General features: G+C 50.3%; 107 protein-coding genes and 1 riboswitch (1 of these 108 only partly in view). Of the genes, 56 read left to right on the top strand and 51 right to left on the bottom strand.

Annotation, left to right across the window (positions count from 1 at the left end; translation table 11 throughout):
• Window positions 1-504: 504 nt before the first annotated feature.
• Together CBR65_RS20065 and CBR65_RS20060 are read right to left on the bottom strand one after the other, a co-directional pair.
• Complete coding sequence (locus tag CBR65_RS20065) at window positions 505-1779, bottom strand: CAP domain-containing protein (protein ID WP_087468506.1); 1275 nt, start codon at window positions 1777-1779, stop codon at window positions 505-507.
• A 157-nt stretch (window positions 1780-1936) separates the two neighbouring features.
• Window positions 1937-4180 carry a PQQ-dependent sugar dehydrogenase gene (locus CBR65_RS20060; protein WP_087468505.1) on the bottom strand — a complete coding sequence of 748 codons (2244 nt, stop codon included), beginning with the start codon at window positions 4178-4180 and terminating at the stop codon, window positions 1937-1939.
• A gap of 241 nt (window positions 4181-4421) precedes the next feature.
• Here CBR65_RS20060 and CBR65_RS20055 point away from each other — a divergent pair, with 241 nt between their 5' ends.
• Together CBR65_RS20055 and CBR65_RS20050 are read left to right on the top strand one after the other, a co-directional pair.
• Window positions 4422-4649 carry a hypothetical protein gene (locus CBR65_RS20055; protein ID WP_087468504.1) on the top strand — a complete coding sequence of 76 codons (228 nt, stop codon included), beginning with the start codon at window positions 4422-4424 and terminating at the stop codon, window positions 4647-4649.
• 449 nt (window positions 4650-5098) lie between these two features.
• On the top strand, window positions 5099-5485 hold the full coding sequence (locus CBR65_RS20050; RefSeq protein WP_087468503.1) for a hypothetical protein: 387 nt from the start codon (window positions 5099-5101) through the stop codon (window positions 5483-5485).
• 25 nt (window positions 5486-5510) lie between these two features.
• On the opposite strand, the gene CBR65_RS20045 is transcribed toward CBR65_RS20050, so the two are convergent.
• Window positions 5511-6365, bottom strand: a complete 855-nt coding sequence (locus tag CBR65_RS20045) for an IS3 family transposase (RefSeq protein WP_157671936.1) — start codon at window positions 6363-6365, stop codon at window positions 5511-5513.
• Window positions 6362-6661, bottom strand: coding sequence for a transposase (locus CBR65_RS20040; protein WP_012486016.1), 300 nt, complete (start codon window positions 6659-6661; stop codon window positions 6362-6364). The genes CBR65_RS20045 and CBR65_RS20040 overlap by 4 nt, the downstream gene beginning before the upstream one ends.
• A gap of 259 nt (window positions 6662-6920) precedes the next feature.
• Here CBR65_RS20040 and CBR65_RS20035 point away from each other — a divergent pair, with 259 nt between their 5' ends.
• From CBR65_RS20035 to CBR65_RS20000, 8 genes are all read left to right on the top strand, one after another.
• Window positions 6921-7148 (top strand): hypothetical protein, encoded by a 228-nt coding sequence (locus tag CBR65_RS20035; RefSeq protein WP_087468502.1) that lies wholly within the window; start codon window positions 6921-6923, stop codon window positions 7146-7148.
• A gap of 67 nt (window positions 7149-7215) precedes the next feature.
• Window positions 7216-7713: a DUF6714 family protein gene (locus CBR65_RS20030; RefSeq protein WP_087468501.1), complete on the top strand. Its 498-nt coding sequence runs from the start codon at window positions 7216-7218 to the stop codon at window positions 7711-7713.
• A 101-nt stretch (window positions 7714-7814) separates the two neighbouring features.
• The gene (locus tag CBR65_RS20025; RefSeq protein WP_087468500.1) at window positions 7815-8396 is read left to right on the top strand and encodes a hypothetical protein; all 582 of its coding nucleotides are present in this window, start codon (window positions 7815-7817) and stop codon (window positions 8394-8396) included.
• Between the two features lie 19 nt (window positions 8397-8415).
• On the top strand, window positions 8416-9009 hold the full coding sequence (locus CBR65_RS20020) for a trans-aconitate 2-methyltransferase (RefSeq protein ID WP_087468499.1): 594 nt from the start codon (window positions 8416-8418) through the stop codon (window positions 9007-9009).
• Window positions 9010-9500: 491 nt separating this feature from the next.
• Window positions 9501-9908 (top strand): hypothetical protein, encoded by a 408-nt coding sequence (locus tag CBR65_RS22200; protein WP_157672170.1) that lies wholly within the window; start codon window positions 9501-9503, stop codon window positions 9906-9908.
• A gap of 237 nt (window positions 9909-10145) precedes the next feature.
• The gene (locus tag CBR65_RS20010) at window positions 10146-10733 is read left to right on the top strand and encodes a PIN domain-containing protein (protein WP_087468497.1); all 588 of its coding nucleotides are present in this window, start codon (window positions 10146-10148) and stop codon (window positions 10731-10733) included.
• A 146-nt stretch (window positions 10734-10879) separates the two neighbouring features.
• A complete protein-coding gene (locus CBR65_RS20005) occupies window positions 10880-11410 on the top strand; it encodes a hypothetical protein (RefSeq protein WP_087468496.1) in 531 nt (176 codons plus the stop codon).
• A gap of 92 nt (window positions 11411-11502) precedes the next feature.
• Complete coding sequence (locus tag CBR65_RS20000; RefSeq protein WP_087468495.1) at window positions 11503-12171, top strand: penicillin-insensitive murein endopeptidase; 669 nt, start codon at window positions 11503-11505, stop codon at window positions 12169-12171.
• Between the two features lie 49 nt (window positions 12172-12220).
• Here CBR65_RS20000 and CBR65_RS19995 read toward each other — a convergent pair whose 3' ends face one another.
• Window positions 12221-12742: a heme-degrading domain-containing protein gene (locus tag CBR65_RS19995; protein ID WP_232461259.1), complete on the bottom strand. Its 522-nt coding sequence runs from the start codon at window positions 12740-12742 to the stop codon at window positions 12221-12223.
• Window positions 12743-12916: 174 nt separating this feature from the next.
• Here CBR65_RS19995 and CBR65_RS19990 point away from each other — a divergent pair, with 174 nt between their 5' ends.
• The gene (locus CBR65_RS19990; RefSeq protein ID WP_087468493.1) at window positions 12917-13981 is read left to right on the top strand and encodes a hypothetical protein; all 1065 of its coding nucleotides are present in this window, start codon (window positions 12917-12919) and stop codon (window positions 13979-13981) included.
• Window positions 13982-14071: 90 nt separating this feature from the next.
• Entirely contained in the window at window positions 14072-14671 is a 600-nt protein-coding gene (locus CBR65_RS19985; protein WP_087468492.1) for an N-acetylmuramoyl-L-alanine amidase, read from the top strand.
• A gap of 72 nt (window positions 14672-14743) precedes the next feature.
• Here the strand turns inward: CBR65_RS19985 and treF are convergent, their stop codons facing one another.
• Both treF and CBR65_RS19975 read right to left on the bottom strand, forming a co-directional pair.
• A complete protein-coding gene (gene treF, locus CBR65_RS19980; RefSeq protein WP_198300822.1) occupies window positions 14744-16354 on the bottom strand; it encodes an alpha,alpha-trehalase TreF in 1611 nt (536 codons plus the stop codon).
• Window positions 16333-17100: an SDR family NAD(P)-dependent oxidoreductase gene (locus tag CBR65_RS19975; protein ID WP_087468491.1), complete on the bottom strand. Its 768-nt coding sequence runs from the start codon at window positions 17098-17100 to the stop codon at window positions 16333-16335. The genes treF and CBR65_RS19975 overlap by 22 nt, the downstream gene beginning before the upstream one ends.
• A gap of 302 nt (window positions 17101-17402) precedes the next feature.
• Here CBR65_RS19975 and CBR65_RS19970 point away from each other — a divergent pair, with 302 nt between their 5' ends.
• Together CBR65_RS19970 and CBR65_RS19965 are read left to right on the top strand one after the other, a co-directional pair.
• The gene (locus tag CBR65_RS19970; protein ID WP_087468490.1) at window positions 17403-17771 is read left to right on the top strand and encodes a hypothetical protein; all 369 of its coding nucleotides are present in this window, start codon (window positions 17403-17405) and stop codon (window positions 17769-17771) included.
• 44 nt (window positions 17772-17815) lie between these two features.
• The gene (locus CBR65_RS19965; protein ID WP_087468489.1) at window positions 17816-18328 is read left to right on the top strand and encodes a cold shock domain-containing protein; all 513 of its coding nucleotides are present in this window, start codon (window positions 17816-17818) and stop codon (window positions 18326-18328) included.
• A 51-nt stretch (window positions 18329-18379) separates the two neighbouring features.
• Here CBR65_RS19965 and CBR65_RS19960 read toward each other — a convergent pair whose 3' ends face one another.
• The gene (locus tag CBR65_RS19960; RefSeq protein WP_087468488.1) at window positions 18380-18730 is read right to left on the bottom strand and encodes a PilZ domain-containing protein; all 351 of its coding nucleotides are present in this window, start codon (window positions 18728-18730) and stop codon (window positions 18380-18382) included.
• Window positions 18730-21138 (bottom strand): DUF1631 domain-containing protein, encoded by a 2409-nt coding sequence (locus CBR65_RS19955; protein ID WP_087468487.1) that lies wholly within the window; start codon window positions 21136-21138, stop codon window positions 18730-18732. Before CBR65_RS19955 ends, CBR65_RS19960 begins: the two co-directional genes overlap by 1 nt.
• 563 nt (window positions 21139-21701) lie before the next feature.
• Window positions 21702-21842, top strand: a riboswitch (guanidine-I (ykkC/yxkD leader).
• Window positions 21843-21920: 78 nt separating this feature from the next.
• Between CBR65_RS19955 and CBR65_RS19950 the strand changes: the two genes are divergently transcribed.
• The 6 genes from CBR65_RS19950 to uca all read left to right on the top strand — a co-directional run bounded on the left by CBR65_RS19950 (window position 21921) and on the right by uca (window position 29947).
• On the top strand, window positions 21921-22964 hold the full coding sequence (locus CBR65_RS19950) for a putative urea ABC transporter substrate-binding protein (protein WP_087468486.1): 1044 nt from the start codon (window positions 21921-21923) through the stop codon (window positions 22962-22964).
• A 192-nt stretch (window positions 22965-23156) separates the two neighbouring features.
• Window positions 23157-23978, top strand: coding sequence for an ABC transporter permease (locus CBR65_RS19945; protein WP_087468485.1), 822 nt, complete (start codon window positions 23157-23159; stop codon window positions 23976-23978).
• The gene (locus CBR65_RS19940) at window positions 23975-24751 is read left to right on the top strand and encodes an ABC transporter ATP-binding protein (protein WP_232461257.1); all 777 of its coding nucleotides are present in this window, start codon (window positions 23975-23977) and stop codon (window positions 24749-24751) included. Before CBR65_RS19945 ends, CBR65_RS19940 begins: the two co-directional genes overlap by 4 nt.
• A gap of 8 nt (window positions 24752-24759) precedes the next feature.
• Window positions 24760-25470 (top strand): urea amidolyase associated protein UAAP1, encoded by a 711-nt coding sequence (locus CBR65_RS19935; RefSeq protein WP_198300821.1) that lies wholly within the window; start codon window positions 24760-24762, stop codon window positions 25468-25470.
• Window positions 25471-25624: 154 nt separating this feature from the next.
• On the top strand, window positions 25625-26263 hold the full coding sequence (locus tag CBR65_RS19930; RefSeq protein ID WP_087468484.1) for an urea amidolyase associated protein UAAP2: 639 nt from the start codon (window positions 25625-25627) through the stop codon (window positions 26261-26263).
• Between the two features lie 69 nt (window positions 26264-26332).
• Window positions 26333-29947, top strand: a complete 3615-nt coding sequence (gene uca / locus CBR65_RS19925) for an urea carboxylase (RefSeq protein ID WP_087468483.1) — start codon at window positions 26333-26335, stop codon at window positions 29945-29947.
• 76 nt (window positions 29948-30023) lie between these two features.
• Here uca and CBR65_RS19920 read toward each other — a convergent pair whose 3' ends face one another.
• Complete coding sequence (locus CBR65_RS19920; protein WP_087468482.1) at window positions 30024-31505, bottom strand: AAA family ATPase; 1482 nt, start codon at window positions 31503-31505, stop codon at window positions 30024-30026.
• A 67-nt stretch (window positions 31506-31572) separates the two neighbouring features.
• The gene (locus tag CBR65_RS19915) at window positions 31573-34251 is read right to left on the bottom strand and encodes a glycoside hydrolase family 3 C-terminal domain-containing protein (protein ID WP_087468481.1); all 2679 of its coding nucleotides are present in this window, start codon (window positions 34249-34251) and stop codon (window positions 31573-31575) included.
• Window positions 34252-34423: 172 nt separating this feature from the next.
• On the opposite strand from CBR65_RS19915, the gene coq7 reads away from it, so the two are divergent.
• On the top strand, window positions 34424-35083 hold the full coding sequence (gene coq7, locus CBR65_RS19910) for a 2-polyprenyl-3-methyl-6-methoxy-1,4-benzoquinone monooxygenase (protein ID WP_087468480.1): 660 nt from the start codon (window positions 34424-34426) through the stop codon (window positions 35081-35083).
• Between the two features lie 96 nt (window positions 35084-35179).
• Complete coding sequence (locus CBR65_RS19905) at window positions 35180-35896, top strand: hypothetical protein (protein ID WP_087468479.1); 717 nt, start codon at window positions 35180-35182, stop codon at window positions 35894-35896.
• 19 nt (window positions 35897-35915) lie between these two features.
• Here CBR65_RS19905 and CBR65_RS19900 read toward each other — a convergent pair whose 3' ends face one another.
• Window positions 35916-36338 (bottom strand): OsmC family protein, encoded by a 423-nt coding sequence (locus tag CBR65_RS19900; RefSeq protein ID WP_087468478.1) that lies wholly within the window; start codon window positions 36336-36338, stop codon window positions 35916-35918.
• 260 nt (window positions 36339-36598) lie between these two features.
• Between CBR65_RS19900 and crp the strand changes: the two genes are divergently transcribed.
• The gene (crp, locus tag CBR65_RS19895) at window positions 36599-37234 is read left to right on the top strand and encodes a cAMP-activated global transcriptional regulator CRP (RefSeq protein WP_087468477.1); all 636 of its coding nucleotides are present in this window, start codon (window positions 36599-36601) and stop codon (window positions 37232-37234) included.
• 238 nt (window positions 37235-37472) lie between these two features.
• On the opposite strand, the gene trpC is transcribed toward crp, so the two are convergent.
• The 5 genes from trpC to rpe all read right to left on the bottom strand — a co-directional run bounded on the left by trpC (window position 37473) and on the right by rpe (window position 42618).
• The gene (gene trpC, locus CBR65_RS19890; protein ID WP_087468476.1) at window positions 37473-38270 is read right to left on the bottom strand and encodes an indole-3-glycerol phosphate synthase TrpC; all 798 of its coding nucleotides are present in this window, start codon (window positions 38268-38270) and stop codon (window positions 37473-37475) included.
• A 69-nt stretch (window positions 38271-38339) separates the two neighbouring features.
• Complete coding sequence (trpD, locus tag CBR65_RS19885; RefSeq protein WP_087468475.1) at window positions 38340-39371, bottom strand: anthranilate phosphoribosyltransferase; 1032 nt, start codon at window positions 39369-39371, stop codon at window positions 38340-38342.
• Between the two features lie 123 nt (window positions 39372-39494).
• On the bottom strand, window positions 39495-40076 hold the full coding sequence (locus CBR65_RS19880) for an aminodeoxychorismate/anthranilate synthase component II (RefSeq protein ID WP_087468474.1): 582 nt from the start codon (window positions 40074-40076) through the stop codon (window positions 39495-39497).
• A gap of 2 nt (window positions 40077-40078) precedes the next feature.
• Window positions 40079-41548, bottom strand: coding sequence for an anthranilate synthase component I (gene trpE, locus CBR65_RS19875; RefSeq protein ID WP_087468473.1), 1470 nt, complete (start codon window positions 41546-41548; stop codon window positions 40079-40081).
• 368 nt (window positions 41549-41916) lie between these two features.
• On the bottom strand, window positions 41917-42618 hold the full coding sequence (gene rpe / locus CBR65_RS19870) for a ribulose-phosphate 3-epimerase (RefSeq protein WP_087468472.1): 702 nt from the start codon (window positions 42616-42618) through the stop codon (window positions 41917-41919).
• 194 nt (window positions 42619-42812) lie between these two features.
• Here rpe and CBR65_RS19865 point away from each other — a divergent pair, with 194 nt between their 5' ends.
• The 4 genes from CBR65_RS19865 to CBR65_RS19850 all read left to right on the top strand — a co-directional run bounded on the left by CBR65_RS19865 (window position 42813) and on the right by CBR65_RS19850 (window position 47684).
• Window positions 42813-43781, top strand: coding sequence for a DUF3530 family protein (locus CBR65_RS19865; RefSeq protein ID WP_157672169.1), 969 nt, complete (start codon window positions 42813-42815; stop codon window positions 43779-43781).
• A 158-nt stretch (window positions 43782-43939) separates the two neighbouring features.
• Window positions 43940-46129, top strand: a complete 2190-nt coding sequence (locus CBR65_RS19860) for a protein kinase (RefSeq protein ID WP_087468470.1) — start codon at window positions 43940-43942, stop codon at window positions 46127-46129.
• A gap of 16 nt (window positions 46130-46145) precedes the next feature.
• Window positions 46146-46829: a hypothetical protein gene (locus CBR65_RS19855; RefSeq protein ID WP_087468469.1), complete on the top strand. Its 684-nt coding sequence runs from the start codon at window positions 46146-46148 to the stop codon at window positions 46827-46829.
• A gap of 252 nt (window positions 46830-47081) precedes the next feature.
• Window positions 47082-47684 (top strand): hypothetical protein, encoded by a 603-nt coding sequence (locus CBR65_RS19850; RefSeq protein WP_087468468.1) that lies wholly within the window; start codon window positions 47082-47084, stop codon window positions 47682-47684.
• 102 nt (window positions 47685-47786) lie between these two features.
• Here CBR65_RS19850 and murU read toward each other — a convergent pair whose 3' ends face one another.
• Window positions 47787-48461: an N-acetylmuramate alpha-1-phosphate uridylyltransferase MurU gene (gene murU / locus CBR65_RS19845; protein ID WP_198300999.1), complete on the bottom strand. Its 675-nt coding sequence runs from the start codon at window positions 48459-48461 to the stop codon at window positions 47787-47789.
• Between the two features lie 5 nt (window positions 48462-48466).
• Window positions 48467-49564 (bottom strand): aminoglycoside phosphotransferase family protein, encoded by a 1098-nt coding sequence (locus CBR65_RS19840; protein WP_087468466.1) that lies wholly within the window; start codon window positions 49562-49564, stop codon window positions 48467-48469.
• Window positions 49565-49950: 386 nt separating this feature from the next.
• On the opposite strand from CBR65_RS19840, the gene CBR65_RS19835 reads away from it, so the two are divergent.
• From CBR65_RS19835 to CBR65_RS19800, 8 genes are all read left to right on the top strand, one after another.
• Window positions 49951-52509 carry an LPS-assembly protein LptD gene (locus CBR65_RS19835; RefSeq protein WP_198300819.1) on the top strand — a complete coding sequence of 853 codons (2559 nt, stop codon included), beginning with the start codon at window positions 49951-49953 and terminating at the stop codon, window positions 52507-52509.
• A 58-nt stretch (window positions 52510-52567) separates the two neighbouring features.
• Window positions 52568-53869, top strand: coding sequence for a peptidylprolyl isomerase (locus CBR65_RS19830; RefSeq protein WP_087468464.1), 1302 nt, complete (start codon window positions 52568-52570; stop codon window positions 53867-53869).
• Window positions 53870-53923: 54 nt separating this feature from the next.
• Window positions 53924-54922: a 4-hydroxythreonine-4-phosphate dehydrogenase PdxA gene (gene pdxA, locus CBR65_RS19825; RefSeq protein WP_087468463.1), complete on the top strand. Its 999-nt coding sequence runs from the start codon at window positions 53924-53926 to the stop codon at window positions 54920-54922.
• A 42-nt stretch (window positions 54923-54964) separates the two neighbouring features.
• Window positions 54965-55807, top strand: a complete 843-nt coding sequence (gene rsmA, locus CBR65_RS19820; protein ID WP_087468462.1) for a 16S rRNA (adenine(1518)-N(6)/adenine(1519)-N(6))-dimethyltransferase RsmA — start codon at window positions 54965-54967, stop codon at window positions 55805-55807.
• Window positions 55804-56175: a Co2+/Mg2+ efflux protein ApaG gene (gene apaG, locus CBR65_RS19815; RefSeq protein ID WP_087468461.1), complete on the top strand. Its 372-nt coding sequence runs from the start codon at window positions 55804-55806 to the stop codon at window positions 56173-56175. The genes rsmA and apaG overlap by 4 nt, the downstream gene beginning before the upstream one ends.
• Window positions 56176-56204: 29 nt before the next feature.
• Complete coding sequence (locus CBR65_RS19810) at window positions 56205-57014, top strand: symmetrical bis(5'-nucleosyl)-tetraphosphatase (RefSeq protein WP_087468460.1); 810 nt, start codon at window positions 56205-56207, stop codon at window positions 57012-57014.
• Between the two features lie 257 nt (window positions 57015-57271).
• On the top strand, window positions 57272-57991 hold the full coding sequence (locus tag CBR65_RS19805) for a putative porin (RefSeq protein ID WP_087468459.1): 720 nt from the start codon (window positions 57272-57274) through the stop codon (window positions 57989-57991).
• A gap of 205 nt (window positions 57992-58196) precedes the next feature.
• Window positions 58197-58892: a phosphoribosyltransferase gene (locus CBR65_RS19800; RefSeq protein WP_087468458.1), complete on the top strand. Its 696-nt coding sequence runs from the start codon at window positions 58197-58199 to the stop codon at window positions 58890-58892.
• A 43-nt stretch (window positions 58893-58935) separates the two neighbouring features.
• On the opposite strand, the gene CBR65_RS22560 is transcribed toward CBR65_RS19800, so the two are convergent.
• Window positions 58936-59097 carry a four-helix bundle copper-binding protein gene (locus CBR65_RS22560; RefSeq protein ID WP_232461456.1) on the bottom strand — a complete coding sequence of 54 codons (162 nt, stop codon included), beginning with the start codon at window positions 59095-59097 and terminating at the stop codon, window positions 58936-58938.
• Window positions 59098-59538: 441 nt separating this feature from the next.
• Here CBR65_RS22560 and CBR65_RS22355 point away from each other — a divergent pair, with 441 nt between their 5' ends.
• The gene (locus tag CBR65_RS22355) at window positions 59539-59907 is read left to right on the top strand and encodes a hypothetical protein (RefSeq protein WP_198300818.1); all 369 of its coding nucleotides are present in this window, start codon (window positions 59539-59541) and stop codon (window positions 59905-59907) included.
• Here CBR65_RS22355 and CBR65_RS19785 read toward each other — a convergent pair.
• A complete protein-coding gene (locus tag CBR65_RS19785) occupies window positions 59879-60208 on the bottom strand; it encodes a hypothetical protein (protein WP_087468456.1) in 330 nt (109 codons plus the stop codon). The two genes, CBR65_RS22355 and CBR65_RS19785, sit on opposite strands and share 29 nt — an antisense overlap.
• 201 nt (window positions 60209-60409) lie before the next feature.
• On the opposite strand from CBR65_RS19785, the gene CBR65_RS19780 reads away from it, so the two are divergent.
• Window positions 60410-61030, top strand: a complete 621-nt coding sequence (locus tag CBR65_RS19780) for a hypothetical protein (RefSeq protein ID WP_087468455.1) — start codon at window positions 60410-60412, stop codon at window positions 61028-61030.
• 71 nt (window positions 61031-61101) lie between these two features.
• On the opposite strand, the gene CBR65_RS19775 is transcribed toward CBR65_RS19780, so the two are convergent.
• From CBR65_RS19775 to CBR65_RS19765, 3 genes are all read right to left on the bottom strand, one after another.
• The gene (locus tag CBR65_RS19775) at window positions 61102-61614 is read right to left on the bottom strand and encodes a ferritin-like domain-containing protein (protein WP_087468454.1); all 513 of its coding nucleotides are present in this window, start codon (window positions 61612-61614) and stop codon (window positions 61102-61104) included.
• Between the two features lie 251 nt (window positions 61615-61865).
• A complete protein-coding gene (locus CBR65_RS19770; RefSeq protein WP_087468453.1) occupies window positions 61866-62570 on the bottom strand; it encodes a hypothetical protein in 705 nt (234 codons plus the stop codon).
• On the bottom strand, window positions 62560-62889 hold the full coding sequence (locus tag CBR65_RS19765) for a hypothetical protein (RefSeq protein ID WP_087468452.1): 330 nt from the start codon (window positions 62887-62889) through the stop codon (window positions 62560-62562). Before CBR65_RS19765 ends, CBR65_RS19770 begins: the two co-directional genes overlap by 11 nt.
• Before the next feature lie 363 nt (window positions 62890-63252).
• Between CBR65_RS19765 and CBR65_RS19760 the strand changes: the two genes are divergently transcribed.
• From CBR65_RS19760 to CBR65_RS19750, 3 genes are all read left to right on the top strand, one after another.
• On the top strand, window positions 63253-63948 hold the full coding sequence (locus CBR65_RS19760; RefSeq protein WP_087468451.1) for a hypothetical protein: 696 nt from the start codon (window positions 63253-63255) through the stop codon (window positions 63946-63948).
• Between the two features lie 221 nt (window positions 63949-64169).
• A complete protein-coding gene (gene dauA / locus CBR65_RS19755) occupies window positions 64170-65924 on the top strand; it encodes a C4-dicarboxylic acid transporter DauA (RefSeq protein ID WP_087468450.1) in 1755 nt (584 codons plus the stop codon).
• Between the two features lie 27 nt (window positions 65925-65951).
• Window positions 65952-67739, top strand: a complete 1788-nt coding sequence (locus tag CBR65_RS19750) for a S8/S53 family peptidase (protein ID WP_087468449.1) — start codon at window positions 65952-65954, stop codon at window positions 67737-67739.
• Between the two features lie 2 nt (window positions 67740-67741).
• Here CBR65_RS19750 and CBR65_RS19745 read toward each other — a convergent pair whose 3' ends face one another.
• The 7 genes from CBR65_RS19745 to CBR65_RS19715 all read right to left on the bottom strand — a co-directional run bounded on the left by CBR65_RS19745 (window position 67742) and on the right by CBR65_RS19715 (window position 75165).
• Entirely contained in the window at window positions 67742-68419 is a 678-nt protein-coding gene (locus CBR65_RS19745) for a cytochrome b/b6 domain-containing protein (RefSeq protein ID WP_087468448.1), read from the bottom strand.
• A 5-nt stretch (window positions 68420-68424) separates the two neighbouring features.
• Complete coding sequence (locus CBR65_RS19740; protein ID WP_087468447.1) at window positions 68425-68904, bottom strand: cytochrome c; 480 nt, start codon at window positions 68902-68904, stop codon at window positions 68425-68427.
• Between the two features lie 30 nt (window positions 68905-68934).
• On the bottom strand, window positions 68935-69966 hold the full coding sequence (locus tag CBR65_RS19735) for an ankyrin repeat domain-containing protein (RefSeq protein ID WP_087468446.1): 1032 nt from the start codon (window positions 69964-69966) through the stop codon (window positions 68935-68937).
• A 9-nt stretch (window positions 69967-69975) separates the two neighbouring features.
• Window positions 69976-71313: a DUF1552 domain-containing protein gene (locus CBR65_RS19730; RefSeq protein ID WP_087468445.1), complete on the bottom strand. Its 1338-nt coding sequence runs from the start codon at window positions 71311-71313 to the stop codon at window positions 69976-69978.
• The gene (locus tag CBR65_RS19725) at window positions 71306-73654 is read right to left on the bottom strand and encodes a DUF1592 domain-containing protein (protein WP_232461455.1); all 2349 of its coding nucleotides are present in this window, start codon (window positions 73652-73654) and stop codon (window positions 71306-71308) included. The genes CBR65_RS19730 and CBR65_RS19725 overlap by 8 nt, the downstream gene beginning before the upstream one ends.
• Before the next feature lie 354 nt (window positions 73655-74008).
• The gene (xth, locus tag CBR65_RS19720; RefSeq protein ID WP_087468443.1) at window positions 74009-74797 is read right to left on the bottom strand and encodes an exodeoxyribonuclease III; all 789 of its coding nucleotides are present in this window, start codon (window positions 74795-74797) and stop codon (window positions 74009-74011) included.
• A complete protein-coding gene (locus CBR65_RS19715; protein ID WP_198300817.1) occupies window positions 74794-75165 on the bottom strand; it encodes a hypothetical protein in 372 nt (123 codons plus the stop codon). Before CBR65_RS19715 ends, xth begins: the two co-directional genes overlap by 4 nt.
• 409 nt (window positions 75166-75574) lie before the next feature.
• Here CBR65_RS19715 and drt4 point away from each other — a divergent pair, with 409 nt between their 5' ends.
• Entirely contained in the window at window positions 75575-77113 is a 1539-nt protein-coding gene (drt4, locus tag CBR65_RS19710; protein WP_087468442.1) for an antiviral reverse transcriptase Drt4, read from the top strand.
• Window positions 77114-77242: 129 nt separating this feature from the next.
• Here drt4 and CBR65_RS19705 read toward each other — a convergent pair whose 3' ends face one another.
• The 4 genes from CBR65_RS19705 to CBR65_RS19690 all read right to left on the bottom strand — a co-directional run bounded on the left by CBR65_RS19705 (window position 77243) and on the right by CBR65_RS19690 (window position 79860).
• Window positions 77243-77941: a hypothetical protein gene (locus tag CBR65_RS19705; protein WP_087468441.1), complete on the bottom strand. Its 699-nt coding sequence runs from the start codon at window positions 77939-77941 to the stop codon at window positions 77243-77245.
• Window positions 77942-78281: 340 nt separating this feature from the next.
• Window positions 78282-78935: a hypothetical protein gene (locus tag CBR65_RS19700; protein WP_087468440.1), complete on the bottom strand. Its 654-nt coding sequence runs from the start codon at window positions 78933-78935 to the stop codon at window positions 78282-78284.
• A gap of 2 nt (window positions 78936-78937) precedes the next feature.
• On the bottom strand, window positions 78938-79285 hold the full coding sequence (locus CBR65_RS19695) for a hypothetical protein (RefSeq protein WP_087468439.1): 348 nt from the start codon (window positions 79283-79285) through the stop codon (window positions 78938-78940).
• Between the two features lie 233 nt (window positions 79286-79518).
• Window positions 79519-79860, bottom strand: a complete 342-nt coding sequence (locus CBR65_RS19690) for a hypothetical protein (protein ID WP_087468438.1) — start codon at window positions 79858-79860, stop codon at window positions 79519-79521.
• A gap of 150 nt (window positions 79861-80010) precedes the next feature.
• Between CBR65_RS19690 and CBR65_RS19685 the strand changes: the two genes are divergently transcribed.
• The 6 genes from CBR65_RS19685 (at window position 80011) to CBR65_RS19660 (ending at window position 84918) form a co-directional block, all read left to right on the top strand.
• The gene (locus CBR65_RS19685; RefSeq protein ID WP_087468437.1) at window positions 80011-80226 is read left to right on the top strand and encodes a helix-turn-helix domain-containing protein; all 216 of its coding nucleotides are present in this window, start codon (window positions 80011-80013) and stop codon (window positions 80224-80226) included.
• A gap of 116 nt (window positions 80227-80342) precedes the next feature.
• A complete protein-coding gene (locus CBR65_RS19680) occupies window positions 80343-80738 on the top strand; it encodes a DUF3465 domain-containing protein (protein ID WP_087468436.1) in 396 nt (131 codons plus the stop codon).
• A gap of 255 nt (window positions 80739-80993) precedes the next feature.
• Window positions 80994-81719, top strand: a complete 726-nt coding sequence (locus CBR65_RS19675) for a hypothetical protein (protein WP_157672167.1) — start codon at window positions 80994-80996, stop codon at window positions 81717-81719.
• Window positions 81720-81897: 178 nt separating this feature from the next.
• On the top strand, window positions 81898-82377 hold the full coding sequence (locus CBR65_RS19670; RefSeq protein ID WP_087468434.1) for an RNA polymerase sigma factor: 480 nt from the start codon (window positions 81898-81900) through the stop codon (window positions 82375-82377).
• Window positions 82378-82421: 44 nt separating this feature from the next.
• Window positions 82422-82982: a hypothetical protein gene (locus tag CBR65_RS19665; protein ID WP_157672166.1), complete on the top strand. Its 561-nt coding sequence runs from the start codon at window positions 82422-82424 to the stop codon at window positions 82980-82982.
• A gap of 118 nt (window positions 82983-83100) precedes the next feature.
• Entirely contained in the window at window positions 83101-84918 is a 1818-nt protein-coding gene (locus tag CBR65_RS19660) for an alkaline phosphatase (protein ID WP_087468432.1), read from the top strand.
• 122 nt (window positions 84919-85040) lie between these two features.
• On the opposite strand, the gene CBR65_RS19655 is transcribed toward CBR65_RS19660, so the two are convergent.
• Together CBR65_RS19655 and CBR65_RS19650 are read right to left on the bottom strand one after the other, a co-directional pair.
• Window positions 85041-86042: an NADP-dependent oxidoreductase gene (locus CBR65_RS19655; RefSeq protein ID WP_087468431.1), complete on the bottom strand. Its 1002-nt coding sequence runs from the start codon at window positions 86040-86042 to the stop codon at window positions 85041-85043.
• Between the two features lie 83 nt (window positions 86043-86125).
• Window positions 86126-86914 carry an SDR family oxidoreductase gene (locus CBR65_RS19650; protein WP_087468430.1) on the bottom strand — a complete coding sequence of 263 codons (789 nt, stop codon included), beginning with the start codon at window positions 86912-86914 and terminating at the stop codon, window positions 86126-86128.
• A 192-nt stretch (window positions 86915-87106) separates the two neighbouring features.
• On the opposite strand from CBR65_RS19650, the gene CBR65_RS19645 reads away from it, so the two are divergent.
• The gene (locus tag CBR65_RS19645) at window positions 87107-87679 is read left to right on the top strand and encodes a TetR/AcrR family transcriptional regulator (protein WP_087468429.1); all 573 of its coding nucleotides are present in this window, start codon (window positions 87107-87109) and stop codon (window positions 87677-87679) included.
• Between the two features lie 72 nt (window positions 87680-87751).
• Here the strand turns inward: CBR65_RS19645 and gdhA are convergent, their stop codons facing one another.
• Complete coding sequence (gdhA, locus tag CBR65_RS19640) at window positions 87752-89098, bottom strand: NADP-specific glutamate dehydrogenase (protein WP_087468428.1); 1347 nt, start codon at window positions 89096-89098, stop codon at window positions 87752-87754.
• Between the two features lie 1320 nt (window positions 89099-90418).
• Between gdhA and CBR65_RS19635 the strand changes: the two genes are divergently transcribed.
• On the top strand, window positions 90419-93547 hold the full coding sequence (locus CBR65_RS19635; protein WP_087468427.1) for a TonB-dependent receptor: 3129 nt from the start codon (window positions 90419-90421) through the stop codon (window positions 93545-93547).
• 24 nt (window positions 93548-93571) lie between these two features.
• Window positions 93572-95128, top strand: a complete 1557-nt coding sequence (locus CBR65_RS19630; RefSeq protein ID WP_087468426.1) for a tryptophan halogenase family protein — start codon at window positions 93572-93574, stop codon at window positions 95126-95128.
• Window positions 95129-95187: 59 nt separating this feature from the next.
• On the opposite strand, the gene CBR65_RS19625 is transcribed toward CBR65_RS19630, so the two are convergent.
• On the bottom strand, window positions 95188-96639 hold the full coding sequence (locus CBR65_RS19625; RefSeq protein WP_087468425.1) for a hypothetical protein: 1452 nt from the start codon (window positions 96637-96639) through the stop codon (window positions 95188-95190).
• Window positions 96640-96679: 40 nt separating this feature from the next.
• Entirely contained in the window at window positions 96680-97582 is a 903-nt protein-coding gene (locus tag CBR65_RS19620; protein ID WP_087468424.1) for a hypothetical protein, read from the bottom strand.
• 193 nt (window positions 97583-97775) lie between these two features.
• Between CBR65_RS19620 and CBR65_RS19615 the strand changes: the two genes are divergently transcribed.
• A complete protein-coding gene (locus CBR65_RS19615; protein ID WP_232461454.1) occupies window positions 97776-99314 on the top strand; it encodes an amidohydrolase family protein in 1539 nt (512 codons plus the stop codon).
• A 29-nt stretch (window positions 99315-99343) separates the two neighbouring features.
• On the opposite strand, the gene CBR65_RS19610 is transcribed toward CBR65_RS19615, so the two are convergent.
• On the bottom strand, window positions 99344-100849 hold the full coding sequence (locus CBR65_RS19610; RefSeq protein WP_087469180.1) for a tryptophan halogenase family protein: 1506 nt from the start codon (window positions 100847-100849) through the stop codon (window positions 99344-99346).
• A 20-nt stretch (window positions 100850-100869) separates the two neighbouring features.
• On the opposite strand from CBR65_RS19610, the gene CBR65_RS22195 reads away from it, so the two are divergent.
• Window positions 100870-101073 (top strand): hypothetical protein, encoded by a 204-nt coding sequence (locus CBR65_RS22195; RefSeq protein WP_157672165.1) that lies wholly within the window; start codon window positions 100870-100872, stop codon window positions 101071-101073.
• Here the strand turns inward: CBR65_RS22195 and CBR65_RS19605 are convergent.
• The 7 genes from CBR65_RS19605 to CBR65_RS19575 form a co-directional block, all read right to left on the bottom strand.
• Entirely contained in the window at window positions 101063-103801 is a 2739-nt protein-coding gene (locus CBR65_RS19605; protein ID WP_087468423.1) for a TonB-dependent receptor, read from the bottom strand. The genes CBR65_RS22195 and CBR65_RS19605 overlap by 11 nt on opposite strands.
• A gap of 284 nt (window positions 103802-104085) precedes the next feature.
• On the bottom strand, window positions 104086-104412 hold the full coding sequence (locus CBR65_RS19600) for a lipid asymmetry maintenance protein MlaB (protein ID WP_087468422.1): 327 nt from the start codon (window positions 104410-104412) through the stop codon (window positions 104086-104088).
• Window positions 104405-105100: a phospholipid-binding protein MlaC gene (locus tag CBR65_RS19595; RefSeq protein WP_087468421.1), complete on the bottom strand. Its 696-nt coding sequence runs from the start codon at window positions 105098-105100 to the stop codon at window positions 104405-104407. The genes CBR65_RS19600 and CBR65_RS19595 overlap by 8 nt, the downstream gene beginning before the upstream one ends.
• A gap of 27 nt (window positions 105101-105127) precedes the next feature.
• Window positions 105128-105604 (bottom strand): outer membrane lipid asymmetry maintenance protein MlaD, encoded by a 477-nt coding sequence (gene mlaD / locus CBR65_RS19590; protein ID WP_087468420.1) that lies wholly within the window; start codon window positions 105602-105604, stop codon window positions 105128-105130.
• Window positions 105605-105606: 2 nt separating this feature from the next.
• On the bottom strand, window positions 105607-106398 hold the full coding sequence (gene mlaE, locus CBR65_RS19585; RefSeq protein WP_087468419.1) for a lipid asymmetry maintenance ABC transporter permease subunit MlaE: 792 nt from the start codon (window positions 106396-106398) through the stop codon (window positions 105607-105609).
• The gene (locus CBR65_RS19580; protein ID WP_087468418.1) at window positions 106395-107204 is read right to left on the bottom strand and encodes an ABC transporter ATP-binding protein; all 810 of its coding nucleotides are present in this window, start codon (window positions 107202-107204) and stop codon (window positions 106395-106397) included. Before CBR65_RS19580 ends, mlaE begins: the two co-directional genes overlap by 4 nt.
• A 107-nt stretch (window positions 107205-107311) precedes the next feature.
• The gene (locus tag CBR65_RS19575) at window positions 107312-108433 is read right to left on the bottom strand and encodes an endonuclease (protein ID WP_087468417.1); all 1122 of its coding nucleotides are present in this window, start codon (window positions 108431-108433) and stop codon (window positions 107312-107314) included.
• 398 nt (window positions 108434-108831) lie between these two features.
• Here CBR65_RS19575 and katG point away from each other — a divergent pair, with 398 nt between their 5' ends.
• On the top strand, window positions 108832-111072 hold the full coding sequence (gene katG, locus CBR65_RS19570; protein WP_087468416.1) for a catalase/peroxidase HPI: 2241 nt from the start codon (window positions 108832-108834) through the stop codon (window positions 111070-111072).
• A gap of 65 nt (window positions 111073-111137) precedes the next feature.
• Here katG and CBR65_RS19565 read toward each other — a convergent pair whose 3' ends face one another.
• From CBR65_RS19565 to CBR65_RS19555, 3 genes are all read right to left on the bottom strand, one after another.
• Window positions 111138-113051 carry a PKD domain-containing protein gene (locus CBR65_RS19565; protein ID WP_157672164.1) on the bottom strand — a complete coding sequence of 638 codons (1914 nt, stop codon included), beginning with the start codon at window positions 113049-113051 and terminating at the stop codon, window positions 111138-111140.
• Window positions 113052-113202: 151 nt separating this feature from the next.
• Window positions 113203-113490 (bottom strand): hypothetical protein, encoded by a 288-nt coding sequence (locus CBR65_RS19560; protein WP_087468414.1) that lies wholly within the window; start codon window positions 113488-113490, stop codon window positions 113203-113205.
• 21 nt (window positions 113491-113511) lie between these two features.
• Window positions 113512-113790: a hypothetical protein gene (locus CBR65_RS19555; RefSeq protein WP_157672163.1), complete on the bottom strand. Its 279-nt coding sequence runs from the start codon at window positions 113788-113790 to the stop codon at window positions 113512-113514.
• A 201-nt stretch (window positions 113791-113991) separates the two neighbouring features.
• Here CBR65_RS19555 and CBR65_RS19550 point away from each other — a divergent pair, with 201 nt between their 5' ends.
• The 3 genes from CBR65_RS19550 to CBR65_RS19540 all read left to right on the top strand — a co-directional run.
• Window positions 113992-114297: a helix-turn-helix domain-containing protein gene (locus CBR65_RS19550; protein ID WP_087468412.1), complete on the top strand. Its 306-nt coding sequence runs from the start codon at window positions 113992-113994 to the stop codon at window positions 114295-114297.
• Window positions 114298-114427: 130 nt separating this feature from the next.
• Window positions 114428-114772, top strand: a complete 345-nt coding sequence (locus tag CBR65_RS19545) for a zinc ribbon domain-containing protein YjdM (RefSeq protein WP_087468411.1) — start codon at window positions 114428-114430, stop codon at window positions 114770-114772.
• Between the two features lie 31 nt (window positions 114773-114803).
• Window positions 114804-115343 carry the start of a DEAD/DEAH box helicase gene (locus tag CBR65_RS19540; protein ID WP_087468410.1) on the top strand. It continues 2718 nt past the right edge of the window, so 540 of the gene's 3258 nt are visible here — the first part of the coding sequence; the start codon lies at window positions 114804-114806; its stop codon lies off the right edge, out of view.

Raw genomic sequence — 115343 nt, 5'->3', positions numbered from 1 at the left:
CCGGAAAAAAACGCGCAGCAAACTACGGCCGAGCTGTATGACAGTTCGGAAAACGGCATAGTCCTTGTGCGCGACAGATGGGCGCTATAACAAAAGCATCGTTATTTTTCTGGTTGGTGAATCGTCGTTGTTCAACCTCTGGTTTTACATTTTTATGATTATTGTTTCGTTGATATCTATGGATGATCTTGCTGGTCCCTGCTTATTTTTGTTTGAATCCCTTCATTCCCATATTCACCAAAAACTGGGAAAAGTTCGTCCCAGTTTTGATTTTGACCCAACATGATATGTGTCACTTTTGTTTCACCAAAGAGGGACGCGGGTTAATGTTTTTGTTTTCAATGGCTTAGAAAGGATTCCGGGAGGGTGTGCTAGCGCTGGAAGTTTTTGGTGGATTTTTTGGGTGGCGTGGAGGGTTGTTTTTTAAGGGAGGGATTAAGGTTTGAGTAAAGGCATGTCGGATTAGCCGCAGGCGTAATCCGACAACAGAACCGCCAAGCACGATCACCAGGTATTAATATCAACCGCACTACCCGACTTAATCACATCAAACTTAACATTCGCCCCATCCACTTCAACGGTGTAATTCACCGGCGAGCCCAAGGCTTCACCACTCACCGTGATGTCATACACACCATTGGCTAACGGCACCGTGTAAGCCCCCGTCTCAAATACCGCATGAGAGCTTCCATCCACAGTCAAGGTAATGCCGGACAAGCCTTCATTCACGCTGTACATCCCATCTTCATCCGTATCTTCATACACCACACCGGTAAGAAAATAACCGGAGCCGGAGCGGGCGAAATTCTCAGTCAGCATGGACGCGCGCCAATTAGTGCCGTCAGCAAGGAAATAACCGTCTTTATGGCCAATACCAATTTCGCGAAAACCAGTGCTGAGAATATTTAGGCGATGGCCCGATGAGCGAAAAAGTCCACGATGATGGTTATAAGCCGCGTCGGTCAGATTAATATTGCTGCCACTGTTACCGCTCCAGGAAATATTTTCGCCAGAGGACCAACTGCCACTGAAGTTGTAGCCTGCCTCATCCATCCGTTGCGTCGGTGAACTGCCACCCTCGCCTGTGTGACTGAATACATCCGCATCGAGCATCCACTCGCTGTGTACGCGCGCGGCTTCAATTAATTCCAGATTAAACGCAAGCGGCGGCTTGCGTGCGGATGAAATTGGATCACCATTGATCCCTTCATTTAAATCAATATCATAACGATCGGCTTCCGCTTCCGGATCAAAGCGCGCGCGGTTAACCAACTCCAATACAAGCACTTCGTACACAGTCGGTTGCCGTGTAATATCCACCGCAGACGGTGTGGTGCTGACTTCCGCACTGGGATCACTTTCCATGTCGCCATCCACCGCCGTTACCACAAAATAGTAAGTGGTGCCGTTGGTGAGTTCGGTAATTTGATAAGGCGGGGTTACATCCTCAATCCAGGTGCCGTTGTCATAAGCGGCAATGTTATCCGGCTGGATATTGGGTTCAGTCGCGTAATAAATATGGTAGCTGTCCGCCGAACTAACCGCGCCCCAATCCAGCGTCACCGACGCATTACCCGGTGCAGCACTGAGATTTTGCGGCGCACCGAACTCTGATGGTTGGCTACTTGAGCTTGAGTTTGCACTCGAACTTGAACTGGAGGTTGATGAAGAGGAAGGATTACCCGGAGAATCGTCATCGTCACCGGACGAACCACCGCAGGCAACCAGAAGAGAGACGCACGCGCACAACATTAATGGGGGGCAGAATTTAATCATCATAAGGCACCGATTTTTTGTCAGTTCCGCCTTAACAATTCCCTGGCATTTAGGTTCTCTATATAAACGGCATGCTACCAGCACACCATTAAACCGACTGCGAAGGCTGCCGCAGCCGGCATGATAAAAACGGTCGCGCTTCACAAACCGCTGCAAAACATTATGGGCAACTGCTGATACTGGCGATCCATTCTTCGATCAACGCCGCACCCGCTTCATCAACGATATTGCTACCCAAGGGCGGCATACCCAGGGCATCGCGGCGCTGCATGCGTTGCAGCAACAACGAACGCTCCGGCGCACCGGGCGCGAACAGTTGTGCATCTCCAATATCAAGGTCACCGTTTTGCGGCGCTACGTTACAAACATTCATATCCGCCAGCGCCGTGGTGTAACGCAAATCCAGATTGACATTGGTGGGTCCATCAGGGCGATGGCACTGCGCACAATTGGTATGCAAATAGGCGCGCGCTCGGTCATCCAATCCAGCGGATGTATCGGCGGGATTCACCAAGCGTGGCAAATTATCCGGGGTATCGCTCAAAGACTCGCTCAATGTATCAATAGCATCATGAGTAATTAATTGATTAGCGGTGCGCCCGGTTTGCGGATAAGTCATATCGCCATTTAATTGCGCGGTTTCAAGGCCGAGACTGAAACCGGCCGCCGCTGTATGACATTGCAGACACTCACTGCTACTGGGATAAATCCACGACTGCCCTTCCACATCGACAACCTTACCGCCCAACACCAAGTCGGCGTCGGTGCCGCTCTCATTCCATTCATAGGAATAACCGGCCCACTGACCATCGTCGTGCCGCATAAACAAACGCGTTTCAATCAAGCGCTCATTCAGGTGGAAATTTTTTACCAGCACGCTGCCGTTGGGAAATTCCCAATCGTGATCACCGTTGATGGTAATGGTGGTATTATCGGGCAAAGCGAGCCAGCGCTGTTTGTCCGCACCGTCTGACCAGAAAGGCGCATTGACCGTGTAAGGAATTAAACCGCTCGCGGGTTGGGTCGGATCTGTCGCATCAACACAACCGGTTTGCGACAACAAACGGGGGAAATTATCGCTGGCAGAACCGGCCGGATCTAGCCGATGAATTTGTCCGTTGTGGGTAACCAAATACAATTCGCTCGCCATATCCTCCGCAAAGGACGCGATGTTCATGCCGGTTTCTTCGAGCAACACCAACGCAAATTGACCTTCGCCATCTTCTTCCAGAGTCCATAGGCGACCGGTAACAAAATCGGCCACCACATATTGACCGACAAGGCCGGGAATATCGTTGCCCCGATATACATAACCCCCAGTAATGGATTGCGCATCCGGCTGCGGAATAACCGCCACCGGGTCAATCAAACCGGCAGTGCCACAATTGGTGGATGGGTTGTAACACTGATCACCTTCACGCAAACGCCAACCGTAATTACCGCCCAGCGCAATGCGATTAACTTCTTCTATTTCATTCTGCCCCACATCCGCCAACCAGATTTCTCCGGTGGCCGAATCAAAACTCCACCGCCAGGGATTACGCAAACCCCAGGCAAAAATTTCCGGGCAATTGGTGCCTGCGTCGTTAGTGCCATCAAGATTGGTACACAGCGCATTACCAGCAAAGGGATTGCTTTCAGGAATTGTGTAAGGTGCATCGCCATCCACATCGAAACGCAACATTGAACCAAACAGCGTACTGGTCGTTTGCGCGCGATTACCGGGATCACCACCGGAACCACCATCACCCAAACTTAAATACAAATAACCATCGCTATCAAAACCCAATTGGCCACCGTAGTGGTTGTCGTAGGGATGTTCGATGCTCAGCAGGATTTCTTCCGAATTCGCATCCAGCGTTTGACCGCCATCGCTGCTGGTGAAGCGCGATAACGTATCGCGGCTGCGCGCACCGTCTTCATCGCGAATGTAATACAGAAAAACTTCGCCATTGCTCGCAAAGCTCGGGTGAAATGCCATGGCCAACAAACCCGCTTCATTGGGGCCGTCGTCCACACGCGCCTGGATATCAATAAACGTGCGCAGATTGGTGCTGGCCGCATTATCAAACACCCGCACCCGCCCGGCCTGCTCAATCACATACCAGCGATTGTCGTTGCCGGGCTCGTGTAACAAACCCACCGCGCGGGTAAACGACAAATCATTAAAGACGCGCGTTAACTGAATACTGGAGTCCGTCGAAGGCGGCTCAGGGGCGAGGCAAGTCGTGTTAGCGGGGCGCGCATCCAGGCCGGCATCTTCAGACGGCGGATTGGGGTTCTGGGGTGGAGGCGGTTCGGGATCAGGATTATCGTCAGAACCTGACGACCCACCGCACCCGGCAAGGAGCAGCAGTATAAAGAGAAGAGGAAGGAAGCACTTGTTCTGCGTCAGGATCGTCATGGAACCCCCGGCATTTTTATATAAGTGATGAACCTATATAGATAGCAGCCGACCGACAAACATTCCGTTGACTAACGCACCCTCTGCGAAAAGGGTTAGCTGAGGCACATAAAAAAGGCGGGTTACCCCGCCAAGCACCTTGTTGAAACCATTGTCAGGAAGCTGGCAAAGGACCGGGGAACTGCGTCCCCTTCATCCTCAACTGCGAGCCAACCCCTACTTGTAAACTGGATATCTGGCCATGTTTGCGCAAACATTTTGTCACATTAAAAAGCAGGATTTCGCGAACCCTGCCTCTGTGAACTACTTTGATGCACAAAGTAAAACCAGCATTGGTGCGCAATATAACGCCATGAATAGCGGGAGACAAGAGGCGAAGCGAAAAGAAATGTTAGCGCAAACAGATAGGCGTTTAGTGGTGGCCGCCGGGCGGAAAAGGATGAGCCCTGACCTCCCTGGGGTTTGGTAATGGTGGCGTATTGAGGTTTTATGGCGGCAAACGGGTGAAATCGGTCTAGAATCTTCTTTAGCGCTTCGGTTGTTGGGTGGGTAAGCCGCTCTGTTATCTCAATAGACGTATGTACGTCCCAATGGAAGTTACCTTTGCTGGAACCCTGGTTTATACAGGTATATTCCGGAGGGATTTAAACTTGTGCGCGTTTTGCTGCTGGTGGTTGCGTGTTATCGGTGGGGTTTTGAGAAAGTCTTTTTGTGAACAATGACTTGAGTTCGGAGCAAGAATGATAACGCGCAATGCGTGGGAGATTAACGCGCATGCGTGTTTTTGTTCTCAAGCATTCTGTGAAAACTGGAAGTTTAGTTAGTTAAATTAAGAGGTTGCTGAGTTTTCTTGATGGAGAAGATGAGGCGGGAAACGCGCATGCGCGATATTACAATGTTAATTTTCAGGAGGAAAGCATGGAGAAGTTTATTGAAGACATCACTTCAGCCTATTGGTGGGTGGCAGTAGTGGTTGTTGGAGTAGTCATAAACATCTTAAGTGCTTATATAAGGAATGGCCTTGAAACCCGCTTAGCTAAAGTATCCAGTTTCTGGGCAGCGCGAAAAGAGAGTCGAGAGCAAAGGCGAAGCGAACTAATAGAGCTGCTATCTACTGATAAAACGGCCTTGCTACTATATGCAAAAAATGAACTCCGATACAGAGTTAGAGCTGTTCAAAGTGTGGTCTTTTCGTTCATATTCATGTTTATGTCTACCTCCGTGATAAACATGGTTGTCTTTGACTCTCTACCTTTACAGTTGCGACTCGCCGGCACACTGATACTCATGACCATTGCTCTGTAATGGTCAACAAAAACCGGACAAAAAGTTAAGCACACTTTTCAAATTCAATCGGGCTTTTGTAGCCCAGAGTTGAATGTGGTCTTCGCGAGTTATACCAGGTCACAATATAAGCTCGCACATCCCGAATTGCATCTTCTCGATGGCGATACAAATTATCCCTGATCCACTCCCGTTTCAGGCTGCTAAAGAAGCGCTCCACAACAGCATTGTCCCAACAATTTCCCTTGCGGCTCATGGAACACACAATACCGTGCTGCTTCAATGAAGTCTGATACTTCAGGCTCGCATATTGCGAACCACGATCCGAATGGTGAATGAGTCCCGCCGATGGCTTGCGCATATTCACCGCCATCATCAATGCGCGAATCACCAGCGATTTCGTTTGCCGTTTATCCATGCACCAGCCAACAACCCGCCGCGAATACAGGTCAATCACCACCGCCAGGTACAGCCATCCTTCTGCTGTCCAAATATAAGTAATGTCTGCAGCCCAGGCTTGATTCGGTGTAACCGGATTGAACTGCCGATCAAGTATATTCTCCGCTACCGGCAATTTATGGTTGCTGTTGGTGGTAATACGAAACTTACGCTTCTGTTTAACTACCAGCCCCAGCTTTTTCATCAGTCGTCGTACCCGATACCGCCCCGCCGCAAAACCTTGTGCCTGTAATCGCCGCGCCATGCGTCTGCTGCCCATGCTGCTGTTGGATTCAACAAACAATGCGCGCATGCAGGTTTCAAACCTCTGCTGTTCCGGATCAGGCTTATCCTGTTGCTGTCCCAGCCACTCGTAATAACGACTGCGACTGACACTTAGCATGCGACACAAGTGTTTTACCCGGCAGCGCGAAGCATGCTCTCGGATAAACGCAAATCTCACCGCATATGCTTCGCGAAGTAGCTGCTGGCTTTTTTTAAAATATCATTATCCAACTGTAGCTCGCGCACTTGTTTTTCAAGTTCACGGATACGTTTTTGCTCGGGGGTCATCCCGGCTTTTCCCTGGTAATCACTAAAAGGCTGAGCTTCATGCTCTTTTAGCCAGCGGCGTAGCATATTGTGATTGATATCCAGATGGGCCGCTGCCTCACCTATACTGAAGCCTTGATCGCGAACCAGGGCGATGGCTTCAAGTTTGTATTCAGGCGTATATTTCTTTCGTGTTTGCTTGGTCATAGGACACCTTGATGTTTTACGGTATTATCCGCTTAACTTGGTGTCCGGTCTAATTAGACCACTTCACTCTATTAAGTCTAATAGGAGCTACATCAGATTTATTGGCATCTATAACTGTTAAGAAAAATATAAGCAATGCCTATCCAAAGTCAGAGTTGTTAGAGAATTAACAAGGCCAACCACTGCGACAGCTTCTTTGTTGCGGCTTCGCCTCCACAGAAGTCCGCGCTTGCCTGCGGCGTTATGTGTAAGGGAGATCATGAGCAAGCAAGTAAATATCACACTTACTGAAGATGAAGCTTGGGTCTTATTCGAACTAACCCGAAGGTTCAGTGATAGCAATAAATTTAATATTGAAGATCAAGCCGAAGAACGCGCCCTTTGGAACTTGTGTTGTATCTTTGAAAAAACCTTACATCATGAATCTGCAATTGAATACAAAGAGTTTATTGCACAATGCAGAGACAGGCTCCGAGATGAATCGTAATTTCAAACACATAAAAACTAATATGCGGACCAGAAGATCCGCACTATTGAACTGTTAAGTGAAAATTATGGCAACATTGGACGAGATTAAAAATGTCATCAAATCTGCATTCTTCGGAGTAAAGCTGGATGGTGGTGTTAGCTTAAATCAAGCAAAAGAGATCGACAAATATGGCGAGTATATCTCCGCAGGGGAATTCCGTGATTTACCAAAAAGAGAAAATACCGAGGATTGGGAAAATATTTCAGATAGTGAGTTAGAGTCTGATCCATGCGTTGCTCACTTTGACGCAAAAGGACTTAGATATTATCTTCCTCGGTTGATGCTGGGTGTGTTAGCGAATTACGATAGCTCATCTATGGCTGTTATCGGCACTCTTCAATCTTTATATCCTAAATCACAATCCTGGGAATATCACATGGAAAGGTATTCGGCTTTGAATGATCAGCAAAGGAAAGCAATAGCGCTATTTGTTGAGGCATTACCGAGTTTGGTTGAGCTGGATCAGGAGGATCAAGTCATAATGAAAAGAGCTTTGGAAAAGTATTGGCGCCAGTATTTGTAGTGAGCGGAAATAACTTAACAAAAACATCAACTACGCGCTTACCGGCGTCGGACGCTACTTCATCGCACCGGTTATATTGACGTTAACTTTAAAGGAAGCATATGACTGAAGAATTGGGAACCATAATTACTTTTTTAGGTGGCGGTATTTTAGGTGCAGCAATCCATTACGTTAGTCTTTTCCGCTCTGAAAAAGAAAAACGGCATAGCACTTATGTTCACGAACAACTGAATAGGTTGTATGGACCTCTCTATTTTCTAAGCTCTCAAAACGAAAAACTTTTCGATCTCAATAAGTGCATTATGGAAGGCTATGATCAGCACTTTATTCAAAAAGAATGGAGTAATAATCCGCACACTCAAGAATCCTTGAGAAAGGAAAGTAAATCTGTAATTAACTTAGCAAATGAATATATTGATATCGTAAAAGAAAATAACCTAAAAATAATAGAAGTACTTAGAAATAATTATGATTTGATCGCCACTGAAGACATAAGTGTTATTCAAGAGTTTGTGATCGATTGCATACGAATGAACAAAGAATTCGAAGAAGAAAGGCTAAAGGAAATACCTTATGAAGTATACATGTATGTAGGCAACATATCCTATTCAAAGCCCGAGTTTCTTGCCTTAATAAAGGCAAGGTTTATAGAAATGCAGGGCAAGTTGAAGCGGTATCACTAGAAGTTAACAAGGCAATAAAATGGAACCATCTGTACTAGGAACGAAATACGACAAAATTGCTCAGTGGTGGCATGACCATCACGTAGATTCTGCTTATGGTGTAAATCAATTCCAACGAGCTGTTAACTTTGCGCGGCGCAGTGGAAAAGCCCTTGATGTAGGTTGTGGTTCTGGTGGTAGGTTTGTACGCATATTAGAAAGTAGCGGATTCTCTGTTACAGGTCTTGATGTGTCAAAAGAAATGATTAGGTTGGCTAGCGCAAACCATCCAGAACACAAATTTTTGCATGACGACATCGGCTCTTGGAAAACAGAAGAGAAGTTCGATTTCATCGTTGCATGGGATAGCATTTTCCACTTACCGTTGGCTATGCAAAAACCTGTCGTGTCAAAGCTGTGTCAGCTCTTGGAAGAAGGCGGCATACTGATATATACATTTGGCGACGCTGAAGGAGAGCATTCTGATCGGTGGCACGATGACATATTTTACTACAGCTCTATTGGTATTAACGAAAATGTTCAGATACTTATAAATAATGGCTTGTCTGTTTTGCATCTTGAACTAGACCAATACCCAGAAAAGCATGTTTATACAATTGCCACCAAGCTTTAACAAGCGCAATCATGCGGATTAAATTTCCGCTGCGCTCCAATTTGCCCGGTGTTGCGGACGTTAGCTACTAGGAGTCGATATTGGACGCTCAAAAGTTAAGAGAAATCGTTAATCGATCTGGATTCCCCCTGCAGCTAGGGCTACAACACGTCCTTGAAGACTCGGCGTCCCAGCACGGGTGGCGGGTCAAATTTGAAGAGCATTCATGGAGCAATTCGCGAGACGGTCAGTCCGGTTTTATTGATCTTGTAATCGAAGATCGAAATAAATCCACAGTATTGGTCATAGAGTGCAAGCGAGTGCTTGACCAAGATTGGATATTCTTGTGCTCAGAAAGAGAGGCAAACGATCGTAGATTCTGCAAAGGGTGGGTCTCTTACTATAATGGCGAGCGACTCAGCTACTTTGATTGGCACCAACTCACGGCAGAACCAGATTGTCCTCAGTCAAGCTATTGTGTAGTAAACGGCCAAGATCAGAAAGCTCGCCCAATGTTGGAACGAACCGCAGGCGAAATTATCTCCGCGACCGAGGCCCTTGCTACGGAAGAGGCTCCGCTGGCCTTCGCCAATCATGAAGAAATTAAGGTTTACTTTAGCGTTATCGTCACAACTGCCAGACTACAGGTCTGTACCGTCGATACCGCAAAAATCAACATAGAAGACGGCACTATTGACGAGTCTATGCATGAGGAAAGGCCATTTATTCGATTTAGAAAACAGCTTTCCACTGCGCCAGCCAGAAATGATGAGTCCGCATTTGGAATAGACAATGAGAGGGCGCTACCATCCGCAAAGGAACACGTAGTATTTGTCGTCAACTCCAAGAATTTTTTGTCCTTTGTCGAGCAATTTGAGTTCAATGAGAATAGGGTTAAGTACCTGTGGCGTCGCAGCTAACAAGCGGTCAAGGCGACGCAGAAAAACGGCGCGCTTGCTGCTGGCGTTATGCAACGGTGTTAAGTCGTAACGCAGAGATATCAAATATCGTGTGGAGCAGTGAAATTGAATAGGTAACGCGTGTCGTTCGCCCGCTTCGCGGGCTTAAACTTTCGTTTCATCACGCTTCATTAAGGAGCCACGCGAGAGCATTATTCCCATGAAGGTAAGCCCACCATCACACATGGAGAATGTGTTTTGAGAAAAAATTACGTCTTGATAGATTATGAAAATGTACAGCCGAGTTATATGGCGGCTTTAGACGCTGATCACTTCCATGTTTTAGTATTTGTGGGAGCCAGTCAAACTAAAGTTACTTACGAGGTTGCATCCGCATTACAGGAAATGGGGGATAAAGCCGAATATATAAAAATCTCCAGCAATGGCAGTAACGCCCTGGACTTTCATATAGCGTTCTACATTGGGAAAATTGCAGCCCTAGAGCCGGATTCATATTTTCACATAATTTCAAAAGACTCAGGTTTTGATCCGCTTATCCAGCATTTAAAAAGCAAGAAAATCCTTGCATCCAGGGTAAAATCAATTTCCGAAATACCTTTAATTAAAATTTCCAATTCAAAGTCGCCCTCAGAAAAGGCTTCTGCCGTTATGGCTAATCTTGCACAACGAGGTGCATCAAAGCCCAGAACGTTAAAAACGCTCAGTAGTACTATAAACTCTCTGTTTCAAAAATCGTTAACAGAGCAAGAAATAGCTTTCATCGTTGAAGAAATGAAGTCGCAAAAAGTTATTTCTATAAACGAAAAAAAGGTGGTATACATTTAGAGTTCTATAATCAGGTAACCGAGGACTGGCTTCGGGTCGTACCAGCTCATACCGTACCGGGCGCGCACAACTCGTAAATCAAAACTTCAGTCATCCGGCTGAGGCCCACTTCCCCATATTAAAGCTATAGCAACATAGGAAAATTTATGCACATTTTAATAGGATTGATAACAGCAGTAGCTGGTTTGATTTGGGCCATGCATAGCTTGCAAAATTCTGGAGTAAATCTTAACGCATTCAACCCATTTACCTGGATGCGTCGTCGAAAATGGGAAAAGCAGCTTGGTATAAAACCTATGCATGCACTAACAAGCTCAATGGACGCAGCAGCATTATTGGTGGTAGCTGTGGCTAAGGAACACGGCGACATAACAAGAGAATCGAAATTAGAAATACTTTCTCTCTTCGAAAAGGAATTCGCGGTTAAAAGAAACAGATCCATCGAAATGTATTCTTCTTCTGTTTATATGCTTCAAGGCGCACTAAATATGGCTGATGAAGTTCGGCATATACTAAAACCCAGCAAAAAGGACTTCGGAAAGAATCAAGTCACAAAACTACTTGATATGTTAAATAAAACAGCCTGCCTCGAAGACACTACAGAAGGACAAAAGGCAATTATCAAGGCTGTAGAGCAAGAATTGACGCTTAAGGACGAGCAGCCGGAAAAGTGGTAGGTATGAATTGTTACTTGCGAGATTAGTGCTGGAAAATTAGTCTGTAAAATCCATATACAGAGCTATAACAAAGGAATTTTCGCTACAAGACTATGAAAAAAATCTTACCTATTCTGATTTTATTCACGTCCATAGCGGTTGCAGAGGAAAGCACCTGCTATGGAATCACTTCCGATGGAAGATTAGAAAACGGGGTTAAACTTCCTGCGTCAGGAACTAACTTTGAAGGATATAGCACAATAGCGAGAGCAGCTGGTCGAACCTATGTTCATTCCCATGTAAGTGAAATCATTCTAGCTGCATACAAAAGTCTCGAAACCACAAATCCAGATAAAGTATTTAAATATGCCGAAACGGGTTTTGAAGAGGGAGGGCAGTTTAAACCTCACAAAACTCACAGAAATGGCCTGTCTGTAGACTTTATGGTTTCAGTCATAGATAAAACTGGCAAGTCCGTCCATTTACCGACTCATCCCTTTAACAAATTCGGTTACAACATTGAATTTGGCAATGATGGAACTTATGAAGAATTCACGATAGATTATGAGGCAATGGCTGCCCATATTGTCGCACTGCATAAAGAGTCAATAAAACGAGGCTATGATTTGTGGCGGGTAATTTTTGACCCACAGTTGCAACCGAACCTTTTCAAAACCAAACATGGGAACTATCTGGCTAAAAATATCCAGTTTTCAAAAAAACCTTCTTGGGTACGGCATGACGAGCATTATCATGTGGATTTCGCAATTCCTTGCAAGTAGCGGTGCTAAACTTTAAGAGGGACCATAGATATGAACTGTATGTACCTGCTCAGACCATTTCAAACTGCTGCTTTATTACCTCACGCAACCCATCAATCACCAGTTGGTGATCCATCTCCTGTGGCAAACCCGATACGGTTACGGCACCGACCATGCCGCTGTTTTTAACTCGAATTGGAAACGATCCACCGTGAGCACAATATTCTTTTGGATCAATATGTGGCTGGGCTTCAAAATCGCGATTCTTTGATGCGTTGTACTGGCCTTGGTAATAAGAGCTATGCCCGAAGCGCAGCACAGATTGGCGTTTACGCCGTAACCATTCCTGATGGTCTTTAGCAGTGCCCTGCATGGCATAACTAAAAAGCACCTGCTCAAACGCATATATCTCAATCGCCACCGCTGCTGAAAGCTTATCAGCAGCTAGTTTGATTAGATTGCCCAACTCCCAGGCGGTGCGGTGATTAAAGTAATGCAGCTGAAGTTCATCTTCCTGCATTAGCAATGCGTTCAATATGTCAGTGTTCATAATTGGCATCTTCAAAATAATGGTCGGCGCTATTATATCCAATCATTTCCTAATAACATTAAAAACTATAACTATCACCGAAAATAAATCCATAATGATTGAGCTAATTCAGCTCCGCGTTTTACGGTTGAAGGAATACACAAAGCGGAAGCGACGGTAGGTCTTTAGACGCTTAAATATCTCATCCAAACTTTTACACATCACATGAGGGAATACATGATGTCCATAAATTCTGCATGCATATTTCGTAGCTTTTTAAGTACGAGGTTATCCAAATCCTCCTCGTTTTTCATTGCCTGCGCTTCGGTCTTTGTCGTGGGTTGTGTCTCACCGCAGATTACGCAATTCGAAGTAGATCCGCGAATCTTCTGTCCGCGTACCGACATACAGGTGGTATGGGCGACGGAAGATGTCGAAGCTATTTCACTTACGTTTAATGATGCAATGGTAACTAATGAAAACGATGGCGTTGAAACCATCAGAAACATCTCAGAGTCAGGCGTCCTCAGGCTTATCGCAACGCGCGGGCAACAAGCGGTCATTATCGAACAGGAGATAGCATTATTTTCCGGTCATCATTCTACCGAACAGGCGACCACAGGTTGTCTGGCTGGTGGCGCACCTACAGGTATTCTTAACGTCGACACCAATGGTTTGCCGTTGATTATTATGGATGTTTCGGCCAGGCCCTTGCCTGTGACTGTTGCGCACGACGGCGAAAGTCATTCACATCCTGTCGAGCCGTTTGATGTGTGGCAGCGCAAGGTGATGGCGGGCCCATGGGAGGTTACGGGGATGCCGCAGCCCGGCAGAAGTTGCATGGGTGCAATAACGCCAGGTACGCCACCAGATCCCAAATTCCTCACGCTTGTGGGTTCCTGTAATGGCGAAGCAGGAGACGGGCCCCAATCCATAAACCCACCAAGGGCGGTACCGATTAGCGAAGCAAGGCGAGTCACATTGCGCTGTAACGGCGAGCCGTTCGATGGTGCAACTCGGGGATTTCAGTTGTGGATTCGCGAACCGACAGGGTGTGCCGTCCAGGAAATTTACATGGCGAGTTCGTTAGCAGAAGCCACTGAATGTGCGCGAAGTGAAGCCAAAGATGTTGTGGGTGATGTGACTGCACATCCGAGCCCGGTGGCTTATCGGGTAATCTGCGGGAGCCCGAGCACCTGCTACAACTTCTCAGCGTTTACGACTGGCGATGCAAGGGAGTGCGCGCTTGCCTGGTGCCCTGATTCTGTGACTGGATTTTTGGTGGGACGTTGTGGTTCGTAGGAAATTTTCACGGAGCCTCTAAAAAATTTTCAGAGGCTCTTTCCATCTGCATTGACAATGTAATGGCATCAACAGCCTTGGAGGGTTGAAATGACAACGACATGGGAACAACGTCTGTTACGCGCCGATATGGCGAATGTAGATTATGAATATGCGTTATGGTCACCGGCGGGAAATTTTCGCATCCCATCAACGCCGCGCACGATTCGTTACATCATTATTCATATTACCGGTGGCCCGGCGCACGATGAACGCAATGCGTTAAATACCTTCAGGGCCGGCCCCGCCAGTGCACACTATATTGTGAATCGCCAGGGCCGCGTGGTACAGACGGTGCGCGAGGCGCATATCGCCAATCACGTTGATAACCTGAATTCCCAAACCAATCGGGAAAGCATCGGGATTGAACATGTTAACCCGTGGAATCCTAGCGAGCGGTTATATCCAACAGATGCACAGTATATTGCTTCAGCGCGTTTGGTGGCCAAGCTTTGCCATCAATACAACATCCCGGTAACACACTCTTTGGTTCCCCATACACCGGGAATTCGTGGTCACAAAGAAGAAGCGCCGCATTCAACCCACGATAGCTGTCCGAATCCGGCGTGGAACTGGGATCGTTATGTCGGCATGGTTCGTAGTTTGCGTATGGAAACATTTAACGAAATGATTCACACCTTGGCTACTTAGCCCGAAAAAATTGCAGCCAAATGCAAGGGAAATACTACTCCTATGCAATTTAAGTTTGGCAGAGCATTTTCCTTATAGAATCGCGTGGCAACGATTCGCACTATGCGCCGGATCATCCCGCAATAATCTTGCGGTAACGCCGTTGGTCCAACCAAAGCCATCCTGTAGCGGGTATTCCCCGCCCTTCGCGTGTTCAAGCGTCGGGCGCAGTACATATTTTTCCACCAGCTTGCCCTCCGCCCGATACAGCTCGGCGACTATCGTCAACCAGTGCTCGCGAATTTCAGCGGCCAGATCGGTGTGACAGTAATTAAGCAGCCCGCGAATCGCGAGCCATTGCAGTGGTGCCCAGCCATTGGGGCGGTCCCATTGTTGGCCGGTGTGTCCTAATTCCGTGGTTGAGATTCCGCCCGGTGCGAGCAGGCGCTGGCGGATGGTATCGGCCACCGCGTTGGCTTGTTCAGGGCTGGCCATCTCGACAAACAACGGGACCACTGTAGCTGCGGTTAAATTGTCACGCTGTTGTTGCAATTGCCAATCGTAATCCATGTAGGCGCCTTCACTCTCTCGCCAGAAGTATTTATTGATCGCGGTCTGACGGTCATTCGCGCGCTGAATAAAATCATCCGCTGCCTGTATTTCACCAGCTTGCGCGCACAGGCGGGCGATCTGCCGCTCCAGCTTAAACAGCAGGCAATTAAGATCCACCGGCACAATGGCCGTGGTACGAATGGTTGCTAATGAATGCGGATCGGTTTGCCAGCGCGAACTGAAATCCCATCCGGATTCTGCTGCCGCGCGTAAATCGCGATAGACATCGTGGGCCGGGCGGGTTGATGCGCGTGCGGTGGTCACGTCTTCGAAATAAGATTCCTCGCGCGGACCATCGCGATCATCCCAATAGCGATTTAACCACGCACCGTCGGCCATGCGCACGCAACGGCGATGCGCTTCGCCCGGACGCAAATCGTCTGCACCATCCATCCAGAAGGCGTATTCCTTACGCAGCTGCGGTAAATAATCAAGCGCTTTGTGAATGCCGCCGGTTTCAAATAAATCCACCATCAGGCAAAACACCGGCGGCTGTGACCGGCTCAGGTAATAGTTGCGGGTGCCATTAGGCACATGGCCGTAGGTGTCGATGAGGTAGGCAAAATTATCAGCCATGGATCGTAGCAAGTCCGACCGTTTGCGGTCGAGCAGTCCGAGCATAGTGAAATAGGAATCCCAATAATACAGCTCACTAAAACGTCCACCGGGGACAACATAATCATGGGGCAATGCGAGCAATGATGAACGTTTGGGATGTTTGCGCGGACGGCGGGTTAATACATCCCACAGGCTATCGATATGTTCTGCCAGGCTCAGCTCACGGTTGGCAACAAAACAATCGGGCGGCGCTTCCTCGGCGGTAAAGTTGTCGAGCACAAACTGCCGTAAGTCAAAATCCTCGCGCGCGCAATTTGCGCGATATTCATTGAGAATGTATTCAGGATCATGGCGCGGCACACAGTCCACAAAAGTTTTGCTATCGGAAAATATCTCGTTCATCTGTACCGCGACAAACAGTTCTTGATAGCGGTCTGCTGGCGTCAGGGTGTCGGGTGGTAATAAATGTTGAATATCGTCAGCATCAACCGGCTCATCATCAGCGGTGGGGATTACTGCTCCGTATAATTCCACAACAGGCCTCCATCAACATAAAAGGTTGAACCGGTAACATAGTCTGCATCCGCTGATGCGAGGAATGCCGCTAAACCAGCGACATCTTCCGGCTGCCCGAGGCGCCGTAGCGGAATATTGCACAGCAGCTTTTCCAGTAGCGCGGGGTTGTTGAGTAAATTTTTATTCATAGGCGTTTCAATGGCGCCCGGTGCGATGTTGTTGACAGTAATGCCGAGAGGCGCCAACTCAATGGCCAGATTGCGCGCCATCATCTTGAGTGCACCTTTACTCGCGCAATAGGCAGTAAAGTTTGGGAAAGGTAATTCTTCGTGAACGGAGCTGATATTAATAATTTTTCCTCCACGCTCTGTATCGCGCAGATGTTGCACGAAAGCTTGGGCGGTGAAGAACGCGCCTTTTAGATTGACGCTCATGGTGCGATCAAAATGCGCTTCCGTCATCTCCCAGAAAGGCGCAGACTTTTCTACCCCGGCATTATTGATCAGAATATCAATTGATCCCATCCGCGCCACGCCCTCAGCAATCAAATACCGGCAGGTTGCCACGTCGGAGATATCCCCAGCCAGTACGCACACGCGACGACCGTGAGCCCGAACCTGTTCAGCTGCCGCAATAGAACGTTCATCTTCGATGCGCCCGGCAATAATGATATCGGCCCCTTCTTTTGCCAGGCGCTCGGCAATACCCAAGCCTATACCCTGCGTGCTGCCGGTTACCAAAGCCACTTTATTGATCAGTCTCATCGGAGCTCCCTGATTGATGTGATTTCACGGTGAATGGCAATGATCATCCCGGTTTTTCAGATATGTGTCTGTTAAACATGACACCGAGTGGCAATATGGATGGCACCTATTTTCAGATAATCACGCAATGCGCTATGCTTGCAAAGCCGAAATGCAAGCAGCAATGTCTGTTAATCAACTTGCCATTCCTACCGAATAGAAACTTCTTTTTTGGGATTAAAGAACATCAAAATTGATCTGCGATAGCAAGATCATTTCCAGAAACCAAAGGAACCCAGATATAACTTGAATGGAATAATATTATGAAACTACTCACCAAAGTTCACGATCTGGATGAAGCGCAATCAATCAAATATCGCTTAGAGTTTCGCGGTATACCAATATTTATTGGCAGCGAGAACTCAGGGCCTGCAATTGGCGCTATGCCGGCAGCTGACTGTTACACCATTTGGGCGGAAGTGGATGAACAATATCAGTGTGCTTTAATCGCATTAAGCAATGAAGACTATGAACCAGCAGCGCCCATCAACATTGGTGAGTTCAGAAGCGCCCAGGATCATGCAGTATCCGAAGTCAGAAATACATTCTCAAAAATTAATCAATATATTTTGAATGTAGTGATGCTGGGTGTCATTGGCTGGTTTATCTACTATGCTGTATCGAGAATTTAGACAACACCACATATCAGAGTAATTACGCACACCAAAGAGGCAACATGCAACATAAAGGAATACTTGCCAAATGGAATGACGACAGAGGTTTCGGCTTCATAAAACATAGTGAAACCGAGATGGTATTTATCCATATTTCTGCTGTGAAAAAGATGCCGAGACGGCCAAAAGAAGGCGATACGTTGTTCTATGACATCACTACTGATGAGTCTGGAAAGAAAAAAGCAGCATGTGTAACGATAGAAGGGCTACAAAGAGTTTCTTATTCACACAAGAAAAAGCCAAAAAGTGGAAAGTTCAGTTGGGCACCAATTATTATCGTAGTCATTTGTGTGCTGGCCGTTTTTTATTACAAAAAAGATAAGCCCTATTCTCTGCCAACAAGCAACAGCTTCAATACAACAACGCCCGGTATTAAGTTCTCCTGCCAAGGAAAAACACATTGCTCACAGATGACGTCGTGTGAAGAGGCCATGTTTTATCTAGCAAATTGTCCCAATCAACAGACTGATGGTAATGGCGATGGCGAGCCATGTGAAAGTCAGTGGTGCAATTAGCATGTGCCGCAGAAAATGAATGTTGCCGATGCCACCCATTCAGCATCAACATCACCCCTCCCCCAACAACCCCACCAAAGCCTCAATATCTTCCGCACCCTGCGGTGAGATATCAATAATTTTAAAACCGGCCCAGTGTTTGCCGTTGTAGTCGGCGTTGCGGGTCCAGAGGCAGTCTACGCCGATGTGGATGGAGTTGCGGCCGTTGAGATGTTCCGGCAGGTGCAGGTCGAGTTTATAGAGTTTGTCTTCTTCGAGGCGCACGTCGCCGATGATCATCAGGCCTTCGCTGTGGATGTTGACCAGTCGGCCGATGTATACGTCGCGCAGGCTGTCGTATACATCGACGGCGCCATTGATACCGTGGCGCTGTAGCGCCCGGTCGTTGGATATTCCTGTCATTATTGGGCTGTCCCGACCTTTAACGTCTCTGCACGCTCGTTGAGCGTCTGGTAAATATTTTCCAGTGCACGTTCGAAGAAGGGTTTGGTGCTGCCGATGATGACTTTGGCCTTGCCCGCGATCATGTCGCGGGCGAGTTGTAAGCCGGCACTCAGGGAGACTTTACGCCCCTGCTGATCCACCAGCATGTAATGCTGGGTTTTCTTGTTGTACCAGGCTACTTTCAGGCGTTTGCCACCTTCGAATTCAAACCAGGTGCCAAACTCAATCATCTTCAGGCTATCGACAATCTTGGCTTCTTCCGGCGTGACCGGGTCGTTGGCGGCAACCATTTGTCCGGCTTTTTCTGCCGCCATACTTTCCAGTTTAGTCCGCATTGGCGCCGGTGCAGGCTCAGCTTTGCGACTTTGCAGTGCCATTTTTTGTAAAGAGATGACCGCTTCGATCAATTTGCGACCTTTGCCCTGTTCGTAACCGATGGTTTCAAAGCCGCGCTCCAGCGCAGCCATCAGCGGTACGTGCAATTCAATCTGGCGTTGCTTGTCGATCTGCAGGGTTTTGGGCTCGATGCTCCACAGCAACTGATCGACCACTTCCAGCGAACGGCGCCAGCTGTCGGAGTTATCGCCGTAGCGCAGCAACACAAAGGACATGTAGTCGGACCAGGGTTGCAACAGTAACAACAAAATAGCCGAGGGCAGCTCGCGGTGATCGGTGCGGTTGCGGACTTCCTGGTTTACTTGCAATTTGGCTTCGCGCAATTTTTCTTCACCTTGCACTTTCTCCATCGCGCGACGCTCCATCAGCTCCTGACGGCGGGCGACGTTGTGGGTGTAGGCGTTAAATTCCAGCAGTAATTCGGCGAAGATGCGCACATCGTTCTTGAATTCTTCCAACAGGCGGAAGACCGTGGTTTTGATCTTGGTGTAGATATCGTGCTGCTCGCTGCCGTCGTTGCCGACCCAGCGCACACCGGCTTCGGCGAGGCTGTTCAACAACACGCGTGCCGGGTGTTCCGGTTGCTCAAAAAAGCCTTTGTCGATAAAGGCGATCTTGAGAAACGGCGTGTGCAGGTAGCTCAACAATGCCTTGATGGAATCAGGCAGGTGATCGTCCGAGAGCATGTATTCAAACAACATCCCCACCAGATCAATGGTCTGCATATCCGTAGAGGTCACCGCACCGTCTTCGCGCTGGGACGCGATTTGTTGCAGCATTTGCAGGCTGATATCACCCACGGTTTGCGGCGGCAGGGCGACCAGGTTCAGGTTGGCGGGGCTGGGGTTAGCGGCCATCACCTGCTGAGTGGCGCTCAGCGCCTGGGCCTGGAGATGTTGCAATACGCCAACCAGTTGTTCATTGGTGAGGATTTGTGTGGGTTGCACCGGTGCATTCATCACGGCGGGGTTGCCGCCGCCGATACCGCTGGCGTGAAGCAATTGTTGGGCGGTAAATGCCTGGGGCACATTCGTTGCGGTGCTGGCCACCTGGCGATTCACGTGTGCCTGCAATAAACGGATAGCGCCAAACAGGCTGGATTGGTATTGCACATCGCTGGGGCTGAGTTCGCCGGTTAGCAAGCGATCACTGGCGCGGCGGCGCTGCTGGCTCTCATCCAGTTCATTATCCTGCGCGTTTTCACCGGCCTTGGCATGACCCGGAGCCGTAGCGCCTTCCTGATTTACCGCTACAAACTTCAGGTTGGGCAACAGCTGGTGGCCGATTAGGTAATGGTTCATCTCGTCATAAAGCACATCCAGCTTGCCAATAACTTCCTGATCAAAGGTTTTGTAGCCGATGATCTTGGTTTTAACGTCCACCTCCAGGCTGGCAAGCACTTTGCGCAGGGCCTCGCAAAATTGTACCGGGCTCGCGGGATTACTGCGTTCGTCCAGCTTTTCGCCATCATTCAACAGCGCTAAACGCTGGTGCAGTGCCCATAAAGGTTCAGCATAAAAGGCGTCGGCGCGATGGGTGATGGAGGTGATGGCGATAGTTTCTTCGAGGTCGGAATGCTCGACCAGCGATAACATATCGCCACTGAAGCGTTCTTCGCCGGTCAGGGTGTTAAGGGTTTTGTTCTTGAATTTAACGAAGCCGTTGCCCAGATGTTGGCTGAACTCATGTTCCGCTGCTTGCTGCACGGCATTGAGCAGGTTTTGAATTTCGAATAAGGCGACTTGCTCTTTGTTGGAACGGGCGCGCTCGGCATGTTCCATCATGACCTTGAGCCATTGCTGCCAAAAATGGGGGAATGCGCGGTAGGCAAAACTCCGGGTCAGGTCGCGGCAATGCTTGAGGTGCTGAACAACCTGTTGCTCAGTTAATGTTGGCGTCATCGGCTGTTCTCGATCGCTCCCCGGCTTATTTAAGGAAGATTTACCGAAATTCTTATCCATAATTTTCATATCCCAACCCTGTGCTTGTAACTGCTGACTGGGTATTGCCTGCCGGTTGTGATCCGGTTGTTGTGTCCTTTGGGTCGATTACCAGTGAAGCTGGAGCCCTACAGGCATCCGAAAGCTGGCACCTTAATTTGCGTAACACTGCGGAAATATTAGCAGCTTATGCAAATTAAGCTACTGAATGCGACAAGGGTCACGCTCTTACTGCCAACTTGCCGCCATTCCCGCCGTTCACCCCAAAAACCTCTGCGAACCGTCCCCAGTTTGATGCGCTTCGCAATCATCCCAAGTTCCGAGCAATTTTCACTCCAAGATGTGTACCTACTTCACTTTTTCTTTGAATTACACGTCACATACACCCCACCAATTTGCACCATGAAATGACAAATCTGCAAAGCAATCGCACCAAACTGGTTCACAAACCTATTTGCTTCATCCTTCTTTTCGGTGAAATTTGTAAAGAAATCCTTGTTTTACAGGGTTATAAGCAACCTGGTACTCATATTGCTAAATGCTATGTCGAACCACTTGTCCGCACTCTGGGTGTTCAGGACGAAAGACAATTTGCAATAGAAAGCTAGGGTTCCGGCTGATACACACAGTGACTGGTCCGAGAGCTTTCGACCTCAAAGTAAAAAAAACCGACAGTTTTGGCGACTTGGCCAATCGGTTTCGAGGTTACACGGCGGGACAAAAGCCCGGGAGACGAATGGCCTGATCAAGCTGCTTTGCAGCTAACAGCCAGAGTGCTCCTAATAAACCGATGTAACCACTGGAGGTTTGCCATGTCGCGCCTGACCACTCTTATCATCGCGCTGCTTCTTTCTACTTCTGCCGCTGCGGCAGAGCCATTCAAGATCTGTTGGTCTATCTACGTCGGCTGGATGCCCTGGGGCTACGGCGCTGATCAAAAAATTATTGATAAATGGGCGAAGAAATACGGCATCGAGATCGAAGTTACCCAGATCAACGATTACATCGAATCCATCAATCAATACACCGCTGGCCAATTCGACGCCTGCAGCATGACCAACATGGATGCGCTGACGATTCCGGCAGCGGGCGGCGTCGACAGCACAGCATTAATCGTCGGTGATTTTTCTAACGGCAACGACGGTGTGGTGCTTAAAGGCGCAAACAAAACCCTGAAAGATATCAAAGGCCAAAACGTTAACCTGGTGGAGTTGAGCGTATCTCATTACCTGCTGGCGCGCGGTTTGGAAACCGTCGGTTTGAAAGAGTCGGATATCAAAGTTGTTAACACATCAGACGCGGATATGGTGGCGGTTTACGGCACCAAAGATGTCACCGCCGTGACCACCTGGAATCCGTTGCTCAGCGAAATCCTTTCTCAACCCAACAGCAGTATGGTGTTTGATTCCTCGAAAATTCCCGGCGAGATCATGGACCTGCTGATCATCAATACCGACACACTGAAAAAGAACCCTGCCTTGGGTAAAGCCCTGGTCGGCGCCTGGTATGAAATCATGGGTGTGATGAGCGCACAAGACAAAGCCGGTGTTGCGGCGCGCACAGCTATGGCGGTTGCGTCCGGCACTGACCTGGCTGGTTATGAATCGCAATTGGCCAGCACCAAGATGTTCTACAAACCCGCCGACGCACTCGCTTTGGTGAACAGCGATGAATTGTTGGGCACCATGAAAAAAGTGGCGGAGTTTTCCTTCGAACATGGCCTGCTCGGCGAAGGCGCACCGGATGCAACCTTTATCGGCGTTGAAGGCCCGGAAGGTGTGTACGGCAATAAGAAAAATATCAAATTGCGTTTCGACACCACCTATATGCAAATGGCCGCCGACGGCAAGTTGTAATCGGGCAAACGTAGGTCGGATTAGCGCAGCGTAATCCGACAATACAAGTGTTAAAAACGCGTTACACACAATAAAAATTTGAAACTTTTGAAGGTCAGTGTCGGATTACGCTGCGCTAATCCGACCTACATGAAGACCAACATGACATGTTTTTTTGAAACGAAATCCCAACAGCACATTCACAGGATTTTTATGAAACGGCTGATTAACCTGACGCCCTCAAAACCCGCCAGAGTCTTGCTGGGCATCCTGCCTTTTGCACTTATCCTGCTGGTTTACCTGATCGCTTCAGATGCGCGCCTCGCGGAAAACGCCAGCGATAAATTGCTGCCAAGTTTTGCGCAGATGGGCAGTGCCATCAACAATCTGGCATTTGAAGAAAGCAAACGTACCGGCGAATATTTATTCTGGCAGGACACCTTAAGCAGTTTGCAACGGCTTGCGCTGGGGATGGGCATCGCCGCTCTGATCGGCTTTTCGCTGGGCATTCTGACCGGTGCCATTCCAACGGTTTATGCACCTTTAGCGCCGTTACTTACAGTGATTTCGTTGATTCCACCCATGGCCATTTTGCCAGTGCTGTTTATTGTGTTCGGCTTGGGCGAACTCTCGAAAGTGGCATTGATTGTTATCGGTGTCGCGCCTTTTATTGCGCGCGATATCCAACGCAGCACACTGGAAATTCCTCTTGAACAACTGGTAAAAGCACAAACCCTGGGTGCGTCCAGCTGGCAAATTCTTGTGCGGGTTTTAATTCCGCAGATGCTGCCGCGCTTGATCAGCTCAGTGCGTTTATCCCTGTGTACCGCCTGGTTGTTTTTAATTGCCGCAGAAGCTATAGCTTCCACTGACGGCCTGGGTTACCGCATCTTTTTAGTCCGCCGTTATATGTCCATGGATGTCATTCTGCCCTACGTAGCCTGGATTACGTTTCTCGCATTTTTGCTCGATTGGCTGCTCGACCGCATCAGCAGGCATTGTTTTACCTGGCATCATCAGGAGGCCGGCAAATGAAACAGGCTCCCATGATTCAGGCTAAAAATTTGTGGAAACAATACGGCGATAACGTCGTGCTGGAGCGCATGAACGTCAGCGTCAACGCCGGTGAATTTATTACCATGGTCGGCACCTCCGGGTGTGGCAAAAGCACCTTTTTAAAGATGTTACTGGGGATGGAGTCGCCCTCTTCCGGCGAACTCTTGCTGGATGGCCAACCGATTCCCAGCGAACCGGATCAATCGCGCGGCATTGTGTTTCAACAGTATTCGGTTTTTCCGCATCTGACCGTCTTGCAAAACGTGATCCTTGCGCGGGAATTTGAGCGTGCACCGTTATTGGGGAAATTATTCGGCGGCGCAAAGCGGCGTGTGGAAGATGAAGCGAAAGCGTTGATCGACACGGTTGGTTTAACACCGGCATTGCAACGTTATCCCCATGAATTATCCGGCGGCATGAAACAGCGGCTTGCCATTGCCCAGGCACTGATTCGCCGGCCGCGCATCTTGTTGTTGGACGAACCTTTCGGCGCGCTTGATCCGGGCATTCGTGCGGACATGCATCAGCTGGTATTAAAACTCTGGCAGGAACACCAGCTGACCGTGTTTATGGTGACCCACGATTTAAGCGAAGGCTTTTATCTCGGCACACGCCTGTGGGTGTTCGACAAATTGCGTCGCGACAACCAGGCGCCGACCGCCTACGGCGCCAACATCACCTACGACTTACCTATCACCCGGCAAAAAGTTGTCGTACCCAAAGATTTGCAAGCCTTAACAGAACAGGAATAACGCTAGCCATGAGCGAGATTATTTACACCACCCAATTACCCGGCAATGCTCACTGGTCACTGGAAATGCGGCGCGGTTCACTGATGCGTCTGACCGACATCGACGGTGGCGCCAACGTCGGTATGCTGTTTTATAACCCACGCAATTTGCTGGAGCGCTACAACGCGCCGGATACCTTGAAGTGTCAACACACCTTTAAATTGCAACGCGGTAATTGCTTGTATTCCGATATGGGTCGAATTTTTGCGTCGATCATCGAAGACGATAGCCACTGGCACGATACCGTGTGCGGTAACAGCAACGCTGCCTTGGTTGAAAAGAAATGGGGTAAACGCGATTACCAAACCCAACGCAACGACTGGCTGCAAAATGGCTACGATGCGTTTCTGGTGGAACTGGCCAAATACGGTTTAGGCCCGGCCGATATGGCAGCCAATATGAATTGGTTCAGCAAAGTGGTGACTGATGATGCGGGCAATATTCAGCTCGATACCAACGCGTCCAAACCCGGCCAGCAGGTGACCTTGCGTTTTGAGATGGACACGCTGGTGGTACTGCACACGTGTCCGCATCCGTTAGATAACGCCGAACATTATCCCTTTAAAGCGGTGAGTATTGAATTAGGTAAAGCTGATCCGGTTTACGATGACGATTATTGCAAAAATTTTCGGCCGGAAAATCAGCGCGGCTTTATGAATAACCATTTGTACTACTTGTAACAATTTGTCGGATTACGGCGCTTCGCCTAATCCGACCTACTGGAACATGAAAGTATTACCCGTAGGTCGGATTAGCCAAAGGCGTAATCCGACATTTTTGGTCAATGCAGGCGCGTTGTCGTTTGAAATGAAAAATTATTGTCGGAGCATTACTATGCTGATTGAAAGTCAACGTAATCCGGAACAGGCCGCTGCGCGCCATTGGGTCGGCGCGGGGGATTATTTTCTGGGAGAAATTAAACAAGGCCAAACGCTACGCCTGGTTGATCTTGAAGGTAATCAGGCAGCAGATGTACTTTTTTATAACGCGCAGAATCCCAGCGAGCGCTACAGCGCGACGGATACGATTCGCACTCAGGGAAATGTATACCTCAGCGGCGGGAGCAAATTAATCTCCAATAACAACCGCGAGATGCTGGAAATTGTGGCCGATACCTGTGGCCGTCACGATACCCTGGGCGGCGCCTGTGCAACAGAAAGTAATACGGTGCGCTACAGCCTGGAAAAACGCTGCATGCACGCCTGCCGCGACAGCTGGATGCTCGCCATTGCCGAACATCCGGAATTTCGCATCAGCAAACGCGACATTACCCACAACATCAATTTTTTTATGAATGTGCCGGTCACCAGCGACGGCGGCTTGACCTTTGCCGACGGTATTTCGGCACCGGGAAAATATGTTGAGCTGACCGCGAAGATGGATATCGTCATATTGATTTCCAATTGCCCGCAACTTAACAATCCCTGCAATGGTTACAACCCAACGCCCATTGAAGTGTTGGTGTGGAATTAAAAGAGCTGCCTCTTCAGTGGACGACCACTGTCGTAAGAAAACCCTGCGGGACGGCCCGCTGGAGCTGACATGTTTACCAAGGTATTAATCGCCAATCGTGGCGCTATCGCTGTTCGTATTATCCGCACGTTAAAAAAACTCAATATTCAATCCGTGGCTATCTATGCAGAATCCGATCGCGATTCCCTGCATGTTCGCCTTGCCGATGAAGCCTTTTGCCTCGGCGAAGGTGCAGCGGCACACACTTACCTGGACCGCAAAAAAATTCTGGCTGTCGCACAACAAAGCGGTGCGCAAGCTATTCATCCCGGTTACGGTTTCTTAAGCGAAAACGCCAGCTTCGTTGCGGAATGCGAAGCGGCCGGTCTGGTATTTATCGGCCCCACAGCGGAGCAGATGGTAACCTTCGGTTTAAAACATAAAGCGCGGGAACTGGCTCAAGCCGCGAGTGTGCCTTTGTGTCCCGGCACCGATTTATTAAAAGATATCAACGACGCGAAGCAGGCTGCAGCGGTTATCGGCTATCCTGTGATGCTGAAGAGCACTGCAGGCGGTGGTGGCATTGGCATGCAGCTGTGTCAAAGCGAGATGGAATTGGTCAGTGCGTTTGATAGTGTGAAGCGACTGGGGGCAAACAACTTCGCCGATGACGGCGTGTTCCTGGAAAAATTTATTGCCGCCGCGCGTCATATCGAAGTGCAGATCTTCGGCGATGGTAAAGGCAAGGCCGTCGCCATCGGCGAACGCGATTGTTCCAGCCAGCGTCGCAACCAAAAAGTGGTTGAAGAGTGCCCGGCACCGAACCTGCCTGAAACGCAGCGGGCCGCCATGCAACGCACTGCTGAACAACTACTGGCGTCGGTGAATTATCGCAATGCGGGCACCGTAGAATTTATTTACGACGCGCAGGAAGAAAAATTTTATTTCCTTGAAGTCAACACGCGCTTGCAGGTCGAACACGGCGTGACCGAAGAAGTCTGGGGCGTGGATCTGGTGGAATGGATGCTGCGGCAAGCGGCGGGTGAACTGGGTGATATTGTTGTATTGCGCAATCAGTTGACCGCTAAAGGCCACGCTATTCAAGTGCGCGTCTACGCTGAAGATCCCGCACAACATTTTCAACCTTGCGCGGGTTTACTCAGCCGAGTGGTTTGGCCTGTAGCTCAAACCGGTGTGCGAATCGACCACTGGATTGAAAGCGGTATTGACGTACCTGCGTATTTTGATCCCATGCTGGCCAAGGTAATTGTGCATGATAAATCGCGCGAGGCCGCGTTAAAAAAACTCGCTGACACACTGGAAGCGTCCAGCTTGTACGGAATAGAAACCAACCTCGGTTATCTGCGCGCACTCTTGAAAGATGAAACCTTGCGCAGCGGGAAGATGACCACACGTTACCTCAATCAATTTGTGTATCAGCCGGCCCGCATCGACGTGATTCAGGGCGGCACCCAAACCACGATCCAGGATTATCCGGGCCGCTGCGGTTATTGGCATGTGGGCGTGCCCACGTCTGGACCCTTCGATAATTATTCATTTCGTCTCGGCAACCGCTTGTTAAGCAACAGCGACACCGCCGCCGGCCTGGAAATTACCTTGCAAGGGCCAACGCTGAAATTCAGTTGTCCGACAACCATCGTGTTAACCGGTGCAGCCATTGAAGCAAAACTGGATGGCCAACCGCTTGCGGTTTATGACGTGGTGAATGTTGCTGCGGGTCAGCAATTGCAGCTCGGAAGAATTACGGAACAAGGTGCACGCGCATATCTATGTGTGGCGGGCGGGATTCAATGTCCGGATTATCTCGCAGCCAAGGCCACCTTTACGCTGGGCCAATTCGGTGGCCACAATGGGCGCGCGTTACGCGCGGGTGATGTCCTGGCGCTGGATAAAAACCGTTGCCAACGCAGTGAATCTATCACGCCATGCCCCGATGCGTTAAAACCGGTGATCACCAATCAATGGCAAGTGCGCGTTATCTATGGCCCACACGGTGCGCCGGATTTTTTTACCGACGAGGATATTCAACAATTCTTTAATCACAATTGGGAAGTGCATTACAACTCCAGCCGCACCGGTGTGCGCCTGATTGGTCCCAAGCCGCAATGGGCACGCACGTCCGGTGGCGAAGCCGGTATGCATCCGTCGAATATTCACGACAACGCTTACGCTTTCGGTACGGTGGATTTTACCGGCGATATGCCGGTGATCCTCGGCCCCGACGGGCCGTCACTCGGCGGATTTGTTTGCCCGGCCACGGTGATTACCGCTGACCTTTGGAAACTCGGTCAATTGCGCGCGGGCGATAAGATTCGTTTTATTCCTGTTAACGTCGATACCGCTGTTGCCATTGAAGCCGCACAGAAAAAAAGTTTGCAACATCTTGTTGATCCATCACCCGCAGCTTTAGTCACCGTGACGGAACTGCCCTCGCCTATTGTGGCGCGGCTGAGTGCAGAAACCTGCGGAGAAGATATCGTTTACCGCGTAGCCGGCGATCATTTTTTGTTAGTTGAATATGGCCCACTGGAACTGGATATTAAACTGCGTTTTCGCGCCCATGCCCTTATGCAATGGCTGCAAAAAAACTCACTGCCCGGCTTGCGCGAACTCACACCCGGCATCCGTTCCTTGCAGGTTCATTACGACAGCCAAACCCTGTCACTGGCGCAACTACTCGACCACTTGCAGCGCGGTGAGCACGCGCTTGCGCAACAGCTCGCCGAATTAAGCGTGCCCTCGCGCATCGTGTATTTACCGTTGAGCTGGGATGACGAAGCCTGCCAGCAGGCTATTCAAAAATACATGCAGTCCGTGCGCGCTAACGCGCCTTGGTGTCCGAGTAACCTGGAATTTATCCGACGCATCAATGGGCTGAATTCCATTCAGGACGTGAAAGACATTTTGTTCAGCGCGTCTTATCTGGTGATGGGCCTCGGCGATGTTTATCTCGGCGCGCCCGTGGCGACGCCGACTGACCCACGCCATCGGCTGGTAACCACCAAATACAATCCAGCCCGTACCTGGACAGCGGAAAATTCTGTCGGTATTGGCGGTTCGTATTTATGCGTTTACGGCATGGAAGGCCCCGGCGGTTATCAATTTGTCGGGCGCACTTTGCAGATGTGGAACCGCTATCGCCAAACCAGAGAATTTGCCGAGCCCTGGCTGCTGCGCTTCTTTGACCAGATTCGGTTTTACGAAGTATCCAATGCAGAATTACAAGATATTCGCCGTGATTTTCCGCAGGGCCGTTACCCTTTGCGCATTGAAGAAAGCCAATTCAGTTTAAAAGAGTATGAAACCTTTCTCGAACAAAACTCGCAAGACATCGCTGAATTTACGCAGCAACGCGAACAGGCTTTCGATGAAGAGTTGGCACGCTGGCATGCGAACGGGCAGTTTAATTATGAGCAAGCGGAGGTTGTTGAAGAAACCGCCGCGAGCGATATTCCCGACGGCGCTGTTTGTGTGGATAGTTCGGTCTCCGGCAGTGTGTGGCAAACGCAAATCCAACTCGGCCAGGTGGTTAATGCAGGCGATGTGTTATTGATCCTTGAGTCGATGAAGATGGAGATCAACATCACCGCGCCCTGTGCGGGTAAGGTTGTGCAAGTGTTGAAAACGGAAGGTTCGCGTGTGCAGGCGGGGCAGACGTTAGTGGTGATGGAGGGTGTGGAGTAAAAACGGGGGGTGGTGTCGGATTAGCCGCCCAGCGGCGTAATCCGACATCTCTCGCCGGAGCAACACAGACAACCCATCACGCCGGAATCGTACGATCCGCCGCCCAATGACGCAGCTGATTAATTTGCTCCGCCATGACCACCGACAAGGGACTGGTGGACGCAATTTCCTGCAACAACAATTGCGTATCCACCGCTTTGCCTTGCGACGCCGCGTTATACAAAGCCGCCACAATCGCCTGCTCAATTTCAGAGCCGGAAAACCCTTCACTCGCCACCGACAGCTGTTGCAAGTCGAACTGATCCGCAAGGCAATTACGTTTATTCAAATGAATCGCAAAGATATCCTTGCGCACTTCCGCATCCGGCAGATCGACAAAAAAGATTTCATCCAGCCGTCCCTTACGAATTAGCTCCGGCGGCAATTGGCTGATGTCGTTACTGGTGGTCACGATAAACACGCGCGTGCGGCGTTCGGCCATCCAGGTCAGCAACGTCCCTAACAAACGTTGCGATGTGCCATTATCGCTGCTGCCCTGACTCATGCCTTTTTCAATTTCATCGAGCCATAAAACGCAGGGTGACATGGCATCTGCCAGCTTCAAGGCTTCGCGCAGATTGCGTTCGGTTTCACCGTGATATTTGTTGTAGAGCGCGCCCACATCCAGTCGCAGCAAGGCAATGCCCCACAAACTCGCCACCGCTTTGGCGGCCAAACTTTTACCACCGCCTTGCACACCCAGCAGCAAAATACCTTTGGGCCGATCCAGATTACTGTCATCACTGCAGAAGGCTTCGCGGCGCGCCATCAGCCAGCGTTTTAAATTGTGCAAACCACCCACTTGCGAAAAGTTTTCGGTTTGCGGTTCAAAGTTCATCACGCCTTCCATATCCAGCAGCGCGAACTTGGCTTTGTTGATACGCGGCAAATCATCTTCAGTTAAGGCGCCGTCGTTCCAGATGGCGCCGCGCACTAAACGCCGCGCGTCGCTCACGCTCATGCCTTGTAAATTGCTGACGAGTTTTTTCAGGGTGAGGTTGTCGGTTTTTACCCGCGTACCGGCATGGCGGTCAGACCAGTCTTTGGCTTCTTCGCGAATAATCTCCATGAGCTTGTCGTCGGTGGGCAAACTCAGAGAATAGGAAACGCTGTAGCGCGATAATTCCGGTGGCAAACGCAATTGATAACTTAAAAACACCAGCGTGTGCGGTACCGCAAAATGATTGAGAGCAATGTCTTTCAGCAAGCGCACCACATTCGGCTGGTCCGCTAAAAAGGGATGCAGATCACACAGCGCGTAGATACCCGGCTGGGTCTGGCTTTTAATATGTTTCAGCGCTTCTTCCGCATTATTGTGCTCGCTACCGCGCGGCACCAGTTGCGGGCCGAAGCTCATGCGCGACAGCCCCTCGGTCACCGACCAACGATACAAATCCTTGCTGTGTTTGTTCGCCACACGCAGCAACACATCCAGCGCTTTTTTTTCTTCGAAGGTCTCGATCACCACCAGGGGAATGCGGGAATCGAGAATGTGTTTCAGTTCATTGGCATCTTGCACGCTAGCGTCCTCAGTAACACGATCAGCGCGCAAGCATGCAATGAAGCCGTTAAAACTGCAATCCCCGTTATGGGCTGGCCACAGTCAGGGTTTGACGTTGCCGCACATCCTGACTGGACGCGCCCACCTGAATTTCATAACGACCGGGATCAACCGCGTAGGTATTTTTCTGGTCATCGTAGTGGGTAAAATCCCGGGCCGGCTTGAGCGTAAAACTCACTCGCTGTGTCTCGCCCGGTTGCAGGTTCACCCGTGCCACACCGCGCAATTCCTGCTGGGCGCGTTCGCGCTGCGGGTCCAGCGGATGAACGTAGAGTTGCACCACTTCGTCACCCGCGCGTTTGCCGGTATTTTTTACCTGCACCGACACACTCACCTCATCCTCTATCGCGGGCTTGCGATTATCCAGTGTTAATCCTGAATACTGAAAACGGGTGTAGGACAACCCATGGCCGAAGGGATACAGAGGCTCTCCAGTAAAGTAGCGGTAGGTGCGTCCTTTCATGTCGTAGTCGTCAAACGGCGGGAGTTTTTCGTCGGCTTTATAAAAGGTAACCGGCAAACGGCCTGCGGGATTCACATCACCGAATAAAACATCGGCGACGGCATTACCACCGCGCTGGCCGGGGTACCAGGCCAGCAGGATCGCGGGCAGTTTTTCCTGGGCCCAATCCACCGCCAGTGCAGAACCGCTGGTCAGCACGAGCACCACAGGCTTGCCCGTTGCGTGTAGCGCTTCCAGCAATTTTTGTTGCGGCGCCGGTAGACGAAGGTCCGTGCGATCACCACCGGCAAAACCGGGATAGTTCACCTTCATCTCTTCGCCTTCCACGTCACCGGTCAAGCCACCAACGAATACAATAACCTCGGCTGCCTGCGCGGCGGCCATAGCTTCTTCGTAGGGTGATTTTGCACCGGGCATCCGCCAGGCCAGACGAATCTCGGCATCGCGGGCGTCTTCAAAATATTCAAGGGTGATGGGATAAGCCTGACCCGCTTCAAGATCGACAAAGACGCTTTTGCTATGCACGCGCTCGGCCAATTGCCAGGCATCGATAAGGGTTTTGCCATCCAGGGACAAACGGAAACCATCGTTAGCGCCCACACTGATTTCATAACGGCCAGTAACTGGCGGCATCAATTCGCCCGTCCAGCGCACACTGAAACCATCACCAGCCAGACCTTGCGCCATATCCAGTTCACCGCGCGCGACCAGATCATCGGTAGGCGAGCCGCGATCCCAGCGAAAAGCGACCCGGGGATCGATGCGGGTCAGCACCGGTTTGCCCTGCAATTCCATACCGCGAAAATATTCCGCCTGTAGTCCCTGCTGCTTCGCATCGGCGGCAGGCCGTAAAAATGCCGGTTCAATGACCGGCGCAGCGCGCGGCTCTTCGCGCCCCTGTACCAGGTCAGCGCCGCGCGCATAGAGCACCTTGGTGTTGGGAGAAACAGCAGCACGAATGCCCTGCAAGACGGTCACCGGTGCAGCGGGTGTGCCGTAGTAATTGCCCAGTAGCGACATGACATCGTCAGCCGTCGGGCCGATAACCGCGAGGGTGCCGATGTCTTTGGCGAGCGGCAGCGCACCGGTGTTTTTCAGCAACACCATTGAAGATTGCGCCGCCCGGCGCGCCAGTTGATCGTGCGCCGGTGCCTGGTTTACCGAATAGGGAATTTGCGCAAATGGCACCTGTTCAGCCGGGTCAAACATGCCCAGACGAAAACGGGTGTACATCAAACGAATCAGAGCCGCGTCAATCTCTGCCTCGCTGATCAGCGCTTGCTTGACGGCACCGAGCAAGGCTTCATAGGTTCTGCCACAATTTAACTCAGTACCCTTTTTAACACCGAGCGCCGCAGCCGCCTCCGAGGTGGAGACAATCTTGTGGTAGCGGTAGATGTCTTCGATGGAGTCGCAATCGGAGACGACATAGCCATCAAAGCCCCAGTCTTTACGCAGGATATCAATCAGCAGACGTTGACTGGCGGAGGCGGACTCGCCATACACCCGATTGTAAGCACCCATGACGGACGCTACCTGCGCATCCTGCACCAGTGCACGAAATGCGGGGAGATAGGTTTCGTAGAGATCGCGCTCGCTGGGATGCACATCAAAATAATGGCGATCTGCTTCCGGCCCGCTGTGCACCGCAAAGTGTTTGGCTGTCGCGTCTACCTTGCGATATTTCGGGTGGTCACCCTGCAAGCCTTTGACAAAGGCCACCCCCATTTGCGAGGTGAGGAAGGGATCTTCACCGTAGGTTTCCTGGCCGCGTCCCCAGCGGGGATCGCGAAAGATATTGATATTGGGCGACCAAAAGGTCAGCCCCTGATAGCGCAGACGCAGGCCACGACTGGCAAACTCGTGGTGCTTGGCCCGCCCTTCATTGCCAATCACTTCCGCGACCTCGCCCATCAACTCCGGGTCAAAAGTAGCTGCCAACCCGATCGCCTGGGGAAAAACCGTCGCCGAACCGGCACGGGCCACACCGTGTAAAGCTTCGTTCCACCACTCATAGGTAGGCACGTTCAGACGTGGGATGGCGGGAGCGTTGTTCATCATCTGCCCGATCTTTTCTTCCAGCGTCATATGCGCCACCAGATCAGCCGCACGCTCCTCGAATGAACGCTGGGTATCGCGATAGATGGGCTGTTCGGCAGAAGGATCAGGCGCGGCCTGCGCAACGCCGCTCAGAAGCAACAGACCGAAGAGAAACGAATAGTGGAGCTGCCGGATATTCATAGTCATATTTCCTCGCGGGCCAGCGATTATGGCTTTATTGTTTTTGAGACTATAACTATTGCCCTCCTTGTATACAAGGCATCTAACTACAGCGGCCAAATTCCCGGCTGCCCGGGCCGGACTAATTCGTTACAATGCAGAGGTTTTCTGCTCACCACACGAGACTCATGCCATGCCCGGAATCCAGCTCAGCGTCGTTGATCGTTTGATTGTGCAAGCCGACCGTGCACTGCGCACCCTGGCCGGCGCCAGTGACCTGACCGCCGAGCGCCCCTCCCCCGCGTCAAGGCTGCACGAAACTGAATTAAATGAACAATTAAATGAACAAGAGAAGCGTCATGCCGCCGGGCTGATGCGGGTAAACCACGCCGGTGAAGTCTGCGCCCAGGCGCTGTATCAGGGACAAGCGTTGACCGCAAAACTGCCCGATGTGCGCGCAGAAATGGAAAAGGCTGCCGCTGAAGAGGTGGATCACCTGGTCTGGTGCCAGCAGCGTATTGACGAATTGGGCAGCCACACCAGCTACCTCAACCCGCTGTGGTACGGGCTGTCCTTTGCCATCGGCGCCGGCGCCGGACTCGTCAGTGATCGTGTCAGCCTTGGTTTTGTGGCCGCCACGGAAGATCAGGTGTGCCGGCATTTAAACAGCCATCTGGCCAAACTGCCGGAGCAGGATGCCAGGAGTCGCGCCGTGGTGGAGAAGATGCTGGAAGACGAAGCCCGCCATGCCGATGCCGCATTGGCCGCTGGTGGTATGGATTTTCCCGCGCCTGTGAAAGTCATGATGACGCTGGTATCCAAAGCGATGACATTCAGCAGTTACCGCCTCTGATCCTGTTGCCGCTTTATGCCTGAAGAGCGGCACCCCGTGTTAATCCGCCATCAAGTGCTAGACTTCGTTAAATCCATAAACATAAAGATATTGATCATGTTCATCACCCGCTCGCTTCGCTGGTGGCTGGCAAGCATGGTGCTTGCCTACACAGCCTGCGGCCATGCCGGTGCACCGCGCATCACCTTTTCTTGCTGGCTACCGGCTCACTCGGCCCACTTCATCAAATTGGAAGCGATCTACCGCCAGGCATTTGCGGCACTGGGCTATGAGTTTGTGATGCAACACCGCCCCACCCTGCGCGCTATTCAGGACGCCAATCACGGCACCAGTGATGGTGAATGTGCCAGAGACACCCATTATTTGGCGAGTGCGCCCGAGTCGCCTTTAATTAGAATAGATGTGGTCGTTGCCAGTGCGGATTTGCAGGTGTGGAGCCATCAACCGGATATCCGGATCGATAACCTTAGCGAACTGAACAGTGGCAAATACCGGCTGGGCTATATGCAAGGTTCCGCTGCCACCAAAAGTCTGCTGACCCCCGAGCGCCAACGGGATGCACAAGGCCTCGTGACCAGCGAGATAGGTATAAAGATGTTGAGCGCCGGACGCATTGATGCGCTGATTATTTCGGAGGCATCCGTTAAGCGTATTCAGGCAGAAATGAAACTACCCAAGCCGATCTACCACGCCGGCACCCTGTTTCGTCAATCCGCTTATGTACACTTACACCCGCGTCATCGCCAGCTGGTACCGGCGCTGACACGGGAATTACGGCTGCGAATTCCTGAGGGCGGTATCAGCCTGGAGTAAGTGCGGCCAGACGGCTGCATTAATCTGGCGAACGGATTTCATAACTGTGGGTAATCTCAACGCCGCCCGCTTCCAGCATGATGGACGCGGAACAGTATTTGGTCGCCGACAGCTCCACTGCCCGTTTGACTTGCGGCTCTTTCAAATCCTTGCCGGTCACAATGAATTGCATATGGATTTTGGTAAAGGGTGACGGAACACCTTCCGCACGCTCCGCCTCCAGCTCTACACGACAATCGGTGACGGCCTGGCGTGCCTTGGTCAGAATACTCATCACATCAAATGACGAACAACCGCCCAGCCCCAAGAGCAACATCTCCATCGGACGTACGCCCAGATTGCGTCCGCCGTGATCCGGCGGACCATCCATCACAACTGAATGGCCACTGCCTGATTCGCCAATAAATTGCGCCCCATCTACCCATTTCACTGTTGCATGCATATTCCAACCCTTTACTGATTCTGGCTTTTTCCAGCCGGCAAGGTTATCACAGCAGCCGGTGATAAAGCCCCTGTGTCACAAAAATCAACACTAACGGCGCTGAGTTAAACTTTCTATAGACAACGAAGGACTCTAGGCTTATAACTGCATCACAAAGTTTAGAGTCCGGCTCCGCATCGACTGGTACGCATTTTCGTTTCTGGTCATAATGCGCGCCATATCAACCTGATAAATCCTATAAAGCAAACTAGGAGCCCACCTTGGTCGCTGTCTCATTAACGCCGCACATTAAGAATGTGGATGAGTTTTTAAGCCATTGTCACCGTCGCCGTTATCCCGCCAAGAGCACTATCATTTACGCGGGCGACAAAAGCGATTCGCTTTACTACATCGTCAAAGGTTCAGTCACTGTACTGATTGAGGATGATGAAGGCCGCGAGATGATCGTAGCCTACCTCAACGATGGCGACTTCTTCGGCGAGATGGGCTTATTCGATGAAAAAGATTCACGTAGCGCCTGGGTTCGCGCCAAGTCGGAATGTGAAGTAGCTGAAATCAGCTACGCCAAGTTTCAGGAAATCTCTGAAGACCACCCCGAATTCCTCTTCGCCCTCGGCAGCCAGATGGCCCGCCGCCTGCGCGCCACCACTCGCAAAGTGGGCGACCTCGCCTTCCTTGATGTGACCGGTCGCGTCGCACGTACCTTGCTGGATTTGTGTAAAGAGCCGGATGCGATGACTCACCCGGATGGTATGCAGATCAAGATTACCCGCCAGGAGATCGGCCGTATTGTGGGTTGTTCTCGCGAGATGGTTGGTCGTGTACTTAAAACTCTGGAGGATCAGGGATTGGTGCTGGTGAAAGGTAAGACTATGGTGGTTTACGGGACGCGCTAAAGATTTTTACAACCGGAAATACTCGCACAATGCGAGTTTGGCGTTAGGCCTGTTGTTTCGAAACCTTCAAGTCAAGGACGACTTGAAGGAGCTACAGGGATGTATTCATGCGTTTTCGAAACAACAGGCCTAATGACAAACGGATTCCGAAGTGCCCTAACGCCAAACTTGTATTGCGGTAAGCGGTAAGGTCATCAGGTAAATTAAAAAGCCAGCTTTTAGCTGGCTTTTTCGTTATTTAGCTAAAGAAAGTTCTCAGCGCTGCGCCGGGGTCATCGGCACGCATAAAGGCTTCGCCTACCAAAAATGCATTCACGTTTTTATCGCGCATAGCTTTTACGTCGGCAGGTGACAGGATGCCGCTTTCTGTTACAACGATGCGTTCCGGGCCGATCTGGTCGAGCAGATCAAAGGTGGTTTGCAGGGTGACATCGAAGGTGTGGAGGTTGCGGTTGTTGATGCCGATCAGCTTGTTCGGTAAGCCAAGCGCAATTTCAAGCTCAGCGGCGTCGTGGACTTCCACCAACACATCCAGCCCCAACTCCATCGCCAGGGTATTCAGATCCGCCAGTTTCTGCGGCTCCAAGGCCGATACGATCAGTAGTACACAGTCTGCGCCAATGGCGCGCGCTTCGTAGATCTGGTATTCGTCCACCAGGAAATCTTTGCGGATCACCGGTAGGTCGGTAGCAGCGCGGGCTTCTTGCAAATAAAGGTCAGCACCCTGGAAAAAATCCACGTCGGTTAATACTGATAAACAGGCGGCTCCGCCCCGTTCGTAGCTGCGCGCCAATTCCGCTGGAACAAAGTGTTCACGGATGACGCCTTTGCTGGGGGAGGCTTTTTTAATCTCGGCGATGACGCCGGATTGACCTGCTGCAATTTTGTCTGCAATTGCCTGTACGAAGCCGCGCACCGGTTGTTGGTGTACCAGGCTCTGCTTGAGGTCAGCGAGAGAAACGGTCTTTTTACGCTCGGCAATTTCTTCCCATTTGCGGGCAATGATCTTGCGCAGTACGGTGGGTGTCTGTGTCACGCGATTCCAGTCCTCTTTGCGAACTTGGATTAACCGTTCGCGTCAGGGTTCTTCGGTCAACCGAAAAACTTATTCAAGATATTGAGTGAAGGCAGCGAGTTCGCGAATCTTCTCGCCAGCCAAACTGCTGCCGATAGCGTCTCGCGCCATCTCCACACCATCAGCCAGGTTCGTGGCGACACCACTCACATAAATCGCGGCGCCGGCATTCAGGGTGATGATGTCGGCGGCTTTTTCGGCGTACTGGCCGCGTCGATTGCCTAGCGCATCTTTGATTAACAACAGCGAATCTTCCGCGTTTTGCACGCTCAGGCCAATCAAACTTTTGCTTTGCACGCCGAAATCTTCCGGCTTGATGGTGTATTCGATGATCTCACCATTTTTCAGTTCCGCCACCTGGGTTTCGCTGGCCAGGCTGATTTCATCCAGCCCGTCTTTGGCATGTACCACCATCACATGTTCGCTACCCAGACGCGCCAATACTTCGGCCATGGGTTTGCACAGCTCGCCATTGAACACACCGATAACCTGGCGTTTAACATTGGCCGGGTTGGTCATGGGACCGAGCATATTGAAGATGGTGCGCAGGCCCAATTCACGACGAGGGCCGATGGCATAGCGCATGGCACTGTGATGCGCCGGCGCGAACATAAAACCAACACCAATTTCTTTTACGCAACGGGCCACCTGCTCCGGCGTAATATCAAGTTTGATGCCCGCCGCTTCCAAAACATCGGCGCTACCGGCAGCACTGGAAACGCCACGATTACCGTGCTTGGCCACCCGACCACCCGCGGCTGCCACCACAAACGCGCTGGCAGTGGAGATGTTAAACAGGTTGGCACCGTCACCGCCGGTACCGCAGGTGTCCACGAGATATTCCGCTTCGATGTTTACCTGGGTCGCCAGTTCGCGCATGACCATAGCGGCCCCGGTAATTTCGTCCAGGGTTTCTCCTTTCATGCGCAAGGCAACGAGAAACCCACCAATCTGTGCCGGCGTCGCGACGCCGGTCATCACTTCGCGCATCACCATGGTCATCTCTTCGGTCGAGAGATCAATGTGCGCGACTAATTTATTCAGAGCTTGTTTTATGTCCATTGCCATCCACCTTGTTGTTACCATTCACGGTTTTGTGTGTGGGAAAAGCTTGTCAGCGACAGAGTAAATTTACTTCAACAACCGCGCAATCGCACCGTCCCTGACAGCCCGACTGCGCGTCGGTTATACGCCATTCAAAAAGTTGCGCAGCAATTCGTGGCCCTGTTCAGTCAGGATAGATTCAGGGTGAAATTGTACGCCTTCTACAGCCAGGGTTTTGTGGCGCACCCCCATGATCTCCGCCATGTTGCCATCGGCATCCTGGGTCCAGGCAGTAATCTCCAAACAATCCGGCAGGCTTTCTTTTTCGATTACCAGCGAATGGTAACGCGTGGCCTGCAAGGGGTTTTTTAACCCGGTAAATACACCTTTATCGGCGTGATACACCGGTGAAGTTTTGCCGTGCATGACGTGAGGAGCGCGAATGACCTTGCCACCAAATGCCTGGCCGATACTTTGATGGCCGAGACAAATGCCGAGCAAGGGAATCTTGCCAGCGTAAGTCTTGATGGTTTCCACCGAAATACCCGCCTCATTGGGCGTACAGGGGCCGGGTGAAATCACGATCTTTTCCGGCGCCAGACGCGCGATGTCCTCCACGGTAATTTCATCGTTGCGCACGACTTCCACATCCGCTTTCAGCTCGCCCAGGTACTGCACCACGTTATAGGTAAAGGAGTCGTAGTTGTCGATCATCAGTATCATGATTATTCCCCCACCATGTCGACGGCTTTGAAGATGGCGCGCGCTTTGTTCATGGTTTCTTTCCACTCCAGCGCTGGTATTGAATCGGCCACGACACCGGCGCCGGCCTGCACATAAAGTTTGCCGTCTTTGATAACTGCCGTACGAATTGCAATGGCGGTATCCATATTGCCGTTCCAGGCGATATAACCCACCGCGCCGCCATAGATACCGCGCTTTTCACTTTCCAGTTCGTCGATGATTTCCATCGCGCGAATCTTGGGCGCACCGGAGAGCGTCCCCGCCGGCAGGGCTGCGCGCAGTACATCCATCGCGCGCAATTCAGGTTTGATCTTGCCGGTGACGTTCGAGGTAATGTGCATTACGTGGGAATAGCGCTCGACCACCATCTTATCGGTGAGCTTTACGCTGCCCACTTCAGCCACGCGACCGACATCGTTGCGGCCAAGGTCGATCAACATCAAATGCTCGGCAATTTCTTTCGGATCGGCCACCAGTTCCGCTTCCAGGGCTTTGTCTTCTTCCGGCGTATGGCCGCGACGACGGGTACCGGCGATAGGCCGCACCGTTACGTCACCGTCTTCCAGACGCGCCAGAATTTCCGGGCTGGAACCCACTACATGGTGATCGCCCAAATCCAGGAAATACATGTAAGGCGATGGATTTAAATTGCGCAGTGCGCGATACAAATTCAGCGGTTCCGCCGTGAAATCGATAGATAAACGCTGGGAGATAACCACCTGCATGGTATCGCCGGCCAGCACGTAATCCTTGATGCGATTGACCGCGTCCTGAAACGGTTGCTCACCGTAATGCGAGCGGAATTTCTGTTCACTGGCGCCGTTCATACCGAGTGTTAAATCCGGCGTTGACGGCACAGGACCGCGCAAGCGCGCTTCCAATTCATCCAGACGTTGCGTCGCGATCTGGTAGGCGTTGTCGATCTCCGGATTGGCATGAATGACAAAAATCAATTTACCGGCGAGGTTATCGAAAACCAGTACCTCATCGGACACCGTCAATAAAATATCCGGTGTGCCGATGATATCTTTAGGCTCGCTGGCTTTCAGGTGCGGCTCAACATAACGCACACAATCGTAAGCGAAGTAACCCACCAGGCCACCGGTAAAACGCGGCAGACCCGGCAACTCCGGCGCGCGATAGCGCTGCTTGAATGCTTCAACAAATTCCAGAGCGTCGGCCTGGGTAGTTTCCTCAACCACGACACCATCGCGCTCGATACGAATATGTTCACCGAAGGCTTTTAATACCGTGCGGGCCGGTAGGCCGATCATGGAATAACGACCCCATTTTTCGCCGCCCTGCACGGATTCAAACAGATAGGAATAAGGCCCGCGGGCCAATTTCAGATAGGAAGATAAAGGAGTATCAAGGTCAGCCAGCACTTCGCGCATCACCGGAATGCGGTTATAGCCTTGCGCGGCCAACTCAGCAAATTGTTCAGGAGTCATGGATTTACCTTTCGGGTTCGCCCGCAAGAGGTGGGCGAATCACGCTATTTTTATCGGGTAATTCATCTGCGCCTGACGCGGCATGAAAGATGTCGGACAACAGATGAGGTGAAGACAACCCGGCTGCTGACAGACTGCGAGGCTAGATAATAAGTGCTAGCTAGACAGACTGCGCGCGGGCAGAAATGGACTAGCGACGCCATCGGGCGACGAGGGCGGCACGCTCTTGCAGATGTAAGCCTGAAAGTTTCACAGGGCTTCTCCTTATGGACTGGCGGCCAGTTTACTCAAATAAAACCAGACTGCCTATCCCCAATATTTCACAATTTAACCGGTTACTTAATATAACCCCGCCGACTGCAACCGGTTCAACCCTTATTGGCCAATGCCAGTTCCGCACGCATGGCCGCAATGGTCGCGGCGTAATCGTCGGTATTAAAAATGGCCGAGCCGGATACAAAAGTATCGGCCCCGGCGGCGGCCAGCGCACGGATGTTTTCGGTAGATACACCGCCGTCGACTTCGAGGCGAATGTTATAGCCGCTGGCATCGATCAGCGCACGCGCTTCGCGCACCTTATCCAGCACATAAGGAATAAACTGCTGTCCACCAAAACCGGGGTTAACGGACATCAACAGCAGCATGTCCATCTTTTCCATCACGTATTTGATTTCGTCCAGCGAACTGGCCGGGTTAAGCACCAAACCAGCGAAACAACCGCGATCCTTGATCAACTGCAGCGAGCGATCCACATGGCGTGAGGCTTCAGGATGAAAGGTAATAAAAGTCGCGCCGGCGTCAGCGAACTGACCAATCAGGTCATCCACCGGCTCCACCATCAGGTGCACATCAATCGGTGCGGTTACGCCGTATTTCCGCAGCGCTTTGCACACCATAGGACCGATGGTGAGGTTGGGGACGTAATGATTGTCCATCACATCAAAGTGGATCATGTCAGCGCCAGCGGCCAACACAGCATCCACCTCTTCACCGAGGCGCGCGAAATCGGCGGAAAGAATGGAAGGCGCAATTCTGAAGTCCGCCTGGCGTGAATCCTTAAAGTTCTGCATAAATCACCCGATGACTGTTATGACAACGACTAAAATGTCCGCATTGTACTGAAAAAAACCATACTGGCAGCAGATTGCGCCCTAATGAATCACTATCCACTCGAAAAACCGGGACTATGAACTGTCTTTTGACTCGCCTCATCCATCGGGATTCACTCCGGCCGCACTGCTGGCTTTTTGTTGCCTGGTTGCTAATGTCCGCGCATGGCGTTTTGCACGCCCAGACCGCGGCACCGGCAGAAAATGCCCCGAACCCGGCGCCAGAAACGGCGGTTCCTGAGCCAGCACCCGAGCCGGAACCTGCACCCAGCGTGTCGCGCGAGGAGCGCTACAACCAATTGCTGGCAGAAGCCAAGCCGGATGAAGTGCGTTGGCTGGAAACGCCGGATGAAAAAATTCTTGCGCTGTTTCGCCCGACGGAAGCACGGACAACCAAGGGCGCCGTATTGATTCTCCATGCAGCCGAAGTTCCCCCTGGCTGGCCGCCCTCGTTTGAAAACCTGCGGCGTTATTTGCCGCGTTACGGTTGGGTCACCCTTGCCGTCGCCTTGCCCTCACAGCAACCATCAGCTGTTCCCGAACGGGAAATACCCCCGCCTGCCCAGGAAGAACAAACGGATCAACAGGAGGCGGCCGATGAAGCGACACCTGCTGAAGAGAAGCCAGCCGCTGAACCTCCCGAGCCCAAACCACAACCATCTCGCACCGAGATCATAGCGCGTCGCGTCGGTGCAGCAGCGGCCTTCCTGCGCGAACAAGGCCAGGAAAACATTCTGGTATTGGTGGATAACAGCAGTGTGGTCGACAGCATGGCTGCCCTGCAGCCGTCTGCCAGTAATACACCCCAGGCGTTGATACTGGTGAATCTGCAAACCCAGGAGCCGCTGACTCGCGAGCAACTGGAAGGACTCTTCGCCAATCCAGCGCTGCCAGTGCTTGATCTGTTTACCCAAGCAAATGATGACCAGCAGGCCGCCCTCCGACAGCGCCACCGTGCAGCGGCATTGCGCAATAAGATGGAAAATTATTACCCGCTTCAACTGCTGCCTTTACAGCCGCAAGACCTCGATAACCCGCGCAGTTTCTGGTTAGAGCGAACACGCGGTTTTATGGAGCGGCATGCGCAGGGAAAGGAAACAAAATCAGATGACAAACAGGAGTAATCGGGAAATCGTTAAAGCCGTCGCATTTTCCAACGCTTTCCCTTAATTCTGCTGAATGCCTTTAGGCGGCGATCGTGTTACTATTTTTCGGCTATTTTTGGCGTCAGCCATAACGGAATTACCAATAATCAATATCTGGAGCAAAGAGGAAAACTTGCGTGTCTGACAAGAAAGATTCAGCCAACACGCCCACCCCGGCAGATGATAAAACCCGCCTTGCTCGCCCGCCTGAAAAGCCAGCGGAACAAGCCACGGTTATTGCCAAAAAGTCTGCACCCAAAGCGGATGATGCGACCATTCTCGCCAGGAAAGCTCGCCCCAAGGCAGATGACGCGACTGTGCTCGCCAAAAAAACACAGCCTGCCGCAGACGAGGCCACGGTCTTCGCACCGGCTAAAAAGATTCAGGTAAACGCCCAATCTGCTGATAGCAAACCAGCAACAGCGCAGCCAAAAACCTCTGCGTCCAAAACCCCGACCGCCGCTGCCGCTACGCAATACACCCAATACCGCGCCAATACGACCAATAATTCCTCTGGCTTTGCCAAAGCCAGTGAGCTGGCCGAACAGGCACTGAGTGGCAGCGGCGCGGGCACCTTGTTGAAAAAACGCTTTTTATTGGAAGACGCTTTGGGCCAGGGCGGCATGGGTACGGTGTATAAAACCCGTGATCTACGCAAAGTCGAAGCGGAAGATCCGAATCCTTATATCGCCACCAAAGTATTAAACCAGGATTTCCAGAATCACCCGGACGCGTTTGTCACGCTCCAGCAGGAAGCCGCCAAGTCACAAACCCTGGCGCACCCGAATATCGTCACCGTGCACGACTTTGATCGCGATGGCGATATCCTGTTTATGACCATGGAGTTATTGCACGGTGACCCGCTGGATAAATTGCTGAAAGAGCATCGCAATACCGGCCTGCCCGTCGCTACCGCACTGCGATTGGCGAAAGATTTATGCGCAGCCTTGATGTATGCCCACAAGCGTCATTTGATCCACGCCGACTTCAAACCCGGTAACGTGTTTGTGATGCGCGACGGTTCCGCCAAGGTGCTGGATTTCGGCATCGCACGCGCGGCTTCCAAGGAAACCCAGCGCCATCAGTTTGATGCCGGGCAACTGGGTGCACTGACGCCGGCTTATGCCACGATTGAAATGATCAACGATGAGCCCATCAGCTTCGCGGATGACGTCTACGCGCTGGCCTGTGTGATTTATGAGATGCTCGCCGGCCGCCACCCGTATAACAATGTGTCCGCGCTTGATGCACAACAACAAAAGCTGAAACCCAAGCGCATCGAAAAATTAACCGCTACACAATGGAAAGCTTTGAGTCGCGGCCTTGCGCTGGAAAAAGCACAACGCACCCCCACAGTTGAACAATTTCACCACGAGCTGTTTCCGCGCCGTAAACCACTGATGCTGAAAGTCGCAGCGGTGTTATTGCCGGTATCACTGATCGGCCTCGGCTGGTTTGCTTACAGCAACTACCAGGCCGAAGTACAAATCCAGAATACTATCAATGAAAAAATTGCGTTAGCGCAAAGCTGTTTTGCGCAGAGTGATTTTGATTGCGCCATTGAGGAAAGTCTGGTGGTGACCAACCTTGAACCGGACAACCGAGTTGCGCGCGACTTATTAAACAGTGCGCAACTGGCGCACCAGAAACAACAGGATGCCAGCCGTATTGCAAGTCTCATGCAAGACGCTGAAGTCTGCTTCACGCAAGCGGATTTTGCCTGCACCCAAATCAAAACCCGCGAGCTACTCAAGCTCGATGAAGCCCACGCAGCCGCACAACGATTATTGAATAGCGCTACCGAATCCATGGCGCTTTCTCAAATCGCACAGCGCACCGACAATTGTTTGCAAAACGGCGATATTGAATGTGCGGAAGCCTTGGTAAACGAGGCCGTTGGTATCAACGCAAGCCATCAAACAACCTTGTTGCTGCAGAATAAATTATTAGCGGCACAGACCGGCGCTCAGGAACAACAGGCCGAAATTAACGACGCGTTAAATAAAGCGCGGCAATGTCTGAGTCAAAAACAATACGATTGCGCGATAAGCCATGCCGATACCGTGACCGCCAATCATCCCGGCAATCTTCAGGCGCTGGACATTAAACAGACCGCCACCCTCGCCCGACAATCAGAACAACGCGTGCAAAGTATTCTGGCCCAAGCCAAAACCTGTCTCGACAAACAAAAGAATTACAGCTGTGCCATCGCCAAAGCCGAAGCCGCACTGGATTTGGTTCCCGGGCACGCGGAAGCCACCGCTATCAAGCGGCGCGCACAAGACACCCAGCAAAAACTCAAGACCACCGGTTTTACCATCCAATAAGTCAAGGAGGCTTACCATGAAAAAACCACTCTTAATTGTTCTTCTCTCATCACTGATCGCAGCGCCATCTTACGGGTTCGGCTTGAACGACCTGAAAGACAATCTCGATCGTTCGCACAAATGCAAAAGCGGCGACCAAAGCTGTAAAAACCGCGAGAAGCTGAAAGCCGCCGCGCGGGTTGCAGCAGTATCCATTGCGGTGAAATTAATCGCCGATATGGTGATCGATTACCGCTCCAAAAAAGTCGCGGACGAAGAGCAAGTTGCAGCGGAATACCGCAACAAAAATAAAACCCTGCAACCCGACCCCATCGCCGAGCGCTACGATACCGAAACCCTGCCTGGCAAGGTGGTGGAACCGGGCAATCAGGTAACGGTTAAATCGGACATCGTCGTGGTACCCGGCAGCTTGCGCCAGGAAGCCTTGATCGAAGAACGCATCACCATCTTCGATAACGAAGACCACACCAAACCACTGCGCAACCTGACCAAAGCAGTCAATGGCGATAGCCGTCGCGGCGGGCATTATCAGAACGAATTTGCGTTCACCCCGCCGGAAGGCCTGCCACAAGGCGTTTACCCGGTTAAAACAGAATTAATCCTCAACGGCGTCATCGCCGACACCTCCGACAACGACATCCAATTGGTATTGCAAGTCGACCACCTCGGCGCAATGCAATTACTCGCTCTCGCAAAATAATATCCCCGCCACTATATTCACTCTCGCAACGATGGCGAGAGTGAATACCTACAACCATCATGTAGGTCGGATTAGCCAAAGGCGTAATCCGACATCGATTTGGAATAGATACGTAAAAAATCAATAATTTTATTCACTATAAAAAATTCCGAGATAAATGTTTGTTGAATTGATGCTCGACAAAGCGCAGCATAAGCTGGCGAATTTATACTTCCCTGCATTTAACGCAGGGTTAAATATATGGAAAACAGTATGATTAAATTTTTTAGCATAATATCTTTAACACTAATCCTGATTGGTTGTGGCGGAGAGAATGAAAAACGTAATCTTACTGAAGAATATGCTGATGATGTGTACGCGCTAAATGAATACAGCATTGCCTCTTTTAGCGAAGACGGATTGGCACAACCAGCGCTTCCAGAGAAACTTAATAGCTGGCTTATTTCTAGAAAAGTAGAAACGCAACAAATAGCTTTAAAATTACATCGAAAAGACATCAGAGTTATCTTCAATGACCCTTCAGTATGGGCTCTTTTTATACGAACCGAAATTGATCCAGTAGGCGTATTTTTATACACAGATATAGGTTTTCACCTCTACTATAAATATTCAGAGAACGACGATATATGCTGTGTCAATACGCAGCCGTTTGGTTCTTTTGATCAGGCCGAGCGCTCTTTTATACCAATTGATGGATACATAGACTTTGTAAATAGCTACTCGGGAACATTCACATTTGAAATGCAAGAGGAAATAATAGTCGGAAGTGGTGTGACCGAGGGGCCCACATTTATTTTTGAAGGCTGCTGGAACATCGCAAATACCGAATCTGGCGAGTCTGGCTGTGAAATATGATCCACATTAAAAATTGTGGTCCTTATTAGTAAATCGCCTCCATAACCAAAGTCAACAATGCGTCACCACAAGTGGCAGCAGGATGTTCACATCTGTTATTTATCAACCACAACCTAACTCACCATCCAAAACCGCCAACCGCTCCGGCGTTCCCACATCACTCCACGCTCCTTCATAAACCTCCGCTGTTAAGCGACCCTGCGCGATTTCATGCCGCAGCACTTCGCCCAAAGGAAATTTTTCACGGCATTGTGGATATTCCGCAATCATCTGCGGACGCAACAGGCTGATGCCGGCGAAGGTGTAACGCGGGTGATCGGGATCGGTCACCAATAAACCAGCCTGCGCTAATGCAAAATCGCCGGACGGATGAAATGCCGGGTTGGGTACCAGTACCAGATGTCCACTGAATTGCCGATCCAGAGAATGGCGAATCAAATTCTGCAAGGGGTAATCGCTCCAGACATCGCCGTTGACCAACACAAAAGGTTCATCGCCCAACAGCGGCAAGGCTTTCAATATTGCCCCGGCTGTTTCCAACGGTTCCGGTTCTTCAGAGTATTCCACCTGTAAATCAAAACGGCTACCGTCGCCGACAAAAGCGCGAATTTTTTCGCCGAGATATGCCAGATTAATCACCACCTGGCGAACACCCGCCGCGTGTAAATTTTCGAGATGATATTGCAACAAAGGTTTACCGCCGACGGACAGTAGCGGTTTGGGTAGTTGGTCAGTCAAGGGACGCATGCGCTGGCCGAGGCCGGCGGCGAGGATCATGGCTTTCACGCGATTGTATCTCCGGCACAGCGGTAATCGGTATACCAGCTTTGTTGTTCGATCAACGGCAGCAGTCGTTGATCGAACCATTCAACAAATTCACTCAGTTGTGGATAGTCCCGCGCAACCTCCAGTGTGTATCGCAATACCAATGGCAGATCTGCCAGATAATGGTCTTTGCCGTCGCGCAGGTGCAGCCGGGCGAAGATGCCCAATACTTTGATATGCCGCTGCAAGCCCATCCAGTCAAACCAGCGCAGATAGGTGGCCTCATCAACCGCCGGTATAACGCCGACTTCCATGGCCATGTTGCCGTAACTGAGCGCCCAGCGTTTAACGTCTTCCTGAGGCCAACGGATGTAGCAGTCGCGCAGCAGGGAAACCAGATCGTAGGCAAAGGGGCCGTGTACCGCGCCCTGAAAATCGATAACGCCGATTTGACCAGAATCGCACAACAGCAGGTTGCGGGAATGATAGTCGCGATGGACCAGCAGTTGCGGTTGCTCCAACGCCGAGGTTTCAAGCTGCGCGAACACGCCATGCAAGAGCGCCTGCTCCGCCTGACTCAAGGAATAGCCAAGTAATTTTTCAACGAACCATTCGCTAAAGATAGTCAATTCCCGCCGCAACATGGCTTGATCGTAATGCGGCAACTCCGCCGGGATGTCACCTGCCTGCTGCAAGCGCAGCAAAACCATCAAGGCTTCACCGTATAAAGTGCAGGCAGTGTCCTGTGTTAATTCATTGCGCAGCAATCGATCACCAAAGTCTTCCACTAACAGGAAACCCTGGGCCGCATCGGCGGCTATGACCGTCGGTGCATTCACGCCGCCATGACGCAGGTAACGGGCGAGTTTGACAAAGAGCGCAGTATTCTCCGTTTCGGGCGGGGCATCTACCGCCAGGAACGGCGGTTGGCCTGCAAGGGGAGATTGCGCGCGGTAATAGTGGCGGAATCCGGCATCAGACCCCAAACCCTCCAGCACCACTCGATCCACCACCGCTTCAGGCAGTAACACCTGCAAATTCTTCCTCGCCCAGTGTGTGAGCGCTTGCTTACGATCTTCTATGGTTTGTGCAATTAGGTCCCGGGGATCGCTCATCCTGACTCCGTGAAATAAAGGATTGGGGCGGCTGCGGACCGAGGCGCTCTACATCGGCATTCCGGTGAGGCCGGCACCGCAGACAAAACGGCTCCCATAAAACCCCAAATCCGGAAGGCTGACAAGGTCTGCCTGACGGCGAACTTCACAGCCTCAACCAATTGCCTTCGTCACTGTCAGAGACGGATTCATTCCAAGCACCGGCGTATTCAAGTAGAATCGCGGCTATTTCATCCACGGAAACCGCCAAAGATCGCCGGGCCGGATCATTTGATAAAGCGATAACAGCCATCAATGAAGATATCTTTTCCCGATACAGCAAGGTTTTTGCGCGCTTCCGTAGCAGGCACTTATCGCCGCCCAACTTTTATATCGAGATGCTGTTGATGGCTGTAGCTACGCGCACGTCCTCCCTGTTCCGCCCTTCCCTGCTAGCTGTCGCGCTGGCTGAACTTCGCCAGCAACTGCGCCCCACGGGTGCTTTGGTACTGTCGCTGGGCCTGCTGACCATGCCCGCACTGGCCGATGAGTCGTCGCAAAAGCAAACGGAATCCGGGCGCAATCTTGATTGGGTGCCCATGGAACAATTAACCGAGGCGCAGAAAGCCGCCATGCCCAGCGGTTGCTGCGGGGCTTATGTCAGCCCGGAGCGGACCGACCCGGATGCCAAGCTTGAGCCGGCCAATGCCTCGGTCCGCGCCACCGCTGATTCGTCCGAAACCCAGGGCCAGACCACCGTCATCATGAGCGGTGATGTACAGCTAACCCAGGGTTATCGTTCCCTGAATGCCGACAAAGCGGTCTTTAACCAGGCCACCCGCGAGGCGGAAATCACTGGCGATATCGAGATTCGCGAACCCGGTTTGCTGCTGCACGCCGAGCAGGCGCAGATGCAGATCGACAGCGGCGATGCCACCCTGGAAAACGCGGAATTTGTGCTCTACGAGTCGCGTATTCGCGGCACGGCGGAAAGCCTGAAAAAATTCGGCAGCAACATCATTGTCCTGAGCGACAGCCGTTTCACCAGCTGTGAACCGGACAGCAACCTCTGGTCGGTGGCCGGTTCGGAAGTCAAGATCAATCAGGAAAAGCGCTACGGCACCGCCAAGCACATGCGCATTAATATCAAGGATATCCCGGTGATGTACTCGCCCTACCTGCGTTTTCCGGTAGGAAAGGATCGCCTCACCGGCTTCCTGTTTCCGTCGATGAGCTTCGACAGTGACACCGTCATTGAAGATTTCTCGCTGCCGTTTTACTGGAACATGGCGCCCAACTACGACATGTTGATTACGCCCCGCTATATCGATCAACACGGTACCGGCGTCGATACCGAATTCCGCCATATGTCGGCGCAGTTCGACACCATCATCAACGGCGCTTTCCTCGCCGACGATGAGGGCGATTACAGTGCGCGGGAGCTGGAGCGCATCGAGGAAGGTCTGCGCGAAGATTACACCGGCAAAGATCGCTGGCTTTACAGCCTGAACCAGACCGGCGGACGCGGCCAGCGCTGGAACACCACCATTGATTACACCGAGATCAGCGATATCGATTATCTGCGCGACTTCAACCGCAGCGGTGTCGACACTAACCGCCAGCCCAATATCGCCAAGGTCGCCACCGCCAGCTACCGCACGGACAACTGGCTGGTGAGCGCCAAGGCCCAGGAATTCCGTGTGTTGGTGGAAGAAAGCCAGATTCCTTACCGCGAACTGCCACGCATCAATGCCGACGGCAGTTACCGTTTGGGTGATTGGCTGCTTGAATTAAATAACGAGTACGTCAATTTTGACCTCAACAGTTTTTACGAACTCGACACCACCAATACCTTGCTGGGCGAGCGCCTGCGCACCGACTACGGCCTGACCTGGGACAAGGAATTTGCCTGGGGGTTTTTCAAGCCCGGTGCGGCGGTGAAAACGCTGAATTACCAGCTCGACAGCGGCGCACTGAATGAAACGGCCAATGATTCGCCGTCGCTGGCTGTGCCACAAGGCAGTCTGGATATGGGATTATTCTTCGAGCGCGAAACCAACCTGTTCAGCAACAGTTTTATCCAGACTCTTGAACCGCGCGTCTTTTATTTTTATAGCGATTACGAAGACCACAGCGAGCTCTATAACCTCACCGCCAATAATCGCTACATCAATTTCGATACGTCGGAATTGACCTTTACTTACAGTCAGCTCTTTCGCGAGTCGCGTTTCTCCGGCGGCGATCGTATTGATGATGCCAATCAGGTCGCGGTGGGTCTGTCGAGCGCCTTGATTTCCAGCAGCACCGGCATCGAACGTTTGCGCATGAGTATCGGCCAGATCTATTACCAGAAAGACCGTCGCGTGGTGGTCGCCAATAATGCCGATGAAGACGATAAATATTCACGCCGCGATTCGGAATTGGCGGGCCAGATCAGCGGCCAGATCGGCGATTCCCTGCGCTTCACCAGCGATGTGGCTTACGACCATAAAAATGCGCACCTGACCAGCGCCAGTGCCAGCCTGAATTATATGGACGATGCTTACCGCATCTTTAACCTGTCCTATCGTTACACGCGCAATCCGCAGATGATCAATCCCTCCAACCCGGTGCCGATTCTGGAATCGACCCTGGACCAGCTGGACGCATCGATGATCTGGCCGGTGAACGACCAGTGGAGCCTGATTGCGCGCAGCAACTACGACTTCACTTACAATCTGGAACTCGACACCTTTGCCGGACTCGAATACAACGATTGTTGTTACCGTATCCGCTTGTTGGGCCGCCGCTGGTTGAACTTTGATTACAACGCTAATTTTTTAAAGACCGCCACCCAGGATGACTACGATCAGGGATTCTTTGTCGATATCCAACTTAAAGGGCTCGGCAGCATCAGCGAGCGGATCGGTAAGTTGCTCGACAAAGCCATCATCGGTTACAACGCACGGGAAGAATCCATGCGCTAACACATTCCCGTTACCCCAAACTGCTTCTGTTACTCATCGTTAAAACAGTGATTATTTTATGAAGAAGAATTTGCTTAAACGTTTTATCTCCACCAGCTTCATCGGCGGCCTGCTTTTGCTTAACGCCGGTTTCAGTGCAGCACAAACCGTCATGCTGGACCGCGTGGTCGCTATCGTGGATGAAGACTTGGTGCTGGAGAGCGAACTCAAGACCCGCACCGCTTCCGTACTGGAACGATTGCAAGCCCAGTACAACCAGCTGCCGCCCAAAGAAGTGCTGGAGAAACAAATTCTTGAGCAGCTGATTCTTGAGCGCGTCCAACTCCAACTCGCGCAACGTTACGACATTGACCCCAGCGCCGAAGAAGTTGACCAGGCGATTGCGCGCATTGCCCAACGCAACCAGATGACCATGGAACAATTAGCGGCGGATTTGCAACGGCAAAATTTGTCTCTGGATGAGTTGCGTCAGCAAATCAAAACCGAACTGACCATCAATCAGTTGCAACAAGGTGTGGTTAACAGCCGCATCCGTGTGACTGAACAGGAAATTGATAACTTCCTGGAATCCACTGATGGCAAATTTGCTACGTCACCGGATTTTCACCTCGGCCACATTTTGATTGCGGTATCCGGCTCTGCTGATCCGGCGATGGTCAGCGCGGCAGAAAAAGAAGCGCAGGACATTTATAACAAATTGAAAAAAGGTGGTGACTTTGAACAGCTCGCCATCAGCCATTCCAATGACCAAAGTGCTCTGCAAGGTGGTGACATCGGCTGGCGTAAACTGGCGCAGTTGCCAGAGTTATTTGCTAAAAAACTGGAAACCCTGGGCACAGGTGAAGTGACCGAACCTTTCCGCAGTGGTGCGGGCTTTCACATCCTGAAAAATATCGAACAACGCGGCGGCGGTGCGCAACTGGTTGAGCAGACCAAGGCGCGCCATATTCTGGTAAAAACCTCAGAGATTATGGATGACAGCCAGGCTCGCGCAAAATTAGCCGCCTTGAAAAAGCGTATCGAAAACGGCGAAGACTTCGCCAAACTGGCGCGGGAAAATTCTGAAGATACCGGCTCAATGTTGAGCGGCGGCGACCTCGGCTGGTCGATGCCCGGTATGTTTGTTCCGGCGTTTGAAGAAACAATGAAAGAAACCGCCGTCGGTGAAATCAGCGAGCCATTCAAGAGCCAATACGGCTGGCATATTCTGCAAGTACAGGAACGACGCCAGGAAGATATGAGCGAACAAATGAAACGCAACCAGGCATCCAACCTGATTCGCTCACGCCGTTTTGATGAAGAGTTTCAATCCTGGCTGACCCAGATTCGCGAAGAGGCTTACGTCGAAATCAAGATTTAATTTTTCCGCTCTGCGTGGCGCGGCTGCGCAGAGCTTTTCCTTCCGGCTGACTCTATGAACCCTCCCTGTTTACGCATAGCACTCACCCCTGGCGAACCCGCCGGCATTGGGCCGGATCTGGCCATCATGCTCGCGCAGGATGCCCAGGTACATGAAATTGTCGCCATCGCTGATCCACAGCTGTTGCAGGAGCGCGCGCAGGCGATGGGCTTACCCTTGCGCTTGCGTGAAATTAATCCGGCGGAAAAACCCATTGCCTCACGCGCGGGCGAGTTGGCAGTGTTACCGGTGGCGCTTGCTGAAAACGCCATCCCGGGAAAACTTGACAGTCGCAACGCAAATTACATTCTCAACACGCTGGATGCCGCCATCGAGGGTTGCGTGGCCGGCACCTTTGCTGCGCTGGTCACCGGCCCCGTACATAAAAGTGTGATCAATGATGCAGGCATTCCGTTCAGCGGACACACGGAATATCTCGCGGAAAAAACCCATACGCCCAAGGTTGTGATGATGCTGGCCACCCGTGGCTTGCGCGTGGCCTTAGCGACAACGCACCTGCCGTTAAAAGATGTAGCCGCCGCGATTAACCCCGATGAACTCACCCAGGTGATTCGGATTTTGCACCGCGATTTGCAACAACAATTCGGTATCGCTGAGCCACGCATTTATGTGTGCGGGCTGAACCCGCATGCGGGGGAAGGCGGTCATCTGGGGCGCGAGGAAATCGAGATTATTGAGCCCACACTCAACACCTTGCGCGGTGAAGGCATTACCTTGATCGGCCCGCTGCCCGCCGATACATTATTTACACCGAAATACCTGGATAATGCCGACGCGGTTCTGGCGATGTACCATGACCAGGGGTTACCGGTTCTAAAATACAAAGGGTTTGGTCAGGCGGTAAATATCACGCTGGGGCTGCCCATCATCCGCACTTCCGTGGATCATGGTACAGCGCTGGATCTCGCCGCCACAGGCAAAGCGGATTCCGGCAGCCTGCATACCGCACTCGCTTACGCTATTGATATGGTCCAGGCACGCGCGGCACGGTGATCATACCGGCATGTGTGCACTTGCGCAGAGTTAATACTTTTTATGGCAAAGTTTCACAACAACGAAGCGCCCCATCGCGCACGCAAACGTTTCGGGCAGAACTTTTTGATCGATCACGGTGTGATTCGCGAAATTGTCCGCGCCGTTCATCCGCGTTCAGATGATTGCATTGTGGAGATTGGTCCCGGCAAAGGGGCGATCACTGAATTACTGGCCGACGCCTGCCAACACCTGCGCGTGATTGAACTGGATCGCGACCTGGTGCCCTGGTTGAAAGTGAAATTTGAAAAACATCCCGATTTTCAATTATTTCAAACCGATGCCCTGCAATTTGATTTTGCGCAGCTGGTGCAAGATAACCAACCACTGCGTATTGTCGGCAACCTGCCCTACAATATTTCCACACCCTTGATTTTTCACTTGCTGAGTTACAGCACACAAGTGGCTGACATGCATTTTATGCTGCAAAAAGAAGTGGTGAAGCGTATGGCTGCTCAGCCCGGCGACAGTGCTTACGGGCGTCTGGGCATCATGGTGCAGTACTATTGTGCCGTAGAAGATTTATTTGAAGTGCCGCCCACGGCCTTTGATCCGGCACCGAAGGTGGACTCAGCCATTGTTCGGCTGGTACCGCATCAGGTTTTGCCGTATGTTGCGCATAATATTAAAACCCTGGAACGCTTGGTCAATGTCGCCTTCCAGCAACGGCGCAAGACCTTGCGTAACGCACTCAAACAATGGGTGCCGTCCAACATTCTGGACGAATTATCTATCGACACAAATGCACGGGCGGAAAACCTGTCACTGGCGACGTTTGTTGAGTTAAGCAACACGCTGGATGCGCGCGGCCTTTCCGACATCGACAAACCCTTGGCAACGTCATGAATACACCAATTCACATCACCGTACAAACCAGTTACATCGCTGCACAGTCCCGTCCGGACATTCAGCGGTTCGTATATTCCTATACGATCACCATTACCAACCACAGCGACAGCAACGCCCAATTGATCAGCCGCCACTGGCGGATCAAGGATGCCAGGGAAAATCTTCAGGAAGTCAAAGGGCTTGGTGTCGTTGGCGAGCAGCCCTTATTGGCGCCCGGGGCAAGTTATACCTACACCAGCGGTGTTATTCTGGAAACAGAAACCGGCATGATGGAAGGTAGCTACCAGATGCGCCGCGATGATGGCACTACCTTTGACACACCCATTCCGATTTTCGCATTAGTGCCACCTCACGCGATGCATTAATTTCGCAACGATTTTTTCAGGCGTTTTTTATGAGCATCTATGCCATCGGCGATATACAAGGTTGTTTGGAACCACTGCAATGCTTACTGAAAAAAATCCAGTTCAATTCCGACAAGGATCGTTTATGGATAGCGGGCGATTTAATTAATCGCGGACCCGATTCGCTCGGCGTTATGCGTCTTTTGTATGCGATGCACGATAACATTTCCATGGTGCTGGGCAATCACGATCTCCATTTTTTGGCGGTCGCACTGGGTCATCGAAAAGCGGGCAAGTCGGATACCTTAGCTGAACTAATGCAAGCCAGGGATTGTGAAGATTTTATGCATTGGTTACTCACTGGCAAGCTGTTGCATCACGACCCGCAACTGGGTTACACCATGGTTCATGCCGGCATCCCGCCCCAATGGGATCTGCAACAGGCTATCAATCTTGCGAGGGAAGTCGAACAGGTGTTACAGAGTGAACACCTTGCATCCTATCTCGCCACGATGTACGGCAATGTACCGAACATCTGGAACGATGCACTGACCGGTGAAGCGCGTTGGCGAGTGATCACCAATTATTTTACACGCATGCGCTTCTGCACCGCCGAGGGTGAATTGGAGCTGGAAACCAAAACCGAGGCTGCTGAAGCTCCACCTGGATTTCTTCCCTGGTTTGCACATGACAATCGAAAAACAAAAAATAATAAAATTATTTTTGGTCATTGGGCTGCACTGAATGGCCAGGCAGAAACCACCAATGTTTACGCACTGGACACTGCCTGCGTCTGGGGTGGCTCCTTAACGGCTATGCGCCTTGATGATGAAAAAATGTTTAGCTGTGAATGCTCATAATGTGCAACTTTTTCCCGCGAAACTGAACAGAAGCTGAATAAAAAATCTGCACTTATTCAGGCTGTATTCAGCAGATCATAAAGCTCTGTGTGTTAACCCACCGATTCTCCAAACAACTTTTTGTAAAGTCGCTTCGTCTGCGCGATATGCCTCTCATTTTGCGTATTACAAGATGACACTTGATCGCATTACGGACTAAAATGGCGCACCTGCAGAAATAAGGTGCAGGTTGATGTGATTACACAACGGAGAATTTCATGAAACTCAAAACTTTAGTAGCAACCATGGCGCTGACCTGTGCATCCAGTGTTGCACTGGCCCAGAACTATAACTTCGAAGTGGGTGTGAACTACACCGACGTCGACTACGATGCTGGCGGGAACGACGACTTTTTTGGTGTCTACGGAGAGTACCATTTTCAGGAAGTCCGCCCAGGTAACAATCCGTTAGCTGAAGCTGCTTTCATTAACAGATCAAGCAATGCTTACGTGATTGGTAATAATGACCTGGACGTAGTAACAGCAGGCGTTGAGTTTTATATTCCTGACACCATTTTTTACGGCGCCGCTGAAATCAAACGCGAAGATTATGACGGTTCGTCAACTGAGAATGACTGGGGCGTACGCCTGGGTTTAACGCCCATCACCGGTTTACTGGTGTGGACCGAGTATTACGATGAGCCCGGCTACGATGCCAACATCCATGCAAAATATGTCGTGCCCCTGGGTGGCGGCAACTTCGTTAATGTAGAAGGTGGTTACGCCGACTACGATGAAAACGATGTATTTGATGTAGCAGCTGATTTCTACTTTGACAGAACCTTCAGCGTTGGCGCTGGCTACGTGGATTATGATTACGACGATGGCTTCCTGTTGCGCACGCGTAAATTCTTCACACCGGAAATCAGTGCTGAATTAGCCTATACCAAATTTGATATTGCAGACACCATTACCATTGGTGCGAGCTTCCGCTTCTAATTAACGATACGTTAATAAAGCGTCTACATAAAACGCAGATGGCTTAATCAGCCATCTGCGTTTTTTATTATCTGGCAATGCACATCCAGTTATTCAATACCGTGCTATAAATTTTTCTGCTAGCTCATAAAAGCTCTATATCATCCACCGGAATTCCGCGCGCCTTGCCGACTCTAAACGTCCAACTGTCTGCGGAGGATGAGTCATGAAATCACTTGCCAACCGAAGCACTGCCGGCCAGGCACTTGCCACGCGCTTGACCCGATATCGCAACAATGAAAATGTCATTGTCCTGGGACTTCCGCGCGGCGGCGTGCCGGTTGCCTATGAAATTGCGCTGAGTTTGCACGTACCGTTGGATGTTCTGGTGGTACGCAAACTCGGATTACCACGACACAAAGAGTTCGCTATGGGCGCTATTGCCCACGGTGGTGTGCGCATCCTGAATGAAGAAATTATTCGCTCTTATCGGATTACCGATGACATCATCGAATACGTTGCTGAAATTGAAGCAAAAGAATTAAAACGACGTGAACAGATTTATCGTGAAGACCGCCCCTGGCCTTCCCTGCGCGATCACTGCGTTATTCTGGTGGATGATGGCCTGGCCACGGGCGCCAGCATGCGTGCAGCTATTGAGGCGGTGCAACTGGCGGGGGCAGACGAGGTTGTCATGGCGGTTCCGGTAGCCTCTACCCGCACGCTGAATGAGTTGGCCAAATGGACCGATGAAACCGCATGCTTGCTGACACCCGATCCATTTTATTTTGTCGGGCAGTGGTACGAAAATTTTGATCAGGTCAGCGATGAAGCCGTTGTGCGCTTACTGGCGCTGGCAAGATCCAATCAGATGCACGGAGCCAAACAGGCCGTTCGTTATCCGCCGAAATTGGCATCCTGAATTTCGGCACGCTGCATGTCAGCCCCTATGTGCCAGCACTATTTTATGCAGCCATCTTCCGACACTCACTGGCGCATTTGTGGCACGCCTTGGCGCATTCCTTACAATGAGCCGGATCATGCTTGCTACAGATATCGCCACACTTTTGACAAATTTCTGCACAAAGGCGGCAGATATCCTTGGCTGAGTAGCTGCCGCGCGCCATAGCTGCTGCCGCGAGGCGACACATAGCGGCACAGTCCATGTCAGCGCGAATACAATCTGCCATCTTCGCCACATTCGGCTCTGATAAACAGGCCGTTGAGCAATCATCACAGGCAACAGCGCAGTCATAACACGCATCGATACAGGTTGAATATTTTTGGAAACTCATTCGTTATTCTCCTAATCAAAAAATTAAGGTGAAGCTAAAACCATGCCGACTAATGTAAAACAATAACTCGTGCCAAAAGCGCAACTTGCGAATTATGGTGCGTAAAAAACGATTAAGGAGATGTCAGAAAGGGAGGTTTCAGTGATAGCCTTTTAGCCAGGGTTGATGGCTGCATGTAAAACTTACAAGCCACTCTTCAACCGGCACCTGGATCTGCATGAGGAAGGAAAAAACAAACCAGTCGCTAAAAACAATGAACAAACGGAGCCTGCTATGGATGACGATCTCGAACATTTGTCCCATGAAGAATTGATTAACGAAGTAAGAAAATTGCGTAGTGTGATTCGCGAACACCGCGATCATGGTGGACAGGATTTGTGCTGGCATCATCCATCGCTGTGGGAAGCGCTGCCTGAACGATCAGACCCTTTACCACCCTTGCCGGACTGGCCCGACTTTATTCGCGGCTGTGTGAACTATCGGCAATCGCTGGAAAATCAACTGCAAAACAAACGTAAAACCGATATCCCCGCCAACAAAAAAACCGCAAGCTCACGCAAACTGCCTGACGGTTTATCGTTTTCACCCGAGGATCTGGTAAAGCTCGCCGAACTCAAGTCAGGAGCGAAGCGATCGCGATAACAAGGGACACTGTCGCAACGGCTACTGCACTGTAAGCCAAGCGGCGGAAGAAGATAATTTTTTTCTGCAACTCGTTTCCGGCAGCGTCGATTCCCTCGATAGTCTGTCGGAGTTTCTCCGCTAACACATGAATCGATTCGGCATTCTGCGTAGCCGCTGATTGCAATTCAGCAATTTGTTGCGCCGTAATATCATCCGTCTTTTCTTCCGCCGGCTTGGCGGTAAAAGCCGGTATAGCGGTGGCCACAATTTGTGTGACATAAGGCAGTGATGCTTTCAATAAAGGAAGCCAAACGGGCATGAGGTTTTCCTCCAATGGATTTTAGTTTACATATACTGTAGCGGTATTTTCGCGACATTACACCCTCTCTGTAATTTACTTCCTTAAGCCATTACTTTTGAGCGTCATCAAAGAATTTGTTACCGAAGCCAAGGTCACATCAACTAGCTGACTTCTTATCAGTGAGACCTATAATTTTTTCAACCGTTAACGGAGAGAATCATGGCCAGTAAATCGGGAAACAAATCGCAAGTTCATGAGTTGCTATACCAGGCATTAGAAACCGAGATGGGTGGAATTCTCATCTATAAATCTGCCATTTCCTGCGCGACCAATAAAGATTTGCGCAAGGAATGGGAAGGTTATCTGGAGGAAACCCAAACCCACCACGAGGTTTTATTGAATGTATTTAATGAGTTAGGACTGGACCCGAAAGCGCGCACGCCGGGCCGGGAAGTGGTGGCACATTTGGGTGAGTCCCTGGTGGCCGCTATAAAAATGGCGAAGGACGCCGGTGATCCGGAAGCTGCGCAACTGGTTGCGGCAGAATGTGTGGTACTGGCCGAAACCAAAGACCATTCCAATTGGGAGCTGATTGGTCTGCTCGCCGACAAATTACCGGCACAGGAAGCCAAGGTTCTGAACAAAGCATACGAAGCGGTTAATGAGGATGAAGAGCATCACCTCTACCACACCAAGGGCTGGGCAAGGGAGCTGTGGATTGAAAGCCTCGGCTTCCCGGCCGTTCTGCCACCGCCGGAAGAGGTGAAAGATGTCGAAACTGCCATTGGTGCGGCCCGCGCACAGCAATCCCGCGAAAAAATGTTGGGCAAAAGGCATTAATTTCAATGCCACAAAAAAGGGCGACAGGTCATCATCCTGTCGCCCTTTTTTGTGGCGTTTGCTGCTACAACTTATGCCTCTGCTGCCAGCTCCAGTTCCTCCGCCGGGTTTAAAAACTCCCGCGTAATCAGCGGTAAATTTTCGCGCAGCCAATCAGCCATGGCGACTTCCTGGGCGAGAATCGTTTCACACACCGCTTTAGTCTCATGATCGCCACGCATCTCGGAGGCAGCAATCAGAATGGTGTAGGAAGAAATCTCCAACTGCTTAAAGACGTAACTGCTCATCGTGGCTTTCACCACCTCGTCACTGACACTCATGCCTGCCACCGACTGACCGAAAGCAATCACCTTGCCGGCCAGATCCTTCATAATTGATGGGCTGCTACCCAGGCGCTCAATGCAACCTTTGAGCATCTCCTGTTGCCGGTACGTTTGTTCAAGGTGTTCTTTGAATTTATTTTTCAAGCGCGGGTATTGCTCCATCCGATTAACAAGGTTGGTAAAAACCCGGCCAGATTGCAACTCCATCGCAAATGCATCGCGCAACCAATCCAATACTTCATTAATTTGATCTGTTGTCATCGCGGACTCCTGCAGTCAACTGTTAGTGTGTAAAACTTTCGTGTAAAACTTTCAAAGTGACCCCGACAAAGCATCGAAGCCGTGAGTATTTCTTTGCGTGCTACCGCTATAGTGGTACCTGAATATGACGGTAATCTTAAACCGGCAGGTGCTCTGTTACTTTCCTAACAGAGCTTGTCTTTTTTGTGAAATATCAGACATGTGCGCCAAATTGGGGCTTGGCGCACCAATCGCTTGCTTCGCCTAAAACATTATTTAGGACCGCATAAAAAAAAACTGATATAACCCGGCGTCGGGTATTTGATTTGTTGCAGCCGAATGTCTCCACCCGTGATTTTTTGCGCGTCTTCTTGTAAGGCTTGTGCGATCGTTCGTTCATCAGCATTGAACCGAATGGTATCGGTCGTAAGCCGATAACCTTTCGTGGCATTGGCGGCCTCCGATAACTCTCGCACACGCCACCGACCCGCCGAGTTACCTTCGCGTAATAACATAATTTCGTTAGCCAAGCGCTGGTTATTCGGACCGGCATCGACACAATAAAAAATGTCAATGCTCATTGCGCCGTACCGACTATCCATAGATTTGTATTGAGACTTGTACTGAGATTGAGAAACCTTGGCCGTGGCAACAGCCAGGGAAGAGTCAATGGTGGCCAGTTGCGTTAAGGCCGAACCGATTTCCGCATTACCCAGGGGCGCACCTTTTTCAGAAATCTCAGCCAGCGTTTTGTTCAGTGCATCCAGCCTGGCTTGCGCGCGATCAATTTCTTCCTGGGTTTGTGACAAGGCTTGTTCAGCAATGGCCAATTCTTCACGCGCCTCCTGCAAAGCGCGCGTCGAAAAATACAAGGCGGCAAGAATACCGATCATGCCGATGATGCCAAACGGAATCGCCATGTGCGATGAACGTTCCAGTTTGTGAATGCGTTGCAAGAGCTCGTTATTATTCTCCATCGTCATCTCCTTGCGACACTTTCTGCATGACAATAGATTCCACAATGCCGAACGCTTTATTTAAAAAATACACAACGCGACTGGAACAGGCTGCGGATATACCGGTAGCACCCAATACAATATTCATATCGGTAGAACTGATAGTACCCGAGGAAAAAACGCGGTAGGCGGCGAACACAAAAAGCACGAGGGAAGCAATACCGAAGATCAAATACAAAATCCGTTCCATCTGAAACAAACGCATCAACCGCTCCATGGCCCCGATAACATCATCCAGGGATGGTCCTTCCTGATCTTTATCTATGACTGGCTTATTCATACACACTCCTTATTTTTTAACCAATGCTGTTAACCGGGAGATAAATTCACTTTCTCCTCCCCGTTTATACTATTCCTCACTGTGTTAATTTCCACCTAAAACAGACGGAAGGCGCGACAATATTGTGCTGGAGAATCTGCTTTATTCTGGTGCGCTCGCGAGAGATTCCAGACCACTAGGCTGAAAAGTCCGCCCTTTGGAATAAAAATAAGGAGTTCGATGAAAAAGTGTTATGCAAAAGTGACGCGATGAGCTGGCGGGGAAATCAGCTATGGTCTTAACTTATCGCCGGACTTCCATAAGACAAGTCCGACTAAAAATCGAAACAGAACCATAGGGTTTAACTCAATAAAAGGATTCCCAGTGAAAAACGTAATTATTATATGTTTGATAACCTTCCTCTCTGTCGGCTGCGCCAAAATCAGGAATGTCACCAGCCCGGAGGATGAGAATCTTCTCTCCGGCTCAGGATCATTAATAACTAATCCTTCAGCGAAAGCTTTTGAAAAAATTAATATTGACGACCTGGTGAAGGAGTACCAGCTGGATAATTTAGCAACAAACGCCAACAATCTGAACGCTGATGCCTATAAGTATCGTCGAAACGAGTTGCAAGAAAGAATTATTGCCGCATCAAATCAGCGTTGCGGCGCCTATATCAGAATGCTTACATCCTCCAAAGCGCAAACCAAAACCTCTTGGAATAGCCTCTCGTTATTACTCTCAGGTGCAGCGGCTGTGGTTACACATACTACGACCGCCCAAGCTTTAGCTGCAGGCAGTACAGCGTCTACAGGCATACTCAGTACATATAACGAAGCTTATTATAATGATCTCTCACTATCGGTAATCGCCGATGGGATATCCAAAAAGCGCGATAGCATCATGTCGAATCTTATACAACAAAAAAATAAATCGCTGCTGGATTATCCAATAAATGCAGCCATTTCAGACGCATTGAGTTATCACGCCGCCTGCAATATTGTTGCAGGAATGGAAGCGGCATCCACTGCACTTAAACAGGTAAAACATCCAGCCCTGACTCCACCCACCCGGTAAACATTTGTCGGATTACGCCTTTGGCTAATCCGACCTACCAGACCTGCTGGTAAACGCCGAAGACGGTGATCAATTTGCAGAATCACTCGGCGACGTTGAAGGCAGGATTGATTATAAAGGCGGTATGCGGGTATGTCATACCTGCATACCGTCCCCCACCTGAATAACCTTTGCTGGCTATAATGAGGACTCCTGCTCTCATCACCCGCCAGAGAATCGCTATGCCGCATCGGGCACATTTGTTTTCCTTACGCATTGCGCATGCCTTCAGGGAAAGTTGCCTGCAGGAACCTTACACACGTGTTCATTTCCGCAAAGATTTGCTGGCGGGGTTAACCGTCGGCATTATCGCCATACCGCTAGCCATGGCGCTGGCGATCGCCAGCGGTGTTGCGCCGCAGTATGGGTTGTATACCGCAGCTATCGCCGGTTTTGTGATTGCTTTGACGGGCGGATCGCGGTTCAGTATTTCCGGTCCTACCGCTGCCTTCGTCGTGATTCTTTATCCCATCACGCAACAATATGGCCTGGGCGGTTTGCTGTTGGCCAGTGTGATGGCCGGGACGATGTTGATCGCCATGGCGCTGCTGCGCCTGGGGCGCTTGATTGAATATATTCCTGAACCGGTCACCCTCGGCTTTACCGGCGGCATTGCGGTGGTCATCGCGGTGCTGCAAATCAAGGATTTTTTGGGACTTCCCATCGCCGCCATGCCGGAGCACTTTATCGATAAGCTCAGCGTGTTGGCGACGCAATTGCACAATATCCATTGGCCCAGTGTGTGGGTAGCGAGCGCAACCCTCGGCATCATGTTGTTGTGGCCCATGCTGAAACTGGCTATTCCGGCGCACCTACCCGCCGTGATATTTGCCGGCCTGTTCGCGTGGCTGCTCGATCATTTTGGTATGCCGGTGGATACCATTGATTCGCGTTTTTCCTACACCGCCGCCGACGGCACTGTCATGCAAGGCATTCCCGCCATCCTGCCGCAACTGACATTGCCCTGGTTGCAACCCGATGCAGACGGCCAACCCTTGGGCGTTACCTGGCAAATGGTACGCGACCTTTTGCCGGCGGCGTTTGCCATCGCCATGCTCGGTGCAATTGAATCCCTGCTCTGTGCTGTGGTGCTCGACGGTATGTCCGGCAAACGCCACAGCGCCAACAGCGAATTACTCGGCCAGGGCATCGGCAATATCATTACGCCATTTTTCGGCGGCATAACAGCAACCGCTGCCATCGCACGTTCGGCGGCAAATTTTAAAGCGGGTGCGCATTCGCCTGTCGCGGCCATGATCCATGCTGCGGTAGTGCTTCTGGGGCTGGTGATACTCGCGCCCTTGTTAGGTTATTTACCCATGTCCGGTATGGCGGCGCTGCTGTTGGTGGTCGCCTGGAATATGAGTGAAGCGCCTAAAAGTGTGCACATGATTCGCAGCTCGCAAACCAGTGACCACTGGATATTTTTTACCTGCTTTTCGCTAACGATACTGTTCGATATGGTCATCGCCATTACCGCCGGTATTTTGCTCGCCGCCGTGCTGTTTATGAAAGATATTGCGGCGCTAACGCGCGTAGTGGAAATTACCGATAACAAACAATATGTGCCGGATGCGCTGCCGACAAACTGGCGGGTATTTAAAATTACCGGCCCGTTATTCTTTGCCGCTGCCGATAAAATTTTTGGTGAACTCACCCGCTATTGCGAAGCGGGCAACGGCGTGATTGTGTATCTGGATAACGTCAACCTGCTGGATGCAGGCGGTGTGGCCGCATTGACCAAGTTAATCACTCACTGCCAGAAAGAAAATGCACAGCTTATTTTGACGGATGTTCAATTTCAGCCGCTCAAGGCCTTGGCCAAAGCCCACATTGAACCTATAAATGGCGTGTTTCGGTTATACCCGCAACTGCAGGACGCCTGCGCACAGAGTGCACTAGCCCACAAACAGGACGGCCCGGACGTGCTTCAATAATCCGCATTGCTATAACGGAGAAAATCCATGCGGAACACGTTCCATCATCATGCAATCGTCTGCCTTTTTCTCTTGGTGGTTGCTGGCCACAGTGTGGCGGCGTCACTGCGTATTGAGCACCTGGAGCGCTGCGGGGATCTCTTCAACGAGCGGACGCAGGAATTTTGCCTGCGCATAGCCGGGGATGCGCCCGCCGGAAAACTGACAATCAAGCTTGACGGAAAATCCCTACCCGCTGCACAGGTTAAACGCGAAGCGAATGTGTTGCACATCCGGGTTTCACCTCGCCGTTACAACAGCGGCCCCTTGTGGATCGAACACAATAAGCTCGCCAGTAATGCCGTCTGGCTGAGCCTTAACCGCAGCCATGTCGTGGCTGCAACCGCCGATGAAGTGACGAAAAACATGGATGGGCTAAACACCTACATTAACCTCGTCAGTGTGATCGTTGAAGAGCGTTACGATGGCTTAACAGAAACCCGAAAACTCGCGCAAAAATACAAAGCCACCATCGTCGGCATGATTCCTCCACTGAATACTTATCAACTCCGCTTGCCGGCAAAAAATCTGATCGAGCGCGACGCGCTGGTATTACGGCTGGGCAGTGAAGTGAGTGTCGACGCGGTGGTTATTGAAGAAACTAATCCGGAAAAATCGGCGGAAGCATCTTCTCCCACCGAGGGCGAGACTGACTCAAACCCCATTGACCTGAACAATGCCGAGTGGGCTTCCAACCGTTTTCTCGACGCCGTGGATTTTTATAAACGACAACATGCCCACGCCGATAAACCGCTCAAGACACACCCAATACGCGTCGGCATTATTGAGCGGAATGTCGATTTTGATTCACCGGATTTTTCTGACTATCTCGGTAATTGCCGCCGCAATAATTCGCGCACCTGCCTCTACGGGCGCGATGCAGATAAACCGGACTCCCACGGCTCAACCGTGGCCGGGATTCTCGCCGCCACCTGGAACAACGGTGGTAACAGCGGCTTTTTGCGTGGGCTTGATGATGCCGGGCCGGGCTTTGACATTATTGTGGAGCGCAATTCCGATGCCGGCATTACCGCCAATATCGCTGCCTCGGTAAACCTGGTGGAAGACGGTGTGCGCGTGCTGAACTGGAGCTGGGGCATTCATCGGGTCGGCACAAAAAATATTGATGGCGAGGATGTAGATTCGCTGGTTCGTTCAGGACTGGCCATGAGTGGTTATGAAGAATTACTGGAAGAATTTTTCTTATGGTTGCGAATGAAACACCCGGATGTTGTCGTCATTAATTCGGCCGGTAACGGTGCGTCTTTTTCCGGGCGCGACGAATATCGACTCCCCTCTTCCTTTATTACCGAACAACTTATCGTTGTGGGCGGTCATGAGCGCAGCAACAATAAAAACGCCAAGGTTGAAGATCCGGGTTTCGTTACCAAACGCGATGCATCCAATATCGATATGCGTGTCGATATCACCGCTGCTGCCTGCGTTCATGGCTCAACACTTACAGCGGATGCAGAAAGCAACGCGCATTGCGGAACCTCTTACGCAACCCCGCTGGTCGCTGGCACTGTCGCCGCAATGTTGTCTATTAATCCCGATTTAACACCGGAACAATTGCGTATGTTGCTGCGCCGCAGTGCTATGACCATCGGGAAAGCCCCCGACTTTGAACCGCCCGATGCCGATGACCTCACATCACCGATATTGCCGTCGGAACGTAACAATCGGTTAAATCATCCGGACATCGGCCGTTCGGCGCGGTTGGATATGCGTCAGGCATTGGACTTGAGCGTGCAGAGTCTGACGCGGGTGAGATAACTCTAGGCGATCAACCAAACAATAAAACCGGCAATCAATACACCCACCGTGAATCGAGCATAGCTCGCCGGTTTCATCGGTTGCCCGGAAACTGGTGTTGACGTTTTTCCGTGAATCATCGCGGCAGTTAAATTCTGGCGGCGCCAGACAAGGTAATAAACCACCGCCACAATATGCAGCACGATAAAACCCAGCAGCACATTAAAGGTTACCTCATGCCACTCGGCGATTTCACGGCTGGTTTTAAAGCGAAGGTAATCGGCAAAAGGCCCTCCGTCAAAACCATCGACGTCGATAGAAAATAATCCCAAACCAATTTGCAGCAGCATCAGTGCAAGCAGTACCAGCACGCTGTAGCCGCCCAAGGCGTTGTGTCCACCAGATGCGCCAACCTGGCGCTGCGGCAGGGTTTTTACATACTGCGCTACAGCAGAAGGTTTTTTTATGAACTGGGAAAAACGGGCAGTGTTACTGCCAAAAAATCCCCAGTAAATGCGGAACAGCACAACACCCAGTAACCCATACGCACAATAACTGTGGTACACAATTTCATGATTTTCTGCCGTCCACCAACAGGCGACGATCAATACCACCATCAGCCAGTGGCACACGCGCACTTGCCAATCCCACAGGGCTTGTCTTACTGGTGATGTCGCTGTGGCAGAAACGTCCGTCGTCATCACATTCAATCCACGCGATAACTATCGTGGCACGACGAGCAACTGTCGCGAACCACCAGGAGCTGTTTTTTCAGTGCCGATAAATCCCCACCAGCTGTGAGCGGCATCATGGCTTTGGTTGCGCTGATAACCTCGTCAGTAATGCGATCAAACTTTGCTTTATTGGTCCAGATGTAGTCGCGAGCGTCGGTATCCAGACCGGATTCAGGGCCACTGCCCGCCGGAAACCACGCAGGAATTTTTGCAGCGAGCGCGGCCATTTGTTTTGCGGCAGCGGTCATCGTTTCTGTACTGGGCTCATCGCCTTTTAATTCATCGCGCAGGGTTTTCATGGCGGCACCCATGTCTTTAAAACCGGCCTGCCGTTCGTCGATGATGGATTGCTGCGCAGCAACCGGTCCCACGAATATCACTTGCATTAACAAGCCAGCACAAAGCACTGCGGCTTTTGAAAAAGAACAGCTTTCACGATTGTTAACCATCATAGTGTCACACCTTTATTTGAACGAAAGACCTCAATGAGCGCCATCTTCCAACCGAAATGTTTTGTCAGCCCCCGCTGCAATCAGGGTGTTCATCATTTCGGTAGAATCCAGCTCGGTCGCCAGCAACAAAGGCGGCTTTGCGTGCGTCACGTAAGGCCGGCTGGTGAAGTTAACCTCGTAACGCCACACCACCTGGGAGGTACCTGTCAGGGCATTGGGATCAGCACCTTTTTCCAACAGCAACGCCACCAGCGCCGGTTGTTGATTAAGCACTGCCGCATGCAATAACTGATGGCCGTTGCGATCATACGCGGTCAGATCCACACCGCGTTTAATCAATAACTCCGCAAAGGCAAATTGTTTCTGGTACATGGCCAATTGCACCGCCGAGGTTCCATCTGGTGCGCGATAATTAATATCACCACCCGCCTCCATCATCGCCACCGGTGCGCGCGGGTCGCCGCTTTTTATCGCAAAAAATAACGGCGTAAAACCTTGCTCGGTTGTTCTGTTGATATCGGCACCGGCGTTGAGTAGTACCGGAATAACCTCAACCTGGCCTTTAGCGGCAGCCCACATCAACGGCGTCTGCCCGTTTTCATCGGCGGCATCCACGGCTGCGCCCATCTCCAATAAACGTTGCACCACCGGCGCGCTGGAATTTCCCGCACATAACGCCAGCGGTGAAATACCAGAAGGCGCGGTGCGAGTTACATCGGCACCAGCGTCGAGCAATGCGATAACAATGGCAGGGTCACCGCGTTGACAGGCAGCAATTAACGGGCTGAAATTTTGCCCGGCAATGGTGTCAACATCTGGCTTCGCAGCATTCGCCAACAATAGCTGAACCAGCTCAGGGTTTTGCGCATCCGCCGCCCAGGCCAAGGGCAAGGAACCGTCGGGCAGTGGCTGATTCACCTCGGCGCCTTCGCGCAACGCCTGTCGCGCTTTTATGGCATCACCCGCGTGAATGGCTCGCATTAATGCGTCGTCCGCTGGGCCAGCCATTGCAGCCGTCGATAAAAATAAAAATGCACAGGCCAGCGCAATTAAATATTTCATTGCGAACTCCTAAGCGCTGAGCGCATTGATCACACCGGTGCTATCACCGAAGCTGTCAACCGGTACGCCCATCTCGTGCATGAGTGACAACATTAAATTACTCATGGGCGTATGTTTGGACTCGACGATATGGCGATTACCCCGCAAACCACCACCCGCCACAATCGCCGGCAGATTCATGTTGTCGTGATCGTTAGGTTCACCCAGGCTCGCACCACCCATCACCAATGTGCTATCCAACAGCGTGCGCTCACCATCGGCGGTTGCACTCAAGCGGTCGAGCAAGTAACCGAACTGCTCCATGTGCAGGCGATTAATTTTTACCAGCTTGGCAATTTTTTCTTCGTCGCCACCGTGGTGGCTGAGGCTGTGGTGCGCGTCGGGCACACCGATCTCGGCGTAGGCGCGATTACTTAATTCACGGCCCAACATAAAGGTACTGATGCGCGTCATGTCGCTTTGCAGTGCCAGCACTTGCAAATCGATCATCAAGCGCACATGCTCTTCAAAGGATTCCGGAATGCCGACCGGTAATTGCACATGGCTGGTGTCCACCTGCTGCACTTGCTGGCTGGCTTTTTGAATACGCAATTCCACGGTGCGAATGGAGTCGAGATACTCCTCCATCTTGCGCCGGTCGTTCATGCCCAAACGCGGCGATAAACGCGATGCATCTTCCAACACAAAATCCAGAATACTGGCCTTGGTGGCCAACTGCGCTTTGCGGGATTTTTCATCCAGCACCGTGGTATCGCCAAACAAACGTTCAAAGACATCGCTGGGTTTTACCACCACCGGCAAGGGCGATGTGGGGCTGCGCCAGGACAGAGTATTCGTGTAAGTACAGCTGTAACCAATGTCACAACTGCCGAGCAAACTGGGCGGTTCAATACCTAATTCCAGAGAAGCCAATTGCGTGTGATGACCAAGATGATTCGCAAGCACCTGATCCATTGAAATGCCACATAAAATATCGGCGCCCTCGGTGCGTTTGGGATGCGCACCGGTTAAATAGGCACCGCAGCTGCGCCCGTGGCTGCCAGGACCATCACCCAAGGCGTTCGCGTTGTAGTGCGCTAAACCGGAGATCACCGAAAATTTTTCTTTGTGGCGGGCGATCGGCTCCAATATGGGTGTGAGCGCGTAATTCTCACCGGCCTCCGCCGGCGTAAATTGCGGCATACGCAGCCCATTCGGAATATAAAAAACACTCAAACGTTTCGGCCGACTTTCCATGACTGCCGTGGCAAATGCCGATGGAATCATCGACTCCATCAAGGGCAAGGTAATGGTCGCACCCAACCCGCGCAACAGCGTGCGACGGTTAAGAACAGGTTGTTTACTCATGATGTGGCACCATTCGATAGTTAAAAGGTTCGCTGATGAGAATGCCCCAGATAATGGTGTGAATGCGGTAATTGTCCTGCGCCGCCGTGCGCACAATCTGACGCACCTGCGGTTGATCATTCGCTTCCAGACCGCGCCCCAATGCGTAAGTCATCAAGCGTTGTACAAACGCCCCGGCGAATTGTTCTTTGCGTTCCAGCAATACCGATTGCAAACCGTACAAGCCTTCAAATATTTTTCCGTCGGGCATGTTGGTGGAAACATCAATAGGCCGACCTGCATCCGTTAAGCGGAAGCGCCCTACCGCATCATATTTTTCCAGCGCCAGGCCCAAAGGGTCCATGCGCACATGGCACGATGAACACGCCGGGTCCTGGCTGTGCAAGGCCATTTGTTCGCGCGCGTTCAAGGCTTTGCCCGCCTGCTGGGTTTTGAGTGCGGGAATATCCGGCGGCGGTGGTGGTGGCGGTGCGGCCAATAAATTATCGAGAATCCATTTACCGCGCCGCACCACCGAGGTGTGATTGCTGTAAGAGGTCACCGTTAAGATACTGCCCTGCCCTAACAAACCACCGCGCATGGATTCCGCGTCGATGGCCACTCTGCGAAACGCCGGGCCCTGCACGCCTTCAATGCCGTAATGTGTAGCCAGTCGTTCGTTGAGGAAGGTGTAATCACTCTTGATAAAATCCAGAATGCTGGCATTTTCGCGCACAATCGCGCTGAAAAATAATTCGCTTTCGCGCTTCATGGCATCGCGCAGCGGAATATCAAAATCCGGAAACTCCACCACATCCGGGCGCTGGAATTCCAGGTTGCGTAAATACAACCATTGGCCCGCAAAATTTTGTTCCAGAGCTATAGCACGATCATCCGCCAGCATGCGTTTTATTTGCTGCTGCAAGATGTCGGGTTTGCGCAACACATTTTTTTCAGCCAGCGCTAACAGCTCTTCATCGGGTAAGCTGCTCCATAAAAACAGGGCCAGGCGAGAGGCGTATTCGAGATCAGTGACGGGATGAACAAAACCCGGCTCGCTGTGAGGCGGATCGGTTTCGTATAAAAATAAAAAGCTCGGCGAAACCAGTATGGCCTGAATAGCCGCCGCAATACCCTGTTCAAAATTCGCCGACTGCTGCGCTTGCACATACACCGCCATCAAGCGCTCAACATCTGCATCGGTCACCGGCCGACGATAGGCTTGCCGTGCCAGGCGCGCGATAATTTTTTTCGCACAATAGTTTTCCGTAAACGGCCAGAACGACGGCTGGCAACTGAAGATTTTTTCACGACTGGGTGTGGTGCCAGGGCCACTCGCTTCATAGGGGCCAGCGACGTTAATCTCCAGCACATCGCGGGGAAAATTTTTCTGCGCAAAGCGCGGCGACATATAATACGACGGCACATTGGTACTGCCCACGCGCGCACCATCAACAATAAAATCCAATGTCAGCGGTGTTGGGGGTTCCGTGGGCAGCGGCACTTCATCGGTGGTGTTACGCAGGGTTTGCACGCTTTCATCCAGCCGCAATTGTTTGCGAAAGGTAATGCCCACCGTGTGCGAACCGGCGGTTAAGGGCACGCGCAAACTCACGCGATTTTCTTCCAGGCGATCCACTTCGTTGTTGGTGTTGGAATTCAAATAGCCATTGATTTCGTACACACCATCGTGCGGCGCATAGTATTTAAAGGCACCGCCGCCCCGGGAATCGAGCGGCAAATCATGGCTCATCCGTTCATCGTAAGAGGGAATGCCCTGATTCAGGATGGAGCCATCTTTAGGCAACATATACGTCGTGGTAAAAGGTTGATCCGCGCCAAGCCCCACGGCCAGGCGACTCACCTTACCCGCGACGGCAATATAACGATCCATCAATGTCGGCGACACCGACAACACATCGGCAATATTGTCAAAACCGTAGCCGGTATCGTCGGTCGGCAATGATTCGCTGACGTTCACATCAAGGTTCAACAAATCGCGCACCGCATTGCTGTATTCGGTGCGATTCAAACGGCGCAAGGTCGCGCGGCCAGGGTTGGGATGCGCCGCCGCATAACCATCCAACGAACCTTCGAGCCAACTCATAAAACTCTTTAATTCTTCATCACCCGGCTTGGGTCGGCTCGGCGGCGGCATCTCGCCGCGCCCGGTAACGCGCAGAATACTTTCCCATTCCGCCAAACCTTTGCCCTGGCCAATATCAGCAACATTCACCATCGACAAGGACCAGTTGCCGGACATGCGTTCGTCGTTATGACAGCGCGCGCAATGCTTATCCAGAAACGCTTCAGGGTCATAACTGCCGTGACCGTCCGGACTGGCCACCGCGACATTACACATCAGCGCGCTTAACACAAACAGCACTTTCCGGATTCTTACCGCCATCATAGGATTTCTTTCAGCTGGACAAAATTGACCCGCATAGCACGAGCGTTTGGAGGTAACGTTTCGAGGCAAACAGATGCGACAAACGAACACTGGCGTGAAAAAGCAAGAAGCAGTCCAATTACATGACCATATGGTCAGAATTTAACTGAAATAGAATTTTATCTTTTAAATACAGTGAGTTATAGCGGCAGGTTTCCTATCCTGGAAAACAGAAAACTGAAGAAGCGGTGAAATGAAAGCGCATAAATGCACAAGCCGGTAGCCAATTACTACAGGTGCCGAACCAAAACTGGGCAAGGTGAAAGGCTACCTGGAAGCAGCCTGGTGTTTTAACTCAATCCACACCGGCGCATGGTCACTGGTCTTTTCCCAACCGCGCACGTGCTTATCAACACCGCAACTGCGCAGGCTTTTTTTCAGCGCCGGATTTAACAGGAAGTGATCGATCCGCAAGCCCGCGTTGCGCCCGTAGGCGTTGCGAAAATAATCCCAAAAGGTATAAATCACCTCATCCGGATGCAGCGCGCGGACCGCATCCGTCCACCCCTGCGCCAATATAGTGGTAAACGCTTCGCGCACCTCCGGCCGGAACAACGCATCATCCAACCAGCGCTCCGGCTTATACACATCCAGGTCCGTCGGAATCACATTGTAATCACCCACCAACACCACCGGCGCATCGGCCTTGACCAATTCCGCCGCATGGGCCGTTAACCGCTCAAGCCATTTTAATTTGTAATCAAACTTAGGCCCCGGCGCCGGGTTGCCATTAGGCAAATACAAACACCCCACCACAATGCCCTGCACCGCCGCCTCAATGTAACGGCTGTGCACATCCTCCGCATCCCCCGGCAACGCACGACGAACCTCCACCGGTTCGCCAACCCGCGACAAAATAGCCACACCATTCCAACTTTTCTGCCCATGCCAGATGGCCGCATAGCCCGCATCGCGAATCGCCTGCTCGGGAAACTTTTCTTGCGGGGCTTTTAATTCCTGTAGGCAGACGATATCGGGTTGTGATTCTTCCAGCCAGCGAAGCAGGACTGGCAGGTGACCGTTTACGCCGTTGATGTTGTAGGTTGCGATTTTCATGGGGCCCTCGTGATAACGAATTCCGTTGTGAAATCATTGCCGCGTTCGGTGGATTCAACTTTTTTCATAGACTTCTCTGAGAGAAAGCAGCCTATTTCTATCTCATTGGTGTTGCTGGCTTTTTCAAAACTTGCTTGAACCTCAAACTCATCATCGTCCCAAAGTCCGTCTTCATAAACGACTTTTGCCAGCACCGTTTCAACCAACATGTCTTGTTCTTTCAATGCCGCTACCAGTTTTTTAATCGCGTGTTCTCGGGATTCAGCTGGGACCACGCTTCGCCCGTAATAATACGCACTGCCATCTTGAGGCAGAGCACTCTGGGGCAGTACTTTGCACTTAGTATCAATAACCCAAAAATTGGCCATGTTTTCCTACATAAAAATAGTAGTTGGCGGTTCATGCACAGAGGCGCCAATTAGCATTAAAGCCCTGTAATATCATGTAATTGCGTTTTCTAAATGCTAGCTTGATGAATAAGCAAGAAATAATCAATTCCTAACTGGTATTAAAAAGCCACTGCCTCTTCTGGCGCGTTAGTCTTCTATCGGTTTAAATACAGTATCCGTAACACGCCATATTTGTCATTTTTAGAGATAACTCAAGGAAATTATCTAATGCCTCCCAGTCAAAAATTATCAATCCCAACCTGCTGGTTAGGTCTGCTTTGTATCCAAAGCGGACATTCTTAGCGCCAGCATAGGTTTAATTTAACTCCATAAGATCACTCTCTATATCTGGATGAAATTAAAACTACTTAATTAAGGAATAAATTTTATGGCCATAGATAAGAACTATTTATTTAATGCTTTGCTTTGTCATAACTATTTGCCAACGCAACGCAAAGCGAAGGAAGAGCTTCCTCCAATATTCACAACTGAAAATTTTACGCCTGCTATTGCTGCTCAACTTGTAGGCTTGGCAAACCATAGGCGAGTCCCATATTCTGGATTTGATCAAGTTGATTATAAGCTTACCCGATTTAATGGTGTTAGTAGGGTGTTATCACTTCCTCACCCATTGCCTCACGCAAACTTATGCTATGAATTGAGTGAAAGTTTGGATAATTTTTCTCATATTTTTGAGAACCCTAATAGCCAAATAGGTCTTAAAAAATACACCGATGGCCGGATCGTTGTAATGAGCGGATATGGCGATGTAGATATTGTCGAAGAGGAAATTACTGAATTAGACTTTGTTAAAAAGGTAAATCACCATTTAATTGAATCTTTTGGGAAAAGGTATCGAGTTCATACTGATATCGCTAACTGCTTTCCAAGCATCTATTCTCATTCTGTACCTTGGGCGCTTGTTGGTCATGCGACGGCTAAAGCAGATCGAAGTTCTGCAGCATGGTTTAATAAAATTGATAAGCATCTTCGTTCATGCAAGAGAGATGAAACTCAAGGTATCGCTATCGGGCCAGGTGCTTCAACGCTTATTGCTGAAATCGTATTATCAAAGATCGATTTGGAATTGTTAAGAAAAGGTTTTGAGTTTACTCGCTATATTGATGATTATACTGGGTTTTGTGAAACTGAAGAGAATGCTTGGGAGTTTGTACGCACTATTGAAAGTGCTGCCGCAAAATACAAACTACAGCTAAACATTAAAAAAACTGAGATAGTAAAGCTGCCGAGGCCGATGAGTGAAGCTTGGGTTATTGCTTTGGAGCATCGCAAACCGATAGGTGAAGAGTTGTCTGCTGCACAAGTATTCGATTATCTGGATTTTGCTGTCGATCTGGCAAATCAATATCCAGATGGAAGTATATTAAAATTTGCAGCGGGAGTAGTGGTAGATACTCGTCGAAACATCGTACTTCATGATGAGTATAAAGTGCTGGATTACCTCCTTGCTTTAGCATTTCACCAGCCAGCATTATTGCCGTCAGTTGCCATGTTGATTGAACGTTACGCAGATGATTGGATGCTGGCAGAACATAAGCGAATAGAAAGTAGCTTAATCGCAATTATTTTAGAGAACATAAAAAGATTGCGCTCTGATGGGGTGTGCTGGGGAATCTATTGTTTAATTAAATGGGGCAGTGAGATTCCGACAGATTTGGCGCATAAAATCATAGCTACAGAAGATGCATTCAGTATCTGGGTTCTATATTGGACAGAGCAGCATCAGGAACTGGTAAAAGGTTTCTGTGAACAGTTAGACTCTGCAGATTTATATCTTTTGGATAGGTACTGGGTTTTAATATATCAATTGTTTTTTGACGACGTGTGTTTAAATCCATATCAAGACAGAGTTTTTGAGATACTTAAAAATAATGGAGTAAAATTTTTGCTTCAAAAGAATCCATAAAACCTACATAAACGTCAATATCCGCCATTGACCGTGAAGCTCTTTAATGTTCTTAAACGCAGTTTTCGTTTAGGTTCCGTGGGTGCTATCACCAAACATTGAATTTTATTCTGACCCTAATTGTAGGATTTAACCAAATGCCTTGGCGAACATTTCTTCATATTTTTTTGGCCCAGTCATTGCGATCACTTTATTTGTTGTAAGTCCTGGATGATCCGGATCCCCAGCGAGCTCAAGACCACCAAACACCTCAAACTCCCACATTGTGACCTTGCCATCAAACGCCCTAAGACCTTCGTATTCTATTGTTCCGTCCCCCAAATTTCCATGAACTCTATTGCCTTTATGAGATAAGTAAAAATTAAAAATCTCATCCATTACCACTTGAGCTGGCAATATAACGGCGATCAATTCATCTTTCTGATGCAGTACATTGAAATGGTGAAAAATTAAACCTTTCACAATATACCTGAACAACTCGGTGTATTTGTCAGAGTCAAAAGGAACCGTAAAAAATCCATCATCAAAAATTTTATTCTCATTCTCAATTTTCCGCCAAAGCTTAATATTTTTTTCAAGCCTTTTCGGTGTCTCCTCATAAAGCTGAGCCTCTGCGTCAACATGTTTTGCGCCGAATGGCATAACTGCCGCTAAATATAATTCAAGCTGTGATTTGTTGTTATTACATACCTTGCAAGCCGGAACTTTTGGCAAGCTATCTCTGCGCTCAACTTTAAAAAACTTCCTTGAAAAAATGTGGTCACCATCTTCAGATGGTGCATCAACACAGTAAACGCATGGTTTGCCTTTATACTTTTTACTTGCCATTGCTTTTTCTCAACTTTTTTGATTAGCTCAAAAATACTGAGCCATCTTCGATTTCGATAATTGGATTACTTTGATCTGTCAGGACTTAAATTTAGCTGTCACTCACGAAGAATAATTAGGGTCAGAATAAATTTATGAATGTCCGCTTGTGGCGGGAAGCGGTCTAATATCTCTAACAATCAATAAAACGTAAATTGGCTGTAGTGCATCATTCTTGATCGGGCGTTTACCAGTCGGCGGGCTGGAATTTATTTACGGAGCTTAGCTATAGATTTTCTATTGCCGCATCTCAGCCTTGAGGGTTAAGAGGTTAATTCAGTCGTCGGCCCCTTGAACACCATCACACTTTCAAACTGGCTAAGTGAAGGTTTTGTTTGATTAACAAGCCCGACTCACCATCGTTCGATCCAGACCACATGTTATATTTTATGTTGTCAGTTTCGACCAGTTTCGCCCCACCCTCTTTAAGCGCCTCATGCAGGTCGTCTTTAGGAATCTTGTGGTTGATATTGCTGCTTATGACGTAAAAATTAATCAGGCCTTGGACACCCAAGAGCTTCGCTGCATCCACTACTGCCTTGACTACGCCGGCATACAATTTTTTATTCTCGATTACCAGGTCATGCTTATTGAAGCCATCCTGGTTTTCCGCATTCAGATTTTTAACGTAGACGTCACCGAGGATGTCATTTGCGCGCGCGCGATGGTAATCCATACCGATTTTTACTGCGATAAAAATATCGTTAGCCTTGGTGGCGTCAACGCCAAATACCCAGACGTCCCCGTCGATTATCGCCGCTTCCTTGGTGGCTAAGTTGACTTTCCCCTGAAACGGCGAAATTGGCACATCTGTATTCTTCGCCTTCCAAACCCCTACAGAATCAAAAGCAGTGCGCAGTACAAAATCTTTTTTGTCTCGGCCATTGTTTAAAATTAGTGTGCAATCGACTTTGTATTCAGGCTTGCATTCAGCAAGCGATAATGCTCCTTTCATAATCAGCTCCCTGTCCCGATAAAGACTGCATCATCGTCATCTTCAGCTTCTGATGAAATTGCGTAGGTGAAATACACTGGCAATTCTGGATTAACCTGTTTTAGTGCCTTGTTAATTGCTTCCTGCGTGTATCCGTCCTCAATGGTCGGCGTGAACTTTGAAAGGTCTTCGCATCGATTAATCGTGGTTGGAGCAATGCCGCGCGCTTTCGTGTAAGACAGGAGATTGGTTAAAACGGCTGGCAAGTCATCCCCAAGCACAAGGCTCACCGCGCGCAGGGACGTAGAACCATCCATATTAAGCGGTGATTCCTCACTTAGATCGCCTCTGAATTCAATTATCCAAGTCATATTTATCTCCCTTGATTAGAGTCCGTCGAGACTACCATTTGCAGTTCCCGAACTAGGGTTATTTATCTCAAATTTCTAACCTAATGGCAATGTTAATATAAGAGGTTCGGGTCAGATGCATAACAACCGCTTGAGGTCCGACAGCTTGCTCACGAACAGGATACGCTGAACTTCCGGTTTGATTGTGGACAACTGAATGAATGACAGAATTAATAGATTTTGTATATATGGAGCTAAATTTTTACATGCAGCTCTTGCAACCAATTGTCGAAATATTGAGATTTATCTCGCATCGCTCGGGCAAAACGCTCCACCCCTTGAGCGCAGGCTTTATCCATTGGCTTGCCGCTCTTAGCATGCAGGCTTATAGATTCACAAAAGAAAGCACAGTAATCATTGTACTCGGAAAACTCATCGCATAATTCTATAAATCCACTTTTAGATTCCTGAGGCTTGTCTTCCAATTTTTGAGTATTGGTTTGGCTTAGCACAACCCTTCCTCCATAAAGTCTCAAACTCAAATAATTATAAAAGTCACCGGCTGCGTTCGATTCGATGACAAAGAATTCAGTCATGTTGCACGCTCAAAAGTGATCAACCCCCAGATCTGTAAAGATCCACATCAATAGGAGCACATAGCAGCCATTACCGACTGCTCCAATATCGGAGCAATATTTGCACCTTTTCTTGCCAAAATCAAGCTCCGATTACGGAGCAAGGCAAAAATGAATATTATTGGCCCAAATGTAAAACGACTGCGCGAAGCTCAAGGGCTTACGCAAGAGGAGTTAACTGCTCGCTGCAACCTGATCAAATGGGACATTAGCCGTGGCACTCTGGCGAAGATTGAATCACAGGTGAGGCGCGTTACGGATGATGAGGTTCAATTGCTGGCAAAGGCTTTAAAGGTTGATATTGACGAGCTTTTTGAAAGCAAATGAATAAATCACCCGGCTTTCACTAGACTGTCTGTAGTACAGATTGCATTGGAGGAACTGATATAACCAGCGGCTGTAGTCAATATCCCTTCAACAGCAGACTCCCTAAGGACCAAACCATGAAAAAAATAATCATCGCCTTTCTCCTGGTGTTAAGCACCCTCTCCCTACCCTCTTGGCCAAATGATGCTGTTCTAAAAGAAGCCTATGAAACCCAACAAAGCAATCTACAGGTCCAAGGTGAGGGTCAAGTAATCCGAATTCTGCCTGACGATAATGATGGCTCCAGACACCAGAGATTTATCTTGCGCCTGGGCAGCGGTCAGACGCTGTTGATTGCCCATAATATTGATCTGGCACCGAGGATTTCCGCTATTGCGGTGGGTGATGTTGTTACGTTTTATGGCGAATATGAATGGAATAACAAAGGCGGCGTTATGCATTGGACGCATCGCGATCCCAAGAATAGGCACGCGCACGGTTGGTTGATGCATAAAGGTACAAAGTACGAATAAGCTACTGTCTTTGCCTGAAAAATAGCTTTCTTGAAATCCCCTCTGCGTAGAATTACATTGTGCCCAACCTTTTCATCCTCAAAAACCAGGTTGATGCTTTAGGCGATTGTGATTTCACAGCAAGAGCGCGGAGAGCGCCCCAACAGCTATTTAACCAAGCAAATACCTATATATAAATATGCAGACAATGGGAACTTAATTTTACAGTTCATTGAATATGTTTATAGAATTTTTTATTTATTTAGGAAAAATCTCGTGATTATACTGGATCATATTAGTTGGGCTGACCATGGTGGTGATCTTTCCTGGAATGAAAGAGTATTAATTAGCGATCTATTGCCAACAGCAGGAACCGATGTTGCTTATAGCTCACGTATTCCTTTACCTGAAGCTTATGTTTCCTTTTTATGGGTTCCACCGCATTCAGAATATAACGGCTTCTTTGATAGACCATATGAGTTCGTTAAAGCAAGGTTAATTTCTGGAAAAAATATTGCATTAATCAATAAGGATGAAAAAGTATACAAGTATAAATTTACAGTCGATAAAGTTGAAACGATATCCGACGTTATAAATCACTTTAAATATGTTAGAAGAGTTTACATCCGAGAAGGAGATAAAGATAGAATCGAAAGCTGGAGAAAGTCATTTTTTCCAAAGGAAATATTGCAAATATCTGATTGGAATTGGGCATACATAGGGCATTGTGATTTTTTAGGTGGCGGGAATCTAATCTATGTAAATGAACGTGATTGCGAGTATAACTATGATGTTTTTATACTGGAAAAAAATGGAGATTATTTTTCGGTATTTGAACTAACCACTGTTGCCGGAAACACATTTTCTGAACCAATAAATGTCAAGCTGTCCGAGGAAGAGGGTAGGAGCTTGGAAATATTAATGAAGAGTATAGATCCTCTAGATTGTTCAAAGCGATATCTTTACGACAACAATGAAGTACAGGGTGCTGAATGGCGATAGCTTACATCTCAACAATACGGATGGCTAATACATGCTCAAAGCCGATGATTGGCGTTTAATACCGACTCGTCATTCGTTATTGATGGCTTTCACCCCACCCCCCCCACTGTAAGTTTTCAGTATTTATAACGACTAATAAGCAAAACATCTGAATGAGTAGCCTTTATGGGGATGACGAGTGACAACGTCGGAATTTGAGCAATTGCTCAGCAGCAGCAATGGTCGCATATGGGCGCTTGCCAGAAAGTATGGGACCAATGGTGACGCTGAAGATTTGTATCAGGAAATCCTTGAGCAATTGTGGCGCAGCTATAAGAGTTTTCGCGGCGAATCGAAGCCGGAGACCTGGATTTATCGCGTTGGGGTTAATACGGCTATGACTCGCCTGCGCAAGTCCGTAAAGCAACGCGAAGCCGTAGCGCTGGTGAGCGAGCAAGTCGGTGGAGCCGCCCTGTCGGGGGAGCGTTGCCAGGCGGACATTTTGCAGGATTTCATCAGGGTACTTAATGATGTTGATGCGTCCATTTTGATGATGTATCTGGACGGACTGACCGGGCAGGAGATGGCAAGCGTCCTGGGCATCAAGGTTAACAGCATACAAGTTCGCATAAATCGGATGAAAAGCTTTTTTTCCGAACGATATGTGGAGGGTGAGTGATGGAACTTGATGATCTGAAAGCCATTTGGAAAAAAGAGATAGCCATGAAAAACCGAACGATAGATTTCGATAAAATCAGAACTCATGTGGATCAATACGATCGCCGGACGAAATGGAGCTGGGCGCTGGAGTTGTTTGCTTGCGCTGGCATTATCATCGCCGTTGGATTCGGCTGGTTCTCTGTTGAAAATCCCAGTCTTCTATTCCAAATAGGCATGGCCGCCATGATTGTCAGCGCTGCTTTTGTTGCTGCAAAGATAGCCACAAACCGCCGCACTCTCAGCAGCGACAATTGGACATTGCTGGGCAAAATAAATATTCAGATAGAAAAGCGTGAAAAAGAAGAGAAGTTATTGCGTAGCATCGCGTCCTGGTATCTAACGCCGTTGTTTATTGCCATCCTGCTCGCATCCTACGGGGGCTACAGTCACCGCACGGGTCATTATTTTCCGGATGCCGGATTGCTGATTTATTGGGGCGCTTGCCTGGTTTTGTATATTGGTATTTATTACTTCAATCAATGGCAGGTTAAAACCAGGTTAACGCCTCTGTTGGCTCAGCTGTATGCGCTACGGGAACAACTTAAAGACGATGTGGATGAATAAGCCTAACGAATAAATTGCCGTTGATGCAGCAATAAATAACCAACGAATTCCGTGTCATAACCCTGTCACGCTTCCCCCCGATACTTCAAGGCTTTGATTATTTTTGGGGAATGCTCACATGCCTGATGTATCCAGAAGGGGTTTTATTCGTGCCGGGCTGTTTGGTCTTGGCGGTATTTATGTGACCTCCGTGCTGACGGGCTGCGGCGGTGATGACGATGGCAATAAGTTGGGGATGGGGCGTTTTGCCCATGGTGTGGCGTCGGGCGATCCGCTGTCGGACAGCGTGGTGTTGTGGACGCGGGTCACCCCTGCCGATACCAGTGCGGAATCGGTAAGAGTCAGTTGGGAAATCTCCGATGCTGAACTTAATGTGATTGCCAAGGGCGCGGGCGATGCGCATATCTCCCGCGACTTTACCATCAAGGTGGATGTGCGCGGCCTGAGTGCGGATACCCATTATCATTACCAGTTTAAAACGGCTGATAACGTCTCGACACTTGGCCGTACCCGTACCCTGCCGGACAACACCAGCGATAGCCTGACGCTGGCGGTGCTGTCTTGCTCCAATTACCCCGCCGGTTTTTTTCACGTTTACAACGCGGTTGCTGAAAAGAATGTGGATTTAATTCTGCACTTGGGCGATTACATTTATGAATACGGCCGCGATGGTTATGCCTCAGAGTTGGCTGAGCAGATGGGTCGCTTGTCGGAGCCTGCAGAGGAAATTCTGAGCCTGGACGATTACCGCGCGCGTTATGCGCAATATCGCAGCGATCCGGATCTGCAAAAAGCGCACGCGGCTGCGCCGTTCTTGGTGGTGTGGGATGACCATGAAATTGCCAACGATACCTACATTGACGGGGCGGAAAATCATAACGAAGGCGAAGGTGATTTTAATGATCGCAAACTCGCCGCCATGCGCGCTTATTTTGAGTGGTTACCGATTCGCCCGGACAGCACCACCAGTGATAGTGATGCGCTGGCGATGCCGTCCAGTATCTATCGTCAATTTCAGTGGGGTAATCTGGTTAACCTGCTGATGCTCGACACGCGCAATGAAGCCCGCGCGAAACCGCTATCGCTGACTGAGTACTTTGACACAGCGACCGGCTCGTTCGATTTTGAGGGTTTGTTTGCAGACATTAACGATCCTACGCGCGAGTTGCTTGGTGCGCGCCAGCGCGATTGGTTAAGTGCTGCGCTGGGTACGTCCAGTGCAACCTGGCAGCTGCTCGGCCAGCAAGTGTTGATGGGTCGCATGAATTTGCCGTTTGCCATTGCTTCGCAACAAATGAGTATTCCCGATTACGCCGAGCTTGGCGCACTGGCTTTATTGGCTGCGCGCGCGCAACAAAACGACCCGACGTTAACCACTGACGAACTTGCTTATCTGCAAGCCAATCAAGCGCGTTTAACACCGCAGGTGTTGGCGTTGTTGCAAGCGCCCAACATTCCCTACAACCTGGATGCGTGGGATGGCTACGGCTATGCGCGCGAACAAGTGCTGAGCATGGCGCGCGAGGCTAATGCCCGGCTGGTGGTGTTGGCAGGCGATACGCACAACGCCTGGGCCAGTGAATTGGCCGATGCTGATGGCAATCCTGTCGGCGTCGAGTTGGCGACTTCCTCTGTCAGTTCGCCGGGGCTGGAAGAATATCTCAGCATTCCGGAAGCGGCTTACGCGCAAACCGAAGCGGGTATCATCAATCTGGTCGAAGGCCTGAAGTATCTCAATGCCGGTGATCGCGGTTTTCTCACGCTGGATATCAACCACGAGCGCATTGTGGCTGACTGGGAGTTTGTGTCGTCGGTCAAGGAAAGTGATTACGTGATGCTGGAGGGTCGTGCCATGCGTATGGTGGTGCAGGCCGATAGCAGCACGACGTTGACTTATGCAGATGCTGATGAGGTGGTTTCTCGTAGCGTTGCTTAACGTGTTGGATATCTGCTTTGCTCGTGGGAATTCGCCTGTATTGTGATGATAGTACTCCTCATAATACAGGCGATGTTCATTAGCAGTGACATACTCTACTGAGGTTTGCGATAAAGAAATTCTTATTTCACCTTCACAACTACCTTGCCTTTCGCCCTGCCCTCTTCAAGATAGGCAAGCGCCTCCCTTGTTTGATCAAACGGGAATACCTTGTCGATCACCGGAAAGATATGCCCCGCCTCAAGTAGCATGCCAATCTCTGCAAGTTGGCGGCCATCGGGATGTATAAATAAGAATGAATACTCAACTTCGCGTTTCTCCGCTTGGCGAATTATGTTGCGGCTGAGCAACCCGAATATAAATTTCATCAAAAAGTTCATCTCTCTTGCGCGAGCGAATGCAACATCCGGTGGCCCAACAAGAGAAACGACACGACTTCTTGGTTTTAAAATGTGAAGCGATTTCGCGATGCCATCGCCCCTCACAGTGCCTAACACCACATCATAACCTTGCAGCACTTCTTCAAATTCCTGCTTCTTGTAATCAACGATGTCATCAGCACCGAGGCGCTTAACCAGGTCAATATTCGCCGTGCTCGTGGTCGTTCCTACGTGTGCGCCAAGGTATTTAGCAAGTTGAATGGCGAATGTGCCGATCCCTCCGGAACCGGCGGGAATAAATATTTTCTGTCCCGGCTTGAGATCTGCCCGTTCTTTAAGTGCTTGCCATGAGGTGAGCCCAACCATCGGAATTGACGCGGCTTCAACGAAATCAAGATTGTCCGGTTTAAACGCAGCAGCGCTTTCAGGGACTACGGCAAATTCAGCGAGCGTTCCTGTGCCTGAATCAAAAACACTGGCAAAAATCGCATCGCCCGGTTTAAAGCGCGTGACCTGACTGCCCACCTCCACCACAACACCAGCGACATCGCTGCCCACAGTCGCCGGTAGCTGAAACTTGAGAATCGGCTTGAACGCGCCTTTCGGGATCATGTAATCGATTGGATTCAGGCCAACCGCATGAACCCGAACCAGTATGTCGTCCGGTTTGATCGTTGGCCGGGAAATGTCGACGAACGCAAACTGATCGGATTTGCCGTAAAGTTTCAAAATAAATGCTTTCATGATTTTCTTTCCCGGTGACAGCAGCTCTTCATTTGCGCGGTGGGCGACGTCGGATATTGTTGCATTGTATTGTTGGATTCTTGTTAAGAGGCTGATCGATATCGTTCTGCGGCCTGCGCTTGATTGATGTCCGAAAGCAGCACTTGTCGCGAGGTATCAAGGGCGTTCCAGTGTGCAGCGTCTTGCAGCGGCGGGATTGTTATCAACTCACGGCGATCAAAGCCAACCAGCGCCGCATCAACCAGTTCGTCCACCTTCATCATCGCGGGATAGGCGCTAATGTCGATGCCCGCGCGATCCCAAATCTCCGTGTAGGTTCCGGCAGGAAGCACAGCCTGGACGTAAACACCCTTGGGTGAAAGCTCCACATGCAGACCTTGCGATAAAAACAGCACAAAGGCCTTGGTAGCGCCGTAGACCGACATTTGGAATTCCGGCGCTAACCCAACCACTGAACTGATATTAACGATTGCACCTTCACCCGCCCGCACCAAACGCGGAGCAACCGCATTTGAGAGCCGCGCCAGTGCAGTGATGTTAAGCGCGATGAGTTGTTCGACTTGATCGGGAGTCTGCTCAATAAAGCTGCCAGACTGAGCGATTCCAGCATTGTTAATCAGTGTTCCAATCCGCGCGTCACCGCGTAAGCGTGCCTCAACGACGAGTAAGTCGGCGGCTTTGGTTAAATCAGCCGGCAGGACATCGACGTTAATGCCATATTCCTGATGCAAACGCATTGCGAGGGAATCCAGTCGCGTTTTGTCACGCGCTACCAGTACCAAATCATGGCTGCGACGCGCGAAGCGCTCAGCGTAGGTGGCACCGATGCCGGTGGAAGCGCCGGTAATAAGAACGGAGGTAGGAGTGGTCATATGTTTGTTCTCTGTGAATGGGATGTAGATTCAGGATGCCCTTGTGTGCGGCCATACTGACTCTCTTTGCGAACTGGTGGATGACCGTTGTTTTTAATGATGACGATCATAATCTAAACTGTCAACAACTTTGATTATGATCATCATCAATGTATGATGCGGTCATTATTGTCAGGGGTGAGGAGTAGAGCGATGAAAGTCACTAAGGCACAGGTTCAGGAGAATCGGGCGCGCATTGTTGAGATGGCCTCGATCCTGTTTCGTGAGCGCGGCTACGATGGCGTGGGCGTGGCAGAGTTAATGGCGGCTGCCGGCCTGACTCACGGTGGGTTCTACAAGCACTTTCGCTCCAAAGCCGACCTGATGGCAGAGGCGGCGGCCGAGGGTTTAGCGCAATCCGCAGCAAAAACCGCGGACACTGATGTGATCTCGTTCGTGAATCAATATCTATCACGGCAACACCGCGATGCGCCTGGTGACGGCTGTACGATGGCCGCACTGTGTGGAGATGCCGCGCGGCAGCCGGAGTCTATTAAAGCGGTATTTGCAGAAGGCATTGAGCATCAGCTCGCCATACTGGAGAGCGACCATGGGGCGGCGAAAAACGTGAAGCGCGAAGCCCGAGCCATGACAATTGATACGATTGCCCATGTTGTGGGTGCAATCGTATTGTCGCGCGCCTGCCCGGATGACTCTGCGTTGGCGGATGAAATTCTGGAGGTCTGCCGAACCCGGATTCTCAATCAATATAAACAAAAAAAGTGAAGTGAGTGATCAGCGCCGGAATAAAAAGCCAAGCAATAAATATTGTCACGGAAAGTGCTCACTTCTGACCGTTTAAATAATACCGAACGCAATCATCGCATCCGCTACGCGCCGGAAGCCGACAATGTTTGCACCCATCACGTAATTATTCGGCGAACCATATTCCGCGGCGGTTTCATAACAATTATCGTGGATGTTTTTCATGATGGTTTTTAACCGCTGCTCGGTGTACTCAAACGTCCAGGTATCACGGCTGGCGTTTTGTTGCATCTCCAGCGCAGAGGTTGCCACCCCGCCCGCGTTCGCAGCCTTACCGGGACCATAGGCAATACCGGCTTCAATCAGCACCTTAATACCTTCCGGCGTCACCGGCATGTTGGCGCCTTCGGTGACCGCGATACAACCATTCTTTACCAGGGTAATGGCCGAGCTTTCATCCAGTTCATTTTGCGTAGCGCAAGGAAATGCCAACTGGCAGGGAATCGTCCAGATGTTGCCGTTTTCCAGATAGGTAGCCTGCGGATGATGTTCGCAGTATGTGCTGATGCGCTCGCGCTTGATTTCTTTTATGTGTTTGATCGTCTCCAGCTTAAGGCCAGCCTGATCAACTATAACGCCGTTTGAATCCGAACAGGCCACCACCTTTGCGCCGAGCATCTGTAATTTTTCAATTGCGTAGATCGCCACATTACCGGAGCCGGATACCACACAGGTTTTGCCTTCCAGCTCATCCTGACGTGCGCGCAACATTTCCTGCGCAAAATACACTGCGCCATAGCCGGTCGCTTCGCGACGGACCAATGCACCGCCCCAGGCGGGATTTTTTCCGGTTAATACGCCGGATTCGTAGCGGTTGGTAATCCGTTTATATTGGCCAAACAAATAACCGATTTCTCGCGCGCCCACACCGATGTCCCCCGCCGGTACGTCGGTAATTTCACCAATGTGCCGATAAAGTTCCGTCATAAAACTTTGGCAGAAGCGCATGACCTCCGCATTGGATTTTCCTTTGGGATCAAAATCCGATCCACCTTTTGCACCGCCAATCGGCATACCGGATAGTGCATTTTTAAAGGTCTGCTCAAAACCCAGAAATTTGATCGTACCCAAACGCACCGAGGGGTGAAACCGAAGCCCACCTTTATACGGACCAAGCGCACTGTTAAAACCAACACGAAAGCCCCGATTAATTTGTACCTGGCCTTTATCGTCCTGCCAGGGTACACGAAAAATAATTTGCCGCTCCGGCTCACAAATTCGCTCAATGATTTTCTGTTCCGCATATTCGGGGTGTTTGTGCAATACCGGCCCCAATGTTTCTATCACCTCGCTCACCGCCTGGTGAAATTCGTGCTCGCCGTAATTGTGTTGCACGATGTGATTAAAAATTGTATGCAGTCGTTCATTGATGGATTTCATAAGCCAACCTTTTTACCCTAGCGGAAATTAACACCGTCAGTTTGAGCTGATTTTGTCGCGAGTTCCAGCACTACGATGCGATTTTTTCTTTGACTATGAAAGACACCGCGCTATCTCAACAACGTGCAAAACTGAAAACCTAGATTGACACCACAGAAAATAAAGCTATGATTGATCCGAACATCATTTTTTTTATGCGACAGAGTTATCCATGAACGCCTTGCTTCGCTTTATCCTCAACAGAGAAACCCTCGCCTTTCCCTTCTAACCGGGCGGATTAGTCGCTCGCAGCCAATTACGATTCGCCCTGCATTTTGTTAATAACAATGACATTTTTTGTGTGCCATTCGATGCGCCCATGAATCGCCGTGGCTACACAAACCTGACCGTCAATTGAATTTGAGGAGGGCATTACGCATGCATGTTTTAACTCGCCGCTCGCTATAGGTGTTTCTATAGGAAATAGCTTCCAACATTAACCTCTGACAATGATCCGGCGGCAATCGGCGCAGAGGTCTTTTTGTCCGGAGTGAAACATGTCTAAAGAAAAAGCCAAAAAAGAACCGCAAAAATCCCTGAAAGATAAACGGCGGGAGAAAAAGGAAAAACGCGCAACTCAATCCATCGCTTCGCTGTAACATGATTCACGACTCAGGGATGAGCCTTCCCGTAAAATCCCTCTATTAAAAGAGCACCTTCTTACAACGCATCTCACGCCGCTAAATTCCTGCCGTATACACCCATATTTCACTCATACAATTTTGTTACGCCTCAAAAATTGAGTCTCTTTCAAAATACTCGATGCACAAACAATTTCGTTGCTACAGAAAATCGTTGTGTCATGCGCGAACAATAGCGTTACACTTTCGACGCGTAAATTTGCATCCAATCTTCTTGAACAGATCAACCCCTCATCACAAAAATGCTAATTATCTTCTGCGGAAATTGCCCCCGCCCTTTCAGAAATCAACAGCCAAAACATTAACCACATCAAACCCTGAAAAAATTTGCTTTTTTATTCATCAATTCACAGGTCCCGATCTTCGCCGATCCTGCTGCCAAATTGCCTCCAGCTGCTCCGAAAAACCCCAATCCAATACATAATATAATATTAGGAAGACTTGTATACTAGTTTACTAGAATGTTGACACCACAAAATAGTCTGTGTGACTATCAAATCGTCGCAGTATCAAGTGCCGGTGTTTTCCCGGTTTATTTCTAATAATTAGCTGCCAAGGTGTCTTCCAGAGGTGTCGCAAAGACGCCCAGCGGCAAACATCGAAAAGGAGGAGCTGCCATGCAGGGCGGCTTGAGACAATAATGATAGAAAATCCCTTTTACACCTGTAGTCAACCAATCATCGCTCGCCGTATTCCCGCCTTTCGGCGCTCATTGTTGACGGTGGCCATCGCCGCGTGTGCGCCGGCGGTTTTCGCGCAGACAACCCAGGCGCAAAACGGCGATACGCCATCCGTTGAAGAGATGCTTGTCACTGGCCAGCGCCAATCGCTCGAAAGCGCCATGGAACTCAAACGTGCCTCGGACACGATTGCCGATTCGATTGTGCTGGATGAAGCGGGCAAAGTGCCCAGTACCTCACTGCTTGAAATTCTGGAGCGCACGCCCGGCGTTACCATGAACCGGATTCGCGCCGGTGCCGAAGGTTCGCCGGACGGCTTTGCGTTCGAGGGGTCGGGCGTTCAGGTGCGCGGCCTGAACAAGACCAAGACATTAATCAATGGGCGCGAGGTATTTTCTGCAAATGGCGGGTCTGGCCTGAGCTGGGCGGATGTCGGGCCGGAGCTATTGTCAGCGGTGACTGTTTACAAGGCGAGCCGCGCCGATTTGATTGAAGGTGGCGTGTCGGGCACCGTCAATTTGCAAACGCGCATGCCGTTTGATTTCGATGGCTTTAAAGCCAATGCGGCGCTTTCCGGTAGTTATGGTGATTATTCCGAAGCTGTCACGCCGGCGGCTTCGGGCATGGTGTCGAATCGTTTCGATACCGATTTCGGTGAGATCGGTGTGCTGCTTAATGTGGCCTACTCCAAGATCGAGTCTCACGACAGCAACATCATCGTTCCGCCTTACTACGCGACCCAATATGATCTTGATGGTGATGGCGATAATGAGCGGGTTTACGCACCTGGCGGCATTCGCTATTCCCAGGATCAGTTCGAGCGGGTGCGCGAGGGTTATTACGGCGCGCTCCAGTGGGCGCCCAATGAGAATCTGGAATTTTTTCATACCACGTTTATCTCGGAGCGCGAGAGCGACCGTGACAGTCAGATCCTTTCATTGGAACCTGGCGCCCCTGTTGGCGTGTTTGATGGCGCAGAATTTGATGATGGGGTCTTCGTCAGGGGTACGATCTCCAGCGCCAACCTCACCTCCGGCCTCAACGTATCGCCGAACTCAAGTTTTACGCCCTCCTTCAGTCGCACAGCTGATCACAGCACCGGCTTTAAACTTGAGCAGGACGGTTGGGACCTAAGCGGTAGCTATCAATATGTGAAAGCTGAGTCGCGTTCGGGCAAGTACAGCCTTGGCAGCACCGTTCTTCCGGCAATTGCCCGCACCACGATGGATATGTCCGGCGACCGGCCGAGCGTCAACTTTGGGTCCGAGCTTTCAACAAATCCGGCGGATAGCGGATTGTCCCGCATCAACTGGCTGGATATGTCGAATGAAGGTGAAGCGCATGCAGTTCAGCTGGATGCCAACATCGAGATCGGTGACGGTTTCTTCCGCAAACTTGCTGTCGGCGCGCGAGCCGCCGACCGCGAAGAGTCCGATAGTTTCGTCGGCACCTGGTGGTCGGCAACGGGGCGCGGTTGGAACCCTGTGCAGCGGCCTTACGTGAGCACGGCGCCCGAGGGCGACTTCTACCTTGAAGAGTTCTCGGACTTTTTCAAAGGCGATGTTCCGCCGCTCGGCAGCGTGTGGGTCGGGAGCGATCAAGTGAATTCAGCGGATCAGTTCGAGCGCGTCGTTAACACCTACGCAGCTTGCGCGCCGGACCTGTATTACCAGTGTGGCAATCCGGAAGATAGCTTTTACATGTACGGCAATCCGCCTAACCCTGCTTTTGATCAATTGCCTTCCTTTTATGAAACCCAACACAAGACGCAGTCACTCTATGCGATGGTGGGTTTTGAAAACGAAGGCGATTCGTGGCTGACAAATTTCAGTGGTAATGTCGGTGTGCGCTGGGTCAATTACGATATCGAAAGCGCGGGCAATTTCACCTACAACGGCGGTGCGCGTTATTACGCAAGCCTGGCCGATGCCGAGGCTTCCGTCGAAGCGATGGGCGGCATCGAGAATGTAGCGGCCTGGCAAACGGAAAATGAGGGCGAGCAACCGCCGTTCACGCTGGAGAGCGTCGGTTATGAAAATGATCGCGCGGGCAGCTTTGAGAAAGATTATTTTCTGCCGTCGTTTAACATCAAGCTTGAGCCGGCGGATGGCTGGGTTTTTCGCTACGCGCTGACCAGAACCCTCACGCCGCCGCGCTACCCCGACATCCGCGCGCAAGGCTCGGCCGGTGTTCAGACAACGGAAAACCCACTCAACGATGCGCTGGCCGCGCAATACCCGGACGAGGATGTGTCGATCCCCGCGATCTTCTCCGGCTACACCAATACCACGGGTAATCCGTATCTTGAGCCGGAAATTTCGCTCAACCACGATCTCTCGTTCGAGTGGTATCCGCGCAAGGGGTCGTCGGTCCATATGTCGCTGTTCCACAAGACCATCGACAACTACATTACCTTCAACAACTTCTCGTTTCCGGCGACGGCGTTTTTTGCCGAAGAAGATTACCCGCAGTCGGCACCGGTCGACGGCAGCGGTAGCATGTTTCTGGAGGGGACCGTCACCAGCCGGACTAATTTCAATGCAAAGGAAGAGACGATCATCAGTGGTTTCGAACTCGGGGGGCGGACGTATTTCGATACACTTCCCGGCTGGTTGAGCGGTTTTGGTGTCGAGGCGAATCTCACATTTATCGACAACGACGCACCCGAGGCGTTTGCGCAGGACATCAATGGAGATCAACTTGAAGTGCCGGTGATCGGGTTGTCGGAGTGGGCGTACTCAACCACCCTGCTCTACGATTGGGATAAAGTCAGTGCGCGCCTGGCGTGGAACTGGCGCGATCGCTACCTGACGACGACCAACGATTCGGGCACGACCAATGTCTACGACGATCCATTTAACCAGCAGCAGATTCAGTTTGGTATGCCGGTTTATGCGGCGGCGTCCGGTCGGCTTGATGGCAGTATTTCTTATAAGTTGACCGACGCGATCAATATCAAACTGGACGTGCAAAATATCACTGACGAAGATCAACGCACCGAGATGGAAATTCTGGATGGACGGTTTGTTGATCGCGGGGTTTTCGTGACGGACCGCCGCATCAGCCTGCACCTTGGGTTTGAGTTTTAGAAGTTTGCATTGTAGGAAGCGGGAATGAGCAAGCGCGTTTTGATTGTTGGCGGTGGAACCGCAGGGTGGATCACGGCTGCCTATATGGCACGGATGCTGGCAGCAGATACATCAGGCGGCGTTTCCATCACGCTGGTTGAATCGGATGAGATTGGTATCCTCGGCGTTGGCGAGGGTACCTTTCCGATTATCCGCAAAACCATGAGCCGGATCGGTCTTGATGAAAGCGAACTGATTCGCGAGGCGGATGCCACGTTCAAACAAGGCATTCGTTTTAATCACTGGAAAAAAAATCCCGCCGACCATCCGCACGATACCTACTTTCATCCCTTTCAGGTTTGCTCCCAACACACCGATATGGACCTTCTGCCCTATTGGCTGCTCGGCGTCGCCGGCGATGTGCCCTGGGCGGAAGCCTGTACCGTGCAGGAACGGGTTGTGGATGCAAAGCTCGCACCGAAACTGATTACGCACCCGAATTACAACGCACCGCTGAACTACGCCTATCACTTCGATGCCGGAAAACTTGCCGAGGTTGTGCGCCGCCGTGCGATGGCCATGGGCGTGAAGCGGCTGATCGATACCATTGATGCGGTAACACTCGACGAGCATGGCGCTATCGCGTCCGTGCAGGGGCGCGCCCACGGCGAACTCACGGCCGATTTATATATTGATTGCACGGGATTTCGCGCGCGATTGATTGGAGAAACACTCGGTTCTGAATTCACGTCCTACAAAAATCAACTTTTCTGTAACCGCGCTGTAGCTATGCAAGTGCCTTACGATCAACCGAACGCGCCCATTCCTTCCTGCACCTATGCCACCGCACAGGCAGCCGGATGGACCTGGGATATCGGCTTACACGATCGTCGCGGCATTGGCTACGTTTATTCTTCCGACCATTGTAGTGATGAAGCCGCGCTGGAAAATTTGAAGCGGTATATCGGGCCTGCCGCGAATGCATTGACGCATCGGCAATTAAAATTCGAGGCCGGGTTCCGCAAGATCCAGTGGTATAAAAACTGTGTGGGGATTGGCCTGTCAGTCGGGTTTATTGAGCCGCTGGAAGCCACGGGCATCAGCTTTGCCGAAGTCGCCGCGCTGATGCTCTGCAATTTATTTCCCTGGTCGGGCGACACCGAGCGCTCAGCCCGGCAGTTCAACGAGGCCATGACCAAACGCTTCGAACATGTCATCGACTTTATCAAACTGCATTATTTTTTAAGCCAACGAACCGACACTGATTTCTGGCGCGACAACCGGGCCCCCGCGTCGGCTTCTGATTATTTGCAAGGAAAGCTGGAACAGTGGCGGCACAGACCGCCGTCGTTTCTCGACGTTGATGCCAGCCACGATATCTTTGACGAGAACAGCTGGCAGTACATCCTCTACGGTATGGATTTTAAAACCGACATCACCGCCCGCGCGGGTGCTTTGCGGTTTTATGAGGACGCCAAACAGGAATTTGAAAAGATTCGTCAACAAAGCAAAAATGCCATGACGGCAGTACCCACGCATCGTGATTTGATTAATGACGTGGTGGTGCACGGTTTTCGCAAAGCGTCGGGCGGGCAACGATGAGTTCTTTCATAAAAATAAAGCCAAGCAATTGCTTGGCTTTAAAGATGTGGCTCGTGCAATTAATCCGTTGCAGGCGGTACATATTCCACCTGAATTTCCTTCTCAACGGCTATGGCTGACGGAGAATACAGTCGCAAGACTAACGTCTGCGTTCCTTCATCGAGTGCTTTATTAATTGAAAACCTCGCAATGCCCTCGGTGCTTAGGTCGAGCGGGTAAGAGTCTCCATCCAGCAACAACAATAAGAACTCGAAAGGCCACGACGTCTGTATTTCTCCTGTCACTGCAATTTCATTCGTATTGAATACGGTTCCGTTGGCGGGCAGAACGTTATGGAACTCCGGCGGCAGGAAGTATGGAATGTATACTTCCCGTGTATATTCCCTTCCGTCCAGATCCTCCAAGGTTACCGTGAAATAGTTGTCACCTATCACCAGCTCAATTTCAAAGTAAGCGGCTAAACCATTAATTATTTCCGGATGAAATTCTCCTGATGCATTGCGTACCGTCGCTCGTGTGATTTGAATATTGCTTTCGGTGCGCGAATCAAGGCTGGCGTAGATTGGCGCTATGTTGTTTGTTACCGCCGCAGGGTCATATTCAATGAAAACAGTGCGAGGAAATATCGGGGTAGAACGTTCACCATAACAGAGGTCCGTTATATAAATACCCAAAGCAGCTGACTGATCGAAAATCACTTCGCTTTCACTTTCCAAGTGAATGTATTGACCCACCACGCCCCCATAAATTTTTGCACCGTGACTCAGGATCAATTCATTCTCGGTCACAATAAATGCATGAGTTTTGCTAAGCACATGAAATTGCGAAGAGCTTTCCGTGTAGATCGCCAGGCGTGAAGGATCTTTGGTGTTGGCGTTGATCTGGGCTTTGAACGGAACGTCAAGGTGGTTCTGAACAAATAGGTTAACCGCTCCATCACCGATTACTTCAATCCTGCTCTCCACTTCCATGCGGAAATCGCGCACATAGTAATTCCCTTCCGGTAAACGCAGGGTGCCTTTAAAGCCGACGAACAACCTGTCGATAACATAACGATTTCCGCGCGAGGAAAATTCGCCGGTAGCATATTCCTTGAGCTCCACTTTACCGATATCCTCAACGTCCTCACCGATAATCATCTTCTTCCCCGCAGGGACAAGATACTCAAGTGTTGAGTTGGTTCCGGGAAGAGAGTCAAGCCATAGTTTAAACACAGGATCACCGCCAGCAGAACAATGCTGGCTGCCGCAGCTTTTTATTAGCGACCACTGATTGGAGGTAACCGTAGGCGCTCGAAGTTGCTGGTTGTACCCATTAGTAACTCTTGCGTTGTAACCAAAATTAATAAAGTTTTGATAACCACCGTGGGTCTGGACACCGTCTTGAAATATTCCATTGCAATAGGGAAGCTGCGCCGCCACTGGATTACTGAGCAGTGAAAACATTAATGTAAAAATGCCAAGAGCTGTCACGCGACCAGGGTTAAGTAAACCGCTTATTAACTGATTCATTCTGGACTCCTTGATTTGCTGGTATAAAAGTTGAAGGGTTTTAAAGACTTCTGCAAAGGTCCCCAAAATTGAGTTCCTGCACAGCAAGAGCGTCATACCTCACCTGACTTTGCGCCAGCAATTCCAGATTTCTTGCAATTACACCACCGACGACTGCGCCGGTGTAATGCACAGTCGCCCAATCCTCAACATGCGCAAACGCGTAGGTTTTACTGCCCACATAAAAGACAAGATCGCTATAAGCGTAAATGGCGAACTTCGCCGGATTTTTGCTGCCTGCATTGACCCGAAAGTTCAGAGGCAGCGTCAGTGGTGATTCCACAAACAGCGTAACTGTCCCTTCACCCAGCACATCTATTTTTCCGTCAACTTCAAGTTTGAGTGTTTTAATCCAGTAGGTACCGGCAGGTAGTCGCAGCGTGCTTTTATGGCTCATTTCGAGGGTATCGATAATGTACTCGTCATGCGCTGTTGAAAATTCTGCTGTTGCCCACTCATCGATCCGCACTGAAGCAAATTCATTGTTCGCTTGCCCTAGTGTTTGTTTGACATGCGGCGGGACAACAGCGGTATTGGCCGATGCGGTTGTCTTGAGTGGGCCCGCATAAAGGCGCGGACCGGCGCTACCACTTTCACTACAGTGGTTCTCCCCGCAACTCTTGATGGCGGACCAATCGTTGACGCCAACATAGGGAGTCAAGAGGGTGTTAGAGGAAGGGTTAATCAGCCGACTGTTGTAGTTAAAACGAACGTAGCCATCGCCCCTGTTCGATTGCAATCCATTCTGGAATATATCCTGACACGCCGGGGGAACGGCGTTGGCAGAAGAAAAAATAAAGAGCGTTAAAAGTGTCGTGAAAGTAGCGAATCGGGAAATCTTCATACCCCGATGACTGGATGGAGAACGGGACTGCATGAGCTGTTCCTTGTGGCGCATTTTCATAATTGACTCCTGAAGAAAAATGAATAGCAATTATGTACGTCAGGATATTCCTACCCTACCGTTGAAGACTTTTAGTTTCTGAAGATGACAAAGACAAGTCGGCGCGGCAAAAGCAGCGCCATTAGTTACTTATCTGAGAATTTGGCGGAAAAATAGAATTTATTATTACCCCAGGAACGCTTTATCAGCTTTGGTGGCGCATCAAAGCACTATTGCCCTGATGCATCGACAGTCAATATTTTTATCTTCGTTCCAAACTGACGAAAAAATCCTCTTCATATTGAATCCATTTTCAAGAATTTCGCATCCAAACGTAAAACGGCCTGGCGGCAACACTGCCCCCGTTAATTTCATTGTCGTGAGCTATGAATTAGGTATCCCTATGTATATACGTGTAATTTTTATGTCTGCTCTTTTGTTGGGGTGTACGTCAAACGCCATGGTTCAACGAGTGGATTACATTGTTGATAATGTTCAGGTTATCACCATGAACTCACCTGACGTTAAACCAGACAGCGCAATTGTTATCGACAATGGAAAAATCACTAAGATAATAAAGAGTTCTGATGCAAAGAAAATCTATGCAACCCATAGAATTGATGGGAAAGGGCGTTATTTGATGCCCGGCCTTGCCGATATGCATGTTCATCTACGCTGGGACCCCCAGCGAATGTTTAACCTGTTTTTAGCACATGGTGTAACTACCGTAGCCAATATGCGCTTTGAAGATGGTAAATTTGATCATCTGGTCTTGCGCGATAAAGTCAGGAACGGGGAGATATCAGGACCACGCTATCTAATAACTGGCTCGCATCTGGAGGAGGGTTTTCCGGCAAGCATAGATGAAGTTGAGCGTGTTCTGGATGACCACCAGCGCAAAAGAATTGATTTTGTTAAGATTCACGGCGATCTTAGTCCCGACATCTATAAAGCGATAATAACTGGAGCAAAAAGGCGCGATCTTAAAGTAATTGGCCATGCCCAGCACAAAATGCCTTTAAAAGATAGCCTGGTGCTAAACTCGCTGGAACATATGGAAGAACTTTTGTATGTCACGCGGGACGAAGCACGAGTGAGCGACTTTTCTACCGATTTTTTATCTGCATACCGAGCAAATGCGCATCGGTTATGGGATAAAAGTTATCGGGAAAAGGTTGTAGAGGATGTGGCTTCTTCAGGAATTTATCTTGATCCAACGTTGATTGTTTACAAAATGGTAGGGATTTGGCAATCCGATGCGCATTTGATCGCATTAAGAGATGCCCCTGCTTTGCGTTACCTACCTGCTGATGTAGCGCGTTTTTGGTTAAGCCCCGCAACCAATCCTTATCAAGCCGATGACTTCCCCATTACTAAACCTGAAGTTGATAAAAATTTTCAGTTGATGTTGCTCTTAACAAAAGAGTTACATGATAAAGGTGTGCCTTTGTTGTCTGGGACAGATAGCTTTGGCACCTTGGTACCGGGCATTTCTTTACATGACGAATTAACATTGTTAGTGGAGGCAGGACTGTCACCCTTTGAAGCATTGCGATGCAGCACAGTTAATGTTGCCGCATATCTTGGTGAAACAGGTAAAGCTGGAGTCATTCAACCCGGCGCACGTGCCGATTTTATTTTGTTGGATAAAAATCCGTTGCTTGACATAAATAACAGCCGCACTGCTAGTGGCGTTTTTACTCAAGGGAGATGGTTACCCAAAGATTTACTGGCGAAACTTATTTCTCAATAAACCTGCAAATCAGCCACCGGCGGGGGTGTCTACCTAATCCCCTCCAACAACCCCCGAGTATCCGGCAACAACCGCCCTAACCCTTCCTTCATCTTTTCATTATCCTGCCGCATACGATTAAAAGTCGCTTGTTCATTGTCATTAAATGAAAACTGCAGTTCCGGCCTTAATCCCATGCCGTACAGAATATATTGATAACTGGCCGCCGGAAAGACTTCTTCTTTGTGCAGAAAATCTTTTTTGTAAGGCACATGGTATTGCCACAGTTGCAGTGACTCTTTTAACGAATCCGATAGCGTGGCGGGGTCTCTGTTATCTTTCCAAAAATTGGTATTGCGTTGGCTCAGTACATAGTGGAGCTTGAGGAAGTCTACGATGTTGTTCCAGCGGTAGGTCTGCAAGTCGTTGAATCGTTTGGCAACGATGGGCATCACGGATGTGTGTTGCGGCAATTGGTCGCGGATGTAGTTCGCTGCGAGTTCTACCATCACCAGGGCGGAGGCTTCGAGGGGTTCGATAAAGCCGGCGGCCATGCCAATGGCGACGCAATTTTTTACCCAGAAGCGTTCGCGATGCCCGCAGGGGATGGTGAGCTTTCGGGGTGTTAATGTTTCAAAGTCCTTGCCTACATAGTTTGCGAGGATGGCGGTGGCTTCGTCTTCCGACATGTGTCGACTGGAATAGACGTGGCCGATGCCTTTGCGGCTGTACAAGCCGATGTCCCATATCCAGCCGGCGTCCTGTGCGTGGGCGACGGTATAGGGAAGTATGGGCGATGTGTCGCTAGCGTAGGGAGCTTGCACGGCGACGGCGCTGTCGATAAAAAGCTGATCGCTTTTGTCGATAAATTTCGCGCCCAGCGTTTCGCCGAGCAGCAGGGATTTTAAACCGGAGCAGTCAATAAATAGATCAGCGTGGAGATGTTGTTGCTCTCGGGTTTCGATACTGGTGATGCCGTTTTCGTCCTGATTAACTTTATCGATAGTCCCGATCACATGTTTTACGCCTAATACGGTTTTACAGTGTCGACTTAAAAAAGTCACAAATTTTCCGGCATCCAGATGGTAGCCGTAATTGACGTGGGATTTGTATTCCGGTGTATCGGCGGTGCGCGGTGCGCGGTTTTTTTCGCACAAATATTCCTGTGCGCAAACCGCATCGGCAAAGGCGCCTTGTTGCCTGCTAGCAACCCACCAGGCGGCGAGATTGCGCTCAAGGAAACCGATAGGTAGTGAAAAGGGGTGATAATAAAAATTGGGCTCGTCTTCCGAGCGCCAGCTTATAAATTTAACGCCTTGCTTGAATGACGCATCGCATTCCTTAAAAAATTCTGTTTCAGAGATTCCCATATCGCGCAGCGTATTGCGCAGCGATGGCCAGCTACCTTCGCCGACGCCGATGATGGGTACATCTGATGATTCGATTAAGGTAATTTCCAGAGATTGGCCATAGCGCGCAGCGAGAATACCGGCGGTCAACCAGCCGGCAGCACCGCCGCCGACAATCAGTATGGATTTAATGTGATCGGCATTCATAAAAAAACCTTGAGGTAAAAATGCAAAAAGGCCATTACTGGAATGGCCTTTTTGTTTATCCAAGCTATTTAGAAACCTCTGAAAAATGTTGGCGAGGCAGCCAGCGCAAGGCAAAAACAGGCGAAAAAGCAGAGTTTACTAGAGTAAATGAGCATTTTGAGCCTGTTTTTAACGCCGCGCTGGCAACGCAGGTAATTTTTCAGAGGTTTCGCTTTAGAAGCTAGCTCTTACACCCAGGGCATAACGTCCCACACCTTCAGTTTTGTTGAACATGTGGTTGTCTTCTCTACCATGGATGCGCGAGCCCTCTTCGGTCACGTTGATACCTTCAAGGAAGACGCTGACATTTTCAGTCAACTCGTAGCTCATGGAGATATCGATCTGCGAGTAATCTTCTACCACTACTGGCTCGTTACTGGTGCTGGAGTAGTAGTATTGGAAGCCGCGGATAAATGAATCTCTCCAGTTGTACGCAACCCGGATTTGGAACGGGCCATTCTCGTAGAAGCCTATCAGGTTAGCGGAGTCACTGACACCCACTACGGCATCCGCCGCCGGTACTTCGCCTAAGGGTGTATCGAAGTCATATTCTGGATCAGCAAATACAAAGGTGGCGTTGGCGATCATGCCGAAACCTGATTCACCGAAGAAATGTTGACCACCAATTTCAATACCGGAGACTTCTTTGGTATCGAGGTTGCGCGGGCGACGGATTTCATACACCACGTCCTGACCAGTGGCCGGGTCAGTCACGCCGGTGATGACTTCAGGTGCGGCTTCAGTAACCACAAAGTTATCAATGGATTTTGAGAAAGCACCGATGGAGATGTAATCAAAATCGTTGATATACCATTCCGCCGACAGGTCAAAGTTATCGGACATGAAGGGTTCAAGGTTAGGGTTACCGGCACTACCGATACCGGATTGTCCTTCACGGATATCACCGAAATCGCGCGATGATCTCATGTCAGTCAGTTCCGGGCGGGTAATGGTGCGCGATGCAGCGAAACGTATAACCACGTCTTCCAGCAGATCGTATTTAACCGACAGGTTCGGCAGGAATACGTCGTAATCACCTTTATCAGTAAACGGCACGTTTTCAGCGAACTCACGGATGTAGTTCTCACCTTCCACCGCTGGCGGCGTCAGCGACAACAACGTTCTTTCCAATGAGGTGGAATTGATTTTGGTGTCTTCATAACGTACACCGGCTACTACGGTCAGATCGCGGCCACTGATGTCGTAAGACTTGGTCGCTTCTACATAGAACGCGGTGGTTTCTTCATTGATCTCTGACCAGTTTGGCTGGAGCACTAACGTCGAAGCGCTGAGATTTTGCTGCGCGTCGGTCGCGGTTGGATCTTGCTGCGCGTGTTGCACCCAGCTGTTAAACGCTAACGGATCAAACGAGAAATAAGCCAGCTCACCCAGAACGCCGTGGTCCATGGTTCTGACTGAATAGCCCGCTGCACTCGCCTCTTCAACGGTGCGGAAAAGACTGGTCGTTGGATCGTCACCTACCAGGGTGTACTTACCTTGTAACACACCACCACCCGTGGCCTGGTATTGCTGGATGGTTTTGGTTTGGTCGGTAAACATGGCGCCGGCTTTCAGCGTGAAGGTGTCCTGGGTGAAGGTGTAATCCACACGCGCCTGATCAATTTCATCGGTGCGCGGATCTGAGTAACCGTCGTATTGCCAGACGCGAGCGTTAGCAAGGGAGATGTCAGCATTATCGTAGTAGTGGCTGGCAACATCATCGCGAATCTCGAAAGTGAACGAGAGCGGCGCGGCCTGTACGTCTGAACGGCTGATGTTGGCCTGGTTGTCCGGTTGCGCTTCTGCCTTTGACTGGCTGTAGGCAATGACCAGGTTGGATGAATCAGAAATATCCCAATCGGCTTCGATGCCCGTACTTAAGCTGGTTTCTTGCGTGACGGGGTTGTTAACGAAGAAGTCCAGGCCCGCATCGGTCACGGTGCGACTGACGATGGTGCCGTTACCGTCGATTTCATATTGCTCGTTGTCGCCGTAGCCATACCATGCAGCGCTCTCGTACTCCAGGCCTTCCTGTTGCAGGTCGGAGTATTGCGCGTCGAGGGTCAGGGTCAGGTTATCAGCCGGCTCGTATTGGAACACCAGGCTGCCGTTCAGGCGCTCACGCTCAAAGTCCTGGCGCTTGATGACGGTTTGTGTGGGGTAGAAATCGACGTTTTGGATATTGCCATCTGCATCGGGCAATGGGAGGTAAGTTCCCAGCGAAGCCGGGCGACGTGAGCGCCAATCCCAACGGCGTTGATCTACGGAATCACTTTGGTAATCGCGTTCTTGAAAGCTGATGGCGGCAAGAACGCCGAAGTTGTCATTAAATGTGGTGCTGAACAAGCCCGATACTGACGGCGTTACATCGTCCACATTGGTCTCTTTAAGACCTTTGATAGAGCCTGCCACCTTGGTGCCCAGGTCGAGCGGCCGTGCGGTTTTGACGTTGATCGTTGCGCCGATCCCGCCTGATTGTGTCGCAGCGGTTGAGGTTTTAAACACTTCAACACCACTCACCATTTCAGCGGCAACGGTATCGAAGTTGAAGCCACGGCTGGCGTTGGCGTTGGGCATTTGGCGCCCGTTGAACAGCACGGTATTGAACTGTGGGCCGAGGCCGCGAACGGTGATTTGGCGCCCTTCTCCACCACTACGGTCGATAGAAACACCGGTGATGCGCTGTAATGACTCCGCCAGGTTGGTATCGGGGAATTTACCGATATCTTCAGCACTGATGGCGTCTACAACACCATTTGAATCGCGTTTTGTATCCAAAGCACTTTGCAAACTCGCTCTGTAACCCGTTACTACCACTTCCTCGATCAACTGCGCGTTAGCTTCAGTTGCCGTGGCAATCGCCAGGCTGAGCATACTTATTTTAAACATTGGATGCGTGTATCTTGTGTTCATAGGATTTCCTGCACTGATTATTATAGGGGGGACTATTAAATGCTTGCACGGCAATCCGCTTGAGCACCCTAGCCTCTTGAGTACTTGTATACATGTAAATGCAGCCCGATGATAATACTTGTATACAAGCAGTTCAATGGTAGATTGGCAGGAATGCCTGGGTTGGTTGAAATTTGAACGGGAATTGCCGGGTACCGGGTGCCACTGCGCAGATATAAAAAAATGTTTACCGGTAGGCACGCGTTTATTAATTGAGCTTGACTATTGCAAACGAGCGGGATATTTCAAATATTTAACGAAGTAGATAGCGGCAACGGCAAGGATGGTGTTGACAAAAAATTTTCCTCCAGATCGTAAAGCCTCACCAGCCGGCTTACCGCTTCCGGCAATTGAACAATGCGCAAGTCAGTACCGGCATCTTTGGCAAGCCGTAGCGCAACCAATATCAAGGCGGTGATGGAGGAATCGACTTTGGTGACGCCGCTGCAATCCAGGGTATGTGCGTCGCTTTGCATCAACGCTTGTAACTGCCGGTGCAGATTGGTGACGGTTGCAAAACTCACCTCGCCACGCAAGTAAACAGTGCCCTGACTTAGCGAGCATTCACTCATCTGCGCTGCCCTCCGCGCGATTATTCTTTTCCGCCAGATTGCTCAAGAAAGCATCCAGACCTACCTTTTTTATTTCCTCATCAAAAACGCCGCGCGTGGTAATCACCAGGCTAACGCCCTCTACGTTGATATCGACAACCTTCCAGTTATCGTCCTTGAGTTCGAGCCGCAAAAATAACCTGACCGGTTCGCCCTTCTCATTGGTAGCGCGCAGTTTGAGAGTGGCTTTGTGACTATCCTTATCGTTGTAATGCGCCCCCAACATCTCCGGCTTGGTATTGCGATAGATATACAAGGTTTCGGTATAAGTCCGAATTAAATAGCGCTGGAACTCACGCACATACATTTCGCGTTGTTGCGCACTGGCGTTGCGCCAATGTTGCGCCAGCGCCAACTGGGCAATGCGTGCAACGTTAAAATGCGGAAGTACGGTGTTGGCAACCATAACGCGCAATTGTTGCGGGTTATCTTTATACAGTGTTTCATGGTTTTTTAACTGCGTTAGTACATCATCTATTGCCACCTTCATCACGGCGGCAGGGTCAGCTACTTGTGTTACTGCTGTAGTTTCTGATGTAGTTAATGCTGTAGTTTCTGCATAACTTACCCATGGCAACATACAAAGCAGAACCCCAATGATGCCGCGACTGTAACAATGCGACGAGCTGTTCATCAAATTGCTTTTCATGTGCGTCACCTGTGTGATATCAGTCCGCTATTCATCGACGGACTTTTTATCCCCACTCACTTGATTAAGACCAAACGCACCGATCAGCTTTTCCAGCAAGAGCGCTGAAGACGTAAACTCTATATTGTCCCCATCGGCCAGCAGGCTGTCATCGGCCCCCACTTCAATACCAATATATTGTTCCCCCAACAGGCCAGAGGTAATAATGCTCGCGGAAGAATCCACACTGAAGCGATAGCGATTATCAAGGGCCATACTCACCCTTGCCTGGTAATTGTTGGTGTCGAATTGAATGTCGCTCACCCGCCCGATAACCACACCGGCACTCTTTACCGGCGAATGAATTTTCAATCCGCCGATATTGGTAAAGTACGCGTGTACTTCATAACTGGGCGCTGAACGAAAACTGGATTGATTAGCCACCTTCAACGAGAGAAACACCACCGCCGCCAGACCGAGCGCCACAAAGAAGCCAACCCACAAATCGACCATGTTACGGTTCATTGTCAAAACCCTCTGAACATAAAGGCCGTCAGCACAAAATCCAAGGCCAACACCACCAACGCCGACAACACCACCGTACGGGTTGTCGCCCGGGAAACACCTTCAGCAGTGGGTACCGAAGAATAACCTTCAAATACCGCAATCAAGCTGACAGCAAACGCAAAAATCACGCTTTTGATGACGCCATTCAGAATATCCTGACGAAAATCCACCGCGTTTTGCATCTGTGACCAAAACGTACCAACATCCACACCTAACAATTGCACAGCAACCAGATAACCACCCCAAATACCCACCGCACAGAAAATAACATTGAGTAAGGGCAGCGAGATAACACCGGCCCAAAAACGCGGTGCTATGACGCGTGCCAGCGGTTGTATCGCCATCATCTCCAATGCGGTTAATTGTTCGGTGGTTTTCATTAGGCCAATCTCGGCGGTAATGGCTGAACCAGCGCGGCTTGAAAATAATAGCGCCGATAACACCGGCCCGAGTTCACGCACCAAGGCAAGCGCTACAACCATACCAACACTATCGCCGGAACCAAAACGCTCCAGCGTATCGTACATCTGCAAACCCAAGACCAGACCGACAAACAGACCAGCAACGGTAATAATCAACAACGAGAATACACCGACAAAATAAATCTCACGCACCACCAACCATGGCCGACGAAGACAGGTGCCCGACATAAAGAAAATGGAAAATAAAAAATGAAACACTGCACCCAATAACACCAAGCGTTCCGTTACCTGATGCCCGAGCAACGTCAGGTAATCGGCGATGGATTTCATAATCCATCTCCCAGCAGGTCGTGTGCATAATCCGGCGCAGGATAATGAAATGGAACTGGCCCATCAGCATGGCCATTCACAAATTGCTTCAGGTAAGGGTGGGTGGATTGATAAATTTCAGCGGGCGTACCTTCAGCAACGACCACACCTTCCGCAATCATGTAAAGATAATCCACAATATTGAGTGACTCGGTAATATCGTGCGTCACAACAATGGAGGTAGCGCCCAGGGCGTCATTGAAACGGCGCACCAACTGCCCTATTACACCCAGGGAGATCGGATCGAGGCCGGCAAAGGGTTCATCGTAAAGAATTAATTCCGGGTCCAGCGCAATGGAGCGAGCCAGGGCTACCCGCCGCGCCATACCGCCGGACAACTCGGATGGCATTAAATGGTGAGCACCGCGCAAACCGACGGCCTGCAGTTTCATCAATACCAGATTGCGAATTAATGGTTCCGGCAAGTTGGTGTGTTCGCGCATTTGAAAGGCGACATTTTCAAACACCGTTTGATCGGTAAACAACGCACCCATTTGAAACAGCATGCCCATCTTGCGGCGCAATAAAAAAAGCTGATGGGTATTCAACGCGGCGACCGATTGGTTATCCACCATTACGCGCCCGGATGTCGGTTTAATCTGGCCGCCGATAAGGCGCAAAATCGTCGTCTTGCCACATCCGCTCCCCCCCATGATGGCAACCAACTTCCCGCGCGGAATGCGCAAGCTTATGTTGCGTAATATGGTACGCGAGCCATAACCAAAAGAAACTTGATCTAACTCAACAAACGTCGATTTATCGTCCATAGCCGCATGTTCTCATGGGGAACGTGCGGCTATCCTACTCCCGCAGGATCGATAGTTTCAATAACGATTCTGCTCGCCACGCTTGCGTGGCTCTTACGCGCTAACGATTAATTACAACTGCTGCCCCAGATTTCATTCGCCCATGCGGGATAATCGACAAAAGGATTGCGATTACCCTGGCGCACAACAATGCGCGCATGGCGATTAATTTCTTGCTGGCTTACCGGGTCCTGATTGTGCCAGGCCAACAAGGTGCAGATTTTACCTAGGTTAGCACCGCTGGTACCCGTGTAGTTCACCAACTGCAAATCATCTGTGCCGGTGCCATCGCCGCCGTTGTAGCGCACGTCCATATAAAACATCATGCGTGCAACATCGCCCTTAATCGCATTGCGCGGCTGAAAACTATCGGAGTCCGTATAATTTCCCGGTGCTTCACTGATGCTTGAACCGCCGTTGTCGAAGTCTTTGTTACCGCGCGTTGAGTTGACCGATGCATCGGTGGGGCGAAGATGATGAATATCGGTATAACCCCAATCGCCGGAACTTGGGAAACCATGACTTTTCGGCCAGGTGTGCTCGCGGTTCCAGGCATCTGGATCGTTGTTGCCGCTCGCGTTAAATGACTTGGCCTGTGAGCGGCCGGTGTAAAGCAAAATAACGTTATTGGTGTTGTCAGGATCTTCATCCGTGTACTTGAGCGCATCCCATACTTGCGCGTAACTCATGCGCACATGATTACGTTCAGCAATATCTGCCAAGGTATTTTTCAACGCGGTGCCGGAAAGACCGATGGCATCCGCATAATAATTTTCAAAACCGGACCAGGTCGCACCACTGGAACTACCACCGCCAGACGTCGAGTAACTTGCGACCAGTGTGACGCCACTGAAACTGCTATAGGCGTGTAACTGAATGTAATACACCGCCGCTTGGGGAGACGAAAATGCACAGCTCTCATTATTGCCATTCAAGTAAGGGCGGCAATCATAGGATGATAAAGTGGGTTGGCTCCCTGCCCTCACATAAAGGTCTGCATCACCTGATCCACTGTTGGTGGTGATGGTCAGATTGGTAGCACCCGCAGGTACGGAAATCTGATAGTTCAGTAGGTTATTTGTTGTCGCGGATAGATTATTGACAGCAACATTATTGTTTAAGACTGCGCCCCATGCGCTAACACACCATGCAGCAAGCACTCCGAATAACATCCAATTTTTTTTCATCATTCATCTCCGGCTATTAAAACAGTCAGCCTAAAGAATGAATGTTGCTGTTTTACGACCACCAGCTCTGCACAAAGCCTAGTCAATGTAAAAATAATTGCTTAATAGTAATTTTCAAACTACCCCATAGTTAAAAATGCAAATACTTACGCCGATGAGTATTTCTATACTGGTTGGCGAAAAACGAGTCCTTGAAAATAAAAACGTTTATGGGGTTTGTTTTAACGTCTTTTATTTTTTGGCGGCAGAATTATCAATAAGAATAATCGTTTTTCACTCGAAGTTAAATTAGGTGCCAAAGCTGTATAAAAGCAATAGCACTCGCAGGGACCCTCAGCCTGTCAGCAAACATTCCAACCGGCGATTTAACTGACTCATTACCTATAAAAGAGGAATTTATTATGTTTAGAAAAACGATGCCCGTTATTTCTGCGGTAACCATTTCCGTTTTAATAACCTTGCAAGCCGGCGCAGCGCTTGCACAAGACAACCTTATACAACATCAACCCACAACCAACAGTTTCTGGTGGCCCGAGCAGTTGGACCTGAGCCCGTTGCGACAGCACGGTATTGAATCCAATCCACTGGGTGAAGATTTTAATTACGCCGAAGCCTTCGCGAAGCTCGACCTGAACGCAATCAAAGCGGATATCAAAACGCTCATGACGACTTCGCAGGATTGGTGGCCAGCGGATTATGGTCACTATGGTCCCTTTTTTATTCGCATGGCCTGGCATAGCGCCGGAACTTATCGCGTTTATGATGGCCGCGGCGGCGCAGCCGGTGGGCAGCAACGTTTTGAACCGCTGAACAGTTGGCCGGATAACGTGAACCTGGATAAGGCCCGCCGTTTGCTGTGGCCAATCAAACAAAAATACGGCAGCCAGATTTCCTGGGCCGACCTGATGGTGCTGACCGGCAACGTTGCACTGGAATCCATGGGCTTCAAAACCTTCGGCTTTGCCGGTGGTCGCCAGGATGACTGGGAAGTAGAAATGGTGAACTGGGGCAGTGAAAAAAAATGGCTGGCCGACCAACGCCACACCGGTGATCGTCAATTGAAAAAACCGCTCGCCGCCGTACAAATGGGTTTGATTTATGTAAACCCCGAAGGCCCCAACGGCGTACCTGATCCACTACTGGCCGCCAAAGATATTCGCCAGGCATTTGGTGGTATGGCGATGAACGATGAAGAAACCGTTGCATTGATCGCCGGCGGCCACACCTTCGGCAAAGCACACGGTGCGCACAAACCCGATAAATGTATCGGTAAAGATCCTGCCGCCGCCGGCATTGAAGAACAGGGTCTGGGCTGGACCAGCAAGTGCGGTAAAGGCAACGCGGAAGACACCATCACCAGTGGCCTTGAAGGCGCGTGGACATTCAACCCCATCGCCTGGACCACGCAATACCTGGACAATTTGTTCGCCTTCGAATGGGTGCAAACCAAAAGCCCGGCCGGTGCAATCCAATGGATTCCAAAAGATGGCCAAGCCGCCAACCTGGTGCCCGATGCGCACGACAAAACCAAACGCCACGCACCGATCATGTTCACCACGGACCTCGCACTAAAAGAAGATCCGGAATTCCGCAAAATTTCCCTGCGCTTCAAAGAAGATCCCAAAGAATTTGAACTCGCTTTTGCCAAAGCCTGGTTCAAACTGACTCACCGCGACATGGGGCCACGCTCTCGCTATATCGGTGCGGACGCGCCCAAGGAAGATTTGATCTGGCAAGATCCGTTGCCAGCGGTTGATCACGAACTGATTAACGCGAGCGATATTGCCACCTTGAAATCCAATATCCTCAAATCCGGTTTGAGCACGGCTGAATTGGTGAGAGCCGCCTGGGCTTCCGCCGCCAGCTACCGCGACACCGACATGCGCGGCGGAGCCAACGGCGCACGCATTCGTTTAGCACCGCAAAATGCGTGGAACGTTAACAATCCAAAAGAAACAGCAAAAGTGTTGAAGCGTTTGGAAAAAATCCAGACCGATTTCAACAAGGCACAACGCGGCGATAAAAAAGTATCGCTCGCCGATGTGATCGTGCTGGGTGGCGTGGCCGCTGTTGAACAAGCCGCGAAAAAAGGTGGCTATGATATTGACGTGCCCTTCACGCCCGGCCGCGTTGATGCCACACAAGCGCAAACCGATGTTGAATCTTTTGCGGTCCTTGAACCCACCGCCGATGGCTTCCGCAACTACTTCGCCAAAGGCAACAGCGAATCACCTGCCGAGATGCTGGTAGACCGCGCCAACATGCTCACCCTGACCGTACCGGAGATGACAGTGCTGATCGGCGGCATGCGCACACTCGGCGCCAACAGCGACAACGTCAAGCACGGCATCTTTACCAACAAGCCGGGCACCTTAAGCAACGACTTTTTCGTGAACCTGTTTGACATGTCTACGCAATGGAAAAAATCTGAAAAAACCGAAGGGCTGTATGAAGGACTGGATCGCAAAACTGGCAAAGTCAAATGGACGGCAACACCGGTGGATTTAGTGTTTGGCTCACACGCCGAACTGCGTGCGGTGGCTGAAGTCTATGCGGCAAATGACGGGCGGGAAAAGTTTGTGAATGATTTCGCTAAAGCCTGGAATAAAGTGATGATGTTGGATCGGTTTGATGTGAATTAAGTCGCCATACGGAAATGAAATTACCTGCCGATCTTTGATGAGAAGATCGGCAGGTTTTTTAGCAGTTAGTTGCTGAGTAGTACTACACTACCGCTTTGTGGATCGACGACGTATAAGCCCTTACTAAAGTCGCTGTCTGTAACATAGAGCAGTTTGCTTACAGGATCATACTCCAGGTTTTTTTGCAGATCAAAAGGAGAACTAAAACTGGTTACACTCTCTGCAAGTAACGTGCGATTTCCTGTTTCCAGATCCACTGCTATCAGTTGGTCATTGCCATCCAACACCAGCAAACGATTATTCACTGCATCCAAAGCTGCACCTTGAACAGTTCGCCCCACATCAGGGCCGACATTTTCATCATTCGTTGAAATGACGTAAGTCAACGGCGCTGTCTGCCAATCTTCAATACCAAGAAAGTAGTGATTAAAAAAAACATTAGGCGTAACGACGATCTGGTCTGTGCTTTCAACCCATGACGCAAATAGCGGAGACTCTATGGCAATGTCAAGGGTAGTTGCATCAGCTACAATTGTCCGATCACCCGTCACAGGATCAACCAAAAAAATCGTATCAGCTCCGTTATCCGTAACCAACAACTGACGATCCTTGCCCCACTCCAGATTTATCGGATTAGCAAAAAATTCCCCTGCACCATGCTCCTCACTAGATATCGTGGTACGAACGCCCGTGGCAATATCAACCGCAACAATCTGAGGCGTTCCTTCAGCAGGGTTACTGGCCAGCAATAACTGCTCATTTTCTGCGTCAAATAACATGTCCTGAAATACAGCCGTCTGCGAACCCTGTGCAACATTGGTGAAATCGGTGATCGGCTCTCCGCGATGTCCGGTGCTGATGTTTACAGGAACAATGCTACTGGCACTTGCATCATATCCTCCGGTGAGTACATAGACGTAATCACTGCCAGGCACCACAGAAACAGCTTTTGGCTCGGTCCACAAGCCACCACTACCGGCACTGTCACCATCCGTCATCAAGGTTGCAGAAGCCGATTGAGAAAGATCTTCACTGTCGGTAATGGTTGCCGTCACAGTAAATTCACTCGCACCCGCCGGCACGGGAATATTGTCCGCACGCCAGCTGCCATCTTCTTCCACGTCCGCCATTACACTGGCACCGCCAGCGCTGACTTCAACCGTTGCCACAGTTGCACCATTTTTTGTTTCGGAGGTTCCGAACGCACTGATGCTGGTTTTCTTATAAACACCAGTCGCAGGCGGAAAGATAAATGAAACGATGGGCGCGTTTTCCGGAGTCACTACAATAGCAACCACATCGGTCGTGGTAGCGCCATCACCGTCGGTGACCGTCAATGCAAATTCGAGGGTTAATTCTTCATTGGTAGAGGGCGCAATAAACGAAGCGGTTGCGCTATCCGGATTGGTGAGAGAAACCGCTTCACCCGCTGTTTGGGTCCAGAGATACGATTCAACTTCACCGCTATCATCGGTCGCCGTGCCCATAAGGTTCACGTCCGACAGGCCAATAACCGTTTGATCGGCACCAGCATTCACTTCGGGCGCAGTGTTAACACGATTGATGGTGAACACCACGGTGTCCGTCGCCGTAGCGCCATCATTGTCAGTGACCTGCAAACGAAATTCCAGCGTCGTAGAATCTTCCGCACCGGTTGAAGGTGCTACAAAAGAAAAATGAGCAGCGTCTAAATCAATTGCCGTCAGTGAAACATTAGGACCTGAGAGTTGAGTCCATTGATATCCTGTGATACTTCCATCACTATCTGTTCCATCAGCGACCAATTCAATTGTCGCTCCCGCATTTACCGTTTTATCCGCACCGGCATTCGCTACAGGCGCAACATTGCTCACGGTACTGCTGGATGAACCGCCGCCACCACCGCCGCTTCCACCTCCACCACCACCACCACACGCAACAAGCGCAGCGGTAAATAATAAACTTGTCAATAATTTGAATGCAGATCCCGTCATTGACATTGTCGGTCCGTAATTAGCCATCCGTTTCTATCTCCATGTGTTAAAAGGGCGCTGATTATACAAGCGCAGGTAAAACATTTATGAAAAATTTTTAGACTTTTTTGTGCAGAAATTTCCGAAAATTATCAAAATAGTGGGAAAATTTTTATACTTACTCCTTCAACAAAAAGGATAACGTCTGCTCACGACCTGGCTCGCGAATGATAGCCTGGTAATACGCCCGCACCTGACCACAATACAAACACCAATAATGATTCATTAATTGCCCGCACGCGGTGACTTCCGCATCCAGCTCTTTCTGGATACGCTCCAACAACACCATTAACAACGGCAAGCTGATTTGTTCACGCTCCACCCATTGCACAAAATCCCCCAAGGGATAATTCGCTGTTAGTCGATTGATACAAATCTTCGCTTTGATTGCATCCTGCAACTGCATTACCACTCCTTACGGTCCTTGTTATGGCTGACCTTGCGAGCCCTTGCCACGACGCGTCACACCGGCGCCCTCGCGGCGCCGGTAATACGCTCGCAATTGCGCACAACGCAGACACCATTGCTGGCGCAACTCGTGATGCAACATGGCACAATGGACCAACTCGGCCACCTCGCGCAGGTTGCGCTCTTCTTCATCCAGCTCTGTCTGGAGCGCATCCAGGACTTTAAGCAGTAGCGTTTTATCCACCATGGCGGCCCAGCGAATAAAGCGCCGCAAAGAAAAGCCGGATGACTCGCCCACACGGCACACTTTTGACCTGACAACATCCTTCAACAACATACCCTGGCGAAAACGCCACCCCTGTAAAAAATGACTGGGGAAAGCCCCAGCCCAATAGCCGGTAGGTGAACTAGCAGGCCCAATGCTAAGTAATCCTTAGTATCGCGTCAACCCAAAAACTAAGAATCTCTTAGTCCCATTTTTTCTAAGAGACAGTCGCACATGACGCACCAAACGCTGTTTGCCACCCGGCTGGCACAAGCGAGGAAAAAGACTGACCTATCGCAGAAACAACTCGGCATCCAGGCCGGGCTGGACGAATTCACCGCAAGCCCACGCATGAATCACTACGAACGCGGCAAGCACCTGCCCGACCTGGACACCGCTAAACGCTTTGCCGATATCCTGAATGTGCCGATGGCGTACCTGTATTGTCCGGAGGATGACCTAGCGGAGTTATTGCTGGAATTGAATAGATTGACCCATCAGCAGCGGGTGGCTTTGTTGAAGAAGATCAGGAAGGAATGAATTACAGCAATGCTTTTTTTCCAGAGACAGCACCAGGATAATCGCCGGATGATAGCCTGAGTAAAATCGGTTGTGTCGCAGGCTTCAGATGTAAAACTTTTAATTCTCAATTTCCGCCGGAGATTTATTCATGACTCAACTACCACCCTGCCCAAAGTGCAACTCGCCATACGTTTATCTCGATCAAGTACTGCTGATTTGCCCGGAATGCGCGCATGAATGGTCACCAGAATCACAGACTGGTGATGAAAATGAAGCTCGCTTACAAGTGCGCGATGCCAATGGCAATCCACTTGCAGACGGGGATTTTGTTACCGTCATTAAGGATCTGAAAATTAAAGGATCATCATCGGTGGTCAAAGTGGGAACTAAAGTAAAAATTTTGCGATTGGTAGACGGCGATCACGATATTGACTGCCGCATTGACGGCATAGGGCCAATGATGCTGAAGTCTATATTTGTGAAGAAGGTGTAGCGATTCGGACCTAGAGAAGGAAAAATCCAGGATGAGCTTTAACAAACAGCGCGCGATTAACATATTGAGCTATTGGCACCAAATTGAATTTTTTAATTGTATTGATCTCAAAGATCTCAGGAACGGAAAAGAAGGTGTCATTCATTATAGTGGGGATGTTTTAGCCAGTGATCCGAACTGTCTCCCTTGGCTTAATCGGGAAAACATCCGGCGCGCTGGCCGTGGGTATAAACCTGACCGCCAGTATACCTATACCCTGTACCTTGGAATATTCAAGAATAGTGAGTTCTTCGACCAAGCTAAAAATTATTTTGGGGACGAAGGACGTGTTGATTGGGAGGAGCGAAAATCGGAAGCAGGCTCAACCTGCGTCGCAAGCTTCAAACTGAGCAAGGAAGGATCGCTACTTCTTGACACACTGGAGATGTCGACCGCTCCATGGGCGTTAGGGCAAGTTATACAAGGAAATATCGACAATATTCGATTTGATGATTTTGAAAAAGAGTGTGAGAAACTCCTGCATAAATTTCAGTCTCTCGAAAAGTTGGCGTCCAATTTAAAAGAGAGCATC

The organism is Cellvibrio sp. PSBB006 (assembly GCF_002162135.1).
In the GTDB taxonomy this organism is placed as follows: Bacteria; Pseudomonadota; Gammaproteobacteria; order Pseudomonadales; family Cellvibrionaceae; genus Cellvibrio.
This window is presented reverse-complemented; position numbering and strand designations above follow the sequence as displayed.

Bases quoted from the DNA above. Each gene is read 5' to 3' on its own strand.
- CBR65_RS20065 (WP_087468506.1), bottom strand. From the start codon at position 1,779: ATGATGATTAAATTCTGCCCCCCATTAATGTTGTGCGCGTGCGTCTCT.
- CBR65_RS20060 (WP_087468505.1), bottom strand. From the start codon at position 4,180: ATGACGATCCTGACGCAGAACAAGTGCTTCCTTCCTCTTCTCTTTATA.
- CBR65_RS20055 (WP_087468504.1), top strand. From the start codon at position 4,422: ATGTTTGCGCAAACATTTTGTCACATTAAAAAGCAGGATTTCGCGAAC.
- CBR65_RS20050 (WP_087468503.1), top strand. From the start codon at position 5,099: ATGGAGAAGTTTATTGAAGACATCACTTCAGCCTATTGGTGGGTGGCA.
- CBR65_RS20040 (WP_012486016.1), bottom strand. From the start codon at position 6,661: ATGACCAAGCAAACACGAAAGAAATATACGCCTGAATACAAACTTGAA.
- CBR65_RS20035 (WP_087468502.1), top strand. From the start codon at position 6,921: ATGAGCAAGCAAGTAAATATCACACTTACTGAAGATGAAGCTTGGGTC.
- CBR65_RS20030 (WP_087468501.1), top strand. From the start codon at position 7,216: ATGGCAACATTGGACGAGATTAAAAATGTCATCAAATCTGCATTCTTC.
- CBR65_RS20025 (WP_087468500.1), top strand. From the start codon at position 7,815: ATGACTGAAGAATTGGGAACCATAATTACTTTTTTAGGTGGCGGTATT.
- CBR65_RS20020 (WP_087468499.1), top strand. From the start codon at position 8,416: ATGGAACCATCTGTACTAGGAACGAAATACGACAAAATTGCTCAGTGG.
- CBR65_RS22200 (WP_157672170.1), top strand. From the start codon at position 9,501: ATGTTGGAACGAACCGCAGGCGAAATTATCTCCGCGACCGAGGCCCTT.
- CBR65_RS20005 (WP_087468496.1), top strand. From the start codon at position 10,880: ATGCACATTTTAATAGGATTGATAACAGCAGTAGCTGGTTTGATTTGG.
- CBR65_RS20000 (WP_087468495.1), top strand. From the start codon at position 11,503: ATGAAAAAAATCTTACCTATTCTGATTTTATTCACGTCCATAGCGGTT.
- CBR65_RS19990 (WP_087468493.1), top strand. From the start codon at position 12,917: ATGATGTCCATAAATTCTGCATGCATATTTCGTAGCTTTTTAAGTACG.
- CBR65_RS19985 (WP_087468492.1), top strand. From the start codon at position 14,072: ATGACAACGACATGGGAACAACGTCTGTTACGCGCCGATATGGCGAAT.
- CBR65_RS19975 (WP_087468491.1), bottom strand. From the start codon at position 17,100: ATGAGACTGATCAATAAAGTGGCTTTGGTAACCGGCAGCACGCAGGGT.
- CBR65_RS19970 (WP_087468490.1), top strand. From the start codon at position 17,403: ATGAAACTACTCACCAAAGTTCACGATCTGGATGAAGCGCAATCAATC.
- CBR65_RS19965 (WP_087468489.1), top strand. From the start codon at position 17,816: ATGCAACATAAAGGAATACTTGCCAAATGGAATGACGACAGAGGTTTC.
- CBR65_RS19960 (WP_087468488.1), bottom strand. From the start codon at position 18,730: ATGACAGGAATATCCAACGACCGGGCGCTACAGCGCCACGGTATCAAT.
- CBR65_RS19955 (WP_087468487.1), bottom strand. From the start codon at position 21,138: ATGAAAATTATGGATAAGAATTTCGGTAAATCTTCCTTAAATAAGCCG.
- CBR65_RS19950 (WP_087468486.1), top strand. From the start codon at position 21,921: ATGTCGCGCCTGACCACTCTTATCATCGCGCTGCTTCTTTCTACTTCT.
- CBR65_RS19945 (WP_087468485.1), top strand. From the start codon at position 23,157: ATGAAACGGCTGATTAACCTGACGCCCTCAAAACCCGCCAGAGTCTTG.
- CBR65_RS19940 (WP_232461257.1), top strand. From the start codon at position 23,975: ATGAAACAGGCTCCCATGATTCAGGCTAAAAATTTGTGGAAACAATAC.
- CBR65_RS19935 (WP_198300821.1), top strand. From the start codon at position 24,760: ATGAGCGAGATTATTTACACCACCCAATTACCCGGCAATGCTCACTGG.
- CBR65_RS19930 (WP_087468484.1), top strand. From the start codon at position 25,625: ATGCTGATTGAAAGTCAACGTAATCCGGAACAGGCCGCTGCGCGCCAT.
- uca (WP_087468483.1), top strand. From the start codon at position 26,333: ATGTTTACCAAGGTATTAATCGCCAATCGTGGCGCTATCGCTGTTCGT.
- CBR65_RS19915 (WP_087468481.1), bottom strand. From the start codon at position 34,251: ATGAATATCCGGCAGCTCCACTATTCGTTTCTCTTCGGTCTGTTGCTT.
- coq7 (WP_087468480.1), top strand. From the start codon at position 34,424: ATGCCCGGAATCCAGCTCAGCGTCGTTGATCGTTTGATTGTGCAAGCC.
- CBR65_RS19905 (WP_087468479.1), top strand. From the start codon at position 35,180: ATGTTCATCACCCGCTCGCTTCGCTGGTGGCTGGCAAGCATGGTGCTT.
- CBR65_RS19900 (WP_087468478.1), bottom strand. From the start codon at position 36,338: ATGCATGCAACAGTGAAATGGGTAGATGGGGCGCAATTTATTGGCGAA.
- trpD (WP_087468475.1), bottom strand. From the start codon at position 39,371: ATGGACATAAAACAAGCTCTGAATAAATTAGTCGCGCACATTGATCTC.
- CBR65_RS19880 (WP_087468474.1), bottom strand. From the start codon at position 40,076: ATGATACTGATGATCGACAACTACGACTCCTTTACCTATAACGTGGTG.
- trpE (WP_087468473.1), bottom strand. From the start codon at position 41,548: ATGACTCCTGAACAATTTGCTGAGTTGGCCGCGCAAGGCTATAACCGC.
- rpe (WP_087468472.1), bottom strand. From the start codon at position 42,618: ATGCAGAACTTTAAGGATTCACGCCAGGCGGACTTCAGAATTGCGCCT.
- CBR65_RS19865 (WP_157672169.1), top strand. From the start codon at position 42,813: ATGTCCGCGCATGGCGTTTTGCACGCCCAGACCGCGGCACCGGCAGAA.
- CBR65_RS19855 (WP_087468469.1), top strand. From the start codon at position 46,146: ATGAAAAAACCACTCTTAATTGTTCTTCTCTCATCACTGATCGCAGCG.
- CBR65_RS19850 (WP_087468468.1), top strand. From the start codon at position 47,082: ATGATTAAATTTTTTAGCATAATATCTTTAACACTAATCCTGATTGGT.
- murU (WP_198300999.1), bottom strand. From the start codon at position 48,461: ATGATCCTCGCCGCCGGCCTCGGCCAGCGCATGCGTCCCTTGACTGAC.
- CBR65_RS19840 (WP_087468466.1), bottom strand. From the start codon at position 49,564: ATGAGCGATCCCCGGGACCTAATTGCACAAACCATAGAAGATCGTAAG.
- CBR65_RS19835 (WP_198300819.1), top strand. From the start codon at position 49,951: ATGGCTGTAGCTACGCGCACGTCCTCCCTGTTCCGCCCTTCCCTGCTA.
- CBR65_RS19830 (WP_087468464.1), top strand. From the start codon at position 52,568: ATGAAGAAGAATTTGCTTAAACGTTTTATCTCCACCAGCTTCATCGGC.
- pdxA (WP_087468463.1), top strand. From the start codon at position 53,924: ATGAACCCTCCCTGTTTACGCATAGCACTCACCCCTGGCGAACCCGCC.
- rsmA (WP_087468462.1), top strand. From the start codon at position 54,965: ATGGCAAAGTTTCACAACAACGAAGCGCCCCATCGCGCACGCAAACGT.
- apaG (WP_087468461.1), top strand. From the start codon at position 55,804: ATGAATACACCAATTCACATCACCGTACAAACCAGTTACATCGCTGCA.
- CBR65_RS19810 (WP_087468460.1), top strand. From the start codon at position 56,205: ATGAGCATCTATGCCATCGGCGATATACAAGGTTGTTTGGAACCACTG.
- CBR65_RS19805 (WP_087468459.1), top strand. From the start codon at position 57,272: ATGAAACTCAAAACTTTAGTAGCAACCATGGCGCTGACCTGTGCATCC.
- CBR65_RS19800 (WP_087468458.1), top strand. From the start codon at position 58,197: ATGAAATCACTTGCCAACCGAAGCACTGCCGGCCAGGCACTTGCCACG.
- CBR65_RS22560 (WP_232461456.1), bottom strand. From the start codon at position 59,097: ATGGCGCGCGGCAGCTACTCAGCCAAGGATATCTGCCGCCTTTGTGCA.
- CBR65_RS22355 (WP_198300818.1), top strand. From the start codon at position 59,539: ATGGATGACGATCTCGAACATTTGTCCCATGAAGAATTGATTAACGAA.
- CBR65_RS19785 (WP_087468456.1), bottom strand. From the start codon at position 60,208: ATGCCCGTTTGGCTTCCTTTATTGAAAGCATCACTGCCTTATGTCACA.
- CBR65_RS19780 (WP_087468455.1), top strand. From the start codon at position 60,410: ATGGCCAGTAAATCGGGAAACAAATCGCAAGTTCATGAGTTGCTATAC.
- CBR65_RS19775 (WP_087468454.1), bottom strand. From the start codon at position 61,614: ATGACAACAGATCAAATTAATGAAGTATTGGATTGGTTGCGCGATGCA.
- CBR65_RS19770 (WP_087468453.1), bottom strand. From the start codon at position 62,570: ATGGAGAATAATAACGAGCTCTTGCAACGCATTCACAAACTGGAACGT.
- CBR65_RS19765 (WP_087468452.1), bottom strand. From the start codon at position 62,889: ATGAATAAGCCAGTCATAGATAAAGATCAGGAAGGACCATCCCTGGAT.
- dauA (WP_087468450.1), top strand. From the start codon at position 64,170: ATGCCGCATCGGGCACATTTGTTTTCCTTACGCATTGCGCATGCCTTC.
- CBR65_RS19750 (WP_087468449.1), top strand. From the start codon at position 65,952: ATGCGGAACACGTTCCATCATCATGCAATCGTCTGCCTTTTTCTCTTG.
- CBR65_RS19745 (WP_087468448.1), bottom strand. From the start codon at position 68,419: ATGACGACGGACGTTTCTGCCACAGCGACATCACCAGTAAGACAAGCC.
- CBR65_RS19740 (WP_087468447.1), bottom strand. From the start codon at position 68,904: ATGATGGTTAACAATCGTGAAAGCTGTTCTTTTTCAAAAGCCGCAGTG.
- CBR65_RS19735 (WP_087468446.1), bottom strand. From the start codon at position 69,966: ATGAAATATTTAATTGCGCTGGCCTGTGCATTTTTATTTTTATCGACG.
- CBR65_RS19730 (WP_087468445.1), bottom strand. From the start codon at position 71,313: ATGAGTAAACAACCTGTTCTTAACCGTCGCACGCTGTTGCGCGGGTTG.
- CBR65_RS19725 (WP_232461455.1), bottom strand. From the start codon at position 73,654: ATGTGTAATGTCGCGGTGGCCAGTCCGGACGGTCACGGCAGTTATGAC.
- xth (WP_087468443.1), bottom strand. From the start codon at position 74,797: ATGAAAATCGCAACCTACAACATCAACGGCGTAAACGGTCACCTGCCA.
- CBR65_RS19715 (WP_198300817.1), bottom strand. From the start codon at position 75,165: ATGGCCAATTTTTGGGTTATTGATACTAAGTGCAAAGTACTGCCCCAG.
- drt4 (WP_087468442.1), top strand. From the start codon at position 75,575: ATGGCCATAGATAAGAACTATTTATTTAATGCTTTGCTTTGTCATAAC.
- CBR65_RS19705 (WP_087468441.1), bottom strand. From the start codon at position 77,941: ATGGCAAGTAAAAAGTATAAAGGCAAACCATGCGTTTACTGTGTTGAT.
- CBR65_RS19700 (WP_087468440.1), bottom strand. From the start codon at position 78,935: ATGAAAGGAGCATTATCGCTTGCTGAATGCAAGCCTGAATACAAAGTC.
- CBR65_RS19695 (WP_087468439.1), bottom strand. From the start codon at position 79,285: ATGACTTGGATAATTGAATTCAGAGGCGATCTAAGTGAGGAATCACCG.
- CBR65_RS19690 (WP_087468438.1), bottom strand. From the start codon at position 79,860: ATGACTGAATTCTTTGTCATCGAATCGAACGCAGCCGGTGACTTTTAT.
- CBR65_RS19685 (WP_087468437.1), top strand. From the start codon at position 80,011: ATGAATATTATTGGCCCAAATGTAAAACGACTGCGCGAAGCTCAAGGG.
- CBR65_RS19680 (WP_087468436.1), top strand. From the start codon at position 80,343: ATGAAAAAAATAATCATCGCCTTTCTCCTGGTGTTAAGCACCCTCTCC.
- CBR65_RS19665 (WP_157672166.1), top strand. From the start codon at position 82,422: ATGAAAAACCGAACGATAGATTTCGATAAAATCAGAACTCATGTGGAT.
- CBR65_RS19660 (WP_087468432.1), top strand. From the start codon at position 83,101: ATGCCTGATGTATCCAGAAGGGGTTTTATTCGTGCCGGGCTGTTTGGT.
- CBR65_RS19655 (WP_087468431.1), bottom strand. From the start codon at position 86,042: ATGAAAGCATTTATTTTGAAACTTTACGGCAAATCCGATCAGTTTGCG.
- CBR65_RS19650 (WP_087468430.1), bottom strand. From the start codon at position 86,914: ATGACCACTCCTACCTCCGTTCTTATTACCGGCGCTTCCACCGGCATC.
- CBR65_RS19645 (WP_087468429.1), top strand. From the start codon at position 87,107: ATGAAAGTCACTAAGGCACAGGTTCAGGAGAATCGGGCGCGCATTGTT.
- gdhA (WP_087468428.1), bottom strand. From the start codon at position 89,098: ATGAAATCCATCAATGAACGACTGCATACAATTTTTAATCACATCGTG.
- CBR65_RS19635 (WP_087468427.1), top strand. From the start codon at position 90,419: ATGATAGAAAATCCCTTTTACACCTGTAGTCAACCAATCATCGCTCGC.
- CBR65_RS19630 (WP_087468426.1), top strand. From the start codon at position 93,572: ATGAGCAAGCGCGTTTTGATTGTTGGCGGTGGAACCGCAGGGTGGATC.
- CBR65_RS19625 (WP_087468425.1), bottom strand. From the start codon at position 96,639: ATGAATCAGTTAATAAGCGGTTTACTTAACCCTGGTCGCGTGACAGCT.
- CBR65_RS19620 (WP_087468424.1), bottom strand. From the start codon at position 97,582: ATGAAAATGCGCCACAAGGAACAGCTCATGCAGTCCCGTTCTCCATCC.
- CBR65_RS19610 (WP_087469180.1), bottom strand. From the start codon at position 100,849: ATGAATGCCGATCACATTAAATCCATACTGATTGTCGGCGGCGGTGCT.
- CBR65_RS22195 (WP_157672165.1), top strand. From the start codon at position 100,870: ATGCAAAAAGGCCATTACTGGAATGGCCTTTTTGTTTATCCAAGCTAT.
- CBR65_RS19605 (WP_087468423.1), bottom strand. From the start codon at position 103,801: ATGAACACAAGATACACGCATCCAATGTTTAAAATAAGTATGCTCAGC.
- CBR65_RS19600 (WP_087468422.1), bottom strand. From the start codon at position 104,412: ATGAGTGAATGCTCGCTAAGTCAGGGCACTGTTTACTTGCGTGGCGAG.
- CBR65_RS19595 (WP_087468421.1), bottom strand. From the start codon at position 105,100: ATGAAAAGCAATTTGATGAACAGCTCGTCGCATTGTTACAGTCGCGGC.
- mlaD (WP_087468420.1), bottom strand. From the start codon at position 105,604: ATGAACCGTAACATGGTCGATTTGTGGGTTGGCTTCTTTGTGGCGCTC.
- mlaE (WP_087468419.1), bottom strand. From the start codon at position 106,398: ATGAAATCCATCGCCGATTACCTGACGTTGCTCGGGCATCAGGTAACG.
- CBR65_RS19580 (WP_087468418.1), bottom strand. From the start codon at position 107,204: ATGGACGATAAATCGACGTTTGTTGAGTTAGATCAAGTTTCTTTTGGT.
- CBR65_RS19575 (WP_087468417.1), bottom strand. From the start codon at position 108,433: ATGATGAAAAAAAATTGGATGTTATTCGGAGTGCTTGCTGCATGGTGT.
- katG (WP_087468416.1), top strand. From the start codon at position 108,832: ATGTTTAGAAAAACGATGCCCGTTATTTCTGCGGTAACCATTTCCGTT.
- CBR65_RS19565 (WP_157672164.1), bottom strand. From the start codon at position 113,051: ATGTCAATGACGGGATCTGCATTCAAATTATTGACAAGTTTATTATTT.
- CBR65_RS19560 (WP_087468414.1), bottom strand. From the start codon at position 113,490: ATGCAGTTGCAGGATGCAATCAAAGCGAAGATTTGTATCAATCGACTA.
- CBR65_RS19550 (WP_087468412.1), top strand. From the start codon at position 113,992: ATGACGCACCAAACGCTGTTTGCCACCCGGCTGGCACAAGCGAGGAAA.
- CBR65_RS19545 (WP_087468411.1), top strand. From the start codon at position 114,428: ATGACTCAACTACCACCCTGCCCAAAGTGCAACTCGCCATACGTTTAT.